The 110744-nt window shown below is 69.7% G+C and carries 111 protein-coding genes and 4 tRNA genes (1 of these 115 running past the window's edge); 50 read left to right on the top strand and 65 right to left on the bottom strand.

What is annotated here, in order from left to right; translation table 11 throughout:
- Nucleotides 1–1258 carry the 3' portion of an MFS transporter gene (locus B7K20_RS10380; protein WP_084102453.1) on the top strand. The gene continues 95 nt to the left of window position 1, outside the view, so 1258 of the gene's 1353 nt are visible here — the last part of the coding sequence; its start codon lies off the left edge, out of view; the stop codon is at nt 1256–1258.
- A gap of 70 nt (nt 1259–1328) precedes the next feature.
- The gene (locus B7K20_RS10375; RefSeq protein ID WP_084102452.1) at nt 1329–2177 is read left to right on the top strand and encodes an aldo/keto reductase; all 849 of its coding nucleotides are present in this window, start codon (nt 1329–1331) and stop codon (nt 2175–2177) included.
- Between the two features lie 6 nt (nt 2178–2183).
- Here the strand turns inward: B7K20_RS10375 and B7K20_RS10370 are convergent, their stop codons facing one another.
- Entirely contained in the window at nt 2184–3998 is a 1815-nt protein-coding gene (locus B7K20_RS10370; RefSeq protein WP_084102466.1) for a cytochrome c biogenesis protein DipZ, read from the bottom strand.
- Between the two features lie 201 nt (nt 3999–4199).
- Here B7K20_RS10370 and B7K20_RS10365 point away from each other — a divergent pair, with 201 nt between their 5' ends.
- On the top strand, nt 4200–4916 hold the full coding sequence (locus tag B7K20_RS10365) for a fasciclin domain-containing protein (RefSeq protein WP_084102451.1): 717 nt from the start codon (nt 4200–4202) through the stop codon (nt 4914–4916).
- Nucleotides 4917–4979: 63 nt separating this feature from the next.
- On the opposite strand, the gene B7K20_RS10360 is transcribed toward B7K20_RS10365, so the two are convergent.
- Nucleotides 4980–5687 carry a GTP pyrophosphokinase family protein gene (locus tag B7K20_RS10360; RefSeq protein WP_084102465.1) on the bottom strand — a complete coding sequence of 236 codons (708 nt, stop codon included), beginning with the start codon at nt 5685–5687 and terminating at the stop codon, nt 4980–4982.
- Between the two features lie 216 nt (nt 5688–5903).
- Between B7K20_RS10360 and B7K20_RS10355 the strand changes: the two genes are divergently transcribed.
- A complete protein-coding gene (locus tag B7K20_RS10355; RefSeq protein WP_084102450.1) occupies nt 5904–6260 on the top strand; it encodes a PadR family transcriptional regulator in 357 nt (118 codons plus the stop codon).
- Nucleotides 6257–7609 (top strand): permease prefix domain 1-containing protein, encoded by a 1353-nt coding sequence (locus tag B7K20_RS10350; protein ID WP_084102449.1) that lies wholly within the window; start codon nt 6257–6259, stop codon nt 7607–7609. Before B7K20_RS10355 ends, B7K20_RS10350 begins: the two co-directional genes overlap by 4 nt.
- Before the next feature lie 9 nt (nt 7610–7618).
- Here B7K20_RS10350 and B7K20_RS10345 read toward each other — a convergent pair whose 3' ends face one another.
- The 4 genes from B7K20_RS10345 to B7K20_RS10330 all read right to left on the bottom strand — a co-directional run bounded on the left by B7K20_RS10345 (nt 7619) and on the right by B7K20_RS10330 (nt 10322).
- The gene (locus tag B7K20_RS10345; RefSeq protein ID WP_084102448.1) at nt 7619–8386 is read right to left on the bottom strand and encodes a siderophore-interacting protein; all 768 of its coding nucleotides are present in this window, start codon (nt 8384–8386) and stop codon (nt 7619–7621) included.
- A 62-nt stretch (nt 8387–8448) separates the two neighbouring features.
- Nucleotides 8449–8877, bottom strand: a complete 429-nt coding sequence (locus B7K20_RS10340) for a hypothetical protein (RefSeq protein WP_084102447.1) — start codon at nt 8875–8877, stop codon at nt 8449–8451.
- On the bottom strand, nt 8870–9727 hold the full coding sequence (locus tag B7K20_RS10335) for a putative RNA methyltransferase (RefSeq protein ID WP_084102446.1): 858 nt from the start codon (nt 9725–9727) through the stop codon (nt 8870–8872). The genes B7K20_RS10340 and B7K20_RS10335 overlap by 8 nt, the downstream gene beginning before the upstream one ends.
- 46 nt (nt 9728–9773) lie before the next feature.
- The gene (locus B7K20_RS10330; protein ID WP_084102445.1) at nt 9774–10322 is read right to left on the bottom strand and encodes a TetR/AcrR family transcriptional regulator; all 549 of its coding nucleotides are present in this window, start codon (nt 10320–10322) and stop codon (nt 9774–9776) included.
- 105 nt (nt 10323–10427) lie between these two features.
- Here B7K20_RS10330 and B7K20_RS10325 point away from each other — a divergent pair, with 105 nt between their 5' ends.
- The 8 genes from B7K20_RS10325 (at nt 10428) to B7K20_RS10290 (ending at nt 19935) form a co-directional block, all read left to right on the top strand.
- On the top strand, nt 10428–12827 hold the full coding sequence (locus tag B7K20_RS10325) for a glycoside hydrolase family 3 C-terminal domain-containing protein (RefSeq protein ID WP_084102444.1): 2400 nt from the start codon (nt 10428–10430) through the stop codon (nt 12825–12827).
- 72 nt (nt 12828–12899) lie between these two features.
- Nucleotides 12900–13190: a hypothetical protein gene (locus B7K20_RS10320; protein WP_084102443.1), complete on the top strand. Its 291-nt coding sequence runs from the start codon at nt 12900–12902 to the stop codon at nt 13188–13190.
- Nucleotides 13187–14677: a DUF308 domain-containing protein gene (locus B7K20_RS10315; RefSeq protein WP_084102442.1), complete on the top strand. Its 1491-nt coding sequence runs from the start codon at nt 13187–13189 to the stop codon at nt 14675–14677. The genes B7K20_RS10320 and B7K20_RS10315 overlap by 4 nt, the downstream gene beginning before the upstream one ends.
- Complete coding sequence (locus B7K20_RS10310; protein WP_084102441.1) at nt 14674–15216, top strand: hypothetical protein; 543 nt, start codon at nt 14674–14676, stop codon at nt 15214–15216. Before B7K20_RS10315 ends, B7K20_RS10310 begins: the two co-directional genes overlap by 4 nt.
- Nucleotides 15213–15770: a hypothetical protein gene (locus B7K20_RS10305; RefSeq protein WP_084102440.1), complete on the top strand. Its 558-nt coding sequence runs from the start codon at nt 15213–15215 to the stop codon at nt 15768–15770. The genes B7K20_RS10310 and B7K20_RS10305 overlap by 4 nt, the downstream gene beginning before the upstream one ends.
- A complete protein-coding gene (locus tag B7K20_RS10300; protein WP_084102439.1) occupies nt 15767–16372 on the top strand; it encodes a hypothetical protein in 606 nt (201 codons plus the stop codon). The genes B7K20_RS10305 and B7K20_RS10300 overlap by 4 nt, the downstream gene beginning before the upstream one ends.
- Before the next feature lie 100 nt (nt 16373–16472).
- Complete coding sequence (locus B7K20_RS10295; RefSeq protein WP_084102438.1) at nt 16473–17663, top strand: low temperature requirement protein A; 1191 nt, start codon at nt 16473–16475, stop codon at nt 17661–17663.
- A gap of 157 nt (nt 17664–17820) precedes the next feature.
- Nucleotides 17821–19935, top strand: a complete 2115-nt coding sequence (locus B7K20_RS10290) for a BCCT family transporter (protein WP_371327884.1) — start codon at nt 17821–17823, stop codon at nt 19933–19935.
- A gap of 56 nt (nt 19936–19991) precedes the next feature.
- Here B7K20_RS10290 and B7K20_RS10285 read toward each other — a convergent pair whose 3' ends face one another.
- From B7K20_RS10285 to B7K20_RS10275, 3 genes are read right to left on the bottom strand one after another with little or no spacing between them, the layout of a single operon-like run.
- On the bottom strand, nt 19992–20915 hold the full coding sequence (locus B7K20_RS10285) for a biotin-dependent carboxyltransferase family protein (protein WP_144018637.1): 924 nt from the start codon (nt 20913–20915) through the stop codon (nt 19992–19994).
- Nucleotides 20912–21535, bottom strand: coding sequence for an allophanate hydrolase subunit 1 (locus B7K20_RS10280; protein ID WP_084102435.1), 624 nt, complete (start codon nt 21533–21535; stop codon nt 20912–20914). Before B7K20_RS10280 ends, B7K20_RS10285 begins: the two co-directional genes overlap by 4 nt.
- Before the next feature lie 2 nt (nt 21536–21537).
- Nucleotides 21538–22263 (bottom strand): LamB/YcsF family protein, encoded by a 726-nt coding sequence (locus B7K20_RS10275; protein WP_084102434.1) that lies wholly within the window; start codon nt 22261–22263, stop codon nt 21538–21540.
- A 122-nt stretch (nt 22264–22385) separates the two neighbouring features.
- On the opposite strand from B7K20_RS10275, the gene B7K20_RS10270 reads away from it, so the two are divergent.
- On the top strand, nt 22386–22964 hold the full coding sequence (locus tag B7K20_RS10270) for a hypothetical protein (RefSeq protein ID WP_084102433.1): 579 nt from the start codon (nt 22386–22388) through the stop codon (nt 22962–22964).
- Nucleotides 22965–22995: 31 nt separating this feature from the next.
- On the opposite strand, the gene B7K20_RS10265 is transcribed toward B7K20_RS10270, so the two are convergent.
- The 8 genes from B7K20_RS10265 to B7K20_RS10230 form a co-directional block, all read right to left on the bottom strand.
- Nucleotides 22996–23505, bottom strand: coding sequence for a GyrI-like domain-containing protein (locus B7K20_RS10265; RefSeq protein ID WP_084102432.1), 510 nt, complete (start codon nt 23503–23505; stop codon nt 22996–22998).
- 121 nt (nt 23506–23626) lie between these two features.
- Nucleotides 23627–24358: a flavodoxin family protein gene (locus B7K20_RS10260; RefSeq protein ID WP_084102431.1), complete on the bottom strand. Its 732-nt coding sequence runs from the start codon at nt 24356–24358 to the stop codon at nt 23627–23629.
- A gap of 62 nt (nt 24359–24420) precedes the next feature.
- Nucleotides 24421–24672 (bottom strand): YkvA family protein, encoded by a 252-nt coding sequence (locus B7K20_RS10255; protein WP_084102430.1) that lies wholly within the window; start codon nt 24670–24672, stop codon nt 24421–24423.
- Nucleotides 24673–24813: 141 nt separating this feature from the next.
- Nucleotides 24814–25302, bottom strand: coding sequence for a carbonic anhydrase (locus tag B7K20_RS10250; protein WP_084102429.1), 489 nt, complete (start codon nt 25300–25302; stop codon nt 24814–24816).
- Between the two features lie 232 nt (nt 25303–25534).
- Nucleotides 25535–26713 carry a multiple monosaccharide ABC transporter permease gene (mmsB, locus tag B7K20_RS10245; RefSeq protein ID WP_084102428.1) on the bottom strand — a complete coding sequence of 393 codons (1179 nt, stop codon included), beginning with the start codon at nt 26711–26713 and terminating at the stop codon, nt 25535–25537.
- Nucleotides 26713–28287 carry a multiple monosaccharide ABC transporter ATP-binding protein gene (gene mmsA / locus B7K20_RS10240; RefSeq protein ID WP_084102427.1) on the bottom strand — a complete coding sequence of 525 codons (1575 nt, stop codon included), beginning with the start codon at nt 28285–28287 and terminating at the stop codon, nt 26713–26715. The genes mmsB and mmsA overlap by 1 nt, the downstream gene beginning before the upstream one ends.
- 94 nt (nt 28288–28381) lie before the next feature.
- Nucleotides 28382–29566: a multiple monosaccharide ABC transporter substrate-binding protein gene (gene chvE, locus B7K20_RS10235; RefSeq protein ID WP_084102426.1), complete on the bottom strand. Its 1185-nt coding sequence runs from the start codon at nt 29564–29566 to the stop codon at nt 28382–28384.
- Between the two features lie 342 nt (nt 29567–29908).
- The gene (locus B7K20_RS10230) at nt 29909–30907 is read right to left on the bottom strand and encodes a LacI family DNA-binding transcriptional regulator (RefSeq protein WP_144018636.1); all 999 of its coding nucleotides are present in this window, start codon (nt 30905–30907) and stop codon (nt 29909–29911) included.
- A gap of 311 nt (nt 30908–31218) precedes the next feature.
- Between B7K20_RS10230 and galK the strand changes: the two genes are divergently transcribed.
- Complete coding sequence (galK, locus tag B7K20_RS10225) at nt 31219–32367, top strand: galactokinase (RefSeq protein ID WP_084102424.1); 1149 nt, start codon at nt 31219–31221, stop codon at nt 32365–32367.
- Nucleotides 32368–32405: 38 nt separating this feature from the next.
- A complete protein-coding gene (galE, locus tag B7K20_RS10220; protein ID WP_084102423.1) occupies nt 32406–33383 on the top strand; it encodes a UDP-glucose 4-epimerase GalE in 978 nt (325 codons plus the stop codon).
- Nucleotides 33384–33387: 4 nt separating this feature from the next.
- Here galE and B7K20_RS10215 read toward each other — a convergent pair whose 3' ends face one another.
- Together B7K20_RS10215 and B7K20_RS10210 are read right to left on the bottom strand one after the other, a co-directional pair.
- Nucleotides 33388–33765 (bottom strand): RidA family protein, encoded by a 378-nt coding sequence (locus B7K20_RS10215; protein WP_084102422.1) that lies wholly within the window; start codon nt 33763–33765, stop codon nt 33388–33390.
- A gap of 18 nt (nt 33766–33783) precedes the next feature.
- A complete protein-coding gene (locus tag B7K20_RS10210; protein ID WP_084102464.1) occupies nt 33784–34137 on the bottom strand; it encodes a metallopeptidase family protein in 354 nt (117 codons plus the stop codon).
- Nucleotides 34138–34226: 89 nt separating this feature from the next.
- Here B7K20_RS10210 and B7K20_RS10205 point away from each other — a divergent pair.
- The 4 genes from B7K20_RS10205 to B7K20_RS10190 all read left to right on the top strand — a co-directional run bounded on the left by B7K20_RS10205 (nt 34227) and on the right by B7K20_RS10190 (nt 35101).
- Nucleotides 34227–34299 (top strand) — tRNA-Glu (locus B7K20_RS10205).
- A gap of 64 nt (nt 34300–34363) precedes the next feature.
- Nucleotides 34364–34437 (top strand) — tRNA-Asp (locus B7K20_RS10200).
- Between the two features lie 63 nt (nt 34438–34500).
- Nucleotides 34501–34573: transfer RNA gene (locus B7K20_RS10195), tRNA-Phe, on the top strand.
- A gap of 156 nt (nt 34574–34729) precedes the next feature.
- Nucleotides 34730–35101 carry a phage holin family protein gene (locus tag B7K20_RS10190; protein ID WP_084102421.1) on the top strand — a complete coding sequence of 124 codons (372 nt, stop codon included), beginning with the start codon at nt 34730–34732 and terminating at the stop codon, nt 35099–35101.
- Here the strand turns inward: B7K20_RS10190 and B7K20_RS10185 are convergent.
- Genes B7K20_RS10185 through B7K20_RS10175 form a run of 3 tightly spaced genes read right to left on the bottom strand, consistent with a single transcriptional unit; the run spans nt 35098 to nt 36816 of the window.
- Entirely contained in the window at nt 35098–36036 is a 939-nt protein-coding gene (locus B7K20_RS10185) for a DMT family transporter (protein ID WP_159449391.1), read from the bottom strand. The genes B7K20_RS10190 and B7K20_RS10185 overlap by 4 nt on opposite strands.
- A complete protein-coding gene (locus B7K20_RS10180; protein WP_084102419.1) occupies nt 36033–36584 on the bottom strand; it encodes a methylated-DNA--[protein]-cysteine S-methyltransferase in 552 nt (183 codons plus the stop codon). Before B7K20_RS10180 ends, B7K20_RS10185 begins: the two co-directional genes overlap by 4 nt.
- Before the next feature lie 31 nt (nt 36585–36615).
- The gene (locus B7K20_RS10175) at nt 36616–36816 is read right to left on the bottom strand and encodes a BldC family transcriptional regulator (protein WP_084102463.1); all 201 of its coding nucleotides are present in this window, start codon (nt 36814–36816) and stop codon (nt 36616–36618) included.
- 266 nt (nt 36817–37082) lie between these two features.
- Here B7K20_RS10175 and B7K20_RS10170 point away from each other — a divergent pair, with 266 nt between their 5' ends.
- Together B7K20_RS10170 and B7K20_RS13310 are read left to right on the top strand one after the other, a co-directional pair.
- Nucleotides 37083–37256, top strand: a complete 174-nt coding sequence (locus tag B7K20_RS10170) for a DUF3073 family protein (RefSeq protein ID WP_084102418.1) — start codon at nt 37083–37085, stop codon at nt 37254–37256.
- A 695-nt stretch (nt 37257–37951) separates the two neighbouring features.
- A complete protein-coding gene (locus B7K20_RS13310; RefSeq protein WP_234985800.1) occupies nt 37952–38443 on the top strand; it encodes an endonuclease domain-containing protein in 492 nt (163 codons plus the stop codon).
- Between the two features lie 125 nt (nt 38444–38568).
- On the opposite strand, the gene purM is transcribed toward B7K20_RS13310, so the two are convergent.
- The 10 genes from purM to B7K20_RS10115 form a co-directional block, all read right to left on the bottom strand.
- Nucleotides 38569–39672 (bottom strand): phosphoribosylformylglycinamidine cyclo-ligase, encoded by a 1104-nt coding sequence (purM, locus tag B7K20_RS10160; protein WP_084102416.1) that lies wholly within the window; start codon nt 39670–39672, stop codon nt 38569–38571.
- Nucleotides 39669–41144: an amidophosphoribosyltransferase gene (gene purF / locus B7K20_RS10155; RefSeq protein ID WP_084102415.1), complete on the bottom strand. Its 1476-nt coding sequence runs from the start codon at nt 41142–41144 to the stop codon at nt 39669–39671. The genes purM and purF overlap by 4 nt, the downstream gene beginning before the upstream one ends.
- Nucleotides 41145–41217: 73 nt before the next feature.
- Nucleotides 41218–41601 carry a hypothetical protein gene (locus B7K20_RS10150; RefSeq protein WP_144018634.1) on the bottom strand — a complete coding sequence of 128 codons (384 nt, stop codon included), beginning with the start codon at nt 41599–41601 and terminating at the stop codon, nt 41218–41220.
- Between the two features lie 84 nt (nt 41602–41685).
- Nucleotides 41686–42627, bottom strand: coding sequence for a carbohydrate ABC transporter permease (locus B7K20_RS10145; protein ID WP_084102413.1), 942 nt, complete (start codon nt 42625–42627; stop codon nt 41686–41688).
- The gene (locus B7K20_RS10140) at nt 42627–43694 is read right to left on the bottom strand and encodes a carbohydrate ABC transporter permease (protein WP_084102412.1); all 1068 of its coding nucleotides are present in this window, start codon (nt 43692–43694) and stop codon (nt 42627–42629) included. Before B7K20_RS10140 ends, B7K20_RS10145 begins: the two co-directional genes overlap by 1 nt.
- Nucleotides 43695–43775: 81 nt before the next feature.
- Nucleotides 43776–45164 (bottom strand): ABC transporter substrate-binding protein, encoded by a 1389-nt coding sequence (locus B7K20_RS10135; RefSeq protein ID WP_084102411.1) that lies wholly within the window; start codon nt 45162–45164, stop codon nt 43776–43778.
- Between the two features lie 233 nt (nt 45165–45397).
- Nucleotides 45398–45823 (bottom strand): sterol carrier family protein, encoded by a 426-nt coding sequence (locus B7K20_RS10130; RefSeq protein WP_084102410.1) that lies wholly within the window; start codon nt 45821–45823, stop codon nt 45398–45400.
- A gap of 45 nt (nt 45824–45868) precedes the next feature.
- Nucleotides 45869–48169, bottom strand: coding sequence for a phosphoribosylformylglycinamidine synthase subunit PurL (purL, locus tag B7K20_RS10125; protein WP_084102409.1), 2301 nt, complete (start codon nt 48167–48169; stop codon nt 45869–45871).
- Between the two features lie 331 nt (nt 48170–48500).
- On the bottom strand, nt 48501–48791 hold the full coding sequence (locus B7K20_RS10120) for a hypothetical protein (protein ID WP_084102408.1): 291 nt from the start codon (nt 48789–48791) through the stop codon (nt 48501–48503).
- Nucleotides 48792–48995: 204 nt separating this feature from the next.
- Nucleotides 48996–49703 carry a hypothetical protein gene (locus B7K20_RS10115; protein ID WP_084102407.1) on the bottom strand — a complete coding sequence of 236 codons (708 nt, stop codon included), beginning with the start codon at nt 49701–49703 and terminating at the stop codon, nt 48996–48998.
- A gap of 64 nt (nt 49704–49767) precedes the next feature.
- On the opposite strand from B7K20_RS10115, the gene B7K20_RS10110 reads away from it, so the two are divergent.
- The 9 genes from B7K20_RS10110 (at nt 49768) to B7K20_RS10070 (ending at nt 59896) form a co-directional block, all read left to right on the top strand.
- Nucleotides 49768–50556 carry a sensor histidine kinase gene (locus B7K20_RS10110; protein ID WP_234985799.1) on the top strand — a complete coding sequence of 263 codons (789 nt, stop codon included), beginning with the start codon at nt 49768–49770 and terminating at the stop codon, nt 50554–50556.
- The gene (locus B7K20_RS10105; protein WP_084102405.1) at nt 50553–51065 is read left to right on the top strand and encodes a phosphoribosyltransferase; all 513 of its coding nucleotides are present in this window, start codon (nt 50553–50555) and stop codon (nt 51063–51065) included. The genes B7K20_RS10110 and B7K20_RS10105 overlap by 4 nt, the downstream gene beginning before the upstream one ends.
- A complete protein-coding gene (locus B7K20_RS10100) occupies nt 51062–51730 on the top strand; it encodes a response regulator transcription factor (protein ID WP_255372766.1) in 669 nt (222 codons plus the stop codon). Before B7K20_RS10105 ends, B7K20_RS10100 begins: the two co-directional genes overlap by 4 nt.
- A 77-nt stretch (nt 51731–51807) precedes the next feature.
- Nucleotides 51808–52557, top strand: coding sequence for an ABC transporter ATP-binding protein (locus B7K20_RS10095; protein WP_084102404.1), 750 nt, complete (start codon nt 51808–51810; stop codon nt 52555–52557).
- Nucleotides 52554–54554: an FtsX-like permease family protein gene (locus tag B7K20_RS10090; protein WP_084102403.1), complete on the top strand. Its 2001-nt coding sequence runs from the start codon at nt 52554–52556 to the stop codon at nt 54552–54554. The genes B7K20_RS10095 and B7K20_RS10090 overlap by 4 nt, the downstream gene beginning before the upstream one ends.
- Nucleotides 54551–56638 (top strand): FtsX-like permease family protein, encoded by a 2088-nt coding sequence (locus B7K20_RS10085; RefSeq protein WP_084102402.1) that lies wholly within the window; start codon nt 54551–54553, stop codon nt 56636–56638. The genes B7K20_RS10090 and B7K20_RS10085 overlap by 4 nt, the downstream gene beginning before the upstream one ends.
- Nucleotides 56635–58743: an ABC transporter permease gene (locus B7K20_RS10080; protein ID WP_084102401.1), complete on the top strand. Its 2109-nt coding sequence runs from the start codon at nt 56635–56637 to the stop codon at nt 58741–58743. The genes B7K20_RS10085 and B7K20_RS10080 overlap by 4 nt, the downstream gene beginning before the upstream one ends.
- Nucleotides 58744–58771: 28 nt before the next feature.
- Entirely contained in the window at nt 58772–59437 is a 666-nt protein-coding gene (locus tag B7K20_RS10075) for a hypothetical protein (protein ID WP_084102400.1), read from the top strand.
- Nucleotides 59438–59473: 36 nt separating this feature from the next.
- Complete coding sequence (locus B7K20_RS10070; RefSeq protein WP_084102399.1) at nt 59474–59896, top strand: rhodanese-like domain-containing protein; 423 nt, start codon at nt 59474–59476, stop codon at nt 59894–59896.
- A 5-nt stretch (nt 59897–59901) separates the two neighbouring features.
- On the opposite strand, the gene B7K20_RS10065 is transcribed toward B7K20_RS10070, so the two are convergent.
- Nucleotides 59902–60315 (bottom strand): hypothetical protein, encoded by a 414-nt coding sequence (locus B7K20_RS10065; protein ID WP_144018633.1) that lies wholly within the window; start codon nt 60313–60315, stop codon nt 59902–59904.
- A gap of 347 nt (nt 60316–60662) precedes the next feature.
- Here B7K20_RS10065 and B7K20_RS10060 point away from each other — a divergent pair, with 347 nt between their 5' ends.
- The 6 genes from B7K20_RS10060 (at nt 60663) to B7K20_RS10030 (ending at nt 69619) form a co-directional block, all read left to right on the top strand.
- Nucleotides 60663–63827 carry a lamin tail domain-containing protein gene (locus B7K20_RS10060; RefSeq protein ID WP_084102397.1) on the top strand — a complete coding sequence of 1055 codons (3165 nt, stop codon included), beginning with the start codon at nt 60663–60665 and terminating at the stop codon, nt 63825–63827.
- Between the two features lie 109 nt (nt 63828–63936).
- The gene (gene metZ / locus B7K20_RS10055) at nt 63937–65148 is read left to right on the top strand and encodes an O-succinylhomoserine sulfhydrylase (protein ID WP_084102396.1); all 1212 of its coding nucleotides are present in this window, start codon (nt 63937–63939) and stop codon (nt 65146–65148) included.
- A 10-nt stretch (nt 65149–65158) separates the two neighbouring features.
- Nucleotides 65159–65728, top strand: coding sequence for a DUF6461 domain-containing protein (locus B7K20_RS10050; RefSeq protein ID WP_084102395.1), 570 nt, complete (start codon nt 65159–65161; stop codon nt 65726–65728).
- Nucleotides 65729–66000: 272 nt separating this feature from the next.
- Nucleotides 66001–67257, top strand: a complete 1257-nt coding sequence (locus B7K20_RS10045; RefSeq protein ID WP_159449390.1) for an HNH endonuclease signature motif containing protein — start codon at nt 66001–66003, stop codon at nt 67255–67257.
- A gap of 170 nt (nt 67258–67427) precedes the next feature.
- On the top strand, nt 67428–68045 hold the full coding sequence (locus B7K20_RS12950) for a hypothetical protein (RefSeq protein WP_144018632.1): 618 nt from the start codon (nt 67428–67430) through the stop codon (nt 68043–68045).
- Nucleotides 68042–69619: a PrsW family intramembrane metalloprotease gene (locus B7K20_RS10030; RefSeq protein ID WP_159449389.1), complete on the top strand. Its 1578-nt coding sequence runs from the start codon at nt 68042–68044 to the stop codon at nt 69617–69619. The genes B7K20_RS12950 and B7K20_RS10030 overlap by 4 nt, the downstream gene beginning before the upstream one ends.
- Before the next feature lie 6 nt (nt 69620–69625).
- On the opposite strand, the gene B7K20_RS10025 is transcribed toward B7K20_RS10030, so the two are convergent.
- From B7K20_RS10025 to B7K20_RS10005, 5 genes are all read right to left on the bottom strand, one after another.
- The gene (locus tag B7K20_RS10025) at nt 69626–71977 is read right to left on the bottom strand and encodes a cation-translocating P-type ATPase (RefSeq protein ID WP_084102390.1); all 2352 of its coding nucleotides are present in this window, start codon (nt 71975–71977) and stop codon (nt 69626–69628) included.
- An 11-nt stretch (nt 71978–71988) separates the two neighbouring features.
- Nucleotides 71989–72213 carry a heavy-metal-associated domain-containing protein gene (locus B7K20_RS10020; protein WP_084102389.1) on the bottom strand — a complete coding sequence of 75 codons (225 nt, stop codon included), beginning with the start codon at nt 72211–72213 and terminating at the stop codon, nt 71989–71991.
- A 42-nt stretch (nt 72214–72255) separates the two neighbouring features.
- On the bottom strand, nt 72256–73665 hold the full coding sequence (pntB, locus tag B7K20_RS10015) for a Re/Si-specific NAD(P)(+) transhydrogenase subunit beta (RefSeq protein WP_084102388.1): 1410 nt from the start codon (nt 73663–73665) through the stop codon (nt 72256–72258).
- 1 nt (nt 73666) lies between these two features.
- Complete coding sequence (locus tag B7K20_RS10010; RefSeq protein WP_084102387.1) at nt 73667–75262, bottom strand: Re/Si-specific NAD(P)(+) transhydrogenase subunit alpha; 1596 nt, start codon at nt 75260–75262, stop codon at nt 73667–73669.
- 175 nt (nt 75263–75437) lie between these two features.
- Entirely contained in the window at nt 75438–75836 is a 399-nt protein-coding gene (locus tag B7K20_RS10005; protein WP_084102386.1) for a heavy metal-responsive transcriptional regulator, read from the bottom strand.
- 94 nt (nt 75837–75930) lie between these two features.
- Between B7K20_RS10005 and B7K20_RS10000 the strand changes: the two genes are divergently transcribed.
- Nucleotides 75931–76668 (top strand): aspartate/glutamate racemase family protein, encoded by a 738-nt coding sequence (locus B7K20_RS10000; RefSeq protein WP_159449388.1) that lies wholly within the window; start codon nt 75931–75933, stop codon nt 76666–76668.
- Nucleotides 76669–76824: 156 nt separating this feature from the next.
- Nucleotides 76825–79143, top strand: a complete 2319-nt coding sequence (locus B7K20_RS09995) for a phosphotransferase (RefSeq protein WP_084102384.1) — start codon at nt 76825–76827, stop codon at nt 79141–79143.
- 25 nt (nt 79144–79168) lie between these two features.
- Here the strand turns inward: B7K20_RS09995 and B7K20_RS09990 are convergent, their stop codons facing one another.
- Complete coding sequence (locus tag B7K20_RS09990; protein ID WP_159449387.1) at nt 79169–80194, bottom strand: GNAT family N-acetyltransferase; 1026 nt, start codon at nt 80192–80194, stop codon at nt 79169–79171.
- Between the two features lie 38 nt (nt 80195–80232).
- Nucleotides 80233–81738 (bottom strand): deoxyguanosinetriphosphate triphosphohydrolase family protein, encoded by a 1506-nt coding sequence (locus B7K20_RS09985; protein WP_084102382.1) that lies wholly within the window; start codon nt 81736–81738, stop codon nt 80233–80235.
- Here B7K20_RS09985 and B7K20_RS13090 point away from each other — a divergent pair.
- On the top strand, nt 81737–81880 hold the full coding sequence (locus tag B7K20_RS13090; protein ID WP_159449386.1) for a hypothetical protein: 144 nt from the start codon (nt 81737–81739) through the stop codon (nt 81878–81880). The genes B7K20_RS09985 and B7K20_RS13090 overlap by 2 nt on opposite strands.
- 3 nt (nt 81881–81883) lie before the next feature.
- Nucleotides 81884–82957, top strand: a complete 1074-nt coding sequence (locus tag B7K20_RS09980) for an LLM class flavin-dependent oxidoreductase (protein WP_084102381.1) — start codon at nt 81884–81886, stop codon at nt 82955–82957.
- A gap of 36 nt (nt 82958–82993) precedes the next feature.
- Here B7K20_RS09980 and B7K20_RS09975 read toward each other — a convergent pair whose 3' ends face one another.
- Nucleotides 82994–83557 carry a dihydrofolate reductase family protein gene (locus B7K20_RS09975; protein WP_084102380.1) on the bottom strand — a complete coding sequence of 188 codons (564 nt, stop codon included), beginning with the start codon at nt 83555–83557 and terminating at the stop codon, nt 82994–82996.
- A 183-nt stretch (nt 83558–83740) separates the two neighbouring features.
- Nucleotides 83741–85111: an FAD-binding oxidoreductase gene (locus tag B7K20_RS09970; protein WP_084102379.1), complete on the bottom strand. Its 1371-nt coding sequence runs from the start codon at nt 85109–85111 to the stop codon at nt 83741–83743.
- Nucleotides 85112–85276: 165 nt separating this feature from the next.
- Between B7K20_RS09970 and B7K20_RS09965 the strand changes: the two genes are divergently transcribed.
- Nucleotides 85277–86407, top strand: coding sequence for a helix-turn-helix transcriptional regulator (locus B7K20_RS09965; protein WP_084102378.1), 1131 nt, complete (start codon nt 85277–85279; stop codon nt 86405–86407).
- 105 nt (nt 86408–86512) lie between these two features.
- Nucleotides 86513–87169: a dihydrofolate reductase family protein gene (locus tag B7K20_RS09960; protein WP_084102377.1), complete on the top strand. Its 657-nt coding sequence runs from the start codon at nt 86513–86515 to the stop codon at nt 87167–87169.
- 50 nt (nt 87170–87219) lie between these two features.
- On the opposite strand, the gene B7K20_RS09955 is transcribed toward B7K20_RS09960, so the two are convergent.
- From B7K20_RS09955 to B7K20_RS09935, 5 genes are read right to left on the bottom strand one after another with little or no spacing between them, the layout of a single operon-like run.
- Nucleotides 87220–87708, bottom strand: a complete 489-nt coding sequence (locus tag B7K20_RS09955) for an ASCH domain-containing protein (RefSeq protein ID WP_234985798.1) — start codon at nt 87706–87708, stop codon at nt 87220–87222.
- Nucleotides 87705–88007, bottom strand: a complete 303-nt coding sequence (locus B7K20_RS09950) for an antibiotic biosynthesis monooxygenase (RefSeq protein WP_234985797.1) — start codon at nt 88005–88007, stop codon at nt 87705–87707. The genes B7K20_RS09955 and B7K20_RS09950 overlap by 4 nt, the downstream gene beginning before the upstream one ends.
- 29 nt (nt 88008–88036) lie before the next feature.
- Nucleotides 88037–88738 carry a phosphoribosylformylglycinamidine synthase subunit PurQ gene (purQ, locus tag B7K20_RS09945; protein ID WP_084102376.1) on the bottom strand — a complete coding sequence of 234 codons (702 nt, stop codon included), beginning with the start codon at nt 88736–88738 and terminating at the stop codon, nt 88037–88039.
- Nucleotides 88738–89022 carry a phosphoribosylformylglycinamidine synthase subunit PurS gene (gene purS, locus B7K20_RS09940; protein ID WP_084102375.1) on the bottom strand — a complete coding sequence of 95 codons (285 nt, stop codon included), beginning with the start codon at nt 89020–89022 and terminating at the stop codon, nt 88738–88740. The genes purQ and purS overlap by 1 nt, the downstream gene beginning before the upstream one ends.
- A 45-nt stretch (nt 89023–89067) precedes the next feature.
- Nucleotides 89068–89640, bottom strand: a complete 573-nt coding sequence (locus B7K20_RS09935; protein WP_144018631.1) for a hypothetical protein — start codon at nt 89638–89640, stop codon at nt 89068–89070.
- Nucleotides 89641–89711: 71 nt separating this feature from the next.
- Here B7K20_RS09935 and B7K20_RS09930 point away from each other — a divergent pair, with 71 nt between their 5' ends.
- Complete coding sequence (locus B7K20_RS09930) at nt 89712–90425, top strand: trimeric intracellular cation channel family protein (protein WP_084102373.1); 714 nt, start codon at nt 89712–89714, stop codon at nt 90423–90425.
- Between the two features lie 56 nt (nt 90426–90481).
- Here B7K20_RS09930 and B7K20_RS09925 read toward each other — a convergent pair whose 3' ends face one another.
- From B7K20_RS09925 to B7K20_RS09855, 15 genes are all read right to left on the bottom strand, one after another.
- The gene (locus B7K20_RS09925; protein ID WP_084102372.1) at nt 90482–91378 is read right to left on the bottom strand and encodes a phosphoribosylaminoimidazolesuccinocarboxamide synthase; all 897 of its coding nucleotides are present in this window, start codon (nt 91376–91378) and stop codon (nt 90482–90484) included.
- Nucleotides 91378–92688, bottom strand: coding sequence for a phosphoribosylamine--glycine ligase (gene purD, locus B7K20_RS09920; protein ID WP_084102371.1), 1311 nt, complete (start codon nt 92686–92688; stop codon nt 91378–91380). Before purD ends, B7K20_RS09925 begins: the two co-directional genes overlap by 1 nt.
- A 102-nt stretch (nt 92689–92790) precedes the next feature.
- Nucleotides 92791–94089, bottom strand: a complete 1299-nt coding sequence (locus tag B7K20_RS09915) for an adenylosuccinate synthase (protein WP_084102370.1) — start codon at nt 94087–94089, stop codon at nt 92791–92793.
- Nucleotides 94090–94283: 194 nt separating this feature from the next.
- A complete protein-coding gene (fbaA, locus tag B7K20_RS09910; RefSeq protein ID WP_084102369.1) occupies nt 94284–95303 on the bottom strand; it encodes a class II fructose-bisphosphate aldolase in 1020 nt (339 codons plus the stop codon).
- Between the two features lie 141 nt (nt 95304–95444).
- Nucleotides 95445–96104 (bottom strand): metal-dependent transcriptional regulator, encoded by a 660-nt coding sequence (locus B7K20_RS09905; protein ID WP_084102368.1) that lies wholly within the window; start codon nt 96102–96104, stop codon nt 95445–95447.
- Nucleotides 96105–96118: 14 nt separating this feature from the next.
- Complete coding sequence (locus tag B7K20_RS09900; RefSeq protein WP_084102367.1) at nt 96119–96976, bottom strand: metal ABC transporter permease; 858 nt, start codon at nt 96974–96976, stop codon at nt 96119–96121.
- Entirely contained in the window at nt 96973–97728 is a 756-nt protein-coding gene (locus B7K20_RS09895; RefSeq protein ID WP_084102366.1) for a metal ABC transporter ATP-binding protein, read from the bottom strand. The genes B7K20_RS09900 and B7K20_RS09895 overlap by 4 nt, the downstream gene beginning before the upstream one ends.
- Nucleotides 97725–98675, bottom strand: a complete 951-nt coding sequence (locus tag B7K20_RS09890) for a metal ABC transporter substrate-binding protein (RefSeq protein ID WP_084102365.1) — start codon at nt 98673–98675, stop codon at nt 97725–97727. The genes B7K20_RS09895 and B7K20_RS09890 overlap by 4 nt, the downstream gene beginning before the upstream one ends.
- A 39-nt stretch (nt 98676–98714) precedes the next feature.
- Nucleotides 98715–98951 carry a toxin-antitoxin system YwqK family antitoxin gene (locus B7K20_RS09885; RefSeq protein ID WP_084102364.1) on the bottom strand — a complete coding sequence of 79 codons (237 nt, stop codon included), beginning with the start codon at nt 98949–98951 and terminating at the stop codon, nt 98715–98717.
- A 32-nt stretch (nt 98952–98983) separates the two neighbouring features.
- Entirely contained in the window at nt 98984–99670 is a 687-nt protein-coding gene (locus tag B7K20_RS09880; RefSeq protein ID WP_084102363.1) for a TrmH family RNA methyltransferase, read from the bottom strand.
- The gene (gene purT, locus B7K20_RS09875) at nt 99667–100851 is read right to left on the bottom strand and encodes a formate-dependent phosphoribosylglycinamide formyltransferase (protein ID WP_084102362.1); all 1185 of its coding nucleotides are present in this window, start codon (nt 100849–100851) and stop codon (nt 99667–99669) included. The genes B7K20_RS09880 and purT overlap by 4 nt, the downstream gene beginning before the upstream one ends.
- 52 nt (nt 100852–100903) lie before the next feature.
- A complete protein-coding gene (locus tag B7K20_RS09870; RefSeq protein ID WP_084102361.1) occupies nt 100904–101464 on the bottom strand; it encodes a LemA family protein in 561 nt (186 codons plus the stop codon).
- 86 nt (nt 101465–101550) lie between these two features.
- Entirely contained in the window at nt 101551–102459 is a 909-nt protein-coding gene (locus B7K20_RS09865) for a DUF3137 domain-containing protein (RefSeq protein ID WP_144018630.1), read from the bottom strand.
- Between the two features lie 64 nt (nt 102460–102523).
- The gene (gene pyrE, locus B7K20_RS09860; RefSeq protein WP_084102359.1) at nt 102524–103090 is read right to left on the bottom strand and encodes an orotate phosphoribosyltransferase; all 567 of its coding nucleotides are present in this window, start codon (nt 103088–103090) and stop codon (nt 102524–102526) included.
- A 38-nt stretch (nt 103091–103128) separates the two neighbouring features.
- On the bottom strand, nt 103129–103893 hold the full coding sequence (locus B7K20_RS09855; protein ID WP_084102358.1) for an SDR family oxidoreductase: 765 nt from the start codon (nt 103891–103893) through the stop codon (nt 103129–103131).
- 66 nt (nt 103894–103959) lie between these two features.
- Between B7K20_RS09855 and B7K20_RS09850 the strand changes: the two genes are divergently transcribed.
- Both B7K20_RS09850 and B7K20_RS09845 read left to right on the top strand, forming a co-directional pair.
- Nucleotides 103960–104748, top strand: a complete 789-nt coding sequence (locus B7K20_RS09850; protein WP_084102357.1) for an exodeoxyribonuclease III — start codon at nt 103960–103962, stop codon at nt 104746–104748.
- On the top strand, nt 104745–105410 hold the full coding sequence (locus tag B7K20_RS09845) for a septum formation family protein (RefSeq protein WP_144018629.1): 666 nt from the start codon (nt 104745–104747) through the stop codon (nt 105408–105410). The genes B7K20_RS09850 and B7K20_RS09845 overlap by 4 nt, the downstream gene beginning before the upstream one ends.
- 54 nt (nt 105411–105464) lie before the next feature.
- On the opposite strand, the gene B7K20_RS09840 is transcribed toward B7K20_RS09845, so the two are convergent.
- On the bottom strand, nt 105465–106037 hold the full coding sequence (locus B7K20_RS09840) for a hypothetical protein (protein ID WP_144018628.1): 573 nt from the start codon (nt 106035–106037) through the stop codon (nt 105465–105467).
- Between the two features lie 207 nt (nt 106038–106244).
- Between B7K20_RS09840 and B7K20_RS09835 the strand changes: the two genes are divergently transcribed.
- Genes B7K20_RS09835 through B7K20_RS09825 form a run of 3 tightly spaced genes read left to right on the top strand, consistent with a single transcriptional unit; the run spans nt 106245 to nt 109116 of the window.
- Nucleotides 106245–106871, top strand: a complete 627-nt coding sequence (locus tag B7K20_RS09835; protein ID WP_234985796.1) for a response regulator transcription factor — start codon at nt 106245–106247, stop codon at nt 106869–106871.
- The gene (locus tag B7K20_RS09830; RefSeq protein WP_084102353.1) at nt 106868–108046 is read left to right on the top strand and encodes a sensor histidine kinase; all 1179 of its coding nucleotides are present in this window, start codon (nt 106868–106870) and stop codon (nt 108044–108046) included. The genes B7K20_RS09835 and B7K20_RS09830 overlap by 4 nt, the downstream gene beginning before the upstream one ends.
- Nucleotides 108043–109116 (top strand): hypothetical protein, encoded by a 1074-nt coding sequence (locus tag B7K20_RS09825; RefSeq protein ID WP_084102352.1) that lies wholly within the window; start codon nt 108043–108045, stop codon nt 109114–109116. Before B7K20_RS09830 ends, B7K20_RS09825 begins: the two co-directional genes overlap by 4 nt.
- 75 nt (nt 109117–109191) lie before the next feature.
- Here the strand turns inward: B7K20_RS09825 and B7K20_RS09820 are convergent, their stop codons facing one another.
- Nucleotides 109192–109584, bottom strand: coding sequence for an SHOCT domain-containing protein (locus tag B7K20_RS09820; RefSeq protein ID WP_084102351.1), 393 nt, complete (start codon nt 109582–109584; stop codon nt 109192–109194).
- A gap of 150 nt (nt 109585–109734) precedes the next feature.
- Nucleotides 109735–109807: transfer RNA gene (locus B7K20_RS09815), tRNA-Arg, on the bottom strand.
- A 200-nt stretch (nt 109808–110007) separates the two neighbouring features.
- Here B7K20_RS09815 and B7K20_RS09810 point away from each other — a divergent pair.
- Nucleotides 110008–110744: helix-turn-helix domain-containing protein (locus B7K20_RS09810; RefSeq protein WP_159449385.1), on the top strand; the 737-nt coding region annotated here is incomplete at its 3' end.

Here is a 110744-nt window from a genome sequence, read left to right as displayed (position 1 = left end):
CTTCATGGCCGTGGTGCACCGCACCAGCTTTGGCATCGCCGGCATCGAGGCCTCCGAGCGCTTCGGCATCGAGGCCACCACGCTGTCCGTCCTCGCGATGGTCCAGATCGCCGTCTACGCGGCCATGCAGCTGCCGGCCGGCTCGCTCATCGACCGCTTCGGCTCGCGCGCGGTGCTCATCGGCGGCTCGCTCATCATGGCCGCGGGCCAACTGCTGCTCGCCACCACACCAGCACTCGCCGGCGCCGTCATCGCGCGCGTGCTCATCGGCCTGGGCGACGCCCCGATCTTCATCGCCGGCAACCAGATCGCCGCCAAGTACTTCCCTCCGCGCCAGGTGCCGGTCATCGTGCAGTCGCTCGGCATCATCGGGCAACTGGGACAGGTCGCCTCGTCGATCCCAGTCGCGTTCCTCCTCCATGAGCAGGGCTGGTCGGTCGCGTTCTCGACGCTCGCGGCGATGGGCCTGGCGGCCGCCGCCTCCGTCATCATCGGCATTCGCCGTCCCAAGACGGCCGATGCCGTGGCCGCCTCCCCCACCCCCCCACCTGCAGCTCGGGTCACCCTGCACGAGGCGATCCGCCCCGCGGGCGTGAAGCTGGGCTTCTGGACGCACTGGCTGGGACTCATCGGACCCAACACGATTGCGCTGCTGTGGGGCGTGCCGTTCCTGGTGCAGGCGCAGGGGCTCGAAGCCACCACCGCGAGTGGGCTCCTCACCGTCATGGTGGTGGCCAACGTCTGCGCCGGTCCCGTCCTCGGCGTCCTTACGGGTCGCCACCCGCTGCGCCGCTCGTGGCTGGTCCTCGCCATCGGAGTGGTCGCGGCGGCCGTCTGGGCATCGGTCCTCATCCCCACGACGCCGCGCCCGATATGGCAGCTGGTGTTGTGGCTCGCGATCACCGGCGTGAGCGGCCCAGCCTCCCTCATAGGGCTCGACTTCGCGCGCACTCACGGCCTGGCCGGCCGCGGCGGAGCGGCGGTGGGCTTTGCGAACATCGGAGGCTTCGCCGCCACGGTCGTCGCGGTGCTGTTGGTGGGCGCGACCCTCCAGGCGGTCTCCCCCGCGGGGGCGAGCGAGTACACGCTGGGCGAGTACCGCATCGGCCTCGCGACCACCGCCCTGCCGTGGGCGATCGGCATCGTCGGCGTGCTGTGGGCCCGCCGGCGCACGCGCGCGGAGATGGCCGCTGCGGGCGTCATCGTGCCGCCCATCCGTGAGGTCCTCGCGCGACGCAAGGCGGCGCGACGGCGCTAACCCACAGCGCCCCGACATGGGGCGAGGCGTGTACGTGACCCGGCCACGGCATCGGGCGTAGGTTGGAACTATGGCTATCCCGACGCACACCCTGAATGACGGCTTCGAGATCCCGGCGCTGGGCTTCGGCACCTATCCCATGAAGGGCGACGAGTGCGTGGCGGGCGTGCGCTCCGCGCTGGACAAGGGCTACCGGCTGATCGACTCGGCGGTGAACTACGGCAACGAGGTGGAGGTGGGTCACGGCATCCGCGATTTCATGTCCGCGACCGGCACTGCACGCGAGGACATTACGGTGCAGACCAAGCTGCCGGGCCGTCACCACGACACCGACGCTGCTGTGAACTCGATCGAGGAGTCGTTCGACAAGTTGCAGCTGGGCACCATCGACGTGGTGCTCATCCACTGGCCCAACCCCATCACGGGCAAGTACCGCGACGCCTGGCAGGGACTCATCGAGGCACGCCAGCGCGGGTACGTGCGCAGTATTGGGGTGTCGAACTTCACCGCCAAGCATCTGGCCGACATCGTCGCGGACACCGACATCACCCCCGCGATCAATCAGATCGAGCTGCACCCCTACTTCAACCAGGAGGCCATGCGCGCGGTGCACGCCGAGCGCGGCATCCTCACCCAGTCGTGGAGCCCGCTGGGTAAGCGCCAGGCTCCGTATGGCGAGGCAGCGGTGGCTGCGGCGGCCGAGGCTCATGGCGTGACGCCCGCGCAGGTCATCTTGCGCTGGCAGGTGCAACTGGGCAATGTGCCGCTGCCCAAGTCCGCGACCCCGTCCCGCCAGGTCGAGAACCTGGACGTCTTCGGATTCGAGCTCACGCCGGACGAGATGGCGGCGATCTCCGCGCTCACCAAGCCCGACGGGCGACTCTTCGGCGGCGACCCCGACTCGCACGAGGAGATGTAGCACGGCTCACCCGAAGGTGAACGAGTAGGCCTCCACACCTTCGGACAGCTCGACATCGAGGGTGTGTTGGCCCTCGGCGACGTCTTCCGCGACCGCGTACGACCGTGGGGTGCCGTCGACGTCGATGGTGCGCGAGTCTCCGTCGTCCAGCGTGACGGTGACCTGCCCCTGTCCCGCGAGCACCATGCGCACCTGGGACGCGTGGAACCTGAGACGTAGTGAGGCGCCGTCCGCCGTAGGAGTGGCGAACTGGGTCTCGAGGGTCCACTCCCCCTGCAGCGCGAACGAGTCGTCGGGCTGGTCGTCGGGGAAGCGGTAGGTTCCCTCGCCGGGCGCATAGCGGTCGCCGCCGCCGTAGTTCACGTCCTTCGAGGTGCCGAGGAAGGTCTCCCTGGTCGTGGAGCCCACCTCGGGCGTGACGTCGTCGATGTCCGTCTCCCCTGGAAGATCGACATCGGGGTTGGCGTCGACCAAGAGCTCGCGAATCATGTCCTCGGTCGCCTGGTAGTTGCCCTCGCCAAAGGAGATGTGGCGCACGGTGCCGTCGGCGTCGATCAGGTAGTGCGCGGGCCAGTACCGGTTGCGGTAGTTGGTCCAGGTGGCGAGGTTATTGTCGAGCGCGACGGGGTAGGTGATGCCGAAGTCCGCGGCTCCCGCACGCACGTTCGCCTCGTCTTTCTCGAAGGCGTATTCGGGCGAGTGGATCCCGATCACATTGAGACCCAGATCGCCGTACGTTTCGTCCCATGCCACCGAGTGCGGTATGGAACGCTGGCAGTTGATGCAGGAGTAGGCCCAGAAGTCGATGAGCACGACCTCGCCGCGAAGTTCGTCGAGGCTGATCGGCTGGTCGTCAGGAGTGTTGAACCACGCCTCGATGCCCTTGATCGACGGCGCGGTGCCGCAGCTTTCCAACTCCTCGGCGCCGTTGGTGCACTGATCGAGGTCGCGGTTCTCGTCGTTGACGAGGCCGCCGAGCGCGAGCGCATCCTGCGCGGCCTCGCTATCGGTCAGGTCCTCCTGGATCTGCGCGGTGTAGTCGGGCAACGCGCGCTGGAGGGCGGCGGGCAGGTCGAATGCGAGGCCGACCGCGAGCGCAATCATCGCGACGCCTGCGGCTATGCGCAGGCCGCGCTCGCGCCGGCGGAACGCCTTCACGCGCTCGGCGAGGCCGCGGCCCGCGAGCGCGAAGAACAGCAACGGGACGGCGACGCCGATCGCGAAGGAGACGGTCAGCGCGACGGTTCCGGCGCCGATCTGGCCCGTCGACCCGGCCACGATGATGGCGGCCAGCACCGGGCCGGCACAGGGAACAAACACGGCGCCGAGGGCGAGACCCACACCAAAACCGTTGCCCTTGGAGTCCACGCGACGCCTCGGCATGAAAGCAAAGGGACGCTCAAGAAGGTGCTCGAAACGCGGAACGATCAGGCCGATGCCGATCAGGATGAGCACGGCCATCGCGACCCAGCGGATGACGTCCTGGGGAAGGTTGAGGGCGCTCAGGATGAGCGAGCCGACGAGGGTGACCAGGGTGAAGCTCGTCACCAGGCCGGCGATCACGAGGAAGGGGCGCCACCTCGACACCTCCGAGGCCGGAGAGGACGTCGCCGTGTCCCTGGTGGCGGTCGCGACGGCGCCGCCTGGGGCACCCACGCTCGCCGCGGTTCCCACACCGCCCATGGTTCCCAGAGCGTCGTATCGCTGGATCCTTGCGGACTGCGCGCCGCCCGTCAGAAAGATCACCGGGAGCACCGGGAGGATGCATGGGGAGATACCTGTGATGAGGCCACCCAGCAGCCCAATGATGATCAGTTCCATGCCCATGCCTCCGTTGTCGTTGGGAGGCGTTCGCTCGCGACACGGTCGCGGATGGGAAACAGTCTGGGCGGAAGTTTTTTGGCCATCACCCCAACCGGATTCCTGCCCGGCCCGAATTCCCCCTGACGCCGCACTCGCGGCAGGCGCCCCACCTCGGGGCGTTCTACCAGGGCTCATAGTCGCCCGGAGACTGGAGGAACCATGCTCAAGGGAACGAAGAAGTACTCGGCGGGAGTGGCGCTTGCGGTGGCGGGCGTCTTCACGCTCGCGGCCTGCAGCACCGACGCGGGCGAGGAGGAGATGGACTCGACCATGCCCGCCATGACCGAAGAGGCGATGCCCGAGGAGTCCATGTCGGACGACTCGATGATGGAAGACGAAGCGATGGAAGAGGACGCGATGGAGGACGACTCCATGGCGATGGACCCGGCCGCGAACCTCGTGGGCCCCGCGTGCTCGGCCTACGCCGAGGAGGTCCCGGACGGGCCCGGATCGATCCAGGGCATGTCGCAGGACCCGGTCGCCGTGGCCGCGTCGAACAACCCGATGCTCACCACCCTGGTGTCGGCGGTCAGCGGCGAGCTGAACCCCGACGTCAACCTCGTTGACACGCTCAATGGCGACGAGTTCACCGTGTTCGCGCCGGTCGACGATGCCTTTGCCGAGATCGACCAGGAAACCATCGACACGCTGTCGACCGACGCCGACCTTCTCTCGCAGATCCTGACCTACCACGTGGTGCCCGGACAGATCGAGCCCGCCGACATCCCCGGCACCCACACCACGGTGGAGGGCACCGACGTCGAGGTGACCGGCGAGGGCGACGAGCTCATGGTCAACGACGCCATGGTCCTGTGCGGCGGCGTGCAGACCGCCAACGCCACCGTCTACCTCATCGACGGTGTGCTGATGCCGTAACGGCACATCCCCTGACCGCGGAGGCCACCGTCGCAGCAGCAACCACTGCGACGGTGGCCTTCGCTATGCGTCGGGCGCGGAACGCATCATCTCCCACATCCGCACCACCAGGTCCTCGTCGATCTCCGCGGGGGTGCCCGCGTCCTCGTCGTGGTGCTCGCCGTGCACCTCGCGGTGGAGCTCCTCCATGCGGTGATCGAGGCTTTCGGCGATGGCCGCGGCGTCCGAGAGGCTCTCGGCCAGGTGATCGGGCACCTCGCCGTCGAACTTGTAGTGGATCTTGTGCTCGAGTGACGCCCAGAAGTCCATCGCGATGGTGCGGATCTGGACCTCGACGGTCACCGGCACCGCGCCAGTCGACAGGAACACCGGCAGCTGGATGATCGCGTGGATGGACTTGTAGCCGTTGGGCTTGGGCGCCGCGATGTAGTCCTTGACCTCTATGACAGTGACGTCGTCCTGGCTCACGAGCGCCTCGAGCACCCGGTAGGTGTCCTCAATGAAGCTGCAGGTAATGCGGACGCCGCCGATGTCCGTGATGGCCGCGCGGATCGACTCGGTGTCGGGCGACACGCCCTTGCGCGCCATCTTCGCGAGCAGGCTCTCGGGGCTCTTGACGCGGCTCGTCACGTGCTCGATGGGGTTGTACCGGCGCAGGTGCAGGAACTCCTCGCGCAGGATCGTGACCTTGGTCAGCACCTCGTCGACGCCGAACTGGTGCTCCATGAGCAGGCGGGACAGATCCGCGCGCATCTGACGGGCGAACTCCATGACCGCGGGGTCGGGGTGAGCGTGGCCGGAGGGCGCCGGGGCCCTGTCGTCGGTCAGGGGCAGGTCATCGTGAACGGTCACGTCTGAGAAACGGATGCGGCGACCGGGCGGTTCCGGTGGGCCGGGCGGCTCCGGTGCCGCGCCGGTTGACTTTACCTAACACTTCTATGCATCATGCTGTTAGGGCTCGCACGGACGGGCCGGACGGAGTGACGCATGGACATCCCCAAGGATCTGGTCGCCGCGAGCGCGGCGCCCATGGTGCTGAGCATCCTCTCCGAGGGCGACTCGTACGGCTATGCGATCCTCGGCCGCGTCCGCGAGCTCTCGGACGGCGAGCTCGACTGGACCGAGGGCCTGCTGTACCCGTTGCTGCACCGCCTGGAGCGCATCGGCCATATCGAAAGCCGCTGGGGCCAGTCCGAGACGGGCCGGCGTCGCAAGTACTACGCCCTCACCTCCGACGGACGGGCCGCTCTCGCGACCCACGTGAGCCAATGGCGCACCGTCGCCGCGGCGCTCGAAAACGCGTGGGGCCGCATGGAGTTTGGCGGACCGGTGAGCCTCGCATGAGTGATCCCCTGGAGATCCAGATCGACCTGTGGCGCGCACATCTGGAGGCGCACCCCGGTGTAGCAGCGGCCGATGTCGACGAACTCGAGGACCACCTGCGCGGGCACATCGAGGCACTATCCGCCGCAGGCCTCAGCGACGACGAGGCGTTCCTCGTCGCGGTCAAGCGCCTGGGAAGCCAGCGCGACATCGCCCGCGAGTTCGCGCGCGAGAACTCCCGCCGGTTGTGGAAGCAGCTGGTGCTGGGCGAGGAGGGCTCGCGGTCGTCAGGCGTGCCTGGAGGTCGCGCATCCGTGTGGGTCGCGCTCGCCTTCGCCGCCGCGGGCGGACTGCTGATGCGCCTGCCCCTGTGGCTCTCCCCCGAGGGCGTCGACACCACCTACGCCCTCTTCCTGGGCCCGCTGCTGCTGACCGCCGTCGTGGGCTACCTGCTGTGGCGCCACCGCCCGGGCGCGGGAGTCACCGCGACGGCGTTGGCCGGCATGGCGGCGGCGGCGGCGCTCGCGGGCGTGTACGCGCCGGCTGCCAGCGATGACGCCTTGGTCACGACGGCGCTGCACGTCCCCGTGCTCGCCTGGCTGCTCGCGATGCTCGCCTATGCGGGCACTCGTTGGCGCGAGACCGACGGGCGCATGGACGCCGTGCGCTTCACCGGCGAGTGGGTCATCTACATGGTGTTGCTCGGCCTCGGCGGCGGCGTGCTCATGGGCATCGTCGCGCTCGCCTGCCAGGCGGCGGGGCTCGATGCCTCCACCTTTGTGTTCGAGTGGATGCTGCCTCTCGGCGCCGGAGGCGCGGCCGTCGTGGCCGCGTGGCTGGTCGAGGCCAAGCAGTCCGTGATCGAGAACATGGCGCCCGTACTGGCGCGCGTCTTCACGCCGCTGTTCGCCGTCGCGTTTGCGATTCTGCTGGTCGTGGTGCTGGCCTCGGGCGACATCGCGGGGCTGTCGAGGGACCTCTTGCTGGTGTGCAACGTCATCCTGATCATCGCGATCGGGCTTGTCCTCTACAACCTGACCGCGCGCGAGAGCGACGGCGGTCCCACCTGGTTCGACCGCGTGCAGCTCGCGCTCGTGGCCGGAGCCCTGGCGCTCGACGCAGTGGCGCTCGTCAACGTCGTCATCCGCATCGGCGACGGCGGCTGGACCCTCAACCGCGTCGTGATCCTGGGGCTGAACCTGCTGCTGCTCGTCAACCTCGCGGTCACGGCCTCGCTGCTGGTGCGGCTGAACCGTGCGGCGCCGGGGGCCGCCCACCGCCTGGAGCGGTGGCAGACCGGCATGCTGCCCGCCTACGGCGCGTGGGCGCTTGTGGTGGTGGCGGTGCTGCCGGCGGTGTTCGCGAGTTAGCGGCAGGCGCTAGGCGTCCTGCTCGGCCTCCATCTGTGCCACGAACTCCCGCTTGGACGACTGCCAGCCGTCCTCGTTCATGCCGGTGCGCCAGTAGCCGGAGATCGACACGTGCTCGCGGGGCACGCCCACCACGTTGAACAGGTGGTGGCGCAGCGGCTTGATCATGTCGGCGTTGCCGTGCACAAAGGCCTCGATGTCACCCTCGGGAAGCGTCGCCGTCTCGACGGCGTAGGTGAGCGCCTCGCCGTAACCCATGCCGTGCTCGTCGCGGTGGATCCAGTGGACGGTGGTGTTGGCCGTCTCGCGCAGGGGCTGGCGCTCGGCGGCCGTGGCGACCTCGAGGAACACCTCGGCGCGCGCATTGGCCTCAAGGGCGTCGAGCGCGGCGGCAATCGCCGGGAGCGCGGACTCGTCCCCCACCAGCAGGTGAACGTCGGCATCGGGACGCGGAGCCCAGCCGCCGCCGGGGCCCATGAAAGCGATCTCGTCGCCCGCGGTCGCACGCGCGGCCCACGGCCCGGCGAGGCCCTCGTCGCCGTGGATCACGAAGTCGAGCGCCATCTCACCGGCGGCGCGGTCGTGCCAGCGCACCGTGTAGGTGCGGGTCACGTCTCCGAACTTGATCTTGACGTAATGGTCCGTGAGCTCAAGCGGGCCGACCTCCTTCAGCGCATCGGAGCCCACCACGACCCGCACCATCGCGGGGGTGAGCTGTTCGGTGCGCAACACGGTGGCGGTGCGGACGGGGCGCGGGGGACGGTTCTGTGGCTTCATCGCCGCTCAGTATATGCATACGCGTCAGTTGCGTAATTACCTGCGGCCGATGCCCTGGCCGGCTATCCCCCCAGGGTCGCCATGGCGGCGACCACCAGCGAGCCGCTGATGAGCGCGCCAAGGCCGATCACCCGCGACAGCAGGGGCCCGCCCGGCTGGTCGGCGCCCAGGCGCGACATCGCGATGCCGACGACGCCAATCAGGGCGAAGGCCAGTCCGCCGATCCACAGCGCGGCCATCATGATCGACTCGGGCCTTTCCACGGCGGCGAGCGACATCGCGAAGGTCAGCGGAATCGCGTGCAGCATCGTGATGATGGCGAGGCGCCAGCGGCCGGCCGCGAGCGCGCCGCGAAGATCAACGGCGGGCCCACTCACCCCAGCGCCCGCGCGGCGGCGCGACAGGAATCCCGCCGCGGTGAGCCCCGCATGGACGGCGGCACTGACGGCGACGATGACCACGATGACCGCCGCGAGTTCCTGGTCAGTCATGGGCCCCTCCCCCAGGTGCGCGGAGCGCCTCGACCCGCACCGCGAGGGTAGCCTCTCGCGCTCCCAACGCGTCGAGGGTCTCGGCGGCGACGTGATGCGCGTTCGGGCCCATGGCCAGGACGTCCCGAGCGGCGTCCGCCGTCAGCGCGAGCGGCGTCACCACGTCGCGACTGAGAACCCGCTCCCACCCGGGGAACTGTGCGGCCAGACGCTCCGACTTGCCCTCGTGCACCTGCACCCCATCGACGGCGGCGACCAGTTCGCTGAGGTGCTGGGGAAGCGGCGTGACCACCACGAGGGCACCTGTGGGACGCACGATGCGAGCGATTTCCGCCGGCACCCGGGGCCCAAAAACCGACAGGACGATGTCCACCGCACCATCGACCACGGGCAAGACCTTGAGCGCATCGCCGCCCACCGCGACCGCCCGCTCATGGGTCCGCGCCGCGCGCTTCACCGCCGGCGTCGACAGGTCCATGACGATGCCCCGCCAGCCGGGCAGCGCGTCGAGAGCCGCGGCAGCGTAGTAGCCCGTGCCCCCCGCGAGGTCGAGCAGCAGCCCCGTACCGGCCCCTTCGACCGAGGCGACCTGGGCTACGGCGCTCGCCACGGCATCGGCCACCGGCAGGTACCAACCGCCGGACTGGAGACGCTCGCGCGCCATCACCATGTCGACGGTGTCGGCATTGAGGGAGTGGCCGTGGCCGGCGCGCAGGGTCACGTACCCCTGGCGGGCGGCGTCGAATCGGTGGCCGTCGACGCAGGTCAGCCCCGTCTCCGCCTGCGTCAGGTCCTGGCCGCAGACAGGACAGCGCAGCGCTCGCACCACACGGTCGGGCCAGGTCTCCATGGTCGCGAGCCTACGGTGCGCCCGCGCCGCGGCTACTCATCGCACTCTAGGAGGGGAGCAGCGCGTCCGCAGTTGCCGACCACTCGGCGGCGAGGTCGAAGCCCTCCGGGTCGCGCAGATAGTGCAGCTGCATCCCGTCCATCGCGGCGAAGATGCGTCGGGCGAGGCCCTCCGGATCCTCGCCGCGTAGACGTGCGGCAAGTTCGCGCGTGAGAAGGTCGGCCCGCTCGCGGAAGTACTCGTGCCCAGGGTGTGCGGGATCGAGCGCCTCCGCCTCGACCATCGCGAACAGTTGGGCCGCGCGAGGCCGCGCGATGATGTTCGCCACCACCCCGTCGAGCATCGCCCGCACGTCAGCGGTGTCCACGGCGCCCCAGTCCACGCCGGCGTCGTCCCTCTCGTCACGCCACTGCACCAGGGCCACCAGCAGCGTCGCCATGTCAGGGAAGTAGTGCAGCAGGCCGGGGGTGGACATGTCGCAGCGGCGCGCGAGCTCGGCCATGGTGAGGCCCCGGTGCCCCTCGGCGTCGGTGATCTCCATGGCGGTGGTGAGGATGCGTGCGCGCCGCTTCTCGGGCGCCAGCCGCTGTGCCATGCGCCGCCCCTTTCACTCTCCGTCGATCGCTTGCTACCATCTTATCTAAGTTACTTAGATAAGCCGAGCACCGACACCGTCGGCGCCCGCACTCAAGGAGGAGTCATGACCGACATCGCCCACGGCGTCACCCAGCAGGCGCTCGACATCGTCAGCCGCCTGACGCGTGCCGAGAAGATCCGCCTCACCTCGGGCAAGGACTTCTGGCGCACCGAGCCGCTGGATTCCGAGGGCGTCGCGTCCTTCATGCTCACCGACGGCCCCCACGGCCTGCGTAAGCAGACCGGCGACACGGACCATGTGGGCCTCAACTCCTCGGTGCCGGCGACGTGCTTCCCCACGGCATCGGCCCTGGGCTCCACGTGGGATGCCGATCTCCTTGAGGAGGTGGGCCACGCGCTGGGCCGCGAGTGCCGCGCCGAGGAGGTGGGCGTCCTGCTGGGCCCCGGCCTCAACATCAAGCGCCACCCCGCGGGCGGACGCTCGTTCGAGTACTTTTCCGAGGACCCGCTGGTCTCCGGCAAGGCCGCCGCGGCGCTGGTGCGCGGCATCCAGGCCGAGGGCGTGGGCGCGTGCCTCAAGCACTTCGCGGCCAACAGCCAGGAAACCCGCCGCATGAGCAACGACTCGATCGTCGACGAGCGCACCCTGCGCGAGATCTACCTCACGGGCTTCGAGATCGCGGTCAAGGAGGCGCAGCCGTGGACGGTGATGTGCGCCTACAACCTCGTCAACGGCGTGCACGCCGGCGAGCACCGCGAGCTGCTCACCGAGATCCTGCGCGACGAGTGGGGCTTTGACGGCCTGGTCATGACCGACTGGATCGCGACCCACGAACGCCCCGCGGGCATCCACGCCGGGCTCGACCTCGAGATGCCGTCGTCGGCTGGCGCGTGGGACCAGCGCGTGGCCGATGCCGTGGACGCCGGAACCCTGTCCGGCGAGGACCTCGACGTCGCCGCCGCGCGCGTCATCACCCTGGCGCTCAAGGTCGCCGCCGAGCGCGCCTCGCGCGCCACCGTGGACGTCTCCGCCGCGCACGACGAGCACCACGCCCTGGCCCGCCGCGTGGCCGCCGCGGGCGCCACCCTGCTCACCAACGACGGCGTGCTGCCGCTGGCCCCCGAGGGCCGCATCGCGGTCATCGGCGCCTTTGCCGACAAGCCGCGCTTCCAGGGCGGCGGCTCGGCGCTGGTGAACCCGACGCGCCTCGACACGGTGCTCGCCACCCTCACCGAGCGCATCGGCGACGCTGGCGAGGTCCTCTACGCCCCCGGCTACGACGCGGCGACCGGAGAGGCCACCGATGCCCAACTCACCGACGCACTCACGGCCGCGGCGAACGCCGACTCCGTGGTCCTCGTGGTGGGCCTGCCCCTGTCCTACGAGTCCGAGGGCTACGACCGCGATCACCTGCAGCTGCCCCCGTCCCACACCCGCCTGATCCAGGCGCTGACGGCACGCCACGACCGCGTGGTCGTCGTCAACGTGGGCGGAGCGCCCGTCGAGATGCCCTGGGCGGACACCCCCAACGCCATTCTCCAGGCCTACCTGGGCGGACAGGCCGCCGGTGGCGCGATCACGGACGTCCTGGTGGGCGACGCCGAGCCAGGCGGCCGCCTCGCCGAGTCCTTCCCCGTCAACGCCACCGACCTCGCGAGCCACGCCAACTTCGCGACCAACCCCCTCCAGGCGCAGTACCGCGAGAACCTCTACGTGGGCTACCGCTTCCACGACATGTTCTCGGTGCCCGCACGCTTCCCGTTTGGCCACGGGCTGTCATACACGTCCTTCCAGCTGGGCAAGGCCAAGGTGACCGGTAGCGGCACGGACCGCACCGTAAGCGTGCCCGTCACCAATACCGGCACGCGCGCCGGCTCCACGGTGGTGCAGGCCTACGTCCACGACGTCGAATCCACGCTGCACCGTCCCGAGCAGGAGCTGCGCGGCTTCGCCAAGCTCACGCTCGAGCCCGGTCAGACGGCCGATGCCGTGGTCACCCTGGACGAGCGCGCGTGGGCCGTGTGGGACACCGCCACCCACGGGTGGGTGGTCGAGGCCGGCACGTTTGAGCTGCGCCTGGGCTTCTCCTCGACCGACATCGTCGCCATGAGCACCGTGGAAATCAACGCGGGAGGTGAGGTGACCGCGGTCCCCGCGCCGGCATCGGCCATCGCCACGGACACCGAGTTCACGGCCCTCCTGGGCCGCCCGATCCCCCAGCCGACGCCGTCGTTCCCGTTCCACTACGACTCGACGGTCGCGGACCTGTCCGCGACCGCGGGCGGAAGGCTCGTGGAAAAGGCGCTGATGGCCCAGGTGATGAAGGCATTCGGCACAGACCCGAACGCGACCGACGAGACCGAACAGATGATGCAGGCGTTCATGCGCAACATGCCGCTGCGCGCCATCGCCATGACGTCCGAGGGCAAGCTGTCGCTCGCCAACCTCGACCGCCTCATCAAGACCCTGAACGCGACCGCCCTCAAGGCCAAGCGCGCGTAGATCGTCCCTGGTATCGGGGTCCGGTTAGAGTGGACCCCGATATCGGGACGAACGCGACATCGGGGGGCAGGAATGGCAGGAAAGCTGGTCGTCGACACCGACCTGCTGGTCGGGCTGGGCGGGCGCCTGCGTGCTGTGGCAGACGAGTTCCACCATGCGCAGCGCAACGCCGACGAGATCGCGGGGGCGATCGGGCACGCGGACACCGCGGCGAAGATGCGCACGTTTGCGTCCGACTGGGACGACAGGCGCGAAAAGATGCTCGACTCCATCGCCGCCGTCGCGGACGCCACAAAGGGAGTCGGGGGCACGTTCTCCAACCTGGACACCGATCTCGGTAGGTCTATGAGGGGCGAGAAGTGAGCGTCAGGCCTTACGACTGGCAGCCCCTGGCAGCCTCCGACCCCATCCCCGGTGACCCGGACATCGTCGAGGACGGTGGCACCGCGTACCAGGCCACCGCGCGAGCGATGACGCTCGCGGCCGAGGAGATTTCCTCGGTCATGACGGACACGGATGGCGAGTCTGGCGCGGTCGCGGCGCTGCGCGAGCGCTTGGCCGAGATCGAAGAGACCATCGACGACGCATCGAGCCGCTACCAGAAGGCTGGAGACGCGCTCGTCGCGTATGCCGAAAGCCTCAGATCCGCGCAGAAGACGTCGATCACGGCGCTCGAGAGCGCTCAGGCGGCACAGTCGACCGCGAGGAGTTGCCGGGACAACGGCAACTACTACTTGCGCCTTGCCGACCGCTACACCGAGCTCGGCGACGCCTCCAGCGCGACACGGTGCAACGACCTGGCGCACACGGCCTTCGGCGACGCCAATGGTGCCGACGGCAGCCTGGACGACGCCCGCACTCAGCTCGCGGGCGCCATCTCAGAACGCGACGAGGCTGCGCGCACGCTCCGCGGTGCGCTCGACACTGCCATGGACGACGGGCTCAACGACGGCTGGTGGGAGAACTGGGGCTCGGACTGGGCGCACGCCATTTCCGACATCGCCGGCACGATTGCCGCGTGGGCGGGCGTGGGTGCGCTGGTGCTCGCATGGGTGCCGGGGCTCGGACAGCTGCTCGGGGCTGTCGCCCTCATCGCGGGTGCCGTGGCGCTCGTCGCGGACATCGCACTGCTCGCGCACGGCGAGGGCAGCTGGGGTGACGTGATCTGGGGCGCGGTCGGCGTGCTGACGTTTGGTGTCGGCCGGGTCGCCGCTCCGCTGCTCAAGACCGTCGCGAGCAGTGCCCGCGCCGGGCGCGGCACCAGGCTGGTGTCGCGCATCCGCTTCAAGTCGACGGGACTCAAGGTCAACACCGCCAAGATCTCGACGACCCTCACCCGTACAAGCCGTTCCGCACCCATCAAGCAGCGCCTCGCCGCCGGGTGGAACGAGGCCCGTCGGGAACTGGGGCCCCGCGCGCTCTGGCGCGATGCCAAGCAGGGGTGGGACGAGGTCGCGAAGCTCGGCAAGGCGGACACGTGGTCGAACGCGTGGCGCAACGCCACCCGGGGCTCCACCGACGACATCGTCGCGCGCTTGCGCGATTCCGTCGTCGACGAGGTTCGACCCGACCTCGACCCCCTACGGGGCCTCAGCAACGACAGCATCGGCCGCCTGCGGGACCTCTCCCAGTACGGTCGCGGCAACGTCAACCTCAACGTCGCGGTCAAGACAGAGGCGGGGACGGCCCTCGCCGCGGGCGTGCCACTCGTGGGCTCGATCGCCACCGTCTCCGCCACCGGCAATGACGTGATCGGCCTCGCGACCGACGGCATCACCGGCGTCTACGAGTGGGCAACGGGAGACGGTCACGACGAGACCGCCGCGGAAAGGCTCAACCTCACCCCATGATCTCCCGCCTCGTGACGCTCGTTCCTTCGGTCGTCGCCCCCGACCTTCCCCCCGAGCCCGAGGGCTACTCGCAGCCCTACGGGCCAGTCGTCGTCTGCCTCGTCATTGCCGTCATCGGCGTCGTCGTTTTCGTCGCCTTGAGCCTGTTCCGCGGGTGGACTCGGTCGCCGGGAGGTGCACGTACCGTTTTCTTCCTGTGGCTCGGAGGCGCGGCCGCGATGATCCTCGGCATTATCGGGGGCTGGATCCTCGACACCACCGCCAAGAACGCCGCCGACGCCCGCCAAGACGCGTGGTGGGACGAGGTGTACGTCCCCGCAAACGCCGCGTACGAGCAATCCTTCGCCGATACCTACGGCGCGACGGTCACCTACCACCCCGGGTTCGCCTGGCAGGACGAGTTTTCGGGGGAGGCCGCTACCGTCGAGTTCCCTGACGGTCACCGCGAGGACTGCACGGTCGATCGCGTCGAGGACGACGGCTCCTGGGTCGACATTTACACCTGCCCCACCCCGCTGCCCCTTGAGGAGACATCGTGATTGACCTGTCCCTGACTACCCCTGACGGCTGGCTGGGATGGATCCCCGGCGACAGCAACGAGGTACTCGGCGCATTCGCCGACGACCCCCGCGTCCCCGACGAGGCATTCGCCACCATCCGCCACCTCGTGGAGGGGCACGATGCCGGGGTCGCCCGGCTCGAGGCCGGCCAGTTCGCGCTCATGTGGGCACCCGAGGGGCTCCCCATCGGCCAGGGCTACATCGCGCTCACGGCGTGGAGCGAGGAGGCGCCCGCGACGCCCGAGGCGATCATTGCCCAGCTCGACGAGTACGCGCCGCAGCCGGGCGAGAAGGTGTTCACGCACGAAGTCGCCCAGCTCGAGGACAGCGCGCTCGGACCGGCGGTGGTGCGGCTCCTGATCGCGTCCACCGCGGAGAGCCCCGAGGCGACCGTGACGTGCGGGATCTGGATCCTCACCGAGTCGACCGACGTCATCAGCGTCGTGGTCTCCACCCCGTTCCCCGAGCGCGACGAGGACCTCATGGACGCCATCGGCCCGCTCGTCGACGGCATCGGCCTCGCCCACACGTGAGCAACCCAGAGCCCGAGGCAGCTGACGGCCAGCGCGCGCAGCCCGGCATTCTCCTGCCCCCGGGCTGGACCTCGGTTCCGCTGCCGCACGCGGGGCGACGCCACGCCGCCCTGCGCCGCCTCGTCGACTCCCAGTTCGCGGACTCCCCCGCGCCCGCGTCGCTGCGCCGTCAGACGCTCGACGCGATGGCCACCGTCCTCGACGCTGCCGCGTCCGCCGGCGGAATCCTGTGGGCCATGTCGACCCAGCGCGTCGGGGGTATCCCGCTCGCCATGTCGCTGACCATGTACCGCCCGCGGCCCGCGGTGAGGCTCGAGACCGTCGTCACCGACCTGCTGGGCCAGCCCGACGTCGTCACTGCCCGCGGCGACAGTGGCACCGTAGTGCGGCGGGTCTCGACAGCACCGGCCGGCGAGGGCGCGACCGGCCCCTCGATGCCGTTCGCGGGCGCCGCAATCGCGCAACTCAAGGCCGAGTACTGGCTCGAGACCACCGACGATGATGGGGCGCTGCACCTCGTCTTTACCTCACCCCACCTCGAGGCACAACCCATCCTGCTCGACCTCTTCGACGCCATGGTCGCCACCGTCGAGGCGGTCTAGGGCTCTCGAATCGAGGGAATACCTGGCGGCTTTTGGGCGTCGCATGAGGCATGACTCGCCACCGTCGCTGGGCCGCAGCGCGTAGCCGCAGGGCTGTCACGTGAGCGCGCTTGCACGCCGGTGGGGTGCGCACGGCACCGACAAGGATCACCGCGTCACCACGCTCGAGCTGCTCCTCGACGTGGTCTACGTGTTTGCGTTCGTGCAGGTCACCACGTGGATCGCCGAGGAGCACACGTGGCGCGCCACCGGCGAGGGCCTCCTGATGCTCGCCGTGCTGTGGTGGGTGTGGGTGGTCTGGGGCTGGCTGGGAAATGTCGTGAGGGCCGACCGCGGCCTGCCCCTGTTCGGGTTCATCGTCGCGCTCGTGTGCGTCTTCGGCATCGCCATGACCATCGACGGGATCTGGGAGGCCGAGGGCGGCGCGATCGAGCCCCTCGCGTTCTCGCTGCTCTATCTGGTGGTCCGGGTGGTGCACGCCGCCGTGTACCTGTGGGCCGCCCGCGGCGACGCGCGGCTCACTCGGCAGATCTGGCTGTCGACCGCCGCGTGGATCCCCGCCGCCGTCATGCTCGTCGCGGGCGCCGTCCTCCCGCCGGAGCAGCGCCTGTGGTGGTGGGCCGGCACGGTGGCCCTCGAGGCGCTCGCCACGTGGCTGCTGTCGATCAAGGGGCCGGGCTGGCGGGTTCAGTCGGGATCGCACTTCTCCGAGCGCTTCGACCTGGTGGTGATCCTGGCCCTGGGCGAGTCCGTCCTGGCGCTGGGCATCACCATTGCCGACCTGGACCTGACCGGGGAGTTCCTCGCCGTGGGCCTGCTGGGGGTGCTGGTGTCCATCGCACTGTGGTGGCCGTACTTCAAAGGCATCGGTCCCACCGTCGAGCACGCGCTGCACGACGCCGACGACGAGCACAAGCCAGACATCGCCCGCGACTCCTATACGTATATGCACCTGCCACTCATCGCGGGCATCATCCTCGTCGCGGCAGGACTCGAGGAGGGGGTGATGGCGCGCGCGGACGAGGACGTCTCGGGCGAATCGGCCGTGCTCATCGCCGGCGGCGCCGCCCTCTTCGCCCTCGCAGGCGCCGTGATCATGCGGATGGTCGGCGGCGAGTGGGGATGGCTCGCCGGGTCGGCCGCGTTCTTCGCCGTCGCCGCGTGGTGGCTACCGCTACTCGACGCGACCGTTGCGATCCTCGTCGTCATCGTCGTCCTGGCGGTGGTCGCGTGGCGCACGCCTGCCGCCCGCTTCACCGACACCGTGGTGGTCGAGGCGAACGGCGAGTGATCATGGCATCGGCCCTGCAAGCGACGGAAATGTCCCCGTCCACTAGGTTGGAAAACAGCGAAGGAGGAGTGCGCATCGGCCCTACCCCCGGTGCGTCGATGGCATGACAACTGAGTCCGCACATCTTTCCGCAAGTGAACGTGAACAACGCGAGCCCATGTCGCGCAAGGCGCTGGCTACCTGGGTGTTCTACCCATCGGCGGTCCTGATCCTGGGCTTCGTGCTGTTCGCGATGATCTGGCCCGAGGCGGCCGAGAGCCTGTTCGACCAGATCCAGTCGACCATCATCAACGCCTTCGGCTGGTACTACGTACTCATCGCCGCAGTGTTCGTGGCGTTCGCGCTGGTCATGGGCTTCTCACGATTCGGCAACATCAAGCTGGGCAAGGACTCGGACAAGCCGCAGTTCTCGATGTTCTCGTGGTTCGCGCTGCTGTTCGCGGCCGGCATGGGCATCGGCCTGGTCTTCTACGGCGTGTCCGAGCCCCTCGCCCACTTCGCGACGCCCCGCCCTGGCGTGGGAGGAACCCCGGAGCAGCTCGCCCAGCAGGCCATGAGCCAGACGTTCCTGCACTGGGGCATCCATGCGTGGGCCATCTACATTGTGGTGGGCCTTGGCATCGCGTACGCCGTGCACCGTCGGGGCCGTCCGGTGTCGATTCGGTATGCCCTTGAGCCGCTGCTCGGCAAACGCATCAAGGGCGGGTGGGGCAACGTCATCGACGTGACCGCCGTGGTGGGCACGCTTTTCGGTGTGGCGACGTCGTTGGGCCTAGGCGTGTTGCAGATCTCGTCGGGTTTGGAGTCGGTGGGCATTGCCGAGCCGTCCACCACCACCCAGGTCGTGCTGATCATCGTCATCACTATCGTGACGATCTTCTCGCTGGTCACCGGCCTGCAGCGCGGCATGAAGTGGCTGTCCAACACCAACCTCGCACTCGCGCTGTTCCTGCTGCTGTTCGTGCTCTTCGCCGGGCCTACCGAGTTCCTGATGCGCGAGTTTGTGCAAGACATCGGTGCGTACATCCAGAACTTCATCGGCCTGAGCTTCAACGTGTCCGCCTTCCAGGGCGAGGCCGGCGAGGAGTGGCAGGCCGCATGGACCACCTTCTACTGGGGCTGGTGGATCTCGTGGGCACCGTTCGTGGGCGTGTTCATCGCTCGCGTGTCCAAGGGTCGCACCGTGCGTGAGTTCATCTGGGGTGTCCTACTCGTTCCCTCGGTGGTCACCTTCTTCTGGTTCGCCGTCATGGGCGGCACCGCCATCTACGAGGAGCTGTACGAGGGCGGCGGGCTCGTGGGCCCCAACGGCGAGGTCGACTACAACGGCTCGCTCTTCGCCATGCTCGATACCTTGCCGGGAGCGACGGTCCTGACCATCGGCGCGATGATCCTCATCGCAGTGTTCTTCGTCACGTCGTCGGACTCCGGGTCGCTGGTGCTGTCGATGCTCACCACCGGCGGCGACGAGAGCCCTAAGCGCTGGATCCGCGTGTTCTGGGCCTGCACCACCGCGCTGGTGGCGATCGCGCTGCTGCTATCCGGGGGGCTGTCCGCGCTCCAGACCGCAGCGATCATCACGGCGTTGCCGTTCTCCGTGGTGATGGTCGGCATCATGCTGTCCACCGTGAAGGCGTTCCGGCGTGAGCACGCGCTGTACCTCGCTGCCAACCGGGCCGACTTCATGGACCATATCCGCGACACCATCTCTGGTGAGTACGGGCTCGAGCCCGCCGACGCCGACGTGGACCCCGAGGCCGCACGCACGCACCTGCCGTCGCTGAGGCGCTGGTCGCTCGGCGCGCCGGTGCCGCGCAGGCGTGGCCGTGGCGGCGGTCCGGGCGACGGCGGTGCGACTGGAGCCGCGGCCGGTGCCGGCGGCGCCGCCGGGGTGGTGGGCGCCGCGACGGGTGCCGGCCAGCCGGGCGACACCGGCATGGTCGTGACCGCGACCGACGATGCCGTGGCCAAGTCCGCAGCCGCACCTCCCGGCGCGGAGGACCACCTGGCGGGCTCCGTGGTGCCGGGATCGGAATCGGCTCCCACTTCTGTCTCGATGGCCGGTGCGACGCCTCCCGAGGCGGACGACGGCGCAGGTGGAACTGGCGGGACCGATATAGACGGGGCGGGTGCGGGTGCTGCGCCGGCCAACGGCGAAGCGAGCGATACCGCCGAAGCCCCGGCTGACGAGGCGCCGTCGTTCGAGAAGCACCCCACGGATCAGATCATCATGCCGATCGATCATCTGCCCGAGGACCACGACAAGGCGTGATCACATCCCTTGAGGCTGCGATGGTCACTTCCGGCGCGAATGTGACCATCGCAGCCTCAAGGAATCTGGACCGAACCCGGCGGCAGGGCGTCAGGACGCGAGGACGCGAGGACGAGCCTCACCCGCTGGCCGGGCTGCACCTGGGCGGCGGCCGCGATCGAGGCGCTGTCCAGCACGCCGATCACCGGATAGCCGCCGGTGGTGGGGTGATCGGCGAGGAACACGACCGGCTCCCCCGAGGGCGGCAGCTGCACCGCGCCCACCACGAGACCCTCGCTCGGCAGCTCGTCGTCGCGCGCCCGGCCCACGGTCGCGCCCGTGAGGCGAAGACCCACACGGTTGGAACGCTCAGAGGCGACGAAGGGCCGGTGCGCGAGCTCCGCGAGGTCCGTGGCGTCCGCCCAGTCCGCGCGGGGACCGGCGAGCATGCGCAGGGTCACGGGCTGATCCGGGGCGGCAGGGTGCTCAGCGGCGCCGGCGCCGGCGCCCGAAGCGGCGGCGAACAGTTCCTGCGGCGCGGCGGCGCTCTCGCCCACGGCGAGCCGGTCGCCCGTCGCCAGCGGTGAGGGGCCGATGCCCGACAGCGTGTCCGTCGCCCGCGACCCCAACACCGGCGCCACGTCGATGCCGCCACGCGCCGCCACATAGGTACGGGCCCCGGCCGTCGCGGGGCCGATGTCGAGCACTTGCCCGGCCGCTAGGCGCATCGGCCGGCCCACGGGAGCCGGCACGTCACCGACAAAGACGGCCGCGGCCGCCCCGGCCACCCCCACCACCAGCGCAGCGTGGGCGCGCAGCACCACCCCCGTCATCGTGGCCTCGAGCGCCGCCGCACCAGGGGCGTTGCCCACCAACGCATTCGCACGCCGCAGCGACCGCATGTCCAGCGCGCCGGAGCGAGGGACGCCCAGGTGCGCGTGCCCGGCGCGGCCCAGATCCTGGACCGTGAGCAGAAGGCCCGCGTCGATGATCTCGATCACGGCAGGAACCTCACGCGCGTCCCAGGCGACAGCAGCGCCGGCGGGGTGCGAGCCTCGTCCCACAACGTCACCCCGAGCGCCGTGCCGATCAGCTGCCAACCGCCAGGCGACGAGCGCGGGTAGACCCCCGCGTAGGGACCCGCGAGCGCGACGGCCCCGGCCGGCACCGACGTGCGCGGTTCGGCGCGCCGCGCGACGGCCCTGTGCTCGGGCAGGCCCGTGAGGTAGGCGAACCCCGGGGCGAAGCCACAGAAGGCGACGGTGAACTCGGTGGCCGCAATCTCCGCGATCGCCTGGTCCGGCGTGAGCGCCCAGCCCGCGGCCACGTCCGCGAGGTCGGGCCCGTCGAAGGCGACAGCGATCTCGACCAGCGCGACCTCGGCCTGTTCAGCCTCGCCGGGCTCCCACTCGGCAAGCAGGTCGGCCAGCACCGCCGCATCCACCCGGGACAGCCCGTCGACCAGCACGGTGGCGGCGCCGGGCACCACGTCACGCGCAGCGATCTCGCCTGCGGCCCGTGCGGCATCGATCGCGGCCGCGAGCGCGGGCACCGTGCTCGCGTCGTCGACCTCGATCAACATGGCCGCGTGGCCCATGGGAATGAGCCTCGGCTGAACCATCGTCAGTTCCTCGCCCACGCGCGCACGTCGACGCCGCGGTCCGCGAGCGCGCCGCGCACGGCGCGCGCCACCTCGACCGCGCCGGGCGTGTCGCCGTGGATGCAGAGCGAACCCACGCCGCCACCCTCGGCGAGAGTGATCGCCTGGGCGACCACGGCATCGGCCGTCGTCAAGACTGCCCCCGGCTCCGCGCGTGGGACCAGCGTGCCGTGCGGGGTGTAGGCGCGGTCGGCGAAACCTTCGGCGACCGTGGCCAGGCCCGCGTCACGCGCGGCGCTCAGCAGCATGGACGAGGGCAGCCCCATGACGGGCAACGCGCCGGCGAGGACCACGCCGGCCACGACGGCGCTCGCCTGCTCCTTATCAGCGACCACGCGGTTGTACAGGGCCCCGTGAGGCTTGACGTACTCGACCCGCGCCCCAGCGGCCCGCGCGAAGACCTCGAGCGCTCCCACCTGATAGGCGACCTCGGCGGCGAGGTCCTCGGCGGGGATGTCCATGGCGCGCCGGCCAAAGCCAGCGAGGTCGCGATACGACACCTGAGCGCCGATGACCACGCCGCGCTCGACGGCCATGTCGCACACCCGGCGCATGGTGGCGGCGTCGCCAGCGTGAAACCCACACGCCACGTTGGCGCTCGTGACGACGTCGAGCAGCGCCTCGTCATCCGTGAGGCTCCAGCGGCCGAATCCCTCGCCAAGGTCGGCATTGAGATCGATCCGTGGCATGCCCCCAATCTAGTGCGGGGCGGGCGTCGTGGGCGCTGACGGCGCCGGGACGAAGGTCGCGCAGACATCCCGAAAGGCGCCATTAACCTGGGCCTATCCCACCCCCTGACCCTGGAGTCGTCATGTCTGTTCTGCTGCCCGCGCGCACGACCGTGCGTTCGCTCGCGCCGAACGACACCCACAGGATTGCGTGGCGCCTGCCGCGTGCTCCGCGCGTGGTGCCAGTGCCGCCCACGCCGCGCGACGCCTCCCCCTCGGCGCAGGACATCCGGTTTGCGCAGCTGCTCGCGCGCCATCTGCAGGACACCCTGGCAGGGCTCCTGACGGTGCTGCGCAACGGCCGCATCCACACGGAGGTGCGCGCCCTGGCCCAGCGACTGGGCCTCGCACTCGCCGCGTACTCGGCGCCGCTGGTCGACCGGCTCCACGAACTCCATGCCGACCACCGCGAGCCATTGGCGGTGCTGCCGTGGACGCAGCGCGGCTGCCTGCGCATCGGGGCGCCGTGCCCGGGGCGCACCGGACGCTGCGGACCCACGGCGCTCGAGTATTGGGACACGCACCTGCGTGACGCGCTCGCGCTCTGCATCGAGCACGTGAGGACCCGGCCCATGGGTGAGGCTGGCGTCTTCGCGCGCGGGCTGTCGCGCGAACTCGCCATTCAGATCGACGCCGTGCGGACGCTGCGCGACACCTTCTGACGCTGGCCCCGAGCCGGTCGCGTCAGCCGCGCTACCCGCGCAGGAGCAGGCACACCTCGATGGGCCCGTGCGGGACGCCGTCGCGGTACTCGGGAGGCGCGGGGTACCACTCGTACCAGGCATCCCACGAGTCACCCTCACCCGGCTCCCCGTCACGACCGGGTTCCATGGCGTAGGCCACTGCCTGCTCGTCTCCCCACGCCATGGTCCGTGCGGTGAAGTCGGCGAGCCCCGCGTAGGGGCCGTCGTATCGGCCCACCACGTAGCGACCCGCGGGCACGTGGTCAGCGGCGTACGGGTGGTCGATCCACCGCATGTCCGCCACCTGGAAGCCGATCTGCATGGTGAAGGGCTTCGACCTCATCACACGCCCGTAGCGCATCACGGACGGCCCCGACCGCTCGATCCGATGCGAGCGTAGGTAGGCGTCCAGCGCGTCGAAGGCGACCGACACCCGCTCGGGGATCGTCTCCATCGTCACGTCCACCGCGAGGCCCACGTACGTCGCCGCGGGCCGCTCCTCGATGCTGAACTCGCCCATGGCACTCACGCTACGCCTTCGCCGCACCGCGCAGGCGGGCGCCGTCGCGAACGCTCGAGCCACCGCCCGGGTGGGGCGACAGCGAGAGGCGCGTGAGGCATCGGCCCCATCTCCCCGCGATTCATCGCCGGTACTCCGGGTTCGGGTGATCGAACGTGGCCCCCTCGCTCCACTCCTCGGACGAGTTGCCGCCGGCGGGGAAGCCGCCGCCTGCCTTGAGCCAGGCGGCCGTATGCATGAGGTTCCACGCCATGAAGGCGGTGTTGCGGCGTGTGAACTCCGTCTCGGGGCCGCCCGAGCCCTCGTCGAGGTACGACGGGCCCGGTCCCACGGGGCCAACCCAGCCGGCATCCGCGTTGGGTGGGATCACGTAGCCCAGGTGCTGCAGTGAGTACAGGACGTTCATCGAGATGTGCTTGATGCCGTCCTCGTTGCCGGTGATCATCACGCCTGCCGTGCGACCGTAGAAGAGGAACTGGCCACGGTCGTTGAGCTCGCCGCTCAGGCCGTACAGGCGCTCGATCAGGCGCGTGGCGACGGACGACTTTTCACCCAACCAGATGGGGGTGCCGACGACAAGGATGTCCGCCTCGAGGATGCGGCGCGAGAGCTCGGGCCAGTCGTCGTGGGGCCGGTTGCCGCCCGGGACGTTCTCGGTCATATCGGGGTAGACGCCCGCGGGGACGTCGTAGTCCGCAAGCCGGAACGTGTCGACGCTCACGCCGTGGCTTTCCATGATCGCGATCGCGTTGTCCATCAGGCCCTGGGTGTTGCTCGTGTCGGGGCTGGGTTTCAACGTGCAGTTGACGAAGACGGCCTTGAGGTTGCTGAAATCGGCTGTCGAATCGGTCATCGGTGACACCTCCTGAGAGGTGACACGCGTGGGCGGCGCGATCTATTCCGTTCGCGCGGGGCTCACACGTCGACGACGCGGGGGCTGCTCGCGATGCTGGCCTCCCAGGCCTCCTTCTCGCGGCTGAGCATCATGAAGGTGAGGCTCCACAGCCCGATGTCATCCGCGTAGCCCACGACGGGCAGGATGAGTTCGGGGATGAGGTCGATCGGCGAGATCGTGTAAATCAGCGATGCCGCGGTCATGAACCACGTCATGGGCCCCAACTTGTGCTCGCCGCGACGCACCGCCTGGAAGAACTTCCACCACGACATGTCTGCCTCCCTGTCTTCTGCGAGCGGCCGATGCCGTGGCCGGCTCGCGCTCCCACGGTAACGCGGGCGATGGGTTAACGCTGGAGACGAAGTAACGCTGGCGAGGGGGCCGGGACTTCCCTGCCCCCTCGCCCCTCAGCGTCAGACGACCTCGCGCAACAACCCCGTGTGGACGTCGAACACGAAGCCGCGCACCTGCTCGGTCTCGACCAAGAACGGCGAGCGGCGCAGGCGCTCCATGGACTGGCGGAGATCCGCGTCGAGGTCCTTGAAGGACTCGGGGCTCCACGCGGGCTTGAGTCCGGTCTCGTCGAGCAGCTGGTTGCGCAGCTCGTCGTCGGTGAAGGTCAGGGCGCCGCAGTCGGTGTGGTGGATGAGGATGATCTCGCGGGTGCCGAGCTTGCGCTGGGAGATCACGAGCGAGCGGATCATGTCGTCCGTGATGACGCCGCCGGCGTTACGCATGACGTGCGCGTCACCGACCTCGAGGCCCAGCAACGCGAACGTGTCGAGGCGGGAGTCCATGCAGGCGACGACGGCGACCTTGCGGCGCGGGGGCAGCGGGCGGTCGGCCACGTAGGACTTGGCGTACTCGGCGTTGTTGGCGATGAGCTCGTCGGCGATGGGCATGTGAACCTCCAAGGGGACAAAGGGACCAATGCGCTCACTGTAGTAGCGAGGTAGCGTTACCTCTGGCCGAGGCCGCGCTGCTCTGGGCGATGTGTGCCGTACCGGTGTCGCGCGGCCTCGGTCCTCATGTGGCGAGCCGACTACGAAGCCCGGCCACGGCATCGGCCGTAAGAAAAGACAACGGCCGCCCACCCCGTACGGGGCAGACGGCCGTTGTAGCGGAACGGGGCGCTTAGCGCGCGCCGGCCCGGCGCTTGTTCCAGACGTCGAAGGCGACCGCGAGCAGCAGCACCAGGCCCTTGACGATGTTCTGGATGGACTGCTCGTAGCCCAGCAGCTGCATGCCGTTGGTCATGATCGCCATGATCAGACCACCGACGATGGCGCCGGTCACGCGACCCACACCACCGGTCACGGCGGCACCACCGATGAACGAGGCGGCGATGGCGTCGAGCTCGAACATCTCACCAGCCGAGGGCTGGGCACCGTTGGAGCGGGCGGAGTAGACCACGCCGGCCACACCGGCCAGCAGGCCCATGTTCAGCATGATGCCGAAGTTGACCCACTTGACCTTGACGCCGGACAGCGTCGCGGCGGTGAGGTTGCCACCGATTGCGTAGACGTGGCGACCGAAGACCGTGCGCGTCGTGACGACGGTGTAGACGATGACCAGCACGGCCAGGATGATCAGCACGTTGGGCAGGCCGCGGTAGTTGGCGAGCTGCCAGGCGAACCACATCACCACAGCCGCGACGATCACGAGCTTGGTGATGAACAGCGGGGTCGCACCCACGGTCTGCTTGTAGGCGATGGCGGCACGGCGCTTGCGGATCTCCGAGAAGACGTAGCCGGCGACGGCGATCGCGAAGATCACCAGCGTGAAGACGTCATACCCTGAGCCACCCAGCAGGCCGTTTTGGAAGCCCGTCGCGATGTTGGCGTAGTCGGCCGGCACCGGGGACAGCGAGATGTTGTCCAGCACGCGGAACGTCAGACCGCGGAACAGCAGCATGCCTGCCAGCGTCGTGATGAACGCCGGGATACCGACGAAGGCAACCCAGAAGCCCTGCCACGCACCGGCGAGGAGGCCGACGGCGAGGGCGGACAGCACACCGACCCACCAGGGCTGGCCCTGCTTGATCATCATCGTGGCGGCCGTGGCACCCGCGAGGGCGACCACCGAACCCACCGACAGGTCGATGTGCCCGCCGATGATCACGATGACCATACCGATCGCGAGGATCAGGATGTAGGAGTACTGCAGGACGATGTTCGTCAGGTTGTTCGGGTTGAGCAGGGTGCCGTCGGTCAGGATGGCGAACAGGGCGATAATCGCGACGAAGGCGATGTAGATACCGCTCTGGCGGATGTTGCGCGTCAGCAGTTCGCGCACGTTGGCGATGCCGGTCATCAGTGGGTCTCCTCAGCGTCCGCGCCCTCGCGGGACGCTGCGTTTCGTTCTTGGGTCATGAGTGTCATCAGGGACTCGGGGGTCGCCTCGGCCACGTCGAGGCAGCCGGTGATCCGCCCGAAGGCCAGGGTGTAGATGCGATCGCACGTGCCCATCAGCTCGGGCAGCTCGGACGAGATGATCACGACGGCCTTGCCCTGAGCGGCAAGCTTGTTCACGATCGTGTAGATCTCATACTTCGCACCCACGTCGATGCCGCGGGTGGGCTCGTCGAGGATCAGCACGTCGGCGTCGGTGTACATCCACTTGGACAGCACGACCTTCTGCTGGTTACCACCGGAGAGGTTGCCGGCGAGCTGCAGGACGGACGGCGTCTTGATGTTCATCGAGGAGCGGTACTCCTCCGCGACCTTCAACTCCTCGTTGCCGTTGACGAAGCCCGACTTGGTGAGCTTGAACAGCGCGGCGGCCGAGATGTTGCGGCGGATGTCCTCGATGAGGTTGAGGCCGTACTTCTTGCGGTCCTCGGTCGCGTACGCGATGCCGTGGTGAATCGCCTCCGACACGGAGCGGGTCTTGATCTCCTCGCCACGCTTGAACACCTTGCCCGAGATCCCGCGGCCGTAGGTCCCGCCGAAGATGCTCATGGCGAGCTCGGTACGACCGGCACCCATGAGTCCGGCGATACCGACGACCTCGCCGGCGCGCACATTGAAGCTCGCGCCGTCCACGACCACGCGGTCGGGCTGCGTGGGGTGGTGCACGGTCCAGTTCTCGACGCGGAAGATCTCCTCACCGATGGTGTGGTCGATCCGCTCGGGGTAGCGGTGCTCGAGGTCACGGCCCACCATGCCGCGGATGATGCGGTCCTGAGTCGACTCGGGCTCCGACATGTCGATGGTCTCGATCGACTCACCGTCACGAATGATCGTGGTGCGGTCCGCAATCTCCTCGATCTCGTTGAGCTTGTGCGAGATCATGATCGACGTGATGCCGCGCTCCTTCAGCGTGCGCAGCAGGCCCAGCAGGTGCTCCGAGTCGGAGTCGTTGAGCGCGGCGGTGGGCTCGTCGAGGATCAGCAGCTTCACGTCCTTCGACAGCGCCTTCGCGATCTCGATGAGCTGCTGCTTGCCGACGCCCAGCTGGCCGACGGGCGTGACAGGGTTTTCGTGCAGCCCCACCTGCTCCATGAGGTCCAGGGCGCGCTTGTTGGCCTCGTTCCAATCGATGAGTCCCAGGCGTCCCTTGGTCTCGTTACCGAGGAAGATGTTCTCCGCGACCGTGAGGTGCGGGACGAGCGCGAGCTCCTGGTGAATGATGACGATGCCGGCCTCTTCGGAGTCGTTGATCGACCCGAACTTGGCCTCTTCACCGCCGTAGTGAATCTCGCCGGTATAGGTGCCGTGCGGGTAGACACCCGAGAGCACCTTCATCAGCGTGGACTTGCCTGCGCCGTTTTCGCCGCAGATGGCGTGGATCTCGCCGTCGCGGACGTGCAGTTCCACGTCCGACAGCGCCTTCACACCAGGGAATTCTTTAGAGATGCCGCGCATCTCCAGGATGTTGCTAGCCATCGGTCCTCTCCAAACCATGACGCGCGGTGCTCTGCGGTGCCGACCCCGGCGAGGGACCGGCACCGCAGAGCATGAATGCGAGGAATCGAACCGATTACTCGGAGACGCCCGAGGCGACCTCCTCGGCCGTCCAGTAGCCCGAGTCGATGAGCAGCGACTCGATGTTGTCCGCGTACACGATGTCGGACTCGAGCAGGAAGGACGGAACGACCTTCACACCGTTGTCGTAGTCGGTGGTGTTGTTCGCCTCAGGCTCGGTGCCCTCGAGGTAGGCCTCGGTGGCGGTGATGGCCTGAGCGGCGAGCTTGCGGGTGTCCTTGAAGATCGTCGCGAACTGGACGTCGTCGGCGATCAGCTTGACGGAGGCGATCTCAGCGTCCTGACCAGAGACGGCGGGGAAGCCGTCGGCGACGGTGCCCTCGTAGCCGTTGTTCTGCAGGGCGGTGATGATGCCGCGCGACAGACCGTCGTAGGGCGACAGCACGCCGTCGACCTCCTGGTCGGTGCCCACGTAGGTCGAGGTCAGGATGTCCTCCATGCGACGCTGAGCGGTCTCCTGCTGCCAGCGCAGGATGGCGGCCTGCTCGAAGTCGGTCTGACCAGAGGGGACCACCAGGGTGCCCGCGTCGAGGTAGGGCTGGAGCGTCTCGATCGCGCCGTTCCAGAAGAACGTGGCGTTGTTGTCGTCGGGCGAACCGGCGAACAGCTCGACATTGAACGGGCCGGTCTCACCGGTCTCGTTGCCGTCCTTGTCCAGGACGCCGAGGCCCACGAGGAGCGACGTGGCCTGCTGGACACCCACCTGGTAGTTGTCGAACGTCACGTAGAAGTCGACGTTCTCCGAGTCACGGATCAGGCGGTCGTACGAGATGACGGGGATGCCCGCCGCGGCAGCCGCGTCCAGCTGCGAGGCGAGGGCGGTGCCGTCGATCGCCGCGATGATCAGCGCCTCAGCACCGTTGGTGATCATCTGGTCGACCTGCTGGCCCTGGGTGGGGATGTCGTCGTTGGCGAACTGGAGGTCCACCTCGTAGCCGGCCTCCTCAAGACCAGCCTTCACCGCGTCGCCGTCGGCGATCCAACGCTCGGAGGTCTGGGTCGGCATTGCAACGCCGACCAGGCCACCCTCGCTGGGAGCGCTCGACTCCGTCGACTCGGTACCGGTGGTGGCGCCAGTGGTCGACTCCTCCTCGGAACCCGCACCCTCACCCGAGCACGCTGCGAGCGAGATGGCCAGAGCGGCACCCGCGGCAGCGGCAAAGTACTTCTTCGCCTTCATGTGTCTTTCTCCTCCTTGAGATTCAGCCGCGCATCTCCGCGCGGCCGCCATGCAGGAGCCAGTATGTTCACGTTCACACCGGCGCGTCAATTTCCGTCAGGTCACGATTCCGTGATGTTTCCTACACGATCGAAAGGTGACGGATTCTGACCAGTAGCAGGGAATTCGCCGCCTGCCTGCTCTGGGACCGGTCACAGGCGGCCGATGCTGTGGTCAGCCCCCATCCCTGGCGGCCCGATGCGGTGGTCACCTTCCGGTCCTGGCGGCCCGGTTTCCGCCACGAAGCCGTGTTTCGTGACGCAAATGTCCACATTTGCGTCACGGGGGCCGGGGTGCGCCTGCCTACGCCCGTGGCGCGGTCGTGTAGCGCACCACGAGCTCGGGCTCGAGGACCTGCGTCGAGGGCAAGGGGTCGCGCGCGAGCATCGCCACCAGGATGTCGACGGCCAGCCGGCCCACGCCGGCGAAGTCCTGGCGCACCGTCGTGAGCGGCGGCACGGTGTGACGGGCTTCGGCATTGTCATCGAAGCCCACGATCGACAGGTCACGCGGCACCACGATCCCGTTCTCGGTGAGGTAGTGCAGGGCACCGAGCGCCATCTGATCGTTGGCGAAGAACACCGCGGTCGCGGCCGGGTCCAGGGAGGCCGCGGCCTCGAACCCGGAATCCGCCGTCCAGTCCCCCGCCAGGAGCGGCAACGGTTCGAGCCCACGCTCGCGCATGACCGCCTCATAGGCGTCGCGGCGCAGGAGCGCCTCCTGATAGGTCTGCGGGCCCATCACGTGCTGAATCCGCGTATGCCCCAGGTCCAGCAGGTGACCCATGGCGAGGCGGACGCCCGCGTCCTGGTCAATCGCCGCCGCGGCCCCTTGGGGTACGCCGCCCGTCAGGAGATGCACCACCGGGATCCCAGGGTTCACCGCATCGACGGCGTCCATGATCTCTTGATGCTGCGCGGCGACGGCGAGGGCGTCGATACCGCGCCCCAGCAGGAACTCGAAGGCCTCCGTCACCTGCGCCGCGGTCGCCTCGGTGCTCGTCATGATGGTGTGAAGCCCCGCGGCGCGCGCGGACAGCTCGAGGGCGTGCAGCGTCGAGAGCGGTCCAATGTCCGTGACCACCGGGCCGATCATGCCGATGGTCTGCGTCCGTCCCGTCACGAGCGCTCGGGCCGCGAGATTGCGCCGGTAGCCCAGCTCCTCGATCGCCGCCATGACGCGCTCGCGGGTCTCGGGACGAATGCCCTCGAAGTCATTCAGCACACGCGAGACGGTTTGATGCGAGACGCCGGCCCTCGCGGCCACGTCATGCATGCTGGGCCCACGTCCGTCCCGTGCCACTGCTGCCTCCTCGCGCGCCTGAGACCGCCCCGATGCGTCTCACGCGTGAACGTTAACCTATCGCGCCCGCGACCCGACGGCCCGCCACCCGGTGCGAGCGGCAGGCGAGCCACCGCATCGGCCCTTGGCTCGCCTGCCCTGGTAGGCTGGGACCGGTCCCAGGCGGACGTTCGGATGCCCATTCGGAACGTCCCTGACCACACCCGAAAGGTCCTCCCTCGCATCGCTCGCGCCGTGGAAGGATAGGGACCGGCAGGCGCCGGGCGAGCCGCAGCGCCACGCACACCGTGCACAGAGAACTGGAGTCATCGATGACCGACATTCGCGAGGCCTTCGAGGCCGCCTACGGACACGCAGCCGGCGGCGTGTGGTCGTCCCCTGGCCGCGTCAACCTCATCGGCGAGCACACCGACTACAACAACGGCTTTGTGCTGCCGTTCGGCATCGACTACCGCACCTCGGCCGCCGTCGCGGTGCGCGACGACCGCGAGATCCACCTGCGCTCCACGTTTGCCGAGGGCGAGGTCGTGGGCGACCTCGACGCCCTCACCCTTGAGTCGATGTCCGGCTGGTCCGCCTATGTCCTGGGCGTCGCCTGGGCGATGGCCGATGCCGGGGTCGACCTGACGGCCGCGCGCGGCCTCGATATCCTCATCGACTCGGATGTGCCGGTGGGCGCGGGGCTGAGCTCCTCCGCGGCGCTCGAGTGCGCGGCCGGCGCCGCCTTCAACGAGCTATGGGGCCTGGGCCTCGACAAACTCGCGATCGCGAGGTTCGGCCGCGTGGCCGAGAACAAGGCCGTCGGCGCCCCCACGGGCCTGCTCGACCAGGCAGCCTCGATGCTCGCCGAGGACGACCACGTGGTGTTCCTCGACTGCGACACCGAGGAGGCGCGCCCCGTCGCGCTGCACCTGAAGGACAAGGGCCTGGGCATCCTCGTCACCAACTCGAACGTGGAGCACGAGCACGCCACGGGCGGCTACGGCGACCGCTTCGCGTCCTGCGCGAAGGGCGCCGAGGCCCTCGGTGTGACGACCCTGCGCGAGATCGGCGCCGACGACCTACCGCGCGCCCAGGAGCTGCTCGACGACGAGACCTACCGTCGCGTGCGCCACGTTGTGACCGAGAACCAGCGCGTCCTCGACACCGTCGCCGTCCTTGCCGCCGAGGGCCCCACCGCCATCGGCGACCTGCTCAACGCCTCTCAGGCCTCGATGCGTGACGACTTCGAGATCACCGTTCCCGAGATCGACCTCGCGTGCGACACCGCTGTAGCCGCGGGCGCCATCGGCGCCCGCATGACGGGCGGCGGTTTCGGAGGCTCCTCGATCGCCCTGGTGCCGCTCGACAAGAGCGAGGCCATCGCATCGGCCATCCGCCAGGCGCTCAGCGACGCCGGCATGCGCGAGGCGACCATCTTCACGGTGACGCCCTCCCAGGGCGCCCGCCGCGACCACTGAGCACACCCGACCACCAAGCACACCCAAGGAGCAACAACATGAGCTGGATGGTGACCGGCGGTGCCGGCTACATCGGGTCGCACGTGGTGCGGGCCCTCACCGACGGCGGCATCGACGCCGTGGTGCTCGACGACCTGTCGAGCGGCTTCGAGCAGTTCATCCCTGCGGGTGTGCCGTTCGTGAAGGCGTCGATCCTCGAAACCGACAAGGTGCGCGAGGCACTGATCGAGCACGGCGTGCAGGGCGTCATCCACTGCGCCGGGTACAAGTACGCCGGCGAGTCCGTGCGCCTGCCCATCCACACCTACCGCCAGAACGTCGAGGGCACGGCGTGCCTGCTTGAGGCGATGGCCGATGCCGGGGTCACCCAGCTGGTCTTCTCCTCTTCCGCAGGGGTCTACGGGACGCCCGACGTCGAGATCGTCAACGAGACCACGCCCACCACGCCCGAGTCACCCTACGGCGAGTCCAAGCTCATCGGCGAATGGCTCATCCGCGACCAGGTGAAGGCCACGGCCGAGTCCGACGCTCCGCTGCGCGCGACCTCGCTCAGGTACTTCAACGTGGTGGGATCGGGCACGCCCGAGGTCTACGACGCCTCGCCACACAACCTGTTCCCCAAGGTCATCCGCGCCATCAAGGCCGGCCAGGCGCCGCTGATCTTCGGCGACGACTACGACACCGCGGACGGCACCTGTGTGCGCGACTACGTGCACGTCCAGGACCTCGCCCACTCCCACGTGGCCGCGGCCCGCATGCTCGACGCCGGGCGCCCCCTCGCTCCCGTCTACAACCTGGGCTCGGGCGACGGCACGTCCGTCAAGGAGATCGTCGGCTCGCTGCTCGAGGCCGCGGGCAGCGACCTGGAGCCCGTCGTGAAGGACCGCCGCCCCGGCGACCCGGCCCGCATCGTCGCGCGCGGCGAGCTCGCGGCCGACGACATCGAGTGGAAGATGGCCCACACCATCGAGGAGATGGCGGCATCGGCCTGGGCGGCCGCTCCCGACGAGAGCTGAGGCCTTACGCCTGCTCAATCACGGCATCGGCCTGGATCTCGACCAGGTAGCGCTTGTCGGCGAGCGCGGAGACCTCGACGATCGTCGCCGCGGGGCGAATGTCCTGGAAGACCTCGCGATGCGCGGCGGCGATCTTCTCCATGTCGCGGATGTCGGTGACGTACGTGACGGTGCGCACCACGTCCCCCAGTTGGGCGCCAGCCTCGGCGAGCGCGCGGCCGATGATGTGGAGCGCATCGAGGGCCTGGGCGTACGCGTCCGGGACAAGCGCCTCGTCGCGCGCACACGTGCCGGAGACCATCACGTGGTTGCCGACGCGCACCGCGCGGGAGTAGCCGTACATGTCTTCGAAGGGCCCGCCGGAGCCAAAGGTCTGCCTCATGGCCTCACGCTACGCCTGCTAGCCCCACCCGAGCGCGTGCAGACGCTCGTCGTCGATACCAAAGTGGTGCGCGATCTCATGCACGACGGTGATCGCGACCTCCTCGCGGACGTGGTCGGCGTCGTCGCAGAACCTCAGCGTCGGGCCCCGGTAGATGAAGATGCGATCCGGCAGGTCCGCCATGCCCCACTCCGAGCCGCGCTCGGTCAGCGCCACGCCGTCGTACAGCCCCAGGAGGTCCTTGTCGGGGCCCTCGGGCTCGTCCTCGATGAGGATCACGACGTTGTCGACCAGGTTCAGCAGGTCCTCGGGGATCGCGTCGATCGCATCGTCGACGGCGGACTCGAACTCCTCGGCGGACATCGGCACCATGGCGCCATTGTCGCGCAGGTTCACAGCACGTCCCGCGAGCCTCTATGATTGTCAGGTCCTCGTGGTCGCCTAGGCGGCCGGGAGACGGCGCCCTCATCGTCTAGCGGCCTAGGACGCCGCCCTTTCACGGCGGTAGCACGGGTTCGAATCCCGTTGGGGGTACAAGGTAGGTCTGAAAATGGTCTACACTATTCCTCGGCCCTCCTTGCGGAAGGTCGAACAGCAAGGCCCTGTAGCGCAGTTGGTTAGCGCGCCGCCCTGTCACGGCGGAGGTCGCGGGTTCAAGTCCCGTCAGGGTCGCGGTGCGACAAGCCCCTTCATTCGGAGGGGCTTTCGCGCAAGCGGGGCTCCACCCCTGCGATTGGCTCTGTAGCTCAGTTGGTAGAGCGTTCGACTGAAAATCGAAAGGTCACCGGATCGACGCCGGTCGGAGCCACGGCACGGAAGGCCCTCGGGAAACCGAGGGCCTTTCGCTTTGTCTTGGCGACGGGCCGATGCTGCGGTCGGCTCCCCACGGATCGCGCCATTCGTTTGCGCTCGCCCGGTACCAGGCGGTTGACTGGGCACAACGCAAACTTTGAGGAGACCAGCCATGGCCAGCTTCGGCAAGACCCTGCTCAACACCCTGCTCGGCGCGATCGCCGGCCAGTGGATCGCCACGATCAAGGCCGAGTCCGAGGTGATCAAGCTCGAGCTGAAGGTCAAGGGGCGCCAGCTCGGCATCGGCATCGGCCTTATCGCCGCGGCCGCCGCGCTCGGCTTCTTCCTGTTCTTCGTCCTGATCGTCGCGGCCATCGCGGGTCTGTCCGTGGTGTGGCCCGTGTGGCTCGCCGCGCTCGTCGTCGCCGGCGCCATGCTGCTGGTCATCCTGATCTTCGCCGGCATCGGCGCCAGCAAGATCAAGCGCTACAAGGACATCTACCCGGCCGCCTCGATCCAGCGCATCAAGGACTCGGTCTTCTAAGCCGCGGAGCCCTTCAGCTCGGGCATCGCCTCCGGGCGGGCCTTGGGCTTGCGCTGCGCGAGCCACACACCGGCGAACACCACGACGGCGCCCGCGACCTCGTACCACGCCAGCTTCTCTCCCAGCACGACGATGCCGAGGAAGGTCGCGACGACGGGCACCACGTAGGTGACGGACGATGCCGTGGTCGCCCCAGCGACCTTCACCACCTTCCAGAACCACACGTAGGCAAACGACGTGCCGGTCACGCCCAGCGCCACGATCGCCCACAGAGACACGGAGTTCAGCGCGAGGGAGCCCGGCTCGGGTGTGGGCGCGGCCAGCGCGAAGGGCGCGAGCAGCAACGCGGACACCGTGATCTGCATCGAGGACAGCGCCGCCGGAGAGTCCTGGACCCGGCTAAGCAGGAGACGCGACAGCGTGGAGCCGATGCCGTAGCAAGCGGTCGCTCCCAACATCAGCGCCGCTCCCAGCACCGGGAAGTCTGCCACGCGCCACGCGCCCAGCAGGATCGCGATGCCCAGGGCGCCGATGACGAGCCCCGTCAGCTGGGCCCTGGTGACACGCTCCGCCGGGATCAACAACGCGACAAACAGCGCCGTCCATAGAGGCGTGGTCGCGTTCAGCAGGCTCGCCAAGATGGACGAGATGTGTTGCTGCGCGGCAGGGATCAGGACCAGGGGGATGCCCGACATGAACGCAGCGACCACGGCGACGGCGCCCACCTTGCTCCATGTGAGGCGCGGGACGTTCCGGGTGATGACGACGAGCGCGATCAAGGTGATCGCACCGAAGAGCACCCGGCCGAACGCGACCTGGGTGGGCGCGAACGTGCGCAGCGCAATGGAGATGAACAGGAAGCTCGCGCCCCACGCCGCCGAGACGCCCAGGAAGTACGGGAGCCACGCGCGTAGCGGGGCATCGGCCGGCGTCACGCGGTGCGCTCCACGAGCCGGGCGGCGGGCGTCGCCGAGGACACCTCCACCCCCTCGAGCCTCAGGAGGGCCGCCTTGTTTTCGATGCCGCCGAACCCATACGACCCCAGCCGTCCCCCGGCCTGGACCACACGGTGGCACGGCACGAGGGCCGCGACGGTGTTGCCCGCACACGCGGTGCCCACGGCGCGGGCGGCACGGGGCCTGCCCGCCATCTCGGCGAGCTCGCCATAGGACACGGTTCTGCCCGCCGGAACGGTACGCATCTGGGCCCATACCTCCTGGGTGAACGCGCCGCCCTCCTGGGCGACCGGAAGCGTCATGAGCGCGGAGTCGTCTCCGGAAATCCAGCCGGCCACGGCATCGGCCACCTGGGATTGGGCATGCTCGGCCCAGCCCGGTTGCACGACGGCGCGCGGAAAGCGCCGCACCGCCTCCTCGACTGGAAGGAAGCTGGCCGCGCGCACCACGCCGTCCGCGGCGCTCACCGCGACGGTCAGGGGGCCGACGGGGGTGGAATGCTCACAGACGAAGACGGGGGCGGACACAGGCGTCAGCGTACGCCCGCCACCCGCCCGGCTAGGCGCTCTGTTCCTGCGCTTTTGCCAACAGCTCGTTGACCTCCGCGGCGCGGAAGCGGCGGTGGCCGCCGAGCGTGCGAATCGAAGAAAGCTTGCCGACCTTGGCCCACCGGGTCACCGTCTTGGGATCGACGCGGAAGATCGCGGCCACCTCACTCGGCGTCAGCAGCTTCTCCGGTTCCTTGACAACGTCTGTCATCATCCGTGATTCCCCTCAGAATTCATGGCGTGTATGGCCCCGTCGTTGGGGCCTTGTGAACGATGAGACCGTTCACATTCTCGATTATGACGTCGTTTTGGGAGAGAAGTTCCGGTTTTTTGGATCGATCGCTTCACGTGTCGCGGCGCTCCAGTGCGCCGAGGGAGTCGCAATCACGCCCCCGCACGTTGTAAAGTTCTACTCAGCACTCATCACGCAGGGCCCGCGAAATACGCGCGCCCGCGACGAGCGGAAGGGGCGGCGACATGGGGCGCGGCCGTCAGAAGGCTAAGGACGCGAAGATCGCGCGTCAGCTCAAGTACTCGAACCACGGCAGCGACATTCGCGACCTCGAGCGCGAGTTGATCGGCCATTCTGCCGAGGAGCCCGATGAGGCCGACGACAAGTACGACCGCTGGGCGGACGACGACGAGCGCTAAGCGCCTTCGCTCCACCTGAGCGCGCCGGCCACGCGGCTGGCGCGCTTTCGGCGTGCCCGGGGGGCTCGCGCGGTGGCCATACGTCCCTGTCCCACCCCCCGCAGCACTTCCCACGTCTCCACGTCTCCACGTCCCCCACGTCCCCACGTCCCCACGTCCCCACGTCCCCACGTCCCCACGTCCCCAGTGACGATGTGACGGTGATCGGGACGCACCACCGCGTGTCGCGGGTTCGCAGACGGCGTGTCGTCCCCAAGACCGTCACATCGTGACGGTTCTCCCCCGTTTTCCACGCACGAGAGCGCGATCACCGGAGTTCGCACGAGGCTCGCGGCATGGACATCATCGCAATCCTCGCGTCTCTGGGCGGCGTGGCGTCGACTGCAGAACTCAAGCGACGTGGGGTGACGAGCCGTGATCTCGCGCGTGCGCGTCAGGCTGGCGACGTCCTCCACCCGGCGCGCGGCTTCTCTTGCCTGCAGAACGCGGATCCCCTGGTGCGCGCCGAGAGGATCTTCCGAGTAGAGCGCACATGCGTGACCGCGCTACGGCGCTTGGGCCTGCCCGCGCCCACTCGTGACTCCCGGCTCCACGTTGCCGTGCCTCTCGGCCGCTCGACGGGCGGCCGGCACCGGCAACTGCCTGACAGCCTCCATCCGCATTGGTTCACATCCCCTCCGCACGACGGCTCCGCCGTGCTCCGCGCCCTGGACTCGTCGTCTCGGTGCCTGTCGCGCCTCCACCAGCTGATCGCACTCGACGCTGCGCTGTCGCAAGGCATGGTCGGAGCGCAGGACATCGACCGCTTCACGATCACCCCCGCGCGGCGACGGGCGTGGTTGCGCAGGTTCGCGAATCCCGGGTCGCAATCGCCGCCCGAGACAAAAGTACGCGTGGCGCTCCTCGAGGCCGGGCTCAAGGTCGAGGTGCAGGTCGTCATGCCGTTGCTGGGACGAGCGGACATGGTGGTGAATGATGCGCTCGTGGTCGAGGTTGACGGCCGGACCTATCACATGAACGAGGAGTCCTTCGAGACTGATCGCCGCCGCGACCGCGTGGCACTCGGTATCTACGGGCTGCCCACGATCAGGTTCACCAGACACGACGTCGACAGCAACATCACGGCCGTGGTGGCGGATGTCAGGGCTGCGCTGCTGCGTCTGAGAGCCCTGGGCGTCACCAAGTGACGGTGATCTCGATGGCGTGCCGCGTGTCGCGCGCTCTCCACCGGCGTGTCTGCCCCAACACCGTCACTTTGTCACGCGGAGGGGTAGCCGCGTGGGCGAGGGGGCAACCGCCGGGGCGGTGCCGCCTAGGCCCGGTAGGCCCCGCTGAGGTAGACCGCTCCCCCGTCGACGCCCTTGGCGCCCCGGATGGTGTCGGGCGACGTGGTGCGGCCGTCGTCCGCGACGATCTCGCCCAACGTCCACGCCTCAACGCCCGCGGCGCGCGAGGTGGCCATGAGGCCCTCGGCGTCCTCGGGCGCCACCACGGCGACCATGCCCACACCCATGTTGAGCGTCGACTCGAGATCGTTCCACGGCACGGAGCCGGCCGCCTGCACCACGGAGAACACGGCGGGCAGGTCCCACGCGTCGCGTGACACGGTTGCCGCCAGGCCCTTGGGCAGCACGCGCGCCACGTTGGCGCCCAGGCCGCCGCCGGTCACGTGCGAGAAGGCGCGCAGGCCGGGCACAGAGGCCGCGAGCGCGACGCACAGCTGCGAGTAGATGCGGGTGGGCTCCAGGAGCTCCTCGCCCACGGTGCGGCCGAGCTCGGGCAACGAGGTGTCAAGCTGCCAGCCGGCGTGGGAGACCACGCGGCGCACCAGCGAGTATCCGTTCGAGTGCAGACCGGAGGACGCCATGGCCACCACGACATCGCCTTCGCGCACGCGCTCCGCCCCGAGAACCTCGGAAGCCTCGACCACGCCCACCGCGGCGCCGGCCACGTCGTAGTCGTCGGGCTCCATGACGCCGGGGTGCTCGGCGGTCTCGCCGCCCACCAGCGCCACGCCGGCCATCTCGCAGCCCTCGGCGATGCCGCGCACGATGTCCGCGATGCGCTCGGGCACCACGCGCCCACACGCGATGTAGTCGGTCATGACGAGCGGCTTCGCGCCGCACACCACGATGTCGTCCACGACCATCGCGACCAGGTCCTGGCCGATGGTGTCGTGCACGTCCAGCGCACGGGCGATGACGATCTTGGTGCCGACGCCGTCCGTCGAGGACGCCAGTAGCGGCCGGTCGTACGCCTTCAACGCGGACGCATCGAACAGCCCCGCGAACGCACCCACGCCGCCGAGCACCTCGGGCCCATGGGTGCGCGAGACCGCGGACTTCATCAGCTCGACGGCCTTATCGCCCGCCTCGGTGTCGACGCCGGCGCCGGCATAGGTGATGGGCTCGGTCACGAGGAGACCTCCACGGGCTGGTTGAGAAGCAGGTGACGCGCGCTCACGGGCGGCTCGATGGGGTACTCACCGGTGAAGCAGGCCGTGCAGAGACGTGAGCGCGGCTGCTCGGTCGCGGCGATCATGCCGTCCACCGAGATGTAGCCCAGCGAGTCCGCGCCCAGGTGCTGGCGCACCTCATCAACGGAGTGCTCGACGGCGATGAGCTCGTCGCGCGTCGCGAAGTCGATGCCGTAGAAACACGGCCACTGGATGGGCGGCGAGGAGATGCGCAGGTGCACCTCGGCAGCGCCCGCCTCGCGCAACATGGCGACGACGGCGCGCTGGGTGTTGCCGCGCACGATCGAGTCGTCGACCACCACCAGGCGCTTGCCCTCGATCTGCTCGCGCAGCGGGTTGAGCTTGAGGCGGATGCCCAGCTGACGCAGGGTCTGCGAGGGCTGAATGAACGTGCGGCCCACGTACGAGTTTTTCACCAATCCGTGGCCAAAGGGGATGCCGGATTCCTGCGCGTAGCCCACTGCGGCGGGGGTGCCGGACTCAGGAGTCGGCATGACCATGTCCGCCTCGACCGGGTACTCGCGCGCCAGCTGGCGGCCCATCTCCACACGGGAGGCGTGCACGGCGCGCCCCGCAATCTTGGTGTCGGGGCGGGCCAGGTAGACGTACTCGAAGACGCAGCCCTTAGGGGCGGCCTCGGCAAAGCGCTGAGAGTGCACGCCGTCGGCGTTGATGGTGAGGAACTCGCCGGGCTCGACCTCGCGCTCCTGCACGGCGCCCACGATGTCCAATGCGGCCGTCTCGGAGGCGACCACCCAGCCCCCAGAGGCGAGCTTACCCAGCACCAGCGGGCGCACTCCCTGCGGGTCGCGGGCGGCGTACAGCGTGTCCTCGTCCATGAAGACCAGGGAGAACGCGCCCTCGACGTGCGGCAGCAGCTCGAGCGCGGTCTCGGTGATCGTGTCGTAGCGGTCCCAGCCCAACAGCGCCGTGAGGATCGCGGTGTCGGTCACCCCACCGCTGAACATCTCGTCGCGACGGTCCTCACCCAGACGCTCGGCGACCAGCTCGAGAAGCCGGTGCGTGTTGGTGAGGTTGCCGTTGTGGCCCAGCGCGACCGTGCCGTTCTTGGTGGGACCTAGCGTGGGCTGCGCGTTCGCCCACGTGGAGGCGCCGGCCGTCGAGTAGCGCGCGTGGCCCACCGCCATGTGGCCCGTCAGCGCCTCGAGCGCGGCCTCATCGAAGACCTGGGAGACAAGGCCCATGTCCTTGTAGACCAGGATCTTCTGGCCGTCGGACGTCGCGATGCCCGCGGACTCCTGGCCGCGGTGCTGCAGGGCGTAGAGGCCGAAGTAACTCAGCTTCGATACCTCTTCGCCGGGGCCATAGACGCCGAAGACGCCGCAGGCATCCTGCGGGCCCTTCTCGCCGGGGAGCAGGTCATGAGTAAGCAGGCCATCGCCGCGGGCCATCAGCAGTCCTCCTGAGGGCGGGAGATCACCGGACAAGTGTCCCACACGGCCGATGCTCCCTGGGGCTCGATCGTCAGGCCTGGGTTTCGCCGGGGCCGGGTTCGCGGGAGCCAGGCTCCGTACCGTCGGCCTCGCGCTGCTCGGGCTCGGCCTCTGCCGCCTTCATCGCCTTGAGCTCCCGCGGGGTGCCGCGATCCAGCAGCACCGCGACCACGCCGCCGATGACGACGCCGAGCACGATGAAGCCCGAGGCGACCAGCAGTGCCACCGTGCCGCGGCCCACGCCGGTGGAGTTGGGCAGCACCAGCCCCAGGATGAGGCCCAGGACACCGCCCACGATCACACCGGTGGTGATGAACGCCGCGAATTTGGGGGCGCGGCGCACGGACGCGGGCAGCACCTCGCGGTCGGCCGCATCAAACTCGACGGGCTCGGGGGACGGCTGCTGCTCGCTCACGCGCACCAGTGTAGGCGGGGCGCTACGCGCGCCGATGCCGTGGTGGGCGTCCGTACGGAGGCCCACCACGGCATCGGCCGCTTGCTATCCCTTGGTCGAGCCGGCCAGCAGGCCGCGCACGAAGTAGCGCTGCAGCGAGAAGAACACGATGAGCGGGATGATCATCGAGATGAACGCCGCGGGCGGGACCAGGTAGGCGTACTGGCCGTAATCACCCGCGAGGTTCGAGATGGGGTACGTCAGCGGGTAGGTGTTCGCAGAACCGAAGACGGCCGAGACGAGCAGGTCGTTCCACACCCACAGGAACTGGAAGATCGCGAGCGACGCGACCGCCGGAAGCGATAGCGGGATGATGATGCGGAAGAACATCTGCGTGTGGCTCGCGCCATCCACGCGCGCGGCCTCCAGCACTTCGCGCGGGATATGGCTCACGAAGTTGTGCAGCAGGAACACCGACAGCGGCAGCGCGAAGATGGTGTGCGCGATCCACACGCCGCCAAACTCGCCCGCCAGTCCCAGGTTCTCGGGCCCGAGGAGACGCAAGAGCGGGATCAGCGCGAGCTGCAGCGGCACCACCTGGAGCGCAAAGATGAGCACGAACAGGAAGTTCGAGCCGCGGAACGGGATCCACGCGAACGCGTAAGCCGCCATCAGGCCGAGCACCACGGGGAAGACCACCGAGGGCACGGTCACGACGATCGAGTTGAACACGTACTCGAGCAGCGGCGGCGCCGTGGAGTTGTCGCCGAACGAGTCGAACAACACCTGGTTGAAGTTGTCGAACGTGAGGCCGCCGTCGGCGAGCACCGTCCACCACGCGTCGGTGCGGTAACGATCGCCGGGGATCAGCGAGGTCATGAACAGCGCGACGGTGGGGATGGTCCACACCATCGCGATGATGATGGCCGCCGCGGTGGCCCACGGGCTGGTGAGGTTGTTCTTCGCCTTGGCCGCCTTGGTGAGGCTCTTGCCCTCAGTCGGCTTGGGGTCCTCGACGGGGTGCTGGGGAGGCATGGTGACGCTCATCAGTGAGTCTCCTTCACCTTGTTGAGGGATCGCACGTTGTAGACGACCACCGGGATCACGAAGATGAACAGAATGACCGCGAGCGCCGCACCGAGCGCCTCGCGGCCCTCGACGAAGCTCAGCACGTACATCCTGTTCGCGACGATGTCGGTGTTGTCGCGCCCCTGCGTGACCGTGCGGACGATGTCGTAGACCTTGAGGGCCATGATCGTGATCGTGGTGAGCACCACGACGATCGTGGAGCGGATCGACGGCACCGTGATGCGCCAGAAGCGCTGCCACGCGCTCGCACCGTCGAGCGAGGCGGCCTCGTTCATCTCCGCCGGCACGCCCTTGATGGCGGCGGACAGGATCACCATGGCGAAACCGGTCTGGATCCACACCAGGATGATGATGAGCCAGAAGGTGTTCCACGGCGAGTCGCGCAGGAAGTTGTAGGGGTCGAGTCCCACGAGTTCGCGGAGGGCATTCAGCATGCCCGTCTGCTCGCCCACCTGGTTGTAGTCGTACATGATGTTGCCCCAGATGACCGAGGCGCCCACCAGCGAGATCGCCATGGGCATGAACACCAGTGACTTCAGCACCTTCTCGCCCTTGGCGCGATCGATGAAGACGGCGTAGGCGAGGCCGAACCCTGTCGACAGCAGTGGCACCAGGATCATCCACACGAAGGTGTTGAGGATGGTGCGCAGCGTGGACGGATCGGAGAAGGCGAAGCGGTAGTTGTCGAGGCCGACGAAGGACATCGTGGTGGTGAAGATGCCGGTGTCGGGGTCGGGCTCGTTAGTGATCTCATTGAACGACAGCCACGTGGTGTCGACGGCGGGGTAGATCAGGCCCACGCCCAAGAGCAGCAGCACCGGCGCGACCAGGACGACGAGTTGCACCTTGTCGCGGGCGCCACCCTTGATGAGGTCGGCGCCAAACATGATGAGCGCGACGATCGCGATGAACGCGATGATCGCGACCGCGGCGAACAGCAGGTTCTGGCCCTGGGAGGCCCAGAAGTCGGCACCCAGATCACCGGCGGCGATCACCGAGCGCCCAGACAATGCAGTCGACCCCATCGTCGACTCCTTTCGTGGTGGGAGACGAGCCCGGTGGGGCCCCGCTCAGCGCGAGGCCCCACCGGGGTTGTCAGCGTGCGATCAGGGCCAGGCGTTTTCGATGTTCGTCAGCACGGTGCTCAGGTCCGTGCCGCCGACGTAATCGTTCATGCCGGTCCAGAAGGCGGACGCGCCCACCTCGGCAGGCATGAGGTCGGAGGCGTCGAAACGGAACACCGTGTCCTCTCCCTGCAGGATCTCGATGGAGGCCTGGCCGATGGGGCTCGAGGCGTTTGCCGGGTCGAGACCCTTGTTGGCCGAGATGACTCCACCGATCGAGACGCGCTCGTTGGCCCAGGTGTCCGAGGACAGGAAGGCCTGGAGGGCCTGGGTGGGCTCCTCCTCGTTGAACGCGGCCACGAACTCGCCACCGCCGGTCACCGCCGCGGGGTCATCCGCGTTGACGTTCGGCGTGAGGAAGGCCCAGATGTCGCCGTCCTCGGCGACCGTGGTGCCCTCGGGCCACTGAGCCTCGTAGAACGAGGCCTGGTGGTGCAGCGAGCAGTTGCCCTCGAGGATCTGGAGGCCGGCCTCCTGGAACGAGGTCTCCACGATGGAGGCCGCGTCACCGAGGCCACCGTTGATGAAGTCCGGGTTCGTGGCGATCTCGCCGAAGGACTCGAACGACTCCGTGATCTCGGGCGAGGTGAAGTCGAGGTCACCGGCCACCCACTGGTCGTAGGCGTCGGCTCCGTGCTGGCGAAGGACCAGGTCCTCGATCCAGTCGGTGCCGGGCCAGCCGGTTGCCGTGCCGGACTCGAAGCCGATGCACCATGGCTTGTAGGAGTCGCTGTCACCGCCCGCGTCGGCCATGGTCTGGGTCAGCGTCATGAGCTCGTCCCAGGTGGTGGGAACCTCATAGCCGGCGTCGGAGAACTCGGTGGGCGAGTACCAGACCCAGCCCTTGACGGAGGCCATCAGCGGGGCGGCGTAGAACGTGGTGCCGACCGTGCCGTAGTTCTTCCAGTCCTCGGACCAGAACTCGTCGACGTTCGCGGCGACGGCCTCGGGAGCCGGAACCACCGCGCCTGTGCCGACCACGCGCTGCAGCAGACCGGGCTGCGGGATGATCGCGAGGTCCGGCGGGTTACCGCCCTCGACGCGGACGTTGATCTCGGTCTCGAACTCGTCCGAGCCGTTGTACGTCACGTCGATGCCCGTGCACTCCTCGAACTTCACGACGGACTCCGTGAGCTGCTCGGCCTCGACACCCGAGATGGTGCCGTAGAGCTCCACCTCGGCGCCGTCGAACGTGCCGTAGTCGGCGTAGTCCTCGCAGCCGGCCATCATCTCGCCGCCGTCGCCTCCGTCGGAACCGCCCGTTGCCGTGGTGTCCGTGGTCTCCTCCGGGTCGCTGTCGGACGAACAGCCCGCCAGCACGAGCCCCGCTGCCGCGAGCGCGGCCATGGGGGCGATGAAACGTCGCTTCATGTGAAGCACCCTCCTCCTCGTTGAGTGGGCTCCGGCAAGCCGTCGCGGTGCCGAAGCGGCGAGAGCTCCGCCGCTGCTTCGCGACGTCGCAAACGCTTACATGCCACATTAGGCGGGCGCCGGTCGCTTGCCAAGCGTTGCAGGCAAAGTCACCGAATCGTGACTTTGCTCACGGCCGATGCCGTGGTCGCGAAACGCTTCGACCCTGGTGTGCGTAGGGGCCGGGGTGGCGCTCAGTCGAGCGGCAGGAGCGCCGAGAGGTCCGAACGCTCCCCCGAGGCGTCGACATGACCGGCCGCCACGGCATCGGCCCACGACACCCGCCCCGTCGCCAGGGCGAGCCACACCTCCGGGCTCATCTCGACCACGGCCGGCGGCGTGCCGCGGCGGTGCGTGGGGCCCTCGATGCACTGCGTGGCCCCAAACGGCGGCACGCGCACCTCAAGAGAGTTGCCGGGCGCGCGGGACGCGAGCTCCTCGAGGGTGAAGCGCACGGCCGTCGCGAGGGTGGGCCGGTCGATGGCGGGCTGGGCGTCGCGGGCGGTGGCGGCCTCGGGCGCATGCAGGTCCGCCTCGCGGGTCGATCCGCGCCACGCGTGCACGGCGGCGCGGCCGGCCTCGATGTCGATGCGGCGGCGGGGGGTCCTCGGTGCGGGCATGCCTTCTAGCGTGTCACAGCGGCCGCACCGGCACGGCCGTCCGCCTCAGGCGAAGCGGGACGGGACGGTCTCCGACCAGGCGGCGGTGAGCTCCTCGAGCGGCAGGTCGAACTGGCCCTGGACCTCGATGGAGGCCTCGGGCACCGAGTAACCCACGCGGACCGCGGGGACGCCGCGGGCCTCGAGCATCGCGGTGAAGCGCGGCTCGTCCTCGCGGATCACGCCCACGAGCACGCGGCCCTGAGTCTCGGAGAACAGTGCCTGAGCAGGGGTGACGCCGTCGCGCTCGCACAATTCGTCAAGGACAATGCGCGCACCCACGCCATAGCGCAGTGAGGCCTGAGCCAGCGCGGCGGCGAGGCCGCCCTCGCCGATCTCGCGGGCGGCATCGGCCAGCCCGTCGCGCGAGGAGGCGACCATGACCTCGGCCAGCGTCTTCTCCGCGGCGATGTCGACCGTGGGGGCGGCGCCGCCCAGGTGTCCGGAGAGCTCGGCGTAGCGCGAGCCGTCCAGGTCCGCGCCGGTGGTGCCGAGCACGTAGAGGATGAGTCCGTCCTGGCGCCAGCCGCTGGGGGTGACCCGCTCGACGTCGTCGAAGATGCCGAGCATGCCCACGATGGCGGTGGGGTTGATGGAGCTGTCGATGCGGCCGGGCTCGCCCGTGCCGTTGTACAGCGACACGTTGCCGCCGGTGACGGGGACGCCGAGCTCCTGGCACACGTCGGCGAGGCCGCGGATGGCCTCGACGAACTGCCACATCGCGTCGGGGTCCTCGGGCGAGCCGAAGTTGAGGCCGTCGGTGATGGCCGTGGGCGTCGCGCCGGCGATGGCGACGGCGCGGTAGGCGGCGACCACGGACTGGCGCGCACCCTCATAGGGGTTGAGCTTGGTGTAGCGGTCGTTGGAGCGGGTCGCGATGGCGACGCCGCGGCCGGTTTCTTCATCCACACGCACCACGCCGACGGTGTCGGGGCGGGCGGCGGCGGTGTTGCCCTGCACGTAGCGGTCGTACTGGTTGGTGATCCAGGACCGGTCAGAAAGGTTCGGCGACGCCATGAGGTCGACGACGGCCTGGCGGAGGTCGTCACCGGTGGCCGGCAGGTCCGCGGAGTAGGCATCGGCCTGCAGGCCGTCCATCCACGCGGGGCGCGCGTAGGGGCGGTGGTAGGTAGGGCCCTCGTGGGCGACGGTGCGCGGGTCGACGTCGACGATGCGCTGGCCGTGGTGGTCGATGGTGAGGCGGCCCGAGTCGTTGACCTCGCCCACCACGGAGGACTCGACGTCCCACTTCGCGGTGATGGCCATGAACTGGTCGAGCTTGTCCGGCGTGACGACCGCCATCATGCGCTCCTGCGACTCCGACATGAGGATCTCGCCGGCGTTCAGGGTGGGGTCGCGCAGCAGGACGTCGTCGAGCCACACGTGCATGCCGCCCGAGCCGTTCGATGCGAGCTCGCTCGTGGCGCAGGAGATGCCTGCGGCGCCAAGGTCCTGGATGCCCTGGACCACGTCCGCACGGAACAGCTCCAGGCAGCACTCGATGAGCACCTTCTCCATGAAGGGGTCGCCCACCTGGACGGAGGGGCGCTTGGCGGGCACGCCGTCCTCGAAGGTCTCGGAGGCGAGGATCGAGGCCCCGCCGATGCCGTCGCCGCCGGTGCGGGCACCGAAGAGGACGACCTTGTTGCCCACTCCCTCGGCCGAGGCCAAGTGAATGTCCTCGTGCTTCATCACGCCCACGCACAGGGCGTTGACGAGGGGGTTGCCCTGGAAGCTCTTGTCGAACAACGAGCCGCCACCGATGTTGGGAAGGCCCAGCGAGTTGCCGTAGCCACCCACGCCGCCCACCACGCCGTGAACAACGCGCGCGGTGTCGGGGTGGTCGATGTCGCCAAAGCGCAGCTCATCCATCGCGGCGACGGGGCGCGCGCCCATGGCGAGGATGTCGCGGACAATGCCGCCCACGCCGGTCGCGGCGCCCTGATAGGGCTCGACGTACGAGGGGTGGTTGTGGGACTCGACCTTAAAGGTGACCGCCCAGCCGTCGCCGATGTCGACCACGCCAGCGTTCTCGCCCATGCCGACCATGAGGCGTTCCTTCATCTGAGGCGTGGTCTTCTCGCCGAACTGCTTGAGGTGAACCTTGGACGACTTGTACGAGCAGTGCTCGGACCACATCACGGAGTACATGGCGAGCTCCGCGGCGGTAGGACGCCGGCCCAGCAGGTCGACGATCTGCGCGTACTCGTCGGGCTTGAGGCCCAGCTCCGCGAACGGCATCTCCTGTTCGGGAGTGGAGGAAGCGTTCTCAACGGTGTCGAGGTGCTGGTCGCGTGCGTCGGTCATGTCGTCCCTTAATGGCCGCGGTCGGATACGGGTCAAGAGTACCGGCGGGAGGTACACGCGCCGGTCCGTGTGCGGAGCCGCCGGGTCTCGCCCGAACGCGAAGCCTTCCGTACCCGCGGCCCGCGTCACCGTCCACAGGTCGCTCCACGTCAACAAGTGACGGTGTTCTGGCCGACACGCCGATGCATCGGCCGCGACACGCTGCACCCACACCGGATCACCGTCACTTCGGGACGGGGTGGCGGCGAGACTGGGCCGTGCGGCGGTCAGGTGGGGCGGCCGCTGCGCGCGTCGCCCGAGGCGGTCCCGTCCGGCTTCCCGGTGGAGGGAGTCAGGCGTCGGCGACGTGGGCTGCGACGAGTACCGCCTCGAGGAGCTGCTCGGGTGTCAGCCCCTCGGAGCGCACGTGGACGAAGTCGCGGTCCTCCACCTCCGTGAACGCGATCCCGGGAGTCGCGGAGAAACGGTCGACAAAACCGTCGTAGGCATCAGCCCCTGCCACGCGCGCCAGGTCCTCGTCGAGCCATACGGTCGCGGTCCAGCCGTCGCCCTGGGGCTCCATCACCGTGAAGGTGAGGTCGTTCTCGCCGATGGTCACGGTGCGCTCTACTCGCGTGCTCATATCCTCCACCGTAGCGAGGCCAGCACCAAAGGCATCTCCCCCGCGACGAAGTGACGGTGATCTTGCGGACACGCCGCGGATTCGCCTGCAACACGCCGCACCGTGTCGCCATCACCGTCACTTCGTGACAGGGCGGGGCGCGGTGGGCAGGGCACGCTGGGGCCGGGGTGCGGGCGAGGTGGGTTGGGTGTGCGCCGGAGAGACTCAGGCGCGGGCGAGCCTGCGGGCCTGCTCGAGCAGGTCGTCGTGGCTCACGCCGGGCGCGTCCACGTGGAGCAGCTCGGCGCTCTCCCAGCCCACCTTGACGACATCGTCGAGCGCCGCGACCTGATCGGCGATTGCTTCGGGCACCACCGACGGGTCCATCCACAGCACATGGGTATAGCCGTCCGCGCGCGAGGTGCCGCAGTCGAGGATGCCCGCGTCGTCGACGAACGCGGGCGGCCAGGTGCCGGAGCCGCGGCCGGGCAGAGGCGCATCGGCCGGCGTCACGTCGGGAGCGAAGGACGGCTCGCCGTCGAGGTCCTTGGCGACCCGTGCGAGCGCGTCAAAGCCGTCGTCGCGAGCGTTGCCCATATCTGACCTCTCGTCACGTTCGTCCGGATTCTTAAGCGCCTCCGCGACGGCGTGCGCGGTGGCGAAGACCTCTTCGCCCAGCATCATCGCGGCGCGGACGTAGACCCGGTCGCCGCCGGGCCACACGGCCTGCTCGATGCGGGGCTCGGCCTCGAGGGCGCGGCAGTAGCCCGCGGGCACCGTGGCGGGGTCGACGTAGAGCGCGTGCGTGAAGCCGGGCTCGCCGGCGGGGCCACAATCCAGCACGGTCGCGGCGGGAGCGGCGAGACGTCCATCGTCCGCGAGCGCGGAGCCGAGGTCGCGGGGGAGCCACTGGGGTTCCTGCGGGTGAAACATGCGTGCGCCTCGTCTACTGGTGTTCTCCTGTCCTAACGCGCGGCACGGCCATTACTGTTCCCCCATGGTGTGGATTCTGAGCGCGCTCCTCGCGGCAGCGCTGCTCGGCGTCGCCCTACTCGCCGTCCGCCTGCAGGCCACCCGCCGCCACGCCTACCGCCTCGAGCGCCAACTGACGCGCGACACCGAGGCCGAACGGGCCCTTGCCGCGGCCGACGAGCGCGCCCGCATCGCCCGTGAGATGCACGACGTCGTCGCCCACACCCTGTCCGTCGTCGTGGCCCAGGCCGACGGCGGCCGCTTCGCCGCGAAGGCCGATCCGACCCAGGCTGCCCACACCCTCGAGACCATCGCCGACGTCTCGCGCGCCGCGCTCACGGAGATGCGCGCGCTGCTGGGGCTACTGCGCATCGGCGACGAGGACGCCGCGCTGGGGCCGCAGCCGAGCATCGGGGACATCCCCGCTCTCGTCGCCTCGACCCGCGATGGCGGACTGGACTGCTCGTATGTCACCACCGGCGCGCCGCGGACCCTGCCGATCGGCGCAGGGCTCGCGCTCTACCGGATCACTCAGGAGGGCCTCACCAATGTGCTGAAGCACGCGGGGCCCGCAGCGAAGGCCTTCGTCCAACTCACCTGGGAGGCCGATGCCGTGGCGCTCACCGTTTCGGACGACGGCCGCGGCGCCGGCGCGCGGGACGATGGCGACGGCCAGGGCCTCACCGGGATGCGCGAGCGCGCCACGGTTTTCGGCGGGACGCTCGCCGCCGGGCCCCGCGCGGGCGGCGGGTTCGTCGTGAAGGCGAGGCTGCCGCTCACGACGACCCCCGCATCGGCCATACTTGCGCCATGACGGAGACTCCTGAGCGCGAAGTGCTCACCTGGCAGGGATACGGCGACGCGTCGCGCGAGCTCGCGCAGATGGTCGTGGACGACGGCTACGAGCCCGATGTGGTGGTCGCGGTCGCGCGCGGCGGGCTGCCCGTAGGTGGCGCGATCTCGTACGCGCTGGGCACTAAGGGCGTCGGCACGCTGAACGTCGAGTTCTACACGGGCATCGACGAGCGCCTGCCCGAGCCCGTGGTGCTGCCTCCCCTGCTCGACACCGACGCCATGGCCGGCCTCAAGGTGCTGGTCGCGGACGACGTCGCGGACACCGGCCACACCCTCGCGCTGGTGAAAAAGCTGATGGAGGCCCACGCCGCCGAGGTGCGTACCGTGGTGCTGTACTCCAAGCCGCGATCGGTCATCGAGCCCGACTACGTGTGGAAGCACACCGACCTGTGGATCACGTTCCCCTGGTCGGCGCTGCCGCCCGTCACCCCTGGTAAGCCGCACCCGGAAGAGGGCGCGCTGGCGTGACCATCCGCGTCGCCCTGGTCGACGACCAGCAGCTCATCCGTGCGGGCTTCCGCATGGTGGTCGACTCTCAGGACGACATGGAGGTGGTGGCCGAGGCAGGTGACGGCGCCGCGGCAGTCGAGACGCTTGACACCCTCGACCCCCCGGCCGACGTGGTCCTCACGGACGTGCGGATGCCCGGCATGGACGGCATCGAGGCCTGCTCACGGGTGGCCGATGCCGTGGGCACCCGGGTCGTGATGCTCACCACCTTCGACCTCGACGAGTACGTCGTGGCCGCCATCAAGGCCGGCGCGAGTGGGTTCCTGCTCAAGGACGCGCCGCCCGAGGACCTCCTCGCGGCCATCCGCACGGTCCACGCCGGCGACGCCGTGATCGCACCGTCGTCGACCAAGCGGCTGCTCGCGACCGTCGCCGCCCAGGTGCCGGGCCCCGCTCAGGCGAGTGACGCATCGGCCGTCGACAGCCTCACCGAACGCGAGCGGGAGGTGCTGGTGCTGATGGCACGCGGACGGTCGAACGCGGAGATCTGCGCGGAGCTGTTCCTCGCCGAGCCCACCGTGAAGACGCATGTGGGCCGGGTGCTCGCGAAGCTGGGCGCGCGCGACAGGGTGCAGGCCGTGGTGATGGCCTACGAGGCCGGCGTCGTGCGCGCGGGCTCGTAGCGTCATACCTGGGTATGACGCGATTCCATGCCGTGGGCTGACGCGCGGCGGGCGCGGGTCCGCGTAGCGTGACGGCCATGGGGGAAGCAACGACGCCCGTCGCACTGACGGCACGCGGGCTCACGAAGACGTATGGCTCCGGCCCTACGGGGGTGACGGCCGTCGACCACGTCGACCTGGACATCCCGGGCGGCGTACTCACCGCAGTGATGGGGCCGAGCGGGTCTGGCAAAACCACGCTGGTGCACCTGCTCGCCGGGCTCGACCGGCCGGACTCCGGCCAGGTGTACGTGGGTGACGACGAACTCACGGGGCTGTCGGACAAGCGGCTCGCCCAGGTGCGCGGCCGCGTGGTCGGCTTCGTCTTCCAGGGCTTCAACCTCATCCAGACCATGAGCGGGCGCGACAACATCGTCCTGCCGCTGCGGCTCAACCGGCTGCCGCAGGACGAGGAGTGGCTCGCGACACTCGTGGAGATGTTGGGCATCGAACGGGAACTCGTTCGCAAGCCCTATGAGATGTCGGGTGGTCAGCAGCAGCGGGTCGCCATCGCCCGCGCGCTGATCACCCGGCCGCGCGTGGTGCTCGCCGACGAGCCCACCGGCAACCTGGATACCCACGCGAGCGCGCAGATCCTGTCGCACCTGCGCACCTCGTGCCGCGAGTTGGGGCAGTCGGTCGTGATGGTCACCCACGACCCCGCCGCGGCGTCCTATGCGGGCAAGGTACTGCTGTTCGCCAACGGGCGGGTCGAGGGACACATCACGGATCCCACACCCGAGTCCGTGTTGGCCGGGCTGGATGCTTTGGCGGGGGTGGAGCGATGAGGTGGGTGCCCAGTGGCGTGATTGCCCTGTTCAGCGCACTGTCGGCATACGCGGCCTTGCCGTTGTACTCGGTGATCGCGAACTCGGGTGACCCCTTCCTGTTAGGGGGCATCTGGACTCCGCTAGGGATGCTCTTCTACATCCCGATCCTCTTCGCGGTTGTCGGCGGTACCGCGGCCGTTTTCCGGGCGTTGTGGGTCGCGACCCGGCGCGCAGAGTTGGCCGCCTCGCTCGCCCTCGGCGGCACACGGCGCGCACTCATCCGCTCGCACGCCATCACCGGCATGCGCGACGCCTGTGTGGGTTGGGGCATCGGCACGCTGGTGGGCGCCGCGGCGCGCCAGCTGCGCGAGGGCGTAGGCGAGGGATTCTGGATGGCCGATGCCGTCTCCACCTGGCTCGTGACGCTCGCCGTCGCCGTCGCCTGCCTCGCGGCCGCCTACAGCGCCGTCGCAGCGTGGTCCACACGCGGCTCGGTGGCCGATGTCGCCTCGGGCGCATCCGTCATGACCGGGCCTGGAGTTCCGCAGCGGACGCCGGTGGCGCCCGAGGCGGCGCGCCGGTCACGGCGGCGGCGGTGGGTGTGGGCGGCTGTGGCGGCGCTCGCGATCGGTGCTGGCGTGATCAGCTTCGTGTTGCCGAGCCCGAATACCGCGAACGACGACCCGGCCTGGCGATGGGTCCTCAGCTTTGGGGCCGGCGCGGTCCTCGGCTCCGTGGTCCTCGGCGTCATCCCCGCAGCATTGGGATATGTGGGAGCCCGGCTTGCTCGCGGAGCGTCCTTGTGGTCGCTGCACCACCTGGGGGGCCAGGCCGTACCCGGCACTGCGAGGGCACTCGCGGGCGAGTCGCTCGCCCGCCCGCTGCCCCTGAGGTTCGGCACGTTTGTCGCCATCATCATGGTGATGGGACTCACCGGCGCGCTGACCGTGGGGTATGCAGGCAACGAGGCGCGCAACGACCTCAGCGGCAAGCTGGACGCCCACGCATCGGTCTCCACGGTCGACCTTCTTGACTCCGCCGTTGACGAGGACACGGCGGCGGCTACCGGCGGCTGGGCGCCCGGACTGCCGGGAGACGTTCTCGACGACCTCCACTCCGACCCCGCGCTCACGGTGATCCAGGCCGGCGTTCTCGTGACGGACGTCCGGACCGTCGACGATCCGAACGTGGATGGCGAATACGCGGCGCGCGACGTGCTCCTGGCCGTGCACGGCGCGGCCATCGACACCTTCGTGCCCCACGCCACATCAGCTCTGGGCTTGAGGGCCGGTACCGAGTGGACATGGGGAGATCCGGGCAGCACAGGCGGGTTTGGCGACGGCAGTGCCTTCGTCGAGGTGGGCGACGTGCGCCGCGACACGACTGCGGCCAACAACGCACCACCGTGGACAGGCATCGAACGAGGATGGGCAGAGTCGGTGTGGGGCACCTCTCCCACCGCCGCGGTCCTGCTCTTCCCGGCCGGAGGTGTCAGCGTGGCGGACGCGATGGAGGCACACGACCTCGCTGGTCTCCACACGATTGATTTTGGCGGCTCCCCTCACCTTGAAGGAGGCGTCGACGGCGGCCTTGTCGCGACGATCGCAGCACCGTTCCTCCTCATCGCCGTCGCCATCATCGTGGGGATGGCTTGGGCATCACAGCGGCTCCGCGCCCGAGACGACGCGACACTCCTTGCCCTCGGGGCCCGGGCCGGGTCGCTTCGCGGCGCGGCCGTGTGGGAGGCGGCGCTTCCCACCTTCTTCGCCTCGATGTTCGGAGTGCTCGGTGGTGCGGTGGTCGGCCTCGTCATCGAGGTCATCAACAATGCGGGCACGGCAGGCATCGCCGGCGCCGCGTTCACCGCGTCAGTCATGCCGTGGGGCGCCCTCATCGGGCTCGTGCTCGGCGCCACCGCCCTCGCGGCCGCAGGGGCGGCGTTGGTGAGGGTCCGGCTCCACCGACTTACTCCGTCCGCACAGTTGCGCGAGGCGCACAAGGCGGGGCTGACGTGACCGGCGGGCCGATGCGGTGGGCGGCTGGCATCGTCCTGGCCCTCGGGGCTGGGGTGGGGTCCGCGATCGGCGGGCCCGTGTGGACATCGTTTGGCCAGTGGAGCAGCGGCGGCCTGGAGTGGCTCGTGTGGCTCATGGCGCTGCTGTTCTACGGCATCCCCGGCCTCGTCATCACCGGCGTTCTCGCGACCGCGTTCCTGCGCCTGGGACTCGTGGGAGAGCGCGACGCGATCATGACGCGGATGGCGCTGGGCGAGCAACGCGGCGACATCGTGCGGGCGGCGGCGCGTGCTGGGACTCGCGCGGGGCTCATCGCTTCCGCGGTCGGCGTACCCGTCGGAATGGTGATCGCCCAGGTCACCGACACGGGCGCCCTGATGTCCTCACGCAACTTCCCCGACGACCCCTCGTTGCAATGGGGCGCCATCGCGTGGAGCGTGGCCGTCGCCGCGGGCTTCACAGCCGTGGGCGCCGTGGTCCACGCGATCGCGTTCGCCGCCGTGACGCGGGGCACGCCCGATGCCATGGCGGCCGCGAGCGCCGCAGGCACCGAGGTGCCGCACTCCCCCGTGGAGCCGGTGAAGCGGTGGCACCGGGCGGCGCGGGCGGTGCCCGTGGTCGCATTCGTGCTGGGGATGGGTGTCGTGGTCCTCAACCGCGCCGTGCCGCTCGACGCCTGGGCGATGGAGCACCTGTCGCCGGCCGGGTGGCTCATGGTGACCAAGAACATCGGCCTCATGGTCGCAGTGGTCGCGGCCGTCTGGGTCGCCTACCACCTGCTCGGGTGGGCCGCGCAGCGACTGGTGAGGGTCGCATCGGCCATCCTGGGCCGCGGGGACGCGACGGGGGGACGCGCGTTCGCGGCGGACGGGCTCGCCCGTCCGACCGAGACGCGGCGACGCTCGCTCGCGGTCACGGGCGTGATCATGACGCTGTGGGTGTGGGCCATTGCCGCGAGCGGCGCCGAAGAGGCGGAGCTCAACGCGGGACTCGCGCTCGACGCCGACGCGATCGTGACCTCAGTGGATCCTTGGTCCGGGTCCGGAGTGCCGAGCGGGCTCACCCAGTTCGGGCTCGACCAGGCCGTGATCGACGCGCTAACGACGAACCCGGACCTGCGGGTCATCCCCGCGCGCATGCTCATCGAGGAGCCGGGCCTCGTGTACTTCGATGATGGCGTCACGTCCGAGGAGCTCGACTTCCAAGAGCTCTCGCTCGCCGTCGAGCGCAAGGACGCCGATGCCGTGGCACCGGACGCGTATCGCACGTTGGGCTTGGCGGCCGGCGTGCGCCTCACGGGCCGCGACAGCGAGTATCTGCGCGACTTCGAATGGGCCAGCATCAACTGCTGTACCGAAGGTGTCGGGGAGATCGACACGTGGGTGGGCGGCACGCCCATCTACTCCGTGTGGTCCCATGCCCCCATGCCCACCGTCGATGGCGCTTGGGCACGCGACATCTGGGGCGACGCACCCGTCTCGGCGTTGCTGGTGTTCGGCGCGGGCGAGCCAGACGAGCAGTTCGGGATGCCGCGCTCGTCCGTGATCGCGGCCGTTGAGGAGGCGGTTCCGGAGGGCTCGGGGTTTGTTTTGACGGCCGATGCGACGACGGGCTGGATCTCGTACACCAACGACGCGCTGGCGATGATCATCGGTGTGTTCGGCGCCGTAGTCGCCGTCGTCTTGTCGGCTGGGGTGGCGTCGGCATCGACCCGCTCGCGCCGCCGTGAACTCGCGACGTTTGCGGCGCTCGGCGCGTCGCCGCGGTCGCTGCGGGCCGCCCCCGTGTGGGAGGCGGTGGTCGTCTCCGGTGCGGCCGTCCTCGCGGGAACGGTGGTGGGTGCCGCGACCGCCGTGACGCTGGGCAACCCATTCCTCCTCACGCCTGGCGCCCCGTTCGACCTCAGCGAGATCGCCTGGCATATGGGCCGCGACCTCGCGGCGGTGCCGTGGGTGATCGTGCTCGCGGGTGCGGTAGTGGTGATGTCGGCATCGGCCGTCGTGGCGTGGCTCCTGGGCCGTGGGATGGCCTCGGGCACCCCAGTCGATGAACTACGCGCTGCTGACAGGGAGGGTGTCCGATGATCGGGGTGCTGCTGCGGGAGCAGGTGCGTGGCCAAAGCCGCCTTCTTACATGGACCGCGGGGCTGCTCGCCGTGGGAGCTTCGCTCGCCGCGACGGCCTTGATTGCCGCGAGCTCTCAGGCCGTCCTCGACGCGAACCCGTCATACGGTGCGCCGGAGGGTATGGACCGTGCGGCACTCGTCACCGAGTGGTCCGATGGCCCACCCGCGGACCAGGACGTCACCGACGCAACGGTCGCATCGCCAGGCGACATCGCGGCCGCGATCGACGAGGCGCTGGAGGCCGGATTCCCAGCGCATGCAACACAAACGCACTACCTAGAGTGGGAGCGTGTGGGCGGCGGCGCCCGCGACGACCTGCCATACATGGGAGACGCCATCGCCTCATATGTGGATGCGAGCAGCGCCATCATTGAGGGCCGCTCCCCGAACGAGGGTGAGATTGCCATTGCAGGTGACGTTGCCGCGGACTTGGGCCTGCACATCGGCGACACGGTCGTGGCGACGAGTGCGATCGGCACTGATGCCAAGAGCGCCGCGCCTCTGACGCTCGAAGTCTCCGGCCTCGCAATCGCATCTTCGACTCAACCTTTCCGTACCGCGAGTGTCGACGCCTATCTCTCGTGGGAGGACGGCATCGTTCTGTCCGAGGCGTCCGCCGCACAGCCCGCACAGGACGGCGGAACCACCAAAGCGCTACATGCCGAGGTGTCTTGGAAGGACGGCGCCCCCGGCATGGAAGAACTTGCGTCGCGTGACGACGCACCACTCGTCCCCTTCGACCCTCGCGACGGCTTCCGGATCCCGCTTGAGGGTTGGACCGGGACACTCTGGATCGCAGCGCTCTTTGCGAGCGTTGGCACAGTCATGGCAAGCGTCGCCATGGGCCGAGTGCAAGCTCCATCTCGCGCACGGTGGATCGCGACGGCGCGCGTACTCGGCGCCACGTCCCGAACGCTCCGCAATGTCGCGGCACTGGAGGCCGTGTTCATGGGAATAGTTTCCGCAGCCGCAGGCCTCTGTGTCGGCTGGCTCGTCAATGCCGCAGTCCTCGCCTGGCAGCGCCACGCGCAACCTGATGCCGTACTACCTCTCACCCCGGCTGTACTGCCAATCGCGGCGGCAATAGTGGTCGCCATGACGGTACTCGTCGCGAGCTTGACGGCGATCGGCCCAGCCGTGTGGGCGTCCCGTACCGCGCCAATCGCTGCGCTAAAGCCGGGCGCGCTGGCCACAGCCACTCCGCTAGCGACGACTCCTCCGGCCAGAGAGCGCGGCGCACTCCGCGCGCACCACGTAGGCGGTGGTCCACTCGCGCTTGCGGTTGCCGGCGCGGTCATTCTCGTGGCCGTAGGTAGCGCGTGGGGCGGTTATCTCGGTCCATGGATCGCCGGTGCAGGGGTCGTGGCGTTTGGGGTCTTTGGCATGGCTCTGCTCGCGACGCTCGCCGACAGTACGTTGACGGCGATTGCGCGCCGATGGGCGCGGAGAACCCACCCCGGCCCCCTCACCGCGGCGCATGACCTGCTGGCTCGGTCACGCCAATATGCGACTGCCACTCTCATCTACGCGCTGGCCTGCGCGGCTCTTGCGGGCGTGCTGGGCCACGGCGTGCACGCCTTGGCGTCGGCGGGTGCCACGCCAGGTGCATCCACGTCCTCTTTCGGTGACATGTTCACGGCCAACGACGGGCGCGGGTGGCCCTCGTGGGGCGCGCTCGGCGTCATTGTCGTGTTCCTGATCATTGCGGCGGTGATCGCCTGCGCAGTCGTCGCATCGACACGCATTGCGGCAGGCGACGAATCAGCGGTTCACACCGCGCTCGGATTGTCACCGAGCGCCCATCGCACGAGCGCGAGTCTCGAGTTCGGCCTACCTCTTGCCATCGGCGCCACACTCGGCCCCCTCAGCGGATGGGCCTTTGTCGCCGTTGTCAGCGCACCTCAGGGGGCCTCTCTCGGAGCGTGGAGCGCAGCCACCCTCCTCACGTTCCCTGGTGCACTGCTGGTCGCCGTATGCGCCCTTGCTGTTGCGGCCGGGGCCGCGGGTGTGTCGGGTGGACTATCGCGCCAGGTGGCACCATCGAGCGCTACCCCGTCGCGCTAGGCTCCCCCCCATCACCACAGGGGGCTTGATGATCACTACGCAGCACCTCACCGCTGGCGCGCTCGCCGTCGGCGGCATAGCGGTCGTGGGCGCGATCGTCGCGGGGATCGTGGCGGCAACGCCGGACGACGACGGTCCACCCGAAAGGTGGGCGTGGGTTCCGGTCGCGGCGACGCCCGACGATGTCAGCGACGGCGACACCCCCGTGGTGTTCCGCGACACTTACGAGAACCTCGTGGCCGATGTGCGACAGGTCGACCCCAACGCCGTGGTCGTCGTGTCGGCGTCCGTCGCGACGGACGACGGCCTCGCTCGGATTGATGGAGTCGACAGCATCCCCCCTGCCGTACTGCTTGAGGGCACCTCGCCCCGGGCGGGTGAGGTCGTCATCTCGACGGGGTTGCAGGAGGCAACGGGCTTGGGAGTCGGCGACGCGCTGCCTCTTCCCGCTGAGTCCCCCTGGTCCGAGGAGCCGATCACGGCGCCCTACGACGCGCTCCAGATCGTGGGTATCTCCACCGAAGAGTGGGGCGACTTCTTGCCCGGCGACGGGTGGGTGTCAACCGAGGACGCGTGGACGCTCTCGCAGACATACGGGGTGGTGATCGATAGCGAGATGCCGATCACGGACACCTACATCGCCTGGGACGGTGACGTGCCCGCGCTGAATCCTTGGAGGTTCGACGACGACTAAGGCGCCGCGCGACCCGGGATGCCTAGACTGGCGCGCATGAGCGGATACGCAGGCGACCTCACCCCGGCCCAGGCTTGGGAACTCCTCACGAGCAACCCGGATGCACGCCTCGTGGATGTCCGCACCGAGGCCGAGTGGCGCTTTGTGGGCGTCCCCGACACCTCCGCGACCGGCAAGGAGCCCATCCTCGTCGAGTGGGCGTCCTACCCCGCCATGAGCCGCAACGAGGCTTTCGTTGACCAGCTCCTCGCCGCCGGCCTCGAGCCAGGATCCGATGCCCCGGTCGTGTTCCTGTGCCGCTCGGGCCAGCGTTCGATCGGTGGCGCCATGGCGGCCACTGAAGCCGGCATCGGCCCCAGCTACAACATCCTCGACGGATTCGAAGGTGGCCCCGACTCCGCCGGCCACCGCGGTGCCCAGGGCTGGAAGGCCGAAGGCCTTCCCTGGCACCAGGGGTAGCGGCCTCAACCGACGCTCACCACCGGTTGAGGGATCGGCGAACTCTCGCAGGCGTCGAGGTCGATACGTGGAACCGGGTCACCCTCGAGTCCCGAGCCGGCTCCGCTGGTATCGCGACACAGCCTGGCTTCCGTCTCGACACCGTCAGGGTCGAGCGTCACACCCTCGGGTTCATCGGCGACGAGGACCACTCCCGAGAACTCGCATGCGAGCGCGGCATCGTCGATAGCGGAGTCGTCGAACGCCACATACCGCGCACTCACCATCGACCTCGTGCCAGAGAACCCTACGGGCTCCCCCGCCGGATTCATGAGAGCCGGATTGGGCAGATCCGAGCCCGGGTTCATGGGGTCGGCCATCACGATGTCCCGCTTGTCGTACCCGATCGGAGCCAGGAACGGCGCCGAGACCGTGCTCACGCCATCGTCGTAGGTCGCGTCCCAACAGCGACGTCCCTCGCGTGAGGTGAGCGTGACAGACCCCTGAACTCGGATTCCCACCACCGCCCGTGCGTTTGTGGATGAGGAGACCGCGCCGCTGGACGTCGTCGATGCCCCCGCGCACCCGGTGATGGCCATTGCTACAAAGCCACCCATCACCGCGACAATGCCGAGGATCCGCATGCACCCACCCCCACGAGTTCACGTTGACCCTAGCAAGTGGTGAACGTCACCGGTTGGTCAGGCTTCGTTCAGGTTCCGTTTCGCTGACCCCCATAGATTCCCCTCGTCCCTAGACACTCACGTCCCTACGAGGGGAAACACGTATGCCTTCAGTGAAGAGGGGGGCCGCGTACGCGGTCACCGCCACTCTCGCCGTCGCGCCGCTCGCGGTCGCGACACCGGCGCTCGCCGCGCCACTCGCGCCCGAAGAGGCGCTCGTCATCAACGAGGTCAACTCGGACGGCACCGACTGGATCGAGCTCAAGAACCTCTCGGCAGAGGCCATCGACGCCCGGGGCGTCATCGTGTCCGACGCCGATGCCGACCACGCCTACGTCCTGCCCGAGGGCACCGAGATTGCCGCGGGCGGTTACCTGCTGCTGGACAGCTTCGGCTTCGGCCTTGGCAAGGGCGACTCAGTGCGACTCTTCGCCGCGGGTACCGGGGTCGTCGAGGGCGGAATTTTTGCCTCTGCAACACCGTTTGACTCGACCACCTGGGCCGCGGACGAGCACACGAACGCCTTCGGCGCCTCATGGGGCCGTCTCCCTGACGGCACGGGTGAGTTCGCGTCAACGCAGGACGCGACCCCCGGCGCCAGCAACTCGCCCGCTGAGGCGCCCGTCCCCACGGTCGAGACCTCGGTCGTGATCAACGAGGTGCAGTCCAGCGCCCCCGACACGCAGCTGGGTGGCGAGGACTGGATCGAGTTGGCCTCAACAGCCGACGTCGCGCTGGACCTCACCGGAGTGGTGGTGTCCGACGCCGACGCCGACCACGAGTACGTCCTCCCCGAGGGCACCGAGATTGCTGCGGGCGGCTACCTGGTCCTCACGGGCGACGTGTTCGGATACGGACTGGGCAAGGGCGACTCCGTGCGCCTCTTCTCGGCCGGCACCGAGATCGTGGAGGGTGTCATTGCGGACACCGCGACGCCGTTCGACGCCACCACCTGGACGGCAGGCCAGCACACCGACCCCTCGTGGGGCCGCTGCGCCGACGCCACCGGCGACTTCCGCATGACCGGCGCCGCCACCCCTGGCGCTGCCAACGACTGCTCCGGCGACGTCGAGGTTCCCGTCGAGGAGCCCACCGAGTTCTCCGGCGCCCTCGCCATCAACGAGGTCGAGTCCAACGGCGACGACACCGACTGGGTCGAGGTCATGAACCTCACCGATGCCGACATCGACATCTCAGGCTGGACGATCAAGGACAACGACGACTCGCGCACCGACGTGGTTCCTGCCGGTTCGGTGGTTCCCGCCGGTGGCCTGCTCGTGATCGACGGCGAGTCCTCGACCTATCCCCAGGGATTCTCGTTTGGTCTGGGAGACGGCGACATGTTCCGCCTCTACGACGGCTCGGGCGAGCTGGCAGCGAAGGCCTCCTGGGACTCCCACGCCCTCGTCTCGTGGGCCCGCTGCCCCGACGGCACCGGCGACTGGGCGGATGCGACCGCCTCGACCAAGGGCGAGCCCAACGAATGCTCCACGCCGCTGCGCCTCAACGAGGTGAACTCGTCCGGGGAGGACTTCGCCGAGATCATCAATATCGGCGCGACCAACGTGGACGCCTCTGGGCTCATCGTGAAGGACGCCGAGGACGACCACGTCTACGAGATCCCGGCGGACACCATCGTCTCCCCCGGCGCCGTGCTGCTGCTGACCGACCTGGGCTACGGGCTGGGCGGCTCCGACGCCGTGCGCCTCTTCGAGGCCGACGGCGAGACCCTCATCGACTCCTACGAGTGGGCCGAGCACGGCTCGCCCAGCTGGGGCCGCTGCCCGGATGGCCGTGGCGACTGGGCGACCACCGCACAGGCCACCCCCGGTGAGCTCAACGACTACGAGGGCTTTGTCCGCGCCGAGGCCTGGCCCGGCGGCTCCAAGGTCGAGATCCTCGACGCCGAGGACTGGTTCTCCGGCGACATGTCCGGCATCGACTACGACGCCGCCACGGACACCCTGTGGGCCGTCCAGAACGGCGATGGGCTGCTCTACCAGCTGACGGCCGATGCCGCGGGCACCTGGTCGCTCGCGCCCGGTTACGAGGCCGGACGCGTTCTGGGTTACCCCGCCGGCGAGGCCGGCGTGGTCGACGCCGAGGGCGTCACCGTCCGCGAGGGCGAGCCCGGCGTGGTCTACGTCTCGACCGAGCGCAACAACTCCTCGGGTTCGGTCAGCCGCCCGTCGGTGCTGCGCTACGAGGTCTCCGGCACGGGCGCGCTCGTCGCGACCGACGAGTGGAACCTGTCCTCCATCCCCGCGCTGTCCGCGCTGCCCGCCAACGGCGGCCTCGAGGGCATCACGTGGATCCCGTCGCTCGACGCGTTCGCGGTGGGCGTCGAGGGCACGGCGTCGGTGTACATCGTCGCGCTGGGTGCGGATGGCTCCGCAACCCTGCTCGACACCCTGTCGACCGAGGCGGCCGGCTTCTCGCTGGTGGCCGACGTGCAGTGGGATGCCGAGCGCGGTCAGCTGTGGGTGGTGTGCGACGAGGCCTGCGACGGCCGCATCGCGACCTTTGCCCTCGTGGACGGCTCGTGGGAGATGACGGCGCTGTACGAGCGTCCTGCCGGCATGGCGAACGTTGCCAACGAGGGCTTCGCGATCGCGGCGTCCTCGACCGCCGTGGATGGTGCGGTCGCCACGTTCTATGTGGACGACGCCGACACCGACGGATTCTCGCTGCGCTCGGGCACGCTGCCCGCGGGCGAGGTGGTGGACCCTATTGACCCTGTCGACCCGAGCGAGCCCGCGGTTCCCGGCGACGGCTCGGGTGACGGGTCCGGAGATGGCATCGTCGACGACGGCGCCGTGGGCGGCAACGGCGGCCAGGCCCCCTCGGGCGACGACCTCGCCGAGACCGATGGTCCCGCGAACCTCGAGTGCAGCGTCGAGGCTCCTGCCTCTGCCGAGGTGGGCGACTCCATCACGGTCGTGATCGACCGCGAATGCGCGGGGGCCGACGTCACGTCGGTCGAGGTGTGGATGTACTCCGAGCCCACCTTCGTCGGCACCTTCGCGGTCGCCGCCGACGGCTCGGTGGACATCACCATCCCCGAGTCCCTCCCCGCGGGCCAGCACACCATCGTGGTGCAACTCGAGGACGGCACCATCGTCGGCTCGACCACCATCCAGGTGGCCGCGGACGGCACCGCGTCGCTGCCCCAAACGGGTCCGGCCGATGCCGCGGCGCTGACCTGGGGCGCGCTCGCCCTGGCTCTCGCCGGCGCGATGGTGCTCGGCGCGCGTCGCCGCGTGAGCTAACCGCTCACGACGCCTGAGGGCGGGGATCCCGTGAGGGGTCCCCGCCCTTTCGCTTGTATCGGTGCATACGAAAGGCGACCACGGCATCGGCCGTCGCTAGTCTGAACCCATGGACAACCCGAATCTCAGCCCCGAGACCCTCGCCCTGCACACGGGCATTCACCGCTCCGAGGCCAACGAGATGTCGGAGGGCATGTTCCTCACGCAGGGATACGCCTACGAGTCCGCGGAGCAGGCCCGCGACGCGTTCGCCGGCAAGGTCGACGTCTACATGTACTCGCGCTACGCGAACCCCACCGTGACGGCTTTCGAGGAGCGGCTCGCGGCCATCGAGGGTGCCGAACGGTGTTTCGCTACCTCGACGGGCATGTCCGCGGTGTTCGTGGCTCTCGGGTCGATCCTGTCGGCGGGAGACCGTCTGGTGGCGTCGAAGGCGCTGTTCGGGTCGACGCTGCAGACCTTTGCCAACTTCTTCTCGAAGTGGGGCATCCAGATCGACTACGTGGATGGGAACGACAACTCCGCGTGGACCGAAGCCTTGGCGACGCCCGCGAAGGCCGTGTTCATCGAGTCGCCCACCAACCCCATGCAGGACGTGCTGGACATTCCGTTCATCGCCGAGGCCGCGCACGCCGCGGGCGCCATGCTGCTGGTCGACAACGTGTTCGCGACGCCGCTGGGCCAGAAGCCCCTCGAGTTGGGGGCCGATGCGGTGATCTACTCCGCAACCAAGCACATCGATGGACAGGGTCGAGTTTTGGGTGGGGCGATCCTTGGCGCGGCTGAGTACATCGACGGCCCGGTCAAGCTGATGATCCGCAACATGGGCGCGACCATCTCGCCGTTCAATGCCTGGGTGCTGCTGAAGGGTCTGGAGACCATGGGCGTGCGCGTGCGGGCGCAGGCGGCGTCTGCATTGGAACTCGCGTCGTGGCTCGAGTACCACCCGAAGATTGCGTCGCTGCGCTACCCGCTGCTGCCCTCGCACCCGCACCACGAGCGGGCTGTTCGCCAGATGACGCTCGGTGGCACGCTGGTGACGGTGGACCTGTTCGTGGGCGAGGGTGTGGACCGGGCCTCTGCGGCCGCTCAGGAGGCGGCTTTCCGGTTCCAAAACGGACTGCAACTGTTCACGATCTCCAACAACCTGGGCGACGCGAAGTCGATCTCCACACACCCCGCGACCACCACGCACAACAAACTGTCGGTCGAGGAGCGCGCGGCCGTGGACATCTACGAGACGACCGTGCGATTGTCGATCGGGCTCGAGTCGGTGGAGGACCTGCGGGCGGACCTGGATCGGGCGCTCGCGCTCGTGTAGGTGGGGGCCGATGCCGGTCGACGCGCAGTCTTGGGTGGCAACGTGGGACGCCCTGTGTGTCTCGGTGACGCGAAACTCTCCCGCGCGGGTCACGGCAGCGATCGCGGGATCCGACCTGCGAGAGTTCGCAGACCAGGATTCAGCCAGCAACTGGCTACGAGACGATCACGGCTCGCGCAGATTCGATCCCCGAGGCTGGTTTGCCACGGGCACGGTCGACGACTGGACCTTTGTCTGGGAAGACAACGGATACCAGGGCATCACACCCGCCACGGCATTCAAGATGGCAGACGGCCATCGACTGGAGAGCATGTTCTGGAACGTCAATCTGCAGATGCGATTCATTGAGGTCCGTGACCGTGCCGTCACACGGAACTTCGTTCCCTTCGCCTGGGGACAGGAGTGGTCCTGGGTTGGCGAACTCGGTGAGCCCCTGCCGGGCGAAGCGGACCTCGCGTGGGTGGATGCGCCGCAACTGTCAGGGCTCGCCCTGCTCTCCATGACGGCGGGCATCCGCGCCGTCTTCCCCGACTGGCTGGATTTGCCCGATACGAGGTTCTGGGGCCACTACTACCCGTGACGCCCTCGGCGGCACCTCGGGTGGGCGCGAGCAGTGAACGCGCCGCGTCATTTGCGTCGTCCCCAGGTCCTGGCGCGGGGTAAGTTTTCCACAGATTTCGGGCATCTAGCAGGGATGTCGGTGGTGCGCGGGAGACTGGTGTCATGAACTTCTCGACTGCCGAGCTCGACCGTACTGTCGCTGTCGCGCGCTCGTTCGAGGGCGACGATTTGGGTTCGACGCCCGCGAACCGGCTGGTCGAACTCCAAAGCGCCCTGGTGCAGGTGCGTCGCATGACGGAAGTGGCGCTGGGCGAGGTGGCGGGGGAGTTGGCGCGGCGTTCGGATCCTGCCGAGGGTCTCCAAGGCGTGGCCCGCAAACACGGGTTCGCGTCGCCTGGCCAGATGTTGGCCGATGCTCTGGGTGGCTCCGAGGCTGAAGCGCAGAGGATTTTGGCCGTCGCCGATGCGACACGGCCACGCCACGCGGAGGCCGGTGAGTCGGGTGTGGATGCGGGTGCGGATGGTCCTGGCGCGACCACGCCTGCGGCACCGCATTTCCCTGTGCTCGCTGAAGCCGTAATGTCGGGGGCGCTGTCGATGGAGGCCGCCGCGGTGATTACCCGCGCCTTGGAACGTATCGAGCAGGTCGCACCCGACAAGATCGTCGCGGTGGAGCAGAAGATCGTGTCGAAGGCGTGCAGCCTGAGTCTGCGAGACATTCGTCGCATGCTGCTGGCCGAGGAAGCGTGGCATCGACCCAAGGATGTGGAAGAGCGTGACCGTGTCGCGTTCGAGAACCGGTACGTGCAGATCAAGGACGAAGCCGACGGCTCAGTCGGCATTCATGCCCGCCTGGACGTGTCCACCGCCGCACCGATTGTGACGCTGCTCAAAGGCGCGGTAAAGCAAGTGATGCGGACCCGACGTGACAACGCCCAGAAGAAGGGCAAGATCGGGATGGACTTCACCGACGACGACCGCACCCCCGGCCAAATCCACGCCGACGCCCTCTCGGCTGCCGCACGGCACAGTTTGGGCTGCACGGAAGTGCCCACCGGTGTGACCACCACCATCGTGCTGCGCGCCAACATCGACGCCGTCGAGACCGGTGTGGGCTGCGCATCCGTGGACGGTATCGATTCACCTATCTCGGTGGGCACCCTGCGACGCATGGCCGTCGACATGGAGGTCCTACCCATGATCATGGGCGGCGAGAGTGTTCCCCTGGACGTGGGATGCAAAGACCGACTGTTCTCCACCGAAATCAAACTCGCACTGGTCGAGCGTGACGGCGGCTGCTCCTGGTGTCACGCCCCACCCAGCTACTGCGAAGCCCACCACATCCGATGGTGGAAACACGGCGGACCAACCGACCTGTCCAACGGTGTCCTCCTGTGTGTGAGCTGTCACCATCGCATCCACCACGGCGGCTGGGACATCGACATCCGCGGCACCCAAGTGTGGTTCATCCCACCGGCCTCCATCGACCCCGACCGCACACCCCGCATCGGCGGCAAAGCCCACTACGAACTCGAACCCGCCACCTAGCGTTCGAGGGAGAACTCTGCCCCGGGGCAGGGCAGGCAGCGCGCGCCGCATACGGCGAAGGCACAGCGCGCTCGTGACGGGCGCGCGACTGCTGTGGCGGATGCGACCGGCAGCGCGGCCGCCCGGCGCGGGGCAATCGAACCGTGCCTGCGCGTGCTACGTTCCGAGCCATGAGCGACCCCGCGCCCCACGGCAGCGGTGCCCGCATGCCCTTGTCGATTCGGATCATCGGCCGCAGCTCGGCGCCCGGCGCCCTGTTTGTCGTCGCGGTCGCGGCGCTCTTCGTGTTCGGACTGCCGCTCATTGCTTCCTCGTTGCCGGACGAGGACGAGGTGGCCGTACCCGCCGACACGACACTCACGATCGGCGTCGAGGGCTCCTCTCAGGTCACGGTGACACTGTCCGGCGACTGGACCGAGGAGTCGCACACCGATGCGAGCCTCCTGCTCACCAACGCCGGTGCCGAACTGTCGATCGCCGCTCCCCAGCCCATCGCAGCGACTGGCACGCCGGAGGACGTCATCGCGCGCGCCGTCGCTGACCTGACGGCAGATGTCGAAGCCTCGTGGGTCGCTTCCGACCCCATCGAGCTCACCACCGACGCGGGTGACTCTGGTCTCTGTGTCACCGGCGCCACCGTCGTCGACGTTGCCATGACCTGCGCCGTCCAGCACGGCGAGGAGGTGTCGACGCTGACAGCGACGGCATCGGCCCAGGTATGGCCCTCGCTGCAGCCCAGCGTCGACGCCATGGTGCGGTCGATGCGGTTCACCGAGGCGGCCGCATGACCGTCGCCAGGGATGACGCCACGAACGCCGCCACGGCTTCCGGCTTCGCCACCGCCGACCCCACCCCCACGGTCGCGATCGCCGCCATCCCGCGAGCCCTGCCGCGCACCCGCACCTTCGTCGACGTGAGGTCGCTCGTGTTCTGGGCCGGCGCCGCCGTCACCCTCTACGGACTCGTCACCTGGATGCCGCTCGTCATCGCCGGCATGCGCATTCAGCCCGCGACGGGAGTCCTCTCGGGCCTGGTGTGGCTCATGTACGGCCTCGCCTTCATGCTCGTCCTGTACCGGATGGAGCTCTTCGACCGGCGCTCTCCACTCACTGTCCTGGGCGCCCTCGCATGGGGCGCCTTCGCCGCCCCCGGGCTCGCCTCGATCGCCGCACCCGCCATGCACGACGTGGTCGCCGCTGCCCTGCCGATCGACGAGGCCTGGGTCTCGTCGTTCGCGGCACCCTTGGTTGAGGAGCCCCTCAAGTGGCTCGGCATCGTCGCCCTTGCCTTGATCCCCGGAGCCCGCCTGCGCTCCGCCGCCGACGGCTTGTTCTACGGCGCCGTCGTGGGCCTGGGCTTCCAGGTCTCCGAGAGCTTCATGTACTCCGCGATCCTCAGTTCCGACGGCACCGCCGCCACCGTGTGGGCCATGCTCCTGCTGCGCGGCGTCATCGGCGGACTGTGGAACCACCCCACATTCTCCGGCATGGCCGGAGCGGGCGTGGGGTACTTCTTCAACGCTTCCGCCGGGCCGTGGCGCCGCTGGGGTGTCCTGGTCGGCACCCTTGCCCTCGCGGTCACGGTGCACGGCTTCTTCAATACCCCGATCGTGAACGCCAACGCCTTCGTCAGCTCCATCGTCAAGGGCGTACCGGTGCTCCTGCTGTTCCTGTGGGTGCTGCGCTGGGCCCACCTGCGCGAGCGTCGCACCTTTGCGGGGCTCGCCGCCGACGTGGTCCCGGACGACCTGGTGAGCCCCGCCGACTTCCGCCTGCTCGCCACCCGCCGCATCCGCCAAGAGGTGCGCCGCGAGGCGGCCAAGCGCGCCGGCAAGCCCGCCGTGCGGACGCTCAAGTACCTTCAGGGAGCCCAGCTCGCGCTGCTGACCGCCACCCACGAGGACGGGTGGGGCTCGCCTCGCACCCTCGAGCTGTCGGCAGACGTCCGGCTGATCCAGACCGACCTGCGCGCCATCTACGACGCCGCCGGGGTCGTCAACGGCCCCGGCCTCACGGAGCAGCCGCCGGTCTCGTCGCGCAGGCTCCGCGTCCAGCGGTGGGCCGAGTCCACCCGCGACCGCATCGAGACCGAGGGCGCACGCCGGGTGGTGCGCACCGCCGCCACCGGCGCGACTGAGAAGGTCACCACCGGGGCGATCAGGATCGTGCGGCGTCGCAGCGCGGACGGCTTCGGTCCGCACAGTGCTGCCGGAGACGGCGTGAGTCCCGGTGCCGGCGACACGGGCGAGGCCGCAGTCGACAACGCCGCCGAGGACGCGGCTCCCGTCACCGAGACCCTCACCCTGCGGCGCGTCGACGACCGCGACCAGCGCGACGAACCCACCGGTCGCGACAAGTCCTAGCCGCGACTACCCCCGCTGCCGGTAGCCCGCGAACGACCGCAGCCTCAGCGAGTTGCCCACCACGAACAGGGACGACCCGCCCATGGCGGCCGCCGCGATCATCGGGTCCAAGATCCCCAGCGCCGCGAGCGGAATGGCCGCCGTGTTGTACGCGAACGCCCAGAACAGGTTGCCCCTGATCGTGGCGAGCGTGCGACGGGACAGGGCGATCGCATCGGCCGCCGCCCTGAGGTCACCCGAGACGATGGTGAGGTCCGAGGCCTCCCTGGCGACGTCCGCGCCGGTCCCGACCGCGATGCCGAGGTCGGCCTGCGCGAGCGCCGGCGCATCGTTCACGCCGTCGCCCACCATCGCGACCCGCGCCCCGTCGGCCTGCAGGGAGCGAATCGTGTCCGCCTTGTCCCCCGGCAGCACCTCGGCGATGACGCGGTCGATCCCGACCTCCGCGGCCACCGCGCGAGCCGCGCGGGCGTTGTCGCCCGTGAGCAGCACCACCTCGAGGCCCAGGTCCCGGAAGGACTGGATGGCCGATGCGCTGGTCGCCTTGATCGTGTCCGCCACCGAGATGACAGCCTCGGCCACGGGCAGCTCGGCATCGCCCGGCGCGGCCCCGACGACCGGCCGGCCAGCAAAGACCGCGGTCTCACCGCGGTCCTCGGCGGCGGCCGCGAGCGCCTCCACCTCGGCCGGCACCGAGCCGAAGAGCCGGCGGGAGCCGACCCAGACCTCGGCGTTGCCAGCGGCCGCCGAGCCAGCGGCACCGGCGCCGTGCGCGGCTGCTGAGTCAGCACAACCCGCACCCTGCACCGTCGCCACCACGCCCTGGCCCGCGACCGAACGGAAGCCCTTCACGCGCGGCAACTCGCGCTGCGAGGCTGCCGCGGCAGACGCACGCGCCGCGTGAATCGCCTGCGCGATCGGGTGCTCCGAACGGCCCTCCACGGCCGCCGCGGCGTCGAGCAGCACCGACTCCTCGGACGCCTCGAGCCCCGGCGCCACCGACGACACGAGCGACATCCGTCCCTCGGTCACCGTTCCCGTCTTGTCGAGCACGATGGTCGTGACGTCGCGGGTGTCCTCGAGCGCCTCGGGACCACGCACCAGCACTCCCAGCTGCGCGCCGCGCCCCGTGCCCACCATGATCGCGAGCGGCGTGGCGAGGCCCAGCGCGCAGGGGCAGCTGATGATCAGCACCGCGACCGCCGCAGTGAAGGCCGCGTTCGCGTCCCCCGTGACCGCGAGCCACACCACGAGCGTCAGCAGCGCGACACCGATGACGACAGGCACAAAGATCCGAGAGATACGGTCGGCAAGCCGCTGCACTCGTGCGCGGCCGCTCTGCGCCTCGTCCACCATGCGCGCGATCTGCGCGAGCATCGTCTCGGCGCCCACGCGCGTGGCCTCGACGGTGAGGGCGCCATCGGTCGCGATGGTGCCGCCCACGACCTCCGAGCCCACGGCCGCGCGCACCGGCACGGACTCGCCCGTGACGAGCGAGGCATCGACCGCCGCCTCGCCCTCGACGACCCGGCCATCGGTTGCGACCGTCTCTCCGGGACGCACCACAAAGCGCATCCCGACCGCGAGCGCATCGCGCGCAATCTCGGTGCCGTCCTCGAGACGGGCCGTCGCCGACTGGCGCGACGACAACGCGCGAATTGCGTCGCCCGCCCGCGCCGACGAGCGCACCTCGAGCCACTTGCCCAGCAAGATCAGGGCGACGATGACCGCGCCCGTCTCGTAATACACGTGCCCACCCTCGAACCCACCGAGGGCGCCGCCCACCAAGACCACCGTGGACCAGGTCCACGCGGCCATGGTGCCGAGCGTCACGAGCGTGTCCATCGTGGTCGCGCCATGACGCGCCGCCGCCCATGTGGAGCGGTGGAACGGCAGCGCCAACCACCAGATCACGGGCGTCGCGAGCAGCGCCACGACCCACTCCCAGCCCGCAAACTGCAGCGCGGGCACCATCGAGAGCAGCATGGTGGGCACCGCGAGCACCGCGGCCACGGTGAAGCGGCGGCGGTAGTCGGCGATCCGGGCCGCGTCGGCCCGGACGTGAGCCTCGTGCTCGTCGGCGAGATCGTCGGCGTCAGCCGCCGACGAGACCGCGTACCCGAGCCCCGTCACCGTCGAGGACATCGCCTCGCGCAGCGCGTCGGCCGGAACCGAGCCATCGGGTCGCACCGTCGCGCGGCGCGTCGCGTAGTTCACGACCGCGTCCTCGACTCCCGGCAGCTTTGACAGGCCACCCTGGATGGTCGCCGCGCAACTTGAACACGTCATGCCCTCGATCGGGAGCGTGACGGCGTCAGGGACGGCGGGAATCGAGACGGCCGATGCCGTGGTGGACATCGCGTGCCGGCTTAGGCGACGACGCGGTAGCCCACGGACTCGACGGCCTCGTCGAGCGCGAACTCCAGGTCCTCGGCCGCCACGGTGCCGTCCGGGGTGACGCGAGTGAGGCCAGACGCGTGGTCGACCTCCACCGAGGCCACGCCATCGACGGCGGAGACGGCGCCCCGCACCTTGTTGGCGCAGCCGTTGCAGGTCATGCCGGAAACAGTGATGTCAATCGTGTTCGTGTTCATAGCGTTACCGTAAACCTTCCCCTTGACTGGAAGGTCAAGCCCTTAGGCCGGAACCGCGTCGGAGGCGTCGACCGCGGTCAGAATCGCCTCGACCTGCTCCTTCGCGTCGCCGAACAGCATCTCGGTGTTGTCCTTGAAGAACAGCGGGTTCTGCACGCCCGCGTAGCCCGTCGCCATGGAGCGCTTGAACACCACCACGGAGCGCGACTCCCACACGTGCAGCACCGGCATGCCGGCGATGGGCGAGCCCGGGTCGTCCAGCGCCGCAGGGTTCACCGTGTCGTTCGCGCCGATGACCAGCACCACGTCGGTGTCCGCGAAGTCGTCGTTGATCTCGTCGAGCTCGAGCACGATGTCGTAGGGCACCCGTGCCTCCGCGAGCAGCACGTTCATGTGGCCCGGCAGGCGTCCCGCGACCGGGTGCACCGCGAAGCGCACCTCGATCCCACGCTCACGCAGGCGAGACACCAACTGCGCCACGGGGTACTGCGCCTTCGCGACCGCCATGCCGTACCCGGGAGCAATGACCACGGAGCGCGCCGTCGCGAGCCTCTCAGCCACCTCGGAAGCGGAGGTCGAACGGTGCTCGCCCACGGCATCGGCCGTCGTGGAAGCGGGAGTCGACTCGCCGCCAAAGCCGCCCAGGATGACCGCGAGGAACTTGCGGTTCATCGCCTTGCACATGAGGTAGGACAGGATCGCACCCGAGGCGCCCACGAGCGCGCCCGTGACGATGAGCAGGTCGTTGCCGAGCATGAAGCCCGCCGCGGCGGCCGCCCAGCCCGAGTACGAGTTGAGCATCGACACCACCACGGGCATGTCGCCGCCGCCGATCGCTGCCACCAGGTGCCAGCCGACCGCGAGCGCGACCACGGTCATGAGCGCGAGCGGCCAGATGGACGGCGCCGCGAGGAACCACGCCATGAAAGCGCCGCACACCACGAGCGCGCCCAGGTTGAGGGCGTGGCGACCGGGCAGCGTCAACGGCGAGCCCGAGATGCGGGCCGACAGCTTGAGGAACGCCACGATCGAGCCCGTGAAGGTGACAGCGCCGATGAAGACGCCCAGGAACACCTCGATGAGGTGCATCGCGTCGTGACCCTCGGTGAGGTACGAGTTGAAGCCGATCAGCACCGCCGCGGCGCCCACGAAGGAGTGCAGCAGGGCGATGAGCTCGGGCATCTGGGTCATCTCGACCGTGCGCGCGCGCCAGGTGCCGATGGTCGCGCCGATCGCGAGGACCGCCGCGATGAGGCCCAGCGTCACGCCCCACGGTCGCTCGGAGGTGTCGAGCGCGAGGGCGATGGTCGCGGCGATCGCGATGGCCATGCCCGCCATGCCGAGCAGGTTGCCGCGGCGAGCCGTGGCCTGCTTGGACAGACCAGCGAGCGACAGGATGAACAGGATGGCCGCGGCGAGATAGGCGACGGCGGCCAGCGAGGCGACGGTCATCTCAGGCTCCCTTCGAGAACATGCCGAGCATGCGGTAGGTGACGAGGAAGCCACCAAAGACGTTGATCGAGGCGATCGCCGCGGCGAGGAACGCCAGCGTCGTGACGACGGGGTCGCTCGAGCCGAGCTGCAGTAGCGCGCCGATGAGGATGATGCCGCTAATCGCGTTCGTCTGGCTCATCAGCGGCGTGTGCAGCGAGTGGCTGACGTTGCTGATGACGTAGTAGCCGATCACTACCGCGAGCACGAAGACCGTGAAGGCCGCGAGGAACGCGGCGTCCGCGAAGGCAAGGGCAATGCCGAGTGCGATGGCCGATGCGACCGTCGCCACGGTGCGCCCGCTTACCTTGGGTGCGGGCTTCGGTGCCGAGCCAGCGTCTGCGGCGGCCGATGCCGGCGCCGCCTGGGCGGCGGACTCACCTGCCGTGGGGGCTGCGGTGGCCGGCGTGGCCGCCGGGCTCGCGGCTGGCGCCACCGAGACCGTGATGGGCGGCGGGGGCCACAAGAGGTCGCCGCCGTGCGCCACGGTCATGCCGCGGATCACGTCGTCCTCGAGGTCGAGCGCGAGCGCGCCGTCCTTGCCAGGCGTCATCAGCTTCAGCAGATTGACGATGTTGGTGCCGACCAGCTGCGAGGTGTGGCGAGGCATCCGGCCTGGCAGGTCGGTGTAGCCGATCACCGTGACGCCACCCTCAGTGACGATGCGCTCGCCGGGCACCGTGGCCTCGCAGTTGCCGCCGCCGGAGGCCGCGAGGTCGACGACCACCGATCCCGGCCGCATCGCCTCAACCGTCGCTGTGGTCAGCGTGATGGGGGCCGTTCCGCGCACGAGCGCGGTGGTGATGACCACGTCCGCTCCCGCCGCCTCGCGGGCGTACAGGCGCATCGCGGCGGCCTGCTGCTCCTCGGTCAGCGGGCTTGCGTAGCCGTCGGGCGAGACCTCCTGCTGCGCCTCGGGAGCGGTGACGAAGGTGGCGCCCATGGACTCGATCTGCTCGGCGGCCTCGGGGCGCACGTCGAAGGCGCGCACCTGCGCGCCCAGCGACACCGCGGCGCCGATCGCGGCGAGTCCCGCGACGCCGCCGCCGATGACGAACACCGTGGCCGGGTGGGTCTTGCCCGCCGCGGTGACCTGGCCGGCGAACATGCCGCCGTAAGACTCGGCGGCCTCGATGACCGCCCGGTAGCCCGAGACGTTGGACTTGGTCGACAGCACGTCGAGCGCCTGCGCGCGCGACAGGCGCGGCACGGCATCAAGGGCGAGGGCTGTCACATGGGCGGCGCGCAGGTCCTCGACCAGTGCAGGGTTGGCCTGCGGCGCGAGCGGGGCAATGAGGGTGGCTCCGGCGCCCAGGAGCGCGACCTGTGCGGAGCTGGGAGCCTCGACGGCGGTGACGATGTCGGCACCCCAGGCCTCGGCGGCGGATCCGATGGTCGCGCCGGCCGCCTCGTAGTCGAGGTCGGACAGGGAGGCGCGCTCGCCGGCGCCCGCCTCTACCGTGACGTCGTAACCGAGCGCGACGAGCTTCGCGACCGTGTCGGGCGTGGCGGCGACAAGCCGCTCCGCGTCCGATGCTGCGGGAACACCGATCCTCATGCCGGCACCTGGCCTTCCTCACGTGTGTCGACGGGTCGGCTCACCCGTGCACGTACGTCGGAATGCCGCCGGGGGTCGACCTCTACGTCGAGGCTACGGCGAGCGCCGCCGCCATGCTCGGGGCAAAGGTCCCGGCCGCGCGCCTGGTAGATCGGTCGGCGAGAGCGCCTCAGCGTCAGTGAGCGCCGAGCACCTGGCAGCGCACGGGATCGGTGCAGTCGGCCGGGTCGAGGATGTCCGCGCGCCGGCGCAGCGCCAGCAGCTCCTCGCGCGCGGCCATGAGGGAGGCGATCTGCGCGTCGATGTCGCTGAGGTGTTGGTCCAGCATCCCGCGCGTGTGCTCACACGTGCCGTGGCCGGCGTCCTTCATCTCGAGGATCTGCCCCGACTCCTTGAGGCTGAGGCCCGCCGCCTGGGCGTCGCGCACGAACGTGAGGCGCTTGAGGGCGTCCTCGTCGTAGTCGCGGTAGCCCGATGCCGTGCGGCCCGGGTCGTCCAGCAGCCCGATCGACTCGTAATAGCGCACCGTCTTCGCGCTGACGCCCGCGCGTCCGGCCAGTTCCGAAATCTTCATGCCTCCACCATACGTCAACCTTCCAGCACACTGGAATGCTTGTGGGGCCAACTCCGCACGACTGGACCGCGGCCAGCCCGGTAGCGTCGGGCACATGGCACCCGCGACGACAGCATCGGCCCCACCCACGGCACGCATCGAACCTCGCCGACTGGGCCTCCTCGGCGGCATCACCTGGCACTCCTCGCTCGAGTACGAGCGCCTACTCAACGAGGGCGTGAACGCGCGCCTGGGCGGCTCGAGCGCCGCCGACCTCCTGGTGCGCTCCTACAACTTCCAGCAGATCGCCGATGCCCAGGCGGCCGGCGACTGGCACGGCCTTGGCCAGCGGTTCGCCGCCGACGCCCGCGCACTCGAGGCCGCGGGAGCCGAGGCCATCCTCATCTGCGCCAACACCATGCACAAGGTGGCGCCCGCCGTCGCGAACGCGGTCGACGTGCCGCTCATCCACATGCTCGACGCGACCGCGGACGCGATCGCGGCCGCCGGGCTCGACACCGTTGCCCTGCTCGGCACCGGCTACACCATGCGCGACCCCTTCTATCGGGATCACATGGCCGCGCGCGGCATCACCACGATCGTTCCCGAGGAGCCCGTGCTGGGCGAGGTTCACGACCTCATCTACGACCACCTCGCCCGCGGCGACGTGCCCGCCGGCGCACGCGAGTGGATTCGCGGCGTCTACGAGGACCTCACGGCACGCGGCGCCCAGGGCGTCATCTCCGGCTGCACCGAGATCCCGATGGTGATGACCGCCGAGGACGTCGAGGATCCCTACTTCGACTCCATGGGCCTCCATGTGGAGGCAGCGATCGCGTTCGCTCTGGCCTGACCGTCCATGGCGCAAATGCGGACATTTGCACACGAAGCAGGTGTGATGCTCTCCGCACCCCTTCACATCGCGCGCGTCGTCCCACTACCCTGAAGAACCAACCGGGGCTCGATGGCTCGACCGTCCCGGTCAACATGGGATGGCTGAGGGGCCTGCATGACCCAAGGATGGGAGTCCGGCGACGCCTGCGCTGAGCCGGGACACGAGCACGGCGCCGCGTGCCACGAGCGCGCGCGGATCGCCGCGGCGCGGGTTGTCGCCTACGACTATCCCGCCCGCACTCCCCTTCAGCGCGCCCGTATGCTGCAGCGACTCGGCATCACCAGGATCGTGTGGGACTGGCGCGAGGAACACACCCTCGCCTTCCACGAGGAGCTTGAGGCACTCGAGGCCCACGGCGTCACCGTCACCGGCCTGTGGTGCCCCATGCCGTTGCCCGACGCCAGTGACGAGGACGCCGCCCGCGGGCTCGGCATGGTCGACGCCCACGTGCGCGTCTACCTCACCGAGATGCATCGGCGCGGCCTCACTCCGGACCTGTGGACCTGCATCGAGTTCGGCCAGGAGGGCTCACCCGAGCGCCTCAACACCTGGGTGCAGCAGGCCACCGTGCGCCGCGCCGCCGACCACCTGGAGCCCCTGGCGAGGCTCGCCGACGACATCGGCATGCGCGTCGCGCTCACCAACCACCTGGGCTGGTTCGGCGAGCCGGAGAACCAGCTCGACATCATCGACGAGCTCGTCCTGCGCGGCCTCACGAACGTGGGCCTCGCCTACCAACTTCAGCACGCGCACTCCCACCTGCCGCGCTTCGCGGACCTCATCGAGGCCATGCGCCCTCACCTGTATTCGCTGGCCCTGTCCGGGATGGACGCCGATGCCTTGGCCACCGGCCGCAAGATCCTCCCCTGGGGTGCGGGGCGGATGGACCGCAAGCTCGCGCACCTGGTGATGGCCTCCGGGTGGCACGGCCAGCTCGCGGTGCAGGGCCACAGCGCGGACGATGCGGAGGCGCGCCTGCTCGATTCGCTTGAGGGCATCGAGTGGATGATCGACCGCTGGCAGGGCCGGCGCCACGCTCGCCCCCTGCCTCGCATCGCCACCCCCGCCTGGCCCGCGCCCGCCGGTGTCGACCCGCCCTACATGGGGATGTCACGCCTGGGTCGCCACGCGCACCGCGCCAAGGTCGCCACCGGCGAGATCGCGCCCACCCTCGCGCGCGTGCGCACCAGCCCGCCCGAGCCGGCCCCCTTCGACTGGGCCGCTGCCGCTAAGCCGTTCCCCCAAGCGCCACCGGCTCCCGCGTCCGTCCCTGCGAACGATGCGGTCACCGCGCCCGCGCCCGCGCCCGCGCCCGCGCCCGCGCCCGGCGCAGCCGACCCCGAGCCGCAGCCGCCGCGCCTGCCGTCCCCGCGCGACCCTGACCGGCCCAGCGTGCTCGGTGGGGCCTTCGGCGCCCTCGCCGCGACGCGCTCCGCACGCTCCTGGATCGCCGCCGAGACCCCGACTGCGCCCGACCGTGACGCACCGGACGCGCCAGCCTCCCCGGCCGCACAGGCGGCCCCAGACCAGGCGACGCCCGCATCGCCACTGTGGACGGCATCGGCCGCCCAGAATGCCGCCCCCCTCTCCCCGTCGACCGAGGAGATCCCGCTGTCGCTCCTGCGAGACATCGCGCAGGCCGGCGACGCCTACGCCCCGCCCAGCGCCTCCGACCCGCACGAGCCCGATGACGCTCCCGCGCCGCTGCCCATGCGCATCGCCAAGCGCGAGGTCTCGCTCGAGGCCCCCGACCCCTACACCGGTGCCCTCCACGCGCTGCTCACGCATCTCGAGCGCGTGGGCTTCCGCGGCGCCCCGCGCAGCTTTGGCTGGGACGCCCAGGGACGCCACCTCGTCGAATGGGTCGCGGGTACCAGGGCCGACCACCCCGACGCGCCCGCGAGCGCGCTCGACCCTGCCCGGATCGGCCGGTTCCTGCGCGAGATGCACGACGCCCTCGCCACCTTCGTGCCCCCGGCCGACGCGATGTGGTTCGACGGCCTGCCCGGCCCCGGCGGCAACATCGTTATCCACCAGGACATCGCGCCGTCCAACCTGGTGGTGCGCGACGACGGCCAGCTGGTCGCGATCGATTGGGACGCCGCCGCGCCCGGCAGCCGGCTGTGGGACCTCGCGCACGCAGTGCACGCCTTCGCTCCGCTGCACGGCAAGGGCTTCGACATCGTCACCTCCGCGATCCGGATGCGCGACCTGGTCGACGGCTACGGCCTCTCGGCCGCCGAGCGTCAGCGCCTCGTGCCGCTGTTGGGCCTGCGCTCCGAGCGGATGTACGAGTACCTGGACCACATGCGCTCCACCGGGGAGTCCCCGTGGATCGAGCTGTGGGAGATGGGCGTGGGCTCCGTGTGGGAGCGCGACGCCGAGTGGATCCGCGAGAACACCCCGCACTGGACGACCGCGTTGCTGAGCTAACCGGCGCTGCGCTGGGCGCGACCCCTCAGTCCCAGCCCGCCGCGCGCAGCGCCTCGGCGGCCACCTCGAGACGGTCGCGCCCCTCGGTGCCGACCACGGCGTCGTCCAACCGCAATTCCTCGAGAATCCCCTCCAGTTCGACCGTGCGCGCGAGCGCCAGCTCGCGCCAGTAGCCCTCGGGCTCGCGCACCGTCAGCCGCGCAGCCCGCGTGGCCGGCGACGCCGTCACCCGAACCACCGAGACCGAGGCGAGTCCGGCATCGGCCGTCGACAACGCCGAGGCGTACCGCGCCCGGTCGTCCCCGTCCTCCACCACGCGCGCGAGCACCACGAGCCCATAGCCGCGAGCGCGCCACACCGGCGAGAGCGCCGCGAGCGAGGCAAACAGCACCGACTGGTGGTGCGGGTCCTCGGGGCCAGAGGGATTTGCCTGGCATAGGTAGTCGGCGTCGACGAAGACCGACCGCGCGCCGCGCTCGCCGAGGAGGTCGTGAATCGCGGCCGCCGTCGTGGTCTTGCCCGCCCCCATGGTGCCGTTGATGATGAGCACACGGGTGGGCAGGTCCTTGGCCCAGCACATCGAGCCCGGCTCCTCGGCGTACTCCCCGTAGTTGTCCATCCGGTGGTAGCCCATGCGCGCATACAGGGCGTTGGCCTCGGGCTGCATGTCGCCCGTCTCAAGGATGATCCGCGTGGCCCCCGCACGCCTCGCGGCCTCCTCCGCGACCCGCATCATCGCCTTGGAGTGGCCGCGCCCGCGGTGGGTGGGCTCGACCCACAGGCGCTTGAGCTCGAGGTCACCCGGCCGGGTCTCCGGGTAGGGGGACCAGCGCGCCACGAGCGTCGCGACCGGCACGCCGTCCTCGTCGCCCACCCATGAGCCCACGAGGGTCGGAAATGCGGTCTCGAGCACCAGCTCGGGGTCGTCATAGCGCTCGGCAAGGTCGCGCTCCTGCGACGTCCACAGCCGGTGCGCGTCGACGTCGTCGGGCTCGGCCCGACGGACATTCAGGGCGGCCGATGCCGTGGCTGGGCGGGGCGTCTGAGTCACCCCGCGATTATCGCGCCTTGCGGTCACTTGCCCGGTCGCTACAGGCCCTGACCCGCGTCCCACAGGCGTTCGGTGCGGCCCGCGAGCATCGCATCGAGGCCCGTCGCCTGGGCGTCGGTGAGTGCCGCAACGTAGTCGACGATGCCGCGGCCGGCCGCGCGGCGGCGGATCTCGGTCTCGTCGACCGTGGGCAGCAGCTGCGGCTCCTCGTGGAGGACCCTCATGTAGTCCTCGGTGGCCATGTCGACGAGGTCGAGCAGGCGGCGCGGGGCACGGCGTGCGTCGTGGGGGTCGTCGAGCCAGGCGGCGAAACCGTCCACCAGGCGCTCGATGAGGCTCGCCTGTCCGCGCTGGTAGACCGCGAGGTCGGGGCGGTCGAGGATGAAGCGCTCGTGAAGAAACTTGAGGACTGCAACCTCGTGCCACGCGGTCTGGTCGAGGGAGACGTGGCCCGAGCGGTGCGCGGGGGCGCGGTGCACCTCGACCGAGGACTGCAGGTGGCGGATCCAGTCGGTCGTGAAGCGGGCGAGCGAACGGTCGGCCGCGAGGGAGCCGTCGAACGGAACCGTCAGCAGTCCCTCGACCACCTCCTCGGTGACCTTGGCGACGGCGGCGTCGAAGGCATCGGCGTCCGCGATCCAGGGGTCGCGCTCGTTCAGGCGCCGCCACAGGAGCTCGAGGGAGTGTCCGGGCGAGCGGCTCGTGTCGCGCAGGGTCGCGGTGTCGAGGGCGCGCAGGTCGGCGAGCTCTCGGCTCCACTCGCGGAACTCCCCCGCGATCGTGGCCTGGTTGAGCAGGCCGGCGCGGTAGAAGTCGTCGAGGTCATGCAGCGAGTACGCGATGTCGTCCGCGATGTCCATGACGGAGCACTCGAGGGTCTGCTGGCCCTCCGCGATGTGGGGGTAGGCGCTCAGCGCATCCCTGGCGTCGTCGATGTCCACCACGTACATGGAGAACTTGTGGCTCGAGGCGCCGCGGCGCTCGCCGCCCTCGCCGCGCAGCCACGGGTACTTGAGGACCGCGGCGCGCACGGCACGGGTGAGGTTCAGGCCCACACCCTGGGTGTCGTGCTCATCCAGCCGGGTGAGGATGCGGAAAGTCTGCGCGTTGCCCTCGAAGCCCTCGCGCAGGCGAAAGCGGTCGCGGGCCAGGCGGTCGAGCGCGCGCTCACCCAGGTGGCCAAACGGCGGGTGGCCCACATCGTGCGCGCTCGCCGCGGCCTGGACGACCACGGGATCGCAGCCGCCTAGCTCCGCGACGAGCGCGCCGGTGGGCCCCTGGTCGCGGTGCAGATGCATGGCGATCGCGCGGGCGACGGCCGCGACCTTGACCGAGTGGGTGAGGCGGTTGTGCACCGCCATGCCCGCTCCCGTCTGCGAGATCACCTGGGTGACGGCGGACAGGCGCGAGAAGTACGGCGAGAAGCGGATGCGCTCGATGTCCACGCGGTAGTCGGGCCGGGTCTCGGCAAGCTGGAACTCGTCGAGCTCCTCCGCGGCGCGGCGGCCGGTGCGCGGGTCGGGGGTCGGGAGGGCCTCACTCATGCGCCCCATCCTGGCGCATCGATCGATACGGTGGGGTGAGGCCAGGCGCACGGGGGCGCGGGCCGACGGCTGGCGAGCCACGGCATCGGCCGCTCCTACGCAGGCGCCCCAGGAATCCGGCGAGGACGCCAAGCGTTCCTGAGCCGTGATCAACATCGGCTTCCTGAGTTTTGGCTGGTTCTCGGCCGCCCCCGGCTCCAAGGTCCGCACCGCGGGCGACCTCATGCAGGACACGATCGCGCTGGCCGAGGCCGCCGAGGATGCCGGCATGGACGGCGCCTGGATTCGCATCCACCACTTCGAGCAGAACACCTCCTCGCCCTTCCCGCTGCTCGCGGCGATGGGGGCGCGCACCTCGCGCGTGGAGCTCGGCACCGGCGTCATCAACATGCGCTACGAGAACCCGCTGTACATGGCGGAGGCGGCCGCGACCGCGGACCTCATCTCCGGTGGGCGGCTCCAGCTGGGAGTCAGCCGCGGGTCACCCGAGCCCGCCGCCGACGGCCCCGGCGAGTTCGGCTATCCGCTTCCCGTGGGGATGAGCCCGGCCGAGGACGCGGCGGCGCGGATCGAGACCTTCCGGCGCGCCATTGCTGGCGACGGGATCGCGCTGCCGGGCCCGCGCGCGCACGTGCGCGCGGGCGAGAGGCTGCCGATTCAACCCCAGTCCCCTGGCCTGACCGAGCGCATCTGGTACGGCGCGGGCGGCGAGGAGTCCGCGAGGCGAGTGGGGACGCTCGGCATGAACCTCATGTCGTCAACGCTGGTCGAAGGGGGCTCCGGCGAGCCGCTGGGCGTCATCCAGTCCCGTCAGATCGACGCCTATCGCGAGGCGTGGGCCGAGGCCGGCCACCCCGGCACGCCGCGGGTTTCCATCTCGCGTTCGATCATGCCGATCATCGACGACACCACCGCCGCCTACTTCGGCACCACGCTTGAGCGCGACCGCATGGGCGCCAACCGTGACCAGGTGGGCCAGATCGACAACTTCATCGCCACCTTCGGCAAGACCTACGTGGGCGACCTCGACAAGATCGAGGCGGAACTGCGCGAGGACGAGGCCGTGCAATCGGCCGACACCGTGCTCGTCACGATCCCCAACCAACTGGGCGCCGACTTCAACCGCACGACGTTCGATGCCTTCACCGAGCTACGCTCGCGGCTGGGTGGGGCGCATACGGGACCGGCGCCGGCATCGGCCCTGCGCACGCGGGGCTGACGGCTGCGGAGCTGACGGCTGAGGTATGCCGCCGCGCTACCGCTCGACGGCATACCTCAGCAGGACGTTTCCGCCGTCGAAGGTGCGGTTCTCGACGAGGCTGAAGTGTTCGTGGCGGCCGTCGTGGGCAAAGAACGCCGTGCCGCCGCCGACCACAGCGGGCCCGATGATCACCTGATACTCGTCGATGAGGCCCAGCGCGGCCACCTGGTGCGCGAGGTCGGCGCCGCCGATCGCGATGTCGCCGTCGCCGGGCTGGTCCTTGAGGCGCGCGATCTCGGTCGCGAGGTCCTCGGTCGCGAGCCGGGCGGCGCCGCTCACCGCGGTGAGCGTGTGGGAGAACACGAGCTTGGGCAGGGCATTCCAGAGCTCGGCCCACTCGCGTTCGGCCGCGTCGAACGTGGCGGCGTTCGCGGGGTCCTCCCAGTACGTCATCGTCTCGTACAGGCGCCTGCCCAACAGGTGGGCGTGGAGGCCGCGCAGCTCCTCGATGTGGAAGCGGAACTGCTCGGCGCTGGGCTCGGACCAGTCGAAGTTGCCGTCGGAGTCGGCAACGTAGCCGTCGAGCGACATGCCCATCTGATAGGTCACGCGGTGCATCGAGTCCTCCCGTCGCCGCCGTGGTGGCCACTGCCGAGACTATGCCCGATCCCGAAGCTGTGCCGGGCGGGGACGCTGTGGACGGGCGGGACGCGGTGGACGGGCAGGCGCGGTGGGCGGTGACCGCGACGGCCGGTTGACCGCGGCGGACCCCCGGCCGCCGCGGTCGACCGACCCTGGGACTCAGCCCACGGGATGCGCCGCCGCGAACATCTGCGTGGGGTCGTAGACCGCCTTGAGCGCGCTGAGGCGATCCCACGACGCCCCGAAGCCCAGCTCGCGGTCCACTCCACCGTCGATGAACGTGAGCGCAAGCGCCCGCTCGTGCCACAAGGACATGGCGGCCACGAGCGCGTGCACGGCTGCGCGGGCGGGCTCGGCCATCTCGGGCGCGGGCACCATCGCGATCGCGCCCAGCAGGTAGTCGCCGTCGATCGCGCCCACCGCACCCGCGTGGCCCGGCCGCCGCGAGGCCGCGGCGCCCACATGCCGCACCTCGGCGAAGCTCAACCCAGGGATCGCGTGAGCGGCCTCGAGCCACGCGTCGACCGCAACCCCGTCGAACACGCGCAGCATGGCACCCGCGGAGGCCGCCGGCGACGGCTCTGGCGGATCCATGTGCACGTGCACCAGCGCAGACGAGGGGATCCGCGCGAACGTGTCCACCTCGGGGACGAGTGCCCGCAGCGGCGCAAGAATCTCCGCGGCAGCCGCATCGGGCCCGAGGATCGCGCCATCGATGACGACGACGCTGCGCCCCGACAGGAACGGCGGCAGCTGAGGCAGCGGGGGAAAGTGCATGACGCGCAGCGACGTCGTCACGCTCTCGTTCACGTCCCTGGTCCATGCCGACCACGCGTGAGCCACCTCCCGGGCGCGCGAGGCGTCCCACAGCAGCATCCCGGCGAAGACATCGGCGTACGGCAGCAGGTCGATCTCGACCGAGACGATGATGCCGAACGCGCCCGATCCGCCGCGTACCGCCCAAAAAAGGTCCTCGCGCTCGGCGGCGCTCGCGCGCACCATGCGGCCGTCGGCGGTGACGATCTGCACGGCACGCACCGAGTTCACGGCCAGCCCGTGGGCGCGCGCGTAGAACGACAGTCCGCCGCTCAGCGTGTAACCCACCACACCGACGTCGCCCGCGCTCCCGTGCATGGCGGTCAGGCCGTGCGGCGCGGCCTCGACCACGACGTCGTTCCAGTGCGAGCCGCCGAGCACTCGCGCGGTCCTCGCCACGGGGTCCACCGTCACGCCGCGCAAGGCGGACAGGGACACGAGCACCGCTCCCGCGAGATCGGTGTCGGCGAGCGCGCCGGCGCCGTGCCCCGTGGCCTGGGGCGCCACGCGAAGGTCGAGCGCCGCGGCGGCGCGGACGATCGCGACCACGTCCTCGGCGGTCTCGGGACGCGCGACGGCGAGGGGGCGCTGGTCGATGGCGAGGTTCCACGGCGTGCGCGCCTCGTCGTAGCCCTCATCCCCTTCGAGGAGGACGAGGTTGCCGAGACGAGCGCGCAGGCCCTCGCCGGTGGACATGATGCTGTGAAGTGACATGACTGGTGCTTTCGGATGTGTGGATGAATCTGGCGAGGACCATCGTGTGACCGCGCAGCGGGCGCGCACCATCCCAGCGCCACGGGGATTTTCGACCCCCCAGGACTCTGGTGCCCGCACAAATATGGGATGGCGCGGGCGGGCACGCGAGCGCACACTGAGCACATGTCCACGGAATTGGCGCTGGGGCGGGCGCGCAGCGACATCGACGTGATGTCGCGCGCCGGTTTGCCGCTGCATCACTTCATGGACGAGGCGGCCTCCGCAGTCGAGGCGGTCCTTCCCCTCGCGGGTGGCTGCCTGTCCACCCTCGACCCCGCGACCGCAATGGTCTCAAGCACGCGCAAGTTCGGGGGCCTCAGCGGCAACAACGAGGGCGACCTGCGCTGGGCCGCGATCGAGTACGGCCAGGACGATCCCACCGCCATCACCGCCATGGTGAGCGCCGGCACTACGACACTGGGCGTCTATCTCGCGCTGTGCGGCAAGGTCGACACATCGGTGCGCATGGCCGATCTCATGGTCCCGACCTTTGGCTATCGCGACGAGGCCCGAGCGGTGTTCCACGACCGCCACGGGGCGTGGGGGGCCATCTCCGTGTTCCGTGGCGCCGAAGAGGAGCCGTTCTCGCAGGCAGAGCTGGACTTTCTCGCGAGCGTGGCGCCCGCGTTCACACGGGGTATCCGCGCGGGCCTCCTGACCCAGCTAGACGCCAGCCGTGCGGCGCATCCCGAGGGTCCCGTGGTGCTGATCGTCGACAGCGCCGATCGGATCGTCCAGTCGAGCCCCGGTGTCGCGGTGCTGCTCGAGCAGCTTTCCACCGCACCGCATGCCGGAGACCCGCTCACCCTGGTGCACGCGCTCGTCGCGAGCGCGCGTCGGTATGCGCGCGGCGACTCGGAGCGCATGCCTCGCATACGGGTGCGCACGGGTGAGGGCATCTGGTTTGTGCTTCACGCCTCGCCGCTAGGTGGCACCGCGGACCGGGCGGGCGATGTGGTCGTCACCATCGAGGAGGCTCGCCCCCAAGAGGTGATCGCCTTGGTAGCCGACGCCTTTGGCCTCACGGCCCGGGAGCGCGACGTGACGGCACAGGTGCTGCGAGGCGCCGACACCAAGCAGATCGCCGCGGCCATGCATGTGTCTCCGTATACGGTGCAGGATCACCTCAAGTCGATCTTCGACAAGGCGGGGGTCGCGAGCCGTCGCGAACTCGTGTCGCGCGTGTACTTCGACCAATACGTGCCTCGCTGGGGTACCGAGGTGGCCCCCGGCGGATGGTTCGCCACCGCGTAGCGAGCCCGATAGCGATGCCCAATGGTGATGGCCGGTGGCGATGCCCAGTGGCATGCTGAACGAAAGCCAGCCACGGCATCGGCCGCCTGTCACGAAGGAGTGTCCATGTCTCGCGTCCGCGTCGACCTCAACATCTCGCTCGACGGCTTCGCCACCACGACCGACCAGACGCCCACGAACCCCTTTGGCGACGACTGGGGACGTCTGACGGCGGACTACGTCGCGACCCGCACGTTCCGCGACCGCGTCCTGGGGATGGCCGATGGCTCGGGCACCACGGGCGTCGACGACAACTACGCGGCGCGCTACTTCGAGGACGTGGGCGCGGAGATCATCGGCTCCGCGATGTTCGGGCTGCACCTGCACGGCGACGACCCCGACTGGCGCGGCTGGTGGGGCGAGGAGCCGCCGTTTCGCTGCCCGGTGTTCGTGCTGACGCATACGCCGCGCGAGGCGATCTCGTTTGACAACGGCACGCGGTTCGAGTTCGTCTCGGCGACGCCGGCCGATGCGCTGGCACAGGCCCGCTCGGCCGCGGGAGGCGGCGATGTGCGCATCGGCGGCGGAGCGAGGACGGTGCGGGACTTTCTTGCGGCCGGGCTCGTGGACGATCTGCACGTGGCGATCGTGCCGATCCTGCTGGGCCGCGGCGAGCGGCTGTGGGACGGCCTGCGCGGGCTCGAGGCGGGGCGCCGGGTGACCGCGGAGACCGCCGAAAGCGGCGTGGTGCACGTCACCTTTGAGCGCGAGGACGGGCGGTAGGACGCTCGACCATGCGGCCGCGACGTGACGGCGGCCGTGTGCCCGGCGACCTACGCGGCCGGGAACAGCAGCCTGAACCGCTCGCAGATCACCGGCATGTCCGGCTCAAAGCCGCGCGGGCTCTCGGCGTGGGCGCGCCAGTAACGCTCGTGCGCTGTGCGCCAATACTCGAGCGTGAGGTCGCCCTCGCCCTCCGAGGCGGCGTGCTCCGCATCGACCTCGTCGAACGGCACGATGTCGATCGCGGTGGTCTCGAGCAGCGCGCGCGGCTGGCCGGCGCCGTCGAGGATGATGCTGAGGTCACCCACCTCCGGAATGGGATCGCCCGCGTGCTCGTAGTCCCACAGGGCCGATGCCGTGCCCGTCTTGGTCCCCGCCAGCACCAGGGCGAGCAACGCATCGGCATGCTCGGGGGTGGCGCCGAAGGCCCACACCTCCGGCAGGGCGTCGGGGAGGGAGGGGTTCTGGACGCGGCGCTCGGCCCAGAAGGCGGTGACGGCCGGATCGACGGCCGGGTTCACGGGGTCGCTGAGGCTCACGCCAGCACATCCTCTCCGTAGTGCAGCACACTGGGGAACGGGTCGTAGAAGCCGTGGAGCAGGCGCTTCCACTCCTGGTAATCAGCGGAGCCGCGGAAGCCGACCTCGTGGGAGTCGACGTCGGTCCAGGTCACCGTGAGGAGGTAGGTACTCGGGTGCTCCACGCCGCGGCGCAGCGAGTGACCGAGATAGCCGGGCTGGCGCGCGATCAGGGCCGAGGCCCCGCGGAAGGTGGTCTCGAACTCGGTCTCCATGCCGGGGCGCACCGGCAGCACCACGGACTCGACGATGTCACTCACGGGGACCGCCGCGCGGTGGGGGACGCGGGTTAGGCCGTCGCGAGGAGCACCTGGATCGCCGAGGTGAAGAACCCCAGACCATCCGTGCCGCCGCGGCCCGCCTCGCGCGAGTCCGGCCCGAAGCCCGGCTCGACCGCGTGCTCGGGGTGCGGCATGAGGCCCACCACGTTGCCGCGCTCATTGGTGATGCCTGCGATGTCGCGGCGCGACCCGTTGGGGTTGAAGCCCACGTAGCGGAACGCGACGCGTCCCTCGGCCTCGAGCGCGTCGAGCGTGTGCTCATCCGCGACGTACTGGCCGTCCTGGTTCTTCAGCGGGATCGTGATTTCCTCGCCGTTCGTGTACGCGGTGGTCCAGGCGGTGTCGTCGTTCTCGACACGCAGCACCTGGTCGCGGCACACAAAGTGGAGGTGGTCGTTCTTGATCATCGACCCGGGCAGCAGGTGCACCTCGGTGAGCACCTGGAAGCCGTTGCAGATACCCAGCACGGGCATGCCGCCGTTGGCCGCATCCACCACGCGATCCATGATGGGCGAGAAGCGCGAGATCGCACCTGCACGCAGGTAGTCGCCGTAGGAGAAGCCGCCGGGCAGAACCACGGCGTCGACGTCCTGCAGGGAGTCGTCGGTGTGGAAGAGGTTGACGGACTCGGCGCCGGCCAGGCGCACCGCGCGGGCCGCGTCCCGGTCGTCGAGCGTGCCGGGGAAGGTGACGACGCCGATGCGGGCCATCAGCCGGCGACCTCGGCGGAGGCCTCGGCGGTGGACTCGGAGACGACCTCGACGGCCACGACGTCCTCGATCACGGGGTTGCTCAGCATCGTCTCGGCCGCCTGGCGGGCCGCCTCGAGGAGCTCCTCGGTGACCTCGCCGTCGACGGTGAGCTCGAAGCGCTTGCCCTGGCGGACGGACGCGAAGCCGTCAAAGCCCAGGCGGGGAAGCGCATTGCCGACGGCCTTGCCCTGGGGGTCAAGGATCTCGGGCTTGGGCATCACGTGAACGACGATGGTGGCCATGGCCGTGAGTCTACCGGCACGCGCGCGCACGCGAGAGCGGCGAACTCAGCACGCCCAGGTGTAGTTCAGCTGCGTCGACGTCAGCCATGTGTCGAGGTCGCCAAGGTTCGAGGTCCAGTGCGCCAGGCCGCCCTCGTAGATGGTCAGCACCCCCTCGTCCTGGCCCGGCACGGGCTCCACCACAGCGGGCGTGATCGCTAGCGGCGCCACGTCGGTTGTACCTGCACCGGCCACCGCATTCCAGACGGCCGATGCCGTGGCCGCGTCCGTATCAGCCTCACCCTCCGCATGGCCCGGCTCGGGCGCCGGGTCGGACGTGGGAAGTTCGGCTGCATTGGCGGGCGTGTACGGGTACCAGGTCTGGCCATCCACACTCAGCGCCTCGTTGCCGCAGGCCGGGTAGTAGGTGAGGCCCGTGATCACGCGCTCGGCGGCGCCGGGAGTACCCATGTCGAGTCGATCCTCGTACTGGACCTGGCCAGGCGGAACGGCCGCCCCGCCCGGCGCGCACGCCGACAGGGTCACCGCGATCGCCACCAGGCCGACCGCGAACGCCGCCGCAGGCGGCACCATCGCCGCCGCCAGCAAGCCGAGCACTCCCCTGGTGCGTCCTCGCATCGTCCCCATGCCATCCCAACGCACCCCAGGGCCGGAACGTTGGGTCGCCGCCCACGGATACGCTTGCCGGCATGAGCGGATGGGTGCAGGCGGCGACGACGCCCGAGATCGTCGAGTCCGCTCTCGGCACCCTCCGCACCGTCCTCGAGTACCTCGGCACCGTGGCCTTCGCCATCTCGGGAGCCGTGGCGGCCGGCCGCAAGCGCATGGACGTGGTGGGCGCGATCGTGCTCGCGTGCATCGTCGCCGTGGGCGGCGGCACCCTGCGCGACGTCATGCTCGACGTGCCGGTGTTCTGGATGGCGTCGCCCTCGTACCTGCTCGTCGCGGCGGTCACGGGTCTGGTGGTCGCGCTGCTAGCCCGCTGGCACCCGCCGGACCGGCTCGACCGCTACCGCATCGTCCAGATCACCGATGCGGCGGGCCTCGCGGTGTTTGTCGTGGTCGGCACCGGCATCGCGCTCGACGCCGGCGCCCATCCCGTGGTCGCGGCCGTCATGGGGATCGTCACCGGCGTGGGCGGCGGCGTCATTCGCGACATGCTCGCCAATGACGTGCCCGACGTGTTCCGCAACGGCCAGTTCTACGCGACCGCCGCGCTCGCCGGCGCCGCCTCGTACGCGCTGCTGCTGTGGCTCGACGTGCCCCGCACGGTGGCGTTCTGGGTGCCGATCGTCGTCATCCTCGCCGTCCGCCTGGGGTCACTGAAGTTCGGCTGGGGTGTCCCGACCATCGGCGGCAAGCGCGTCGACCTCGACTGGCACGACAAGCACCCCGACCGCTAGACCGTAGCCCCACACCGACGGCCGATGCCGTGGCCGGGCTCCGCATGTCCCTCGCCTCAGTGCTTGGCGAGCCTGTCGTAGGCCTCGAGGTAACGCTGGCGCGTGCGCTCCACGACGTCCGCGGGGAGGGCGGGCGGCGGGGAATCGGACTTCTTGTCCCACCCAGACTCGCTCGAGGTCAGCCAGTCGCGCACGAACTGCTTGTCGAAGCTGGGCTGTGCCCGGCCCGGCTCCCACTCGTCCGCGGGCCAGAAGCGGCTCGAGTCGGGGGTCAACACCTCGTCGGCCAAGAGGATCGCGCCGTCGCCGTCGCGGCCGAACTCGAATTTGGTGTCGGCAAGGATGATGCCCTTGGTCGCGGCGATCTCGTGCGCACGCGAGTACACGGCGAGGGTAAGGTCGCGCAGCGCGGTCGCGTCCGCCTCGCCGATGCGCTCGACGACCTGCTCGAAGCTGATGTTCTCGTCGTGCTCGCCCACCTCGGCCTTGGCGGCCGGGGTGAAGATGGGCTCCGGCAGGCGCGAGCCGTCCACGAGGCCCTCGGGCAGCGGGATGCCACACACGGTGCCGGACTCGTGGTACTCCGCGAGTCCCGAGCCGGTGAGGTAGCCGCGAGCGACGCACTCGATGGGGAACATGTCCAGGCGCTTGCAGACCATGGCGCGGCCCTCGACCTCGGCGGGAACCGGCGCCTCGACCGTGTGGTTCGCGACGATGGGCGCGACCTGGTCGAACCACCACAGGCTCAGCCCCGTGAGGACCCCACCCTTGCCGGGGATCTCGGTGGGCAGCACCCAGTCGTACGCGCTGATGCGGTCGGAGGCCACGACGAGCACCACGTCGCCGCGCGGGTGCGGCTCGACGGGCTCGTACAGGTCGCGGATCTTGCCCGAGTAGACGTGACGCCAGCCCTCGAGCGTGGGCGCGGTGGGGGGCGTGACGTGGCCGGGCATCAGGCGGCTCCGTCCGTGGCGCTGCCATCGGGGATCGCGCCCGTCGGCGTCTCGCCTCGCGAAGCGGCGAGAGCGATGTCGCTGCGGTGATGCGCCCCCGCGAGGTGAATCCGACTGAGGGCCTCGTAGGCGACCTCGCGGGCCGCGGCCAGGGTCGCCCCGCGACCGATTACGGAGAGCACGCGTCCGCCTGCCGAGACGACCTCGCCGGCGTCGTTGAACGCGCTGCCGGCGTGAAGCACGTGGGCGCCCTCGACGGCCTCGGCATCCTCGATGCCCGTGATGGGGTCGCCGGTGCGGGCCGACTCGGGATAGCCCTCCGACGCGAGCACCACCGTGACGGAGGCGTCGTCGGACCATTCGAGCGGCGGGAGCTCGTGCAGGCGACCCTCGGCGGCGGCCAGCAGCACGCCGGCGAGCGGCGTCTCGAGTCGGCTCAGCACCGACTGCGTCTCGGGGTCGCCGAAGCGGGCGTTGAACTCGACCACGCGCACGCCCTTGGACGTCAGTGCCAAGCCGCAGTACAGGACGCCCACGAAGGGATTGCCGCGCCTGCCCATCTCGTCCACGGTGGGCTGGGCGACCGTGCGCACCACCTCGTCGACGAGGTCCTCCGGCGCCCACGGCAGCGGCGTGTACGCGCCCATGCCGCCGGTGTTGAGTCCAGCGTCGCCGTCGTAGGCACGCTTGAAATCCTGGGCGGGCTGGAGCGGCACCACCGTGCGTCCGTCGCACAGGCAGAACAGCGACACCTCGGGGCCGTCGAGGAACTCCTCGATGACCACCACGCCGCCGGCGGCGAGGATCGCCTCGCCGTGAGCGGTGGCCTCGGCGAGGTCTGTCGTCACGACGACGCCCTTGCCCGCGGCGAGGCCGTCGTCCTTCACGACGTAGGGGGCACCAAACTCCTCGAGCGCGGCAGCGAGCGACGCCGAGTCCGTGCACACGCGCGGCGCGGCCGTGGGCACCTGGGCGGCCTCCATGACCTCCTTGGCGAAGGCCTTGGAGCCCTCGAGCATGGCGGCCTTGCCGGACGGCCCGAAGACGGGGACCCCGCTCTCGCGCACGGCATCGGCCACTCCCGCAACGAGCGGCGCCTCGGGTCCCACGACCACGAGGTCCGCCTTGACGTTCGCGGCGAGCGACGCGACCGCCAGCCCATCGTTCTGGTCGACGCCGTGCAGCGTGGCCAACTGGCCGATGCCGGGGTTGCCGTTCGCGGCGTGCAGCTCGGTGACCGCGGGGTCAAGGTGGAGGGAGCGGGCGAGAGCGTGCTCGCGCGCACCGTTGCCGACGAGAAGGATCTTCACGCACGCGAGTCTAGCGATCTCACGGCGGCGCCTCCTGCGAGTCGTTGAGTGCGCGCTTCTGTGCGCTCGCGCGCACTCAACGACTCCTGCGGCGCGACCGCGTTAGGCGCCGCGCGCGTGAAGTAGGTCGTGATTGACGATGATCTCGTCGCGGCCCGGGCCCACGCCGATCGCGGAGATGCGGCAGTTCGAGATCTTCTCGAGCGCCATGACGTAGTCCTGCGCCGTCTGCGGCAGGTCCGAGAACTCGCGCGCGGTCGAGATGTCCTCGGTCCAGCCCGGCAGGTACTCGTACACCGGCGTCGCCGCGGCGAACGCGGCCTGGTCCTGCGGCAGCTCCTCGTAGCGCACGCCGTCCACGTCGTAGGCGACACAGACGGGGATCTCCTCGAGACCCGTGAGCACGTCCAGTTTGGTCAGCACCAGGTCGGTCAGACCGTTGATGCGCGAGGCGTAGCGGGCGATGACCGCGTCGTACCAGCCACAACGGCGCTGACGGCCGGTGGTCGTGCCGAACTCGTGGCCCACCCGGGCCAGGAACTCGCCGTTCTCGTCGAACAGCTCGGTGGGCATCGGCCCCTCGCCCACGCGGGTGGTGTAGGCCTTCACGATGCCGATGACCGAGTCGATGCGGGTGGGGCCCACGCCGGAACCCGTCGAGGCGCCGCCCGCGGTCGCGGACGAGGACGTCACGAACGGGTAGGTGCCGTGGTCGACGTCCAGCATGGTGGCCTGGCCGCCCTCGAACAGCACCGTCTCGCCGCGGTCGAGCGCCTGGTTCAAAATGAGCGACGTGTCCGTGACCATCGGCTCGAGCCGGTCGCGGTATTGCAGCAGCTCGTCGGCGACCTCGTCGACCGAGATGGCGCGGCGGTTGTAGACCTTCACGAGCAGGTGGTTCTTCTGCTCGAGCGAGCCCTCGATCTTGTCGCGCAGCAACTGCTCGTCGAAGAGGTCACCCATGCGCAGACCCAGGCGGTTGATCTTGTCGGCGTAGGCAGGGCCAATGCCGCGGCCCGTGGTGCCGATCTTGCGCTTGCCAAGGAAGCGCTCGGTGACGTTGTCCAGCGTGCGGGCGTAGGGAGCGATGATGTGCGCCGCGTTCGAGATCAGCAGCTTGGAGGGGTCGACCCCGCGCTCGATGAGCGCGTCGATCTCCGTGAACAGCACCGAGATGTCGACGACCACGCCGTTGCCGATCACGGGCGTGACGCCCGGCGTCAGGATGCCCGACGGCAGCAGGTGGAGGGCGAACTTCTGGTCACCGATCACGACCGTGTGACCGGCGTTGTTTCCCCCGTTGAACTTCACCACATAGTCGACGCGGCTTCCCAGCACGTCGGTGGCCTTGCCCTTGCCCTCGTCGCCCCACTGGGCTCCGACGATCACCACTCCGGGCATAGCGCCCCACTCCCCTCACCCCGGTCCGTGCCGGGGGCTTGGTGCCGGCCACGCCGGGTGGCGCGAGCCGGTGCCGCCCAACCGATGCGCGACCGTCCCACCCTACGGGAGGCGGCCACGGCATCGGCCGGACGTACGCGAGCCCCGACCAGTCAGTCCGACCGATCGGGGCTCGCGCTTGCCGAATCTCGGACTTAGATCTTCTTGCCCGCGGAGCCGAGCTGCTGCGCGGCCTCCACAATGCGGGCGGCCATGCCGGCCTCGGCAGCCTTGTACCAGGCGCGCGGGTCGTAGGCCTTCTTGTTGCCCCACTCGCCGTCGACCTTGAGGACGCCGTCGTAGTTCTTCATCATGTGGTCGACGACCGGACGCGTGTAGGCGTACTGGGTGTCGGTGTCGATGTTCATCTTGATGACACCGTGCGAGACGGCCGTGGCGATCTCCTCCGCGGTCGAGCCCGAACCACCGTGGAACACGAGGTCGAAGGGCTTGTCCTTGCCGAACTTCGCGGCGGCGGCGGCCTGGATGTCACCGAGGATCTCGGGACGCAGCTTCACGGCGCCGGGCTTGTACGCACCGTGCACGTTGCCGAAGGTCATCGCGGTGAGGTAGCGGCCCTTCTCGCCCAGACCGAGCTTCTCGATCGTGGCGATGCCGTCCTCGGGCGACGAGTACAGCTTGTCGTTGATCTCGGCGCTGTGGCCGTCCTCCTCGCCGCCGACGACGCCGATCTCGATCTCGAGGATCGTCTTGGCGGCCTGCGACAGCTCGAGGAGCTCCTCGGAGATGGCGAGGTTCTCGTCCATCGGTACGGTCGAGCCGTCCCACATGTGCGAGTTGAAGATGGGCGAGCCACCGTTCGCGACCTTGTCGGCCTCGATCTTCAGCAGCGGCTTGAGCCACGAGTCGAGGTAGGTCTTGTGGCAGTGGTCGGTGTGCAGCGCGATGGTGACGCCGTACGAGTCGGCGACCTCACGGGCGAACGCGGCGAGGGCGAGCGAGCCGACGACCTGGTCCTTGATGGTGCCGCCCGAGGCGTACTGACCGCCTCCGACCGAGACCTGCAGGATGCCGTCCGACTCCGCCTCCGCGAAGCCCTGAATGGCTGCGGTGATGGTGGACGACGAGGTGATGTTGACCGCGGGGAACGCGTAGCCGCCGGCCTTGGCGGCGTCCAGCATCGCGGCATACGACTCAACGGTGGCGATAGCCATGGGTTACTCCTGAGCTTGTGCGGATGGAACCGTCGTCCATTCTGTCAGATATTCAGGGGGGTCCGCAGAGGGCCAAGGGTCCTGGTCGCGCAGCGAGGCCCCGCTGCTGCCGCAGGACGGCCCGCGGTCGCCGGTCGAGACCTACACGGGCACGATCAGGATGTGCCCCGCGGCGGCGGTGCCGAGGGTGACGGTGCGGCCCTCGAGGTCGAGCTCCACAATCCCCACCGAGGCCCGATGTGCGCGCACGGTGACCACCGCGCCGATGTCGAGAGCCACGTCCGTGAGGTGGCGCAGCAGGTCGGGGTCGTCGTCCCAGACGCGCGCGACCCGCACCCGCGCGCCCTCGACCACGGCATCCAGCGAGGTGTGGTGCTCGGCGGGAAGGGTGCCGTCTGCGGCCGGGATGGGGTCGCCGTGCGGGTCGTGCGTGGGCTGGCCCAGGCGGGCCGCGAGGCGCTCCACGAAGTCGTCGGAGACCGCGTGCTCGAGCACCTCGGCCTCGTCGTGAACCTCGTCCCAGTCGTAGCCCAGATACTCGACGAGGAACGTCTCGATGAGCCGGTGCTTACGGACCGTGGCGAGGGCGATGGCCCTGCCCTCGTCGGTGAGGTCGACCGAGCCGTAGCGCTCGTGCGTGACGAGGCCCCGGCCCGCGAGCTTGCGCACCAGCTCCGACACGGACGAGGGCGACAGCGACAGCCGCTGCGCGAGGACGCCTACGGTGACGGCATCGTCGGACCACTCCCCGGCGTTGTAGATCGCCTTGAGGTAGTCCTCGGTGACGTTGCCGTCCGCCATGCTCTCTCCTTCGCCTAGACGGGCACCGTACGCGTGCGGCGCCATCGGCGTACCAGCCCGTGGCGCGGACTGAGCAGATAGACCAGCGCGAACACCACTCCCTGCACCACCACCACGAGTCCCCCGGAGGACGCGTTCAGCCAATAGCTCAGATAGATGCCCGCCACCGAGCATAGTGACGACATCACCGGGGCGATCAGCAGCATGCGCGAGAAGCGGTCCGTGAGCAGGTGCGCCGTCGCCCCGGGGATGATGAGCAGCGCCACCACCAGCACCACGCCCACCACCTGCAGCCCCACCACGGCGACCACCGCGAGCAGGACCAGCAGCAGCGTCGCGAGGCGCCGAGGCGACAGTCCCAGGGCGCGCGCGTGCAGGGGATCAAATGCGTAGAGCACCAGGTCGCGGCGCTTGATCACCAGCACCGCGAGCGCGATCGCCGCGAGCACGCCCACCTGCACCACGTCCGACGCGCTCACGCCGAGGATGTTTCCGAACAGGATGTGCGAGAGGTCCACCTGGCTCGGTACCACCGACACCAGGACCAGACCCAACGCGAACAGTGTCGTGAAGACGATGCCGATCGCGGCGTCCTCCTTCACGCGGCTCGTGCCACTCACGGCCCCGATGAGCCCCACCGCGACCAGCCCAAACACCAGCGCCCCGATGGCGAACGGCAGCCCGAACACATACGCCAGCACGATGCCGGGCAGCACCGCATGCGAGACCGCGTCGCCCATGAGCGACCAGCCGATCAGCACCAGCCAGCAGGACAGCACCGCGCCCACCACCGCGGCGATCGCCGTCACCAGCAGCGCGCGCACCATGAAGTCGTATTGAAGGGGCTCGAGGATCAGATCGACGAGGCTCATGCGCCCTCCCCCGTCACATCGACGCCGAAGGCGCGCACCAGGTTCTCTGGCCGCAGCGCCTCGGACACCGCGCCGTGAAAGAGGATGCGGTGAAGCAGCAGCGCCGCCTCGTCCGCGAGCGCGGGGAGGGCGTGGAGATCGTGGGTCGAGACGAGCACGGCGCGGCCGTCGTGAGCGAGGGAGCGCAGCAGCCGCACGATGGTGGCCTCCGAGCGCTTGTCGACCCCCGCGAAGGGCTCGTCGAGCAGCAGCAGCGCGGCGTCCTGCGCGATCGCCCGTGCCACGAAGGCGCGCTTGCGCTGCCCCCCAGAGAGCTGGCCAATCTGCCGGTCGGCGAGGTCCGTCAGCTCCACGCGCGCGAGCGCCTCGTCGACGGCGGCGCGGTCGGCCGCGCGCGCCCGGCGCATGGGCCCCAGGTGCCCGTAGCGGCCCATCGTGACGACGTCGCGCACCGAGACGGGGAAGTCGAGGTCGATGTCCTCGCTCTGCGGCACGTACGCCACGCGCGCCGCGGCCCGGGCCGCCGCGGGTGAGCCGCCCACGACCGTGACAGTGCCGGCATCGGCCTTGACCGCCCCCATCACCGCCTTGAAGAGGGTGGACTTTCCCGAGCCGTTCATGCCGATCAGCCCCGTCACGCGGCCGGGCGCCACCGACAGCGAGCAGCCGTCGAGCGCGACCACGTCGCCGTACCTCACCGTGAGGTCGGTGATCTCGAGCGCGGGTGCTCCCCCTGGGCCGAGCGCGCTCACGAGGCGCCTCCCGTGAGGCCCGCGACGATCGTCTCGGCGTCATAGCGCAGCAGGTCGAGGTAGGTGGGCACGGCCCCGTCGGCCTCCGACAGCGAGTCGACGTAGAGCGTGCCGGCGAGGGTCGCCCCGGTCGCCTCGGCCACCTGGAGCATCGCCTTGTCGGAGACGGTGGACTCGCAGAACACCGCCGGCACCGCGCGGGCCTCGACCTCCTCGATCGCGCCCGCGATCTGCTGCGGGGTCGCCTGCTGCTCGGCGTTGACGGGCCACAGGTAGATCTCCTCGAGTCCCGCGTCGCGCGCGAGGTACGAGAACGCCCCCTCGCACGTCACGAGGACGCGCTGGTCCTCGGGCACCACCTCAAGGTCCACCTCGAGCTCGTCCGCGACCGCCCTCAGTTCCTCCTGGTAATCGGCCCCCCGGCGCGCGTAATCGGCGGCGTTGTCGGGGTCGAGCTCGGTGAACGCGTCGATCATCGCGCCCACGTAGCCCTGCGCGACGTGCGGACTCATCCAGGCGTGAGGATTGGGCAGGCCGTCGTACGCGTCGCCGGCGATCGCGATGGGCTCAACACCCTCCGAGACCACCACATGCGGCGCCTCGACCGACTCGACGAACTGCGCGAACCACGCCTCCAGACCGAGACCGTTGTCGAGGATGAGGTCCGCCTCGGAGGCCTTCGCGATGTCGAGCGGCGTGGGCTCATACCCGTGAATCTCGGCGCCCACCTTGGTGATCGACTCCACCCGCAGGTCGTCGCCCGCGACGTTGTGCGCCATGTCCGCGAGCACGGTGAAGGTCGTCAGCACCAGGGGGCGATCGTCATCGGCCGATGCCGTGGTCGCCTCGAGATCCGCGGCGCACCCCGCGAGCGCGAGGACAGCCGCGAGGGCACCCGCACGACCGCCCGCTGTCGCGGCGGTCGTCGGGCGCAGAGTTTTCGGCATACCGAAAACTCTAGTCCGGCGCGCTGAAGAAGAAAACCGCTACGCGCCGCCCATGTCCGTCACCTTGTAGGGCGCCCCCGCCTTGTCGTACGTGGTCCACTCGCCCACCTGGGCGCCGCGGTCGAAGGATCCCGAGCGCATGAGCGTCCCGTCCTTGCGGAAAAACTCCCAGTACCCGTGCTCGGCTCCCTCGTAAAGCTGGCCGCGGGCCCACAGGGACCCATCGCGGTGGAGCTTCTCGTAGGGCTCGAGGTCGTCGTCGGCGACGTCGGTCATGTGTTCCTCCCGGGTAGTCGAGCCCGCGCGGCTCAGCCCGCGTGGCCCGCGGCGATGTCTCCATGCTGGCCCACCCACGCGTGCATGGCGATGGCGGCCGCGGCCCCCGCGTTGATGGAGCGGGTGGAGCCGTATTGCGCGATGGCGAGGGTCGCATCGGCCGCCCGTCGTACCTCCTCGGTGAGCCCCACGGATTCCTGTCCGAAGACCAACACGCACTCGCGCGGGAGCGCGAACGTCTCGAGCGGCACCGATCCAGGCAGGTTGTCGATGCCGATCACGGAAAGGCCCTCGCCGTGGGCCCACGCGACGAACTCGTCGACCGTCGAGTGGTGCATGACGTGCTGATAACGGTCGGTCACCATCGCGCCGCGGCGATTCCAGCGGCGGTTGCCGACGATGTGGACGCCGCGCGCGGCGAACGCGTTGGCGGTGCGCACCACCGAGCCGATGTTGAAGTCGTGCTGCCAGTTCTCGATCGCCACGTGAAACGGATGGCGCAGGGCGTCGAGGTCGGCGACGATCGCCTCGTGTCGCCAGTACCGGTAGCGATCCACCACATTGCGGCGGTCGCCCTCGCGCAGCAGCTCGGGGTCGAAGTGGTCGCCCGCGGGCCAGGCCGCCTCGCCGCCGGGCCACGGCCCTACGCCGTGCTCGGGGGCCTCGTCTGAGGCGCGGTCGGTCGCGGGTACGGCCGATGCCGTGGCCGGCTCACTCACGCGAGCTCCACCGTCAGGGCGGCAGCGGCCTCTCGAGCGCGCTCGCGCGCCTGACCCACCGAGCCACCACGCGCCACTGTGACGGCGATGCGTCGGCGGCCGTCGACGCGCGGCTTTCCGAACAGGCGCAGGTCGGACTCCTCCACCGCGAGCGCGGCGGCGACGCCGGAGATCACGGGCACGCCCGCGCCCTCGGCCAGGACCGCGCAGGACGCGGCCGGCACCGCATCGATCTCGGCTGGCAGCGGCACACCCAGGATCGCGCGTGCATGCAGGGCGAACTCCGACAGCCGCTGGCTCGCGAGCGTCACCAGTCCCGTGTCGTGGGGACGCGGCGACACCTCGTTGAAGATCACCTCGCCGCCGCGCACGAACAGCTCGACGCCGAACACCCCGTAGCCGCCCAGCGCCTCGGTGACGGCGCCGGCCACCTCGCGCGCACGCCTCATGGTCGCCTCCGGCATGGGGTGGGGCTGCCACGACTCGCGGTAGTCGCCGTCCACCTGCACGTGCCCCACCGGGTCCAGGAACGTCGTGCCGCCCGCGTGGCGCACGGTGAGCTGGGTGATCTCGTAGTCGAAGTCGATGAACGCCTCGACGATCAGCCTGCCCCCCGCGGCCCTCGCCCCGGAGGCGGCGTAGTCCCAGGCGATCACGGCATCGGCCGGGTCCCTCACGACGGACTGGCCCTTGCCGGAGGAGGACATCACGGGTTTCACGACGCAGGGCGTGCCGAGCTCGCCGATCGCGGCCTCGAGTTCCTCGAGCGAGTCCACGAAGCGGTAGGGGGACGTCGTGAGGCCCAGGTCCTCGGCCGCGAGGCGCCTGATGCCCTCGCGATCCATGGTGAGCCGGGTGGCGCGGGCAGTGGGGATGACGGTGGCCTCTCCGGCAGCCTCGACCTCGGCGAGGACGTCGGTCGCGAGCGTCTCGATCTCGGGCACCACCAGATGCGGGCGCACCTCGGCAATGAGCGCGCGCAGAGCCGCGGGGTCGAGCATGTCGAGCACGCGCGAGGAGTGCGCGACCTGCATCGCGGGGGCGTGCGCGTAGCGGTCGGCGGCGATGACCTCGGCGCCCAGGCGCATGAGCTCGATCGCCACCTCCTTGCCCAATTCACCTGCGCCGAGCAGGAGGACGCGGGTGGCGTGGTCAGACAACGGGGTGCCGAGCGTGGTCATGACGACCAGTGTGGCACCGGCCGCAGGCGTCCCATGCGGGACCAGCGGGAACTCAGAACTGGACGTTCGGCGCCTGGCGCGCCGCGGGGTCCTCGGTCTCGAAGTACTCCTCGCGCGTGAAGTGGAACATCCCCGCGATGATGCTGGTGGGGAACACCTCGATCTTGGTGTTCATGGCACGCACGTTGGCGTTGTAGAAGCGGCGGCCGGCGGCCACGCGGTCCTCGGTGTTGGTGAGCTCGGCCTGGAGCTGCAGGAAGTTCTGGTTGGCCTTGAGGTCGGGGTAAGCCTCGGCGACCGCGAAGAGGCGACCGAGCGCCTGGGTCAGCACGTTCTCCTGCTGCGCCTGCTCGGCGGGGCTCGAGCCGGGGGCCGCGGCGATGCTGCGCGCCTGCGTGACCTCCTCGAGCGTCGCGCGCTCGTGGGAGGCGTAGCCCTTGACCGTCTCGACGAGGTTGGGGATGAGGTCGTGGCGGCGCTGCAACTCGACGTCGATCTGGCGCCACGACTCCTGCACCAGGTTGCGCAGTCGCACCAGCGCGTTGTACTGGCCGATGGCCCAGATGATGGCGATGACGACGAGCACCGCCAGCGCGATGAAGAACCACTCCATGGTGCCTACCTCTTCCCTCAGGGTCGCCACCGATGCTAGCGGGGTGGGGGGGCGAGCGGGCTAGGGCTGGGGCGAGCGGGCTAGGGCTACGCGTCGGCCCCCGGCAACGGCTGGCGCCGCGGCGGGTCCGTGTCCTCGACGCCGATTCCCGTGTAGCGCCGTGAGTTCAGCACACCACCCTGCGTGGCCCAGTCCGGGCCCTTCAGCGGTGCGCCGGGCTCGGCCGTGCCATACCCGAGTTCGCGGTACTCGCGAATGACGTGGGCGGGCACCCGTCGCGCGATCGCGGTCACAATCCCCAGCCGCTTGGCGAGATCCTCCGTGCCGCGCCGCCCGGAGCCCCAGACGTAGACGGCGGCTCCCTCGATGCGAATCGAGGCGCCCTCGACGTCGAGCCACGTGAGGCGCTCGACCATGCGGGGGTCGAGCACCGCGTGGGCGTAGCGCGCGTCGGTGGCGCGCACGCGCCAGCGCTCGTTGAACGCGTGCGACTCGACCTCGACATCCTTGCCGCCGAGCGCCTTCAGCACCTGCTGGTACGCGTTTTGCGGCACGATGTCGATGCGCGGCAGCGCCACCGGCAGCTCCGCGAGCGTCACCTGAAAGGCGTGCGTGACGGGGGCGGAGTCCTTATCCGAGCGAGTCTCGAAGACGTGGGAAAAGGTCGCGCACTTCTGGCCGTCATACGTCCCTCGCAGGACCGACTCCTGACGGCGCGCCTCGCCCTCGCTGAACGGGTAGGCCCAGAAGCGCGAGTTGTACTCGTAGGTGCGCGGGAGGTACTCCCAGCCGTGCGTGGCGGCGAACTCGCGCATCTCGTCGCCGTGACGCGCCGCGCGCCACACGTCCCATCCGCCCCAGGCGATCGCGGCGAGCGTGAGCAGCACGCCGAGCGCCCACATCCACGCCATCGAGCCGGTGGTGACCAGCACCACCCCGCTGATCGCGGCGAGGCCCGGCCCTGCCCACCGTCGCGATGCCAATCGAGCGAACATGGCCGCACCCTACCGAGGGTCAGGCGTGTACGGAAGGGGTGTGGCGCATCGGCCGCCCCAAGGCCTAGGCCAGGTCGAGGTCCTCGAGACCGAACAGCGACAGGTACGGCAGGCCCTCGGCCTCGATCTTCTCGCGCGCGCCGGTGTCGCGGTCGACGATCACTGCGACGGCGGCGACGGTCGCGCCGGCCTCGCGGATGGCCTCGACCGCGGTCAGGACCGAGCCGCCGGTCGTGGAGGTGTCCTCCACCGCGACTACGGTGCGACCCGCGATGTCCGGGCCCTCGATGCGGCGCTGCAGGCCGTGCGCCTTGTTCTCCTTGCGCACCACGAAGGCATCGAGGTCGAGCCCTCGGCTCGCGGCGGCGTGGAGCAGGCTGGTCGCGACCGGGTCGGCGCCCAGCGTGAGGCCGCCCACCGCGTCGACGTCGGCGGGGCCAAAGCCGCTGACCTCGAGGTGGTCGAGCAGCACGTGGCCCACGAGCGGCGCGGCGCGGTGGTGAAGGGTGATACGGCGCAGGTCGACGTAGTAGTCGGCCTCCTTGCCGGAGGCCAGGGTGATGCGGCCGTGCACGACGGCGAGTTCCTTGATGAGGTCGCGCAGCTGCTCGCGAGGGGTGCCGGAAGTCATGGCGGCCAGCCTACCGCCGGCCCGTGCCGTGGCCCGGTTCAGCGTTCGCGCATGGACCGCATGCGGCGGGTGAGCGACGACGGGATCGCCTTCGCGAGCGTGCCCGCAACCGCATAGCGGGCCGAGGGCGTCACCACAACGGCCTTGCGGCGCACCGCGGCGAGGGTGGACTCGACCACCTGCTCGGCGCTCAGCCACGCGGCGTCCGGGTACTCCTCGCGCATGTGCGCGAGGCTCTCGCCATCGTGGAAGTGGGTGCGCACCAGGCCGGGGACCACGGCGGTGGCGGTCACGCCCGTGCCGTGCAACTGCGACGCGAGGGCCTGCGTGAAGTCGAGTACCCAACGCTTGTGCGCGGCGTAACTGGTGTTGGCCAGGTGGGCGGCGATCGAGGAGACGTTGACGATCGCTCCGTGACCGCGTTCGGACATGGCCTTGGCGGCCACCTGGGACAGGCGCAGCGGGGCCGTGACGAGGACGTCGAGCATCGCCTTCTCCTGCGTCCACGTGGTCTCGAGCAGCCCCTCACCCAGGCCATAGCCGGCGTTGTTGACCAGCATGCTGATGGGGCGGTCGGGGTCGGCCACGCGGGTCGCGACGGCCTTAAGGCCCTTGGCTGTGGAGATGTCTGCGACGAGTATCTCGACCTGCACGCCCGCGGCACCCCTGATGGTGTCGGCGATCTCGCTCATCGCGTCCCGGTCGCGCGCGACCAGCACCACGTCGTGGCGTGCGGTGGCGAGCTGCCAGGCGAACTCCTCGCCCAGGCCGCGCGACGCTCCGGTGATCAATGCGGTAGCCATGCGGGCCAGCCTACGGTGAGTCGGCACAGGCCGTTTCTCGCCAGAACGGGGCGGTAGCGTGGGCGCATGCGCCTTGCGACCTGGAATGTGAACTCTGTCCGTGCCCGCGTGGACCGGGTGGTCGACTGGCTCGAGAGGTCCCAGACCGACGTCCTCGCGATGCAGGAGATCAAGTGCAAGCCCGAGCAGTTTCCGCGCGAGGCCTTCGAGGCCGCCGGGTACGAGCTCGCCATTCACGGACTCAACCAGTGGAACGGCGTGGCGATCGCGTCGCGCGTCGGGCTTAGCGACGTCGAGACGTCGTTCGCGGCTCAGCCGGGCTTCGCGAAGACCGGCGACCCGGTGGTCGAGGCGCGCGCGATCGGCGCCGTCGCCGGCGGCGTGCGGGTGTGGAGCCTCTACGTGCCCAACGGCCGGGGGCTTGCCGACCCGCACTATGCGTACAAGCTCGCGTTTCTCGAGTCCCTGCGCGAGGCCGCGCGCGACTGGGCGGACGAGCCCACCGCGCTGGTCGGTGACTTCAACGTCGCTCCGCTGTCGACGGACATCTGGTCCGAGACTGACTCCGAGGCCGAGACCCACGTGACCTCCGAGTCTCGCGCCGCGCTCGCCTCCCTTGCCGACGCCGGTTACGAGGAGCTCAGCCGCCGGTTTGTGCCGGACGAAAACAAGTACACCTTCTGGGACTACAAGCAGCTGCGCTTCCCCAAGAACGAGGGCATGCGCATCGACTTCATCTGGGGTTCGCAGCCGCTCGCGGCACGCGCCACTGCGCTCGAGATTCAGCGCGACGAGCGCAAGGGCAAGGGCGCCTCCGACCACGTCCCCGTCGTGCTCGATATCGCCGACGCATGAGCGATCAGTTCGCTCCCCCGCCTCCTGCGCAGGAGTCGCCGGTCTCTCCGGTTCCCGTGACGTCGGCCGATGCCGTGGCTGGCTCGAGTGCGCAGTCTCGCGCGGGCGGGCGTAGGCGCGCGGGCGAGCGTGGGCGGGCGGGCGCGCACGAGCAAGTGGGCACACCTCGCCAGGGCGTCGCCCTGTGGGTGAGGTGGGTCCTCGTCGCGGCCGCTGCCGCTATCCTCGCCGGGCTCGTCTGGTCCGTGGGCCTCATCATCGCCGATGCTCAGGCGGCCCCTGCCGATCCCGACGCCACCGGCGATCTTCACGCGCTCCAGGTCGTTGACGGCATGTGCCTCGAGGATCTCGGCGCCGACGGGCCGACGGGTGAGGCGAGCGTGGTCGAATGCCGCGACCCGCATCGCGGTGAGGTCATCGCCGCCATGACCTATCCCCTTGAGGTCTACCCGGGCACGGCTGCGATCGAGCAGCAGGCGCTGGACTACTGCACCGAGCGCGTGCGGGGGCTCGTGCCCGCCAGCGGGTCGTGGATCGCGTGGACGCCGTCGGAAGACTCGTGGGTGCGCGGGGACCGCACGGCGCTGTGCATCGTCACGAGCCCCGAGCCCACCACCGGCTCAGTGGTGCCGTCACCGCCCATCGAAGGCGAGACCGCCTGACCCGGTTCGGGGTTGCGGTGCTGCGGTGCTGCGGTGCTGCGGTGCTGCGCGGGGCTAGGCGACCGCGGGACGCCGCGTCGAGATCGCGGCGTGGACGTTGGAGTCGCCCACGGACGCGAGCCACTCGAGCAGGCTGGCCGGTGTCGCGGGGTTGCCCGCGATGATGGCGCGCATCTCGGAGTGCGCATAGGCGATGCGCGCGAGTTCCTGCGGCGACGCGGTCGGGTCTGCCGCCCTGATGCGCAGCAGGCGAGCCGCCGGCGAGCCCTCCGTCGCTGACGCAACCGGGATCACCGACGAACGCCTGACGTCCACGGCGCCGACGACCGGTCCCGCCTGGGAGGCACCGTCGAGCCCGCCCGCACGGCGTGCCACGACCGCGTCGCGCACAATGACGCCGAGGATCGCTGCCGGCAGCAAGGGGAACAGCCACAGGAAGGGCGGGTAGAGAACGTCCGCACGCTGGGCCAACACGATGGCCGCGACGATGAACGCGGCGGCGCCGACGGCAAAGGTCAACTGTGAGCGGAGCGTCAGCGTCACAAACCGAATCGTGCCCGCTGCCGCGGCCGCTGCGAACAGCACCCCCGTGATAAGGAGCATCCACTCCTCACCTGACCAATACATGCGCCCTCCCCCTTTTACCCGAGCGCGTACCGTCGCCGCCACCACGTCACGTCGTTGCGGTGAGGGGGGCGGCCTGCGATGGCATCAGGCCGCCCCACCGATCTCAGACTGGCAGGCACGCAAGGGGCCGTAAAGCCCACACTTATGTGGGCACCGGGCCGAGTGTCGGCACCCCGCGCTATCGTGTGCCCATCGGAAGGAGCGGCGTTGCACCAGGCACGACGGATCGCGTTGGTCGAGGACCATGCGCTGATGGCCCTTGGCTTTCGTGACCTCATGGCGCGGGTGGACGACATCGACCTGGTGGCCTCGGCCGCAACCGTGGACGAACTCCCCGACGAACAGATCGATCTCGTCGTCCTCGACCTGAGGCTCGCCGACGGCTCCACGCCCGCCGCCAACGTCGCGGCGCTGCAGGAGCGTGGCGCGCACGTCCTCATCTACACCGGGGCCGAGGACCGCCTGCTGATCCAGTCTGCCGCACGCTCAGGAGCGCTGGGCCTGGTGCGCAAGTCGGCGCCTCCCGACCAGCTCCTGGAGGCCATCCGCACGGCGGCCGACGGCGGTGAGGTGTTCTCCACTGAATGGGCGGCAGCCATCGACGCGGCCGCGGACCTGGGTGACGCCGGGCTATCGGACCGTGAGGCCGAGGTCCTCGCCATGTACGCGGCGGGCGAGACGGCCCAGTCCGTGGCGCTGCATCTCGGCATCTCGCGCGCCACGGTCGCCGACTACGTGATCCGGATTCGGCGCAAGTACTCCGAGGTGGGCCGCCCCGCCGCCTCCCGCGTGGACCTCTATCGCCGCGCGCGCGAGGACGGCATCCTCGAATGACGGGAACGCTCGACCACTCCGCGCGCGACCGCGTCCAGCGCATGCTCTACATGGCGACGGGGATCGCCGCCGCGGTCTTCGGGCTCTTGATGCTGTCCGGCTCCAGCGGCATTCTCGCCTCCCTGACGCAAATGGCGCCGTGGTACACAGCCCTCTCGCTGCTTGTGGTCGTCGGGCTCCAGGTCGCCATCGGCGCCACCGCCTTTGTCCTGCCCCTCACGACGCTCCACCGGATGGCGACCGTCGCCGTCGTCGGATTCCTGGTGGTGCAGGTGCTGTGGGTGCCCGCGATGCAGGTCGACGTGCTCGCGAACGACGGCGAGCCGTGGCTCCAGGGAGTCAACGCGATCGCGTCGACGCTCGCGGGCGTGAGGTGGCGCACCCGGTGGGTCTGGGCCTTCCCGGTGCTGCAGGGACTGCTCGTACCGATCATCCAGTTGCAGACCTCGGAAAGGACACTGCTGGACGCCGGGTTGGACGGCCTGGGTTCCGTGCTCTTTTGCTCCATCGTCACGGGGATGGCCTTCTCCGCGGTCCAGGCGGCCGACCGCCAGGACCGCGCCGCTCGCGACACCCGCGCGCTCGCGTCGATCGAGGCCGCCCGGCGCACCCGCGAACGCGAGGAGGCTCGCATCAACGGGATCGTTCATGACGACGTGATGTCGGTACTCCTCACCGCCTCCCGGGACGCGTCGCCCGCGCAAGTTGCCGGCTCTGCTCGCGAGGCCATCGCGGCCGTGCAGCAGATTTCCCGGCCCGCATCCGCGCGCGAGGGCGGCTACGGTGCAGCGGAGGTCATCGCCGCGCTTCGCTCGGTGCCGGCCGACGGTGCCATTCCCGTGGCAGTTCACCACTCGGTCGGAGACTGCCCCACGGTTCCCGCCGATGCAGTCGAGGCCCTCGTCGAGGCCGTCGGGGAGGCGCTACGCAACGTCGCCCGGCACGCGGGGGTCGATGCCGCGGTGACGCTCACCCTTCGCGCGGACCACGACGGCGTCATGGCGGAGGTCGCCGACACGGGCCATGGGTTCGACACCTCCGCCGTCGACCCGCTGCGCCTAGGCCTGCGCATCTCTATCGAGGAACGCATGGCCGCGGTGCCCGACGGGAGCGCGCGCGTGGAATCCGCTCCAGGACGCGGCACCACCGTGACCCTCGCGTGGAGTCCCTCATGACGGTCACCTCCCCCAGCACTCGCGCACCGATCGACCCGGCCCGCCTCATCGCCTTCACGAGCACCGAGGGCCGCGCCATCATGCTGCTATTCATCGTGACGAACGCGGCGTTCGCGTGGGGCACCGTGGGCTTTGCGGAGCGACCCTGGCAGACGGCCTACGCGCTTGCGCTCGTGGCGGCGGGCGGGATCCTCATCGTCGTTAAGCACCCCTACCCCTACCCGTGGCGATACACGGCCGCGATCCTTGGCATTGTGCTGGCCTCGAACGCGCTGGTCTTCGACACGCTGCGCGACGGCGGCGAGCTGGGGCGCGCCACGTGGAACCTGGGCGCGAATACGTGGCTGCTGTTCTTCCTCACGATCCGCGGCCGCCCGTGGGCGGCGTGGATCGGCATGGCCGCCATGATCGCCGAGACGGCGGTGTGGGCCGCGGCCACCGATCGCGGCGTGATGGCGGGCGTCTCGATGTGCTCCAACCATGTGGGCATCCTGCTGGTGGGCACGCTCTTCGCGGGCCTGCTCAAGCGCACCGCCGCGCGGATCGATGCACTGCGAGAGCGGGCGCTCACCGCGGCCGCCGAGACCGCAGCCGCAGATGCCGGCATCGAGATCCGCCGCGCCCGCATGGAGGAGCTCGCCGCACTTGCCCTGCCGCACCTCGAACGGATCTCCGCCGGCGGTCCCTTCTCAGACGACGAGCGTGCCGCGTTTGCCCGCACCGAGGCGCGCTTGCGCGACGGCGTGCGCGGCCGCGCGCTCGCCCTCCCGGAGGTCGTCGAGGCCACCGAGGAGGCTCGGGCCCGCGGCGTCTCGGTAACAATCCTCGACGACCGCGGCGAGGTCATCGACGACGGCGACGCCCTCGCCCGCATGGTCGAGGTCATCGTGCGCACGCTGAGGTCAGCCTTCTCGGGCTCCGTCACCGTGCGACTCCAGCCGCGCGGGCGCGACAGCGTCCTCACCCTGCTCCACGTCGACGGGGACGAGGCGACCCGCATCGCGCTCGACGAGCACGGTCACCCGGTGGGCCCCCGTACGGACGCCGCCCACGGCATCGGCCGCCCGTAACACCCCACGAAACGACTCGAGGCGGCACCGGCGACTCAGTCGCTGGTGCCGCCCCGAGCGGACGGGTTGCGTCAGTTACTTCGCGAGCGCCTTCGCCTTGATGGCGTCGAACTCGGCCTGCGTGATCGCGCCCGAGTCGAGCAGCTCCTTCGCAGCCTTGATCTCGCCGGCGGCGCCGGCCTCGCCCATCAGACCCTTGGTGTACTCGACCTGAGCATCGTGCGCGGCCTGCATCGCGGCCACGTCGCGCTTGGCCATGCCCTTGCCGCGCGCGATCAGGTAGATCAGGACGCCCAGGAAGGGGAAGAGGATGACGACGATGAACCAGATGGTCTTCGCGAAGCCGCCCAGCGAGCGGTCGCGGAACAGGTCACCGATGACGCGGAACAGGACGACGAAGAAGGCGACGACGACCATGATCCACAGGGTGAACAGCAGGATCGAGAGGAAGTTCTCGAAGAATTCCATGGTGTGCTCCTTGGGAGATACGGACACCCGCACTCCGCGGGACCGGCACCACACTAGCGGACCACCGGTCAGACGATCTCAGCCACGAGAAGGATCGCCCCTGACAACGACGAAGGCCCCCGCCAATGGGCGGGGGCCTTACGTGTGAAGCGCGCCCGGAGGGATTCGAACCCCCAACCTTCTGATCCGTAGTCAGATGCTCTATCCGTTGAGCTACGGGCGCACGGTCCGTGAGGACCGAGACACAACTATACAGGCTCGGGCGGCGGTCCATGACCACGGCGCCCGTTCCATGCGTCGTCGCGGGGCGGAGACGGTGGTGTCTGATCTCAGGACATCGTTTACGTATGTCTCGAGACATCGTTTACAGGTGGGTTCTCGCCAGGATGGGTCATGGCGAGCGCGGACAAGAATCGGGTCATCGTGGTGGCGGTCATCGAGGGTGGCCTGTCGATATCGGAAGCGGCACGACGCTTCGGCGTCACACGCCAGTGGGTCCATCGACTCCTCGCGCGCTATCGGGCCGGCGGGCTTGACGCGCTCGAGCCACGCTCGCGTGCTCCACGCTCGTCGCCATCGGCGATACCTGATGAGCTGCGACAGACGGTGATCGCGATGCGCGACTCGCTCGTCGCGGACGGGTGGGACGCGGGCGCCGACTCCATCAGGGACCGTCTCATCGTCCAAGGCGTGACACCTCCGTCGAGGGCAACCGTGCACCGCATCGTGGTCGCCGCTGACAGGGTCATCGCGCAACCCAGGAAACGGCCCCGTTCGTCATGGATACGGTTCGAAGCGGCCGTGCCGAACGAGACATGGCAGTCCGACATGACGCACTGGCACCTGGCGGACGGCACGGCCGTGGAGATCATCTCGTGGATGGACGACCACTCGCGGTTCCTGCTGCACATCTCCGCGCACAAGGTCGTCACCGCACCCATCGTGACCGAAACATTCCTGGAAACAGCCCGCATCCACGGGCTACCCGCCTCAACCCTGACCGACAACGGCCTGATCTACACCACCCGCTTCGCTGCGGGCAAAGGCGGCCCGAACCACTTCGAACACGTCATCGAAGCCCTCGGCATTCGTTCCAAAATGAACGGCCATCCCCGGCCACCCGCAAACCCAAGGCAAGATCGAACGCTTTTCCACCAAAA

It is taken from the genome of Demequina sp. NBRC 110051 (assembly GCF_002090055.1).
GTDB lineage: Bacteria > Actinomycetota > Actinomycetes > Actinomycetales > Demequinaceae > Demequina.
The sequence above is the reverse complement of the archived record's forward strand: the minus strand, read 5'-3'. Positions and strand labels throughout refer to the sequence as shown.

Bases quoted from the DNA above. Each gene is read 5' to 3' on its own strand.
- purQ (WP_084102376.1), bottom strand. From the start codon at position 88,738: ATGGCCCGCATCGGCGTCGTCACCTTCCCCGGCACGCTCGACGACCGG.
- B7K20_RS09930 (WP_084102373.1), top strand. From the start codon at position 89,712: ATGAGCGGATGGGTGCAGGCGGCGACGACGCCCGAGATCGTCGAGTCC.
- B7K20_RS10045 (WP_159449390.1), top strand. From the start codon at position 66,001: ATGACGGAAGTGGCGCTGGGCGAGGTGGCGGGGGAGTTGGCGCGGCGT.
- B7K20_RS10175 (WP_084102463.1), bottom strand. From the start codon at position 36,816: ATGACAGACGTTGTCAAGGAACCGGAGAAGCTGCTGACGCCGAGTGAG.
- B7K20_RS10365 (WP_084102451.1), top strand. From the start codon at position 4,200: ATGCTCAAGGGAACGAAGAAGTACTCGGCGGGAGTGGCGCTTGCGGTG.
- B7K20_RS09870 (WP_084102361.1), bottom strand. From the start codon at position 101,464: ATGGAGTGGTTCTTCATCGCGCTGGCGGTGCTCGTCGTCATCGCCATC.
- B7K20_RS10360 (WP_084102465.1), bottom strand. From the start codon at position 5,687: ATGGAGTTCGCCCGTCAGATGCGCGCGGATCTGTCCCGCCTGCTCATG.
- B7K20_RS10135 (WP_084102411.1), bottom strand. From the start codon at position 45,164: ATGAAGCGACGTTTCATCGCCCCCATGGCCGCGCTCGCGGCAGCGGGG.
- B7K20_RS09960 (WP_084102377.1), top strand. From the start codon at position 86,513: ATGTCTCGCGTCCGCGTCGACCTCAACATCTCGCTCGACGGCTTCGCC.
- B7K20_RS10340 (WP_084102447.1), bottom strand. From the start codon at position 8,877: ATGACTGACCAGGAACTCGCGGCGGTCATCGTGGTCATCGTCGCCGTC.
- pyrE (WP_084102359.1), bottom strand. From the start codon at position 103,090: ATGACTTCCGGCACCCCTCGCGAGCAGCTGCGCGACCTCATCAAGGAA.
- B7K20_RS09900 (WP_084102367.1), bottom strand. From the start codon at position 96,976: ATGAGCCTCGTCGATCTGATCCTCGAGCCCCTTCAATACGACTTCATG.
- B7K20_RS09850 (WP_084102357.1), top strand. From the start codon at position 103,960: ATGCGCCTTGCGACCTGGAATGTGAACTCTGTCCGTGCCCGCGTGGAC.
- galK (WP_084102424.1), top strand. From the start codon at position 31,219: ATGACCGACATTCGCGAGGCCTTCGAGGCCGCCTACGGACACGCAGCC.
- B7K20_RS10260 (WP_084102431.1), bottom strand. From the start codon at position 24,358: ATGACCGATTCGACAGCCGATTTCAGCAACCTCAAGGCCGTCTTCGTC.
- purT (WP_084102362.1), bottom strand. From the start codon at position 100,851: ATGACCACGCTCGGCACCCCGTTGTCTGACCACGCCACCCGCGTCCTC.
- B7K20_RS10145 (WP_084102413.1), bottom strand. From the start codon at position 42,627: ATGAGCGTCACCATGCCTCCCCAGCACCCCGTCGAGGACCCCAAGCCG.
- B7K20_RS09865 (WP_144018630.1), bottom strand. From the start codon at position 102,459: ATGTTCGCTCGATTGGCATCGCGACGGTGGGCAGGGCCGGGCCTCGCC.
- B7K20_RS13090 (WP_159449386.1), top strand. From the start codon at position 81,737: ATGCGCCCCATCCTGGCGCATCGATCGATACGGTGGGGTGAGGCCAGG.
- B7K20_RS10140 (WP_084102412.1), bottom strand. From the start codon at position 43,694: ATGGGGTCGACTGCATTGTCTGGGCGCTCGGTGATCGCCGCCGGTGAT.
- purL (WP_084102409.1), bottom strand. From the start codon at position 48,169: ATGACCGACGCACGCGACCAGCACCTCGACACCGTTGAGAACGCTTCC.
- metZ (WP_084102396.1), top strand. From the start codon at position 63,937: ATGGACAACCCGAATCTCAGCCCCGAGACCCTCGCCCTGCACACGGGC.
- B7K20_RS09935 (WP_144018631.1), bottom strand. From the start codon at position 89,640: ATGCGAGGACGCACCAGGGGAGTGCTCGGCTTGCTGGCGGCGGCGATG.
- B7K20_RS10070 (WP_084102399.1), top strand. From the start codon at position 59,474: ATGAGCGGATACGCAGGCGACCTCACCCCGGCCCAGGCTTGGGAACTC.
- B7K20_RS10250 (WP_084102429.1), bottom strand. From the start codon at position 25,302: ATGCCCATCGCCGACGAGCTCATCGCCAACAACGCCGAGTACGCCAAG.
- B7K20_RS10050 (WP_084102395.1), top strand. From the start codon at position 65,159: ATGCCGGTCGACGCGCAGTCTTGGGTGGCAACGTGGGACGCCCTGTGT.
- B7K20_RS10330 (WP_084102445.1), bottom strand. From the start codon at position 10,322: ATGGCACAGCGGCTGGCGCCCGAGAAGCGGCGCGCACGCATCCTCACC.
- B7K20_RS10345 (WP_084102448.1), bottom strand. From the start codon at position 8,386: ATGAAGCCACAGAACCGTCCCCCGCGCCCCGTCCGCACCGCCACCGTG.
- fbaA (WP_084102369.1), bottom strand. From the start codon at position 95,303: ATGGCTATCGCCACCGTTGAGTCGTATGCCGCGATGCTGGACGCCGCC.
- B7K20_RS10255 (WP_084102430.1), bottom strand. From the start codon at position 24,672: ATGTCGTGGTGGAAGTTCTTCCAGGCGGTGCGTCGCGGCGAGCACAAG.
- B7K20_RS12950 (WP_144018632.1), top strand. From the start codon at position 67,428: ATGAGCGACCCCGCGCCCCACGGCAGCGGTGCCCGCATGCCCTTGTCG.
- B7K20_RS09825 (WP_084102352.1), top strand. From the start codon at position 108,043: ATGACGGTCACCTCCCCCAGCACTCGCGCACCGATCGACCCGGCCCGC.
- B7K20_RS09830 (WP_084102353.1), top strand. From the start codon at position 106,868: ATGACGGGAACGCTCGACCACTCCGCGCGCGACCGCGTCCAGCGCATG.
- purF (WP_084102415.1), bottom strand. From the start codon at position 41,144: ATGGCCCGCGGCGATGGCCTGCTTACTCATGACCTGCTCCCCGGCGAG.
- B7K20_RS10325 (WP_084102444.1), top strand. From the start codon at position 10,428: ATGACCGACATCGCCCACGGCGTCACCCAGCAGGCGCTCGACATCGTC.
- mmsA (WP_084102427.1), bottom strand. From the start codon at position 28,287: ATGGCTAGCAACATCCTGGAGATGCGCGGCATCTCTAAAGAATTCCCT.
- B7K20_RS10105 (WP_084102405.1), top strand. From the start codon at position 50,553: ATGACGGAGACTCCTGAGCGCGAAGTGCTCACCTGGCAGGGATACGGC.
- B7K20_RS10020 (WP_084102389.1), bottom strand. From the start codon at position 72,213: ATGAACACGAACACGATTGACATCACTGTTTCCGGCATGACCTGCAAC.
- B7K20_RS10075 (WP_084102400.1), top strand. From the start codon at position 58,772: ATGATCACTACGCAGCACCTCACCGCTGGCGCGCTCGCCGTCGGCGGC.
- B7K20_RS09820 (WP_084102351.1), bottom strand. From the start codon at position 109,584: ATGGAATTCTTCGAGAACTTCCTCTCGATCCTGCTGTTCACCCTGTGG.
- B7K20_RS09915 (WP_084102370.1), bottom strand. From the start codon at position 94,089: ATGCCCGGAGTGGTGATCGTCGGAGCCCAGTGGGGCGACGAGGGCAAG.
- B7K20_RS09970 (WP_084102379.1), bottom strand. From the start codon at position 85,111: ATGTCACTTCACAGCATCATGTCCACCGGCGAGGGCCTGCGCGCTCGT.
- B7K20_RS10355 (WP_084102450.1), top strand. From the start codon at position 5,904: ATGGACATCCCCAAGGATCTGGTCGCCGCGAGCGCGGCGCCCATGGTG.
- B7K20_RS10115 (WP_084102407.1), bottom strand. From the start codon at position 49,703: ATGTTTCACCCGCAGGAACCCCAGTGGCTCCCCCGCGACCTCGGCTCC.
- B7K20_RS10010 (WP_084102387.1), bottom strand. From the start codon at position 75,262: ATGAGGATCGGTGTTCCCGCAGCATCGGACGCGGAGCGGCTTGTCGCC.
- B7K20_RS09905 (WP_084102368.1), bottom strand. From the start codon at position 96,104: ATGGCGGACGGCAACGTCACCGAGGACTACCTCAAGGCGATCTACAAC.
- B7K20_RS10110 (WP_234985799.1), top strand. From the start codon at position 49,768: ATGGTGTGGATTCTGAGCGCGCTCCTCGCGGCAGCGCTGCTCGGCGTC.
- B7K20_RS10350 (WP_084102449.1), top strand. From the start codon at position 6,257: ATGAGTGATCCCCTGGAGATCCAGATCGACCTGTGGCGCGCACATCTG.
- B7K20_RS09855 (WP_084102358.1), bottom strand. From the start codon at position 103,893: ATGGCTACCGCATTGATCACCGGAGCGTCGCGCGGCCTGGGCGAGGAG.
- B7K20_RS10130 (WP_084102410.1), bottom strand. From the start codon at position 45,823: ATGCCCGCACCGAGGACCCCCCGCCGCCGCATCGACATCGAGGCCGGC.
- B7K20_RS10000 (WP_159449388.1), top strand. From the start codon at position 75,931: ATGGCACCCGCGACGACAGCATCGGCCCCACCCACGGCACGCATCGAA.
- B7K20_RS09985 (WP_084102382.1), bottom strand. From the start codon at position 81,738: ATGAGTGAGGCCCTCCCGACCCCCGACCCGCGCACCGGCCGCCGCGCC.
- B7K20_RS10275 (WP_084102434.1), bottom strand. From the start codon at position 22,263: ATGCCACGGATCGATCTCAATGCCGACCTTGGCGAGGGATTCGGCCGC.
- B7K20_RS10080 (WP_084102401.1), top strand. From the start codon at position 56,635: ATGATCGGGGTGCTGCTGCGGGAGCAGGTGCGTGGCCAAAGCCGCCTT.
- B7K20_RS10170 (WP_084102418.1), top strand. From the start codon at position 37,083: ATGGGGCGCGGCCGTCAGAAGGCTAAGGACGCGAAGATCGCGCGTCAG.
- B7K20_RS10335 (WP_084102446.1), bottom strand. From the start codon at position 9,727: ATGGAGACCTGGCCCGACCGTGTGGTGCGAGCGCTGCGCTGTCCTGTC.
- B7K20_RS10310 (WP_084102441.1), top strand. From the start codon at position 14,674: ATGATCTCCCGCCTCGTGACGCTCGTTCCTTCGGTCGTCGCCCCCGAC.
- B7K20_RS10025 (WP_084102390.1), bottom strand. From the start codon at position 71,977: ATGTCCACCACGGCATCGGCCGTCTCGATTCCCGCCGTCCCTGACGCC.
- B7K20_RS10270 (WP_084102433.1), top strand. From the start codon at position 22,386: ATGTCTGTTCTGCTGCCCGCGCGCACGACCGTGCGTTCGCTCGCGCCG.
- B7K20_RS10370 (WP_084102466.1), bottom strand. From the start codon at position 3,998: ATGGAACTGATCATCATTGGGCTGCTGGGTGGCCTCATCACAGGTATC.
- B7K20_RS10215 (WP_084102422.1), bottom strand. From the start codon at position 33,765: ATGAGGCAGACCTTTGGCTCCGGCGGGCCCTTCGAAGACATGTACGGC.
- B7K20_RS09925 (WP_084102372.1), bottom strand. From the start codon at position 91,378: ATGCCCGGCCACGTCACGCCCCCCACCGCGCCCACGCTCGAGGGCTGG.
- B7K20_RS10120 (WP_084102408.1), bottom strand. From the start codon at position 48,791: ATGAGCACGCGAGTAGAGCGCACCGTGACCATCGGCGAGAACGACCTC.
- B7K20_RS10265 (WP_084102432.1), bottom strand. From the start codon at position 23,505: ATGGGCGAGTTCAGCATCGAGGAGCGGCCCGCGGCGACGTACGTGGGC.
- B7K20_RS10280 (WP_084102435.1), bottom strand. From the start codon at position 21,535: ATGGTTCAGCCGAGGCTCATTCCCATGGGCCACGCGGCCATGTTGATC.
- B7K20_RS10095 (WP_084102404.1), top strand. From the start codon at position 51,808: ATGGGGGAAGCAACGACGCCCGTCGCACTGACGGCACGCGGGCTCACG.
- B7K20_RS10375 (WP_084102452.1), top strand. From the start codon at position 1,329: ATGGCTATCCCGACGCACACCCTGAATGACGGCTTCGAGATCCCGGCG.
- B7K20_RS10090 (WP_084102403.1), top strand. From the start codon at position 52,554: ATGAGGTGGGTGCCCAGTGGCGTGATTGCCCTGTTCAGCGCACTGTCG.
- B7K20_RS09890 (WP_084102365.1), bottom strand. From the start codon at position 98,675: ATGCCGAAAACTCTGCGCCCGACGACCGCCGCGACAGCGGGCGGTCGT.
- B7K20_RS09885 (WP_084102364.1), bottom strand. From the start codon at position 98,951: ATGACCGACGTCGCCGACGACGACCTCGAGCCCTACGAGAAGCTCCAC.
- B7K20_RS09845 (WP_144018629.1), top strand. From the start codon at position 104,745: ATGAGCGATCAGTTCGCTCCCCCGCCTCCTGCGCAGGAGTCGCCGGTC.
- mmsB (WP_084102428.1), bottom strand. From the start codon at position 26,713: ATGACCGGCATCGCCAACGTGCGCGAACTGCTGACGCGCAACATCCGC.
- B7K20_RS09975 (WP_084102380.1), bottom strand. From the start codon at position 83,557: ATGCACCGCGTGACCTATCAGATGGGCATGTCGCTCGACGGCTACGTT.
- B7K20_RS10005 (WP_084102386.1), bottom strand. From the start codon at position 75,836: ATGAAGATTTCGGAACTGGCCGGACGCGCGGGCGTCAGCGCGAAGACG.
- galE (WP_084102423.1), top strand. From the start codon at position 32,406: ATGAGCTGGATGGTGACCGGCGGTGCCGGCTACATCGGGTCGCACGTG.
- B7K20_RS10320 (WP_084102443.1), top strand. From the start codon at position 12,900: ATGGCAGGAAAGCTGGTCGTCGACACCGACCTGCTGGTCGGGCTGGGC.
- B7K20_RS10060 (WP_084102397.1), top strand. From the start codon at position 60,663: ATGCCTTCAGTGAAGAGGGGGGCCGCGTACGCGGTCACCGCCACTCTC.
- B7K20_RS10030 (WP_159449389.1), top strand. From the start codon at position 68,042: ATGACCGTCGCCAGGGATGACGCCACGAACGCCGCCACGGCTTCCGGC.
- B7K20_RS10190 (WP_084102421.1), top strand. From the start codon at position 34,730: ATGGCCAGCTTCGGCAAGACCCTGCTCAACACCCTGCTCGGCGCGATC.
- purS (WP_084102375.1), bottom strand. From the start codon at position 89,022: ATGGCCACCATCGTCGTTCACGTGATGCCCAAGCCCGAGATCCTTGAC.
- B7K20_RS10290 (WP_371327884.1), top strand. From the start codon at position 17,821: ATGTCGCGCAAGGCGCTGGCTACCTGGGTGTTCTACCCATCGGCGGTC.
- B7K20_RS09965 (WP_084102378.1), top strand. From the start codon at position 85,277: ATGTCCACGGAATTGGCGCTGGGGCGGGCGCGCAGCGACATCGACGTG.
- chvE (WP_084102426.1), bottom strand. From the start codon at position 29,566: ATGAAGGCGAAGAAGTACTTTGCCGCTGCCGCGGGTGCCGCTCTGGCC.
- pntB (WP_084102388.1), bottom strand. From the start codon at position 73,665: ATGACCGTCGCCTCGCTGGCCGCCGTCGCCTATCTCGCCGCGGCCATC.
- B7K20_RS09840 (WP_144018628.1), bottom strand. From the start codon at position 106,037: ATGTATTGGTCAGGTGAGGAGTGGATGCTCCTTATCACGGGGGTGCTG.
- B7K20_RS09995 (WP_084102384.1), top strand. From the start codon at position 76,825: ATGACCCAAGGATGGGAGTCCGGCGACGCCTGCGCTGAGCCGGGACAC.
- B7K20_RS10210 (WP_084102464.1), bottom strand. From the start codon at position 34,137: ATGGTGCCGATGTCCGCCGAGGAGTTCGAGTCCGCCGTCGACGATGCG.